Origin of the sequence: Desulfocicer vacuolatum DSM 3385, from assembly GCF_900176365.1 — a bacterium.
In the GTDB taxonomy this organism is placed as follows: Bacteria; Desulfobacterota; Desulfobacteria; order Desulfobacterales; family Desulfobacteraceae; genus Desulfocicer; species Desulfocicer vacuolatum.
Genome location: NZ_FWXY01000009.1, coordinates 114,266 through 195,387 on the forward strand (window position 1 = coordinate 114,266; position 81,122 = coordinate 195,387).

The 81,122-nt window shown below is 44.0% G+C and carries 60 protein-coding genes (1 of these 60 cut by a window edge); 35 read left to right on the forward strand and 25 right to left on the reverse strand.

What is annotated here, in order from left to right:
* The 22 genes from prmC to B9A32_RS22530 all read left to right on the forward strand — a co-directional run.
* Positions 1 to 823: the 3' portion of a peptide chain release factor N(5)-glutamine methyltransferase gene (gene prmC / locus B9A32_RS10020; RefSeq protein ID WP_084068970.1), read on the forward strand. 86 nt of this gene lie to the left of the window's left edge; only the last 823 of its 909 coding nucleotides appear in the window; its start codon lies off the left edge, out of view; its stop codon occupies positions 821 to 823.
* Between the two features lie 162 nt (positions 824 to 985).
* The gene (gene rpsB, locus B9A32_RS10025; protein ID WP_084068973.1) at positions 986 to 1,825 is read left to right on the forward strand and encodes a 30S ribosomal protein S2; all 840 of its coding nucleotides are present in this window, start codon (positions 986 to 988) and stop codon (positions 1,823 to 1,825) included.
* A 13-nt stretch (positions 1,826 to 1,838) separates the two neighbouring features.
* Positions 1,839 to 2,435 carry a translation elongation factor Ts gene (gene tsf, locus B9A32_RS10030; protein ID WP_084068975.1) on the forward strand — a complete coding sequence of 199 codons (597 nt, stop codon included), beginning with the start codon at positions 1,839 to 1,841 and terminating at the stop codon, positions 2,433 to 2,435.
* Between the two features lie 4 nt (positions 2,436 to 2,439).
* Entirely contained in the window at positions 2,440 to 3,168 is a 729-nt protein-coding gene (pyrH, locus tag B9A32_RS10035; protein ID WP_084068978.1) for a UMP kinase, read from the forward strand.
* A 135-nt stretch (positions 3,169 to 3,303) separates the two neighbouring features.
* Positions 3,304 to 3,861, forward strand: a complete 558-nt coding sequence (gene frr / locus B9A32_RS10040; RefSeq protein ID WP_084068980.1) for a ribosome recycling factor — start codon at positions 3,304 to 3,306, stop codon at positions 3,859 to 3,861.
* Positions 3,851 to 4,636: an isoprenyl transferase gene (locus tag B9A32_RS10045; protein WP_269749016.1), complete on the forward strand. Its 786-nt coding sequence runs from the start codon at positions 3,851 to 3,853 to the stop codon at positions 4,634 to 4,636. The genes frr and B9A32_RS10045 overlap by 11 nt, the downstream gene beginning before the upstream one ends.
* The gene (locus B9A32_RS10050) at positions 4,606 to 5,592 is read left to right on the forward strand and encodes a phosphatidate cytidylyltransferase (RefSeq protein ID WP_084068985.1); all 987 of its coding nucleotides are present in this window, start codon (positions 4,606 to 4,608) and stop codon (positions 5,590 to 5,592) included. Before B9A32_RS10045 ends, B9A32_RS10050 begins: the two co-directional genes overlap by 31 nt.
* Entirely contained in the window at positions 5,589 to 6,746 is a 1,158-nt protein-coding gene (locus tag B9A32_RS10055; RefSeq protein ID WP_084068987.1) for a 1-deoxy-D-xylulose-5-phosphate reductoisomerase, read from the forward strand. Before B9A32_RS10050 ends, B9A32_RS10055 begins: the two co-directional genes overlap by 4 nt.
* Positions 6,747 to 6,760: 14 nt before the next feature.
* Positions 6,761 to 7,831 carry an RIP metalloprotease RseP gene (gene rseP / locus B9A32_RS10060; protein ID WP_084068990.1) on the forward strand — a complete coding sequence of 357 codons (1,071 nt, stop codon included), beginning with the start codon at positions 6,761 to 6,763 and terminating at the stop codon, positions 7,829 to 7,831.
* Between the two features lies 1 nt (position 7,832).
* Positions 7,833 to 10,841 (forward strand): AIR synthase-related protein, encoded by a 3,009-nt coding sequence (locus B9A32_RS10065; RefSeq protein WP_084069136.1) that lies wholly within the window; start codon positions 7,833 to 7,835, stop codon positions 10,839 to 10,841.
* Between the two features lie 67 nt (positions 10,842 to 10,908).
* Positions 10,909 to 11,730, forward strand: coding sequence for a phosphoribosylformylglycinamidine synthase subunit PurQ (locus tag B9A32_RS10070; protein WP_084068993.1), 822 nt, complete (start codon positions 10,909 to 10,911; stop codon positions 11,728 to 11,730).
* A 66-nt stretch (positions 11,731 to 11,796) separates the two neighbouring features.
* Positions 11,797 to 12,909 carry a glycosyltransferase gene (locus B9A32_RS10075; protein ID WP_084068995.1) on the forward strand — a complete coding sequence of 371 codons (1,113 nt, stop codon included), beginning with the start codon at positions 11,797 to 11,799 and terminating at the stop codon, positions 12,907 to 12,909.
* An 84-nt stretch (positions 12,910 to 12,993) separates the two neighbouring features.
* Complete coding sequence (locus B9A32_RS10080) at positions 12,994 to 13,716, forward strand: SapC family protein (RefSeq protein WP_212637885.1); 723 nt, start codon at positions 12,994 to 12,996, stop codon at positions 13,714 to 13,716.
* 579 nt (positions 13,717 to 14,295) lie between these two features.
* Positions 14,296 to 18,483, forward strand: a complete 4,188-nt coding sequence (locus tag B9A32_RS21680; RefSeq protein WP_212637886.1) for a PKD domain-containing protein — start codon at positions 14,296 to 14,298, stop codon at positions 18,481 to 18,483.
* A gap of 292 nt (positions 18,484 to 18,775) precedes the next feature.
* Entirely contained in the window at positions 18,776 to 20,476 is a 1,701-nt protein-coding gene (locus tag B9A32_RS10095) for a type I secretion system permease/ATPase (RefSeq protein WP_084069005.1), read from the forward strand.
* A 3-nt stretch (positions 20,477 to 20,479) separates the two neighbouring features.
* Complete coding sequence (locus B9A32_RS10100) at positions 20,480 to 22,126, forward strand: type I secretion system permease/ATPase (RefSeq protein ID WP_084069008.1); 1,647 nt, start codon at positions 20,480 to 20,482, stop codon at positions 22,124 to 22,126.
* 21 nt (positions 22,127 to 22,147) lie between these two features.
* Positions 22,148 to 23,863: a type I secretion system permease/ATPase gene (locus tag B9A32_RS10105; protein ID WP_084069011.1), complete on the forward strand. Its 1,716-nt coding sequence runs from the start codon at positions 22,148 to 22,150 to the stop codon at positions 23,861 to 23,863.
* Between the two features lie 14 nt (positions 23,864 to 23,877).
* Complete coding sequence (locus B9A32_RS10110; protein ID WP_084069013.1) at positions 23,878 to 25,209, forward strand: HlyD family type I secretion periplasmic adaptor subunit; 1,332 nt, start codon at positions 23,878 to 23,880, stop codon at positions 25,207 to 25,209.
* A gap of 84 nt (positions 25,210 to 25,293) precedes the next feature.
* Positions 25,294 to 26,337, forward strand: a complete 1,044-nt coding sequence (locus B9A32_RS10115) for an SGNH/GDSL hydrolase family protein (RefSeq protein ID WP_139795780.1) — start codon at positions 25,294 to 25,296, stop codon at positions 26,335 to 26,337.
* The gene (locus B9A32_RS10120; protein WP_084069019.1) at positions 26,334 to 28,175 is read left to right on the forward strand and encodes a carbamoyltransferase family protein; all 1,842 of its coding nucleotides are present in this window, start codon (positions 26,334 to 26,336) and stop codon (positions 28,173 to 28,175) included. The genes B9A32_RS10115 and B9A32_RS10120 overlap by 4 nt, the downstream gene beginning before the upstream one ends.
* Before the next feature lie 109 nt (positions 28,176 to 28,284).
* Positions 28,285 to 28,701 (forward strand): SxtJ family membrane protein, encoded by a 417-nt coding sequence (locus B9A32_RS10125; RefSeq protein WP_084069022.1) that lies wholly within the window; start codon positions 28,285 to 28,287, stop codon positions 28,699 to 28,701.
* Between the two features lie 11 nt (positions 28,702 to 28,712).
* Positions 28,713 to 28,853 (forward strand): DUF5989 family protein, encoded by a 141-nt coding sequence (locus B9A32_RS22530; protein ID WP_408607031.1) that lies wholly within the window; start codon positions 28,713 to 28,715, stop codon positions 28,851 to 28,853.
* Positions 28,854 to 29,125: 272 nt separating this feature from the next.
* On the opposite strand, the gene B9A32_RS10130 is transcribed toward B9A32_RS22530, so the two are convergent.
* The 8 genes from B9A32_RS10130 to B9A32_RS10165 form a co-directional block, all read right to left on the reverse strand.
* Positions 29,126 to 33,547: a calcium-binding protein gene (locus tag B9A32_RS10130; protein WP_084069024.1), complete on the reverse strand. Its 4,422-nt coding sequence runs from the start codon at positions 33,545 to 33,547 to the stop codon at positions 29,126 to 29,128.
* 562 nt (positions 33,548 to 34,109) lie between these two features.
* Positions 34,110 to 35,474, reverse strand: a complete 1,365-nt coding sequence (locus B9A32_RS10135; protein ID WP_084069027.1) for a TolC family protein — start codon at positions 35,472 to 35,474, stop codon at positions 34,110 to 34,112.
* A gap of 182 nt (positions 35,475 to 35,656) precedes the next feature.
* Positions 35,657 to 37,453, reverse strand: coding sequence for a hypothetical protein (locus tag B9A32_RS10140; RefSeq protein ID WP_084069030.1), 1,797 nt, complete (start codon positions 37,451 to 37,453; stop codon positions 35,657 to 35,659).
* The gene (locus B9A32_RS10145; protein WP_139795781.1) at positions 37,435 to 38,157 is read right to left on the reverse strand and encodes a hypothetical protein; all 723 of its coding nucleotides are present in this window, start codon (positions 38,155 to 38,157) and stop codon (positions 37,435 to 37,437) included. Before B9A32_RS10145 ends, B9A32_RS10140 begins: the two co-directional genes overlap by 19 nt.
* 170 nt (positions 38,158 to 38,327) lie before the next feature.
* On the reverse strand, positions 38,328 to 39,014 hold the full coding sequence (locus B9A32_RS10150) for a class I SAM-dependent methyltransferase (RefSeq protein ID WP_212637887.1): 687 nt from the start codon (positions 39,012 to 39,014) through the stop codon (positions 38,328 to 38,330).
* Positions 39,007 to 40,044 carry a glycosyltransferase family 2 protein gene (locus B9A32_RS10155; protein WP_212637888.1) on the reverse strand — a complete coding sequence of 346 codons (1,038 nt, stop codon included), beginning with the start codon at positions 40,042 to 40,044 and terminating at the stop codon, positions 39,007 to 39,009. Before B9A32_RS10155 ends, B9A32_RS10150 begins: the two co-directional genes overlap by 8 nt.
* 29 nt (positions 40,045 to 40,073) lie before the next feature.
* Positions 40,074 to 41,267 carry a glycosyltransferase family 4 protein gene (locus B9A32_RS10160; RefSeq protein ID WP_212637889.1) on the reverse strand — a complete coding sequence of 398 codons (1,194 nt, stop codon included), beginning with the start codon at positions 41,265 to 41,267 and terminating at the stop codon, positions 40,074 to 40,076.
* 121 nt (positions 41,268 to 41,388) lie between these two features.
* Entirely contained in the window at positions 41,389 to 42,696 is a 1,308-nt protein-coding gene (locus tag B9A32_RS10165; protein WP_212637890.1) for a hypothetical protein, read from the reverse strand.
* 782 nt (positions 42,697 to 43,478) lie between these two features.
* Here B9A32_RS10165 and B9A32_RS10170 point away from each other — a divergent pair.
* Entirely contained in the window at positions 43,479 to 44,450 is a 972-nt protein-coding gene (locus B9A32_RS10170) for a GDP-mannose 4,6-dehydratase (protein ID WP_084069042.1), read from the forward strand.
* A gap of 22 nt (positions 44,451 to 44,472) precedes the next feature.
* A complete protein-coding gene (gmd, locus tag B9A32_RS10175; protein WP_084069043.1) occupies positions 44,473 to 45,624 on the forward strand; it encodes a GDP-mannose 4,6-dehydratase in 1,152 nt (383 codons plus the stop codon).
* Between the two features lie 214 nt (positions 45,625 to 45,838).
* Here gmd and B9A32_RS10180 read toward each other — a convergent pair whose 3' ends face one another.
* From B9A32_RS10180 to B9A32_RS10205, 5 genes are all read right to left on the reverse strand, one after another.
* A complete protein-coding gene (locus tag B9A32_RS10180; RefSeq protein WP_084069046.1) occupies positions 45,839 to 49,195 on the reverse strand; it encodes a glycosyltransferase in 3,357 nt (1,118 codons plus the stop codon).
* A complete protein-coding gene (locus tag B9A32_RS10185) occupies positions 49,192 to 50,784 on the reverse strand; it encodes a methyltransferase domain-containing protein (RefSeq protein ID WP_084069049.1) in 1,593 nt (530 codons plus the stop codon). The genes B9A32_RS10180 and B9A32_RS10185 overlap by 4 nt, the downstream gene beginning before the upstream one ends.
* Positions 50,785 to 50,799: 15 nt before the next feature.
* Entirely contained in the window at positions 50,800 to 52,041 is a 1,242-nt protein-coding gene (locus tag B9A32_RS10190) for an ABC transporter ATP-binding protein (protein ID WP_084069051.1), read from the reverse strand.
* On the reverse strand, positions 52,038 to 53,174 hold the full coding sequence (locus tag B9A32_RS10195; protein ID WP_232367116.1) for a glycosyltransferase family 4 protein: 1,137 nt from the start codon (positions 53,172 to 53,174) through the stop codon (positions 52,038 to 52,040). Before B9A32_RS10195 ends, B9A32_RS10190 begins: the two co-directional genes overlap by 4 nt.
* A gap of 256 nt (positions 53,175 to 53,430) precedes the next feature.
* Entirely contained in the window at positions 53,431 to 54,198 is a 768-nt protein-coding gene (locus B9A32_RS10205) for an ABC transporter permease (protein WP_232367117.1), read from the reverse strand.
* A gap of 751 nt (positions 54,199 to 54,949) precedes the next feature.
* Between B9A32_RS10205 and B9A32_RS10210 the strand changes: the two genes are divergently transcribed.
* Both B9A32_RS10210 and B9A32_RS10215 read left to right on the forward strand, forming a co-directional pair.
* Positions 54,950 to 56,923 carry a PAS domain-containing hybrid sensor histidine kinase/response regulator gene (locus tag B9A32_RS10210; RefSeq protein WP_084069059.1) on the forward strand — a complete coding sequence of 658 codons (1,974 nt, stop codon included), beginning with the start codon at positions 54,950 to 54,952 and terminating at the stop codon, positions 56,921 to 56,923.
* Between the two features lie 225 nt (positions 56,924 to 57,148).
* The gene (locus B9A32_RS10215; protein WP_084069061.1) at positions 57,149 to 58,294 is read left to right on the forward strand and encodes a SprT-like domain-containing protein; all 1,146 of its coding nucleotides are present in this window, start codon (positions 57,149 to 57,151) and stop codon (positions 58,292 to 58,294) included.
* Positions 58,295 to 58,344: 50 nt separating this feature from the next.
* On the opposite strand, the gene B9A32_RS10220 is transcribed toward B9A32_RS10215, so the two are convergent.
* The 3 genes from B9A32_RS10220 to B9A32_RS10230 all read right to left on the reverse strand — a co-directional run bounded on the left by B9A32_RS10220 (position 58,345) and on the right by B9A32_RS10230 (position 61,605).
* Positions 58,345 to 59,157 carry a fumarylacetoacetate hydrolase family protein gene (locus B9A32_RS10220; protein WP_084069063.1) on the reverse strand — a complete coding sequence of 271 codons (813 nt, stop codon included), beginning with the start codon at positions 59,155 to 59,157 and terminating at the stop codon, positions 58,345 to 58,347.
* 230 nt (positions 59,158 to 59,387) lie between these two features.
* The gene (dapF, locus tag B9A32_RS10225) at positions 59,388 to 60,239 is read right to left on the reverse strand and encodes a diaminopimelate epimerase (protein WP_084069066.1); all 852 of its coding nucleotides are present in this window, start codon (positions 60,237 to 60,239) and stop codon (positions 59,388 to 59,390) included.
* A 232-nt stretch (positions 60,240 to 60,471) separates the two neighbouring features.
* On the reverse strand, positions 60,472 to 61,605 hold the full coding sequence (locus tag B9A32_RS10230) for a ribonuclease D (protein ID WP_084069068.1): 1,134 nt from the start codon (positions 61,603 to 61,605) through the stop codon (positions 60,472 to 60,474).
* Positions 61,606 to 61,777: 172 nt separating this feature from the next.
* Here B9A32_RS10230 and thrS point away from each other — a divergent pair, with 172 nt between their 5' ends.
* The gene (gene thrS, locus B9A32_RS10235) at positions 61,778 to 63,691 is read left to right on the forward strand and encodes a threonine--tRNA ligase (protein ID WP_084069070.1); all 1,914 of its coding nucleotides are present in this window, start codon (positions 61,778 to 61,780) and stop codon (positions 63,689 to 63,691) included.
* Positions 63,672 to 64,091, forward strand: a complete 420-nt coding sequence (locus B9A32_RS10240) for a VanZ family protein (protein ID WP_084069072.1) — start codon at positions 63,672 to 63,674, stop codon at positions 64,089 to 64,091. The genes thrS and B9A32_RS10240 overlap by 20 nt, the downstream gene beginning before the upstream one ends.
* A 204-nt stretch (positions 64,092 to 64,295) precedes the next feature.
* Here B9A32_RS10240 and B9A32_RS10245 read toward each other — a convergent pair whose 3' ends face one another.
* Complete coding sequence (locus tag B9A32_RS10245) at positions 64,296 to 64,655, reverse strand: molybdenum cofactor biosynthesis protein MoaE (protein ID WP_084069075.1); 360 nt, start codon at positions 64,653 to 64,655, stop codon at positions 64,296 to 64,298.
* Between the two features lie 233 nt (positions 64,656 to 64,888).
* Between B9A32_RS10245 and pyrR the strand changes: the two genes are divergently transcribed.
* From pyrR to B9A32_RS10260, 3 genes are all read left to right on the forward strand, one after another.
* Positions 64,889 to 65,428 (forward strand): bifunctional pyr operon transcriptional regulator/uracil phosphoribosyltransferase PyrR, encoded by a 540-nt coding sequence (pyrR, locus tag B9A32_RS10250; RefSeq protein ID WP_084069078.1) that lies wholly within the window; start codon positions 64,889 to 64,891, stop codon positions 65,426 to 65,428.
* Between the two features lie 2 nt (positions 65,429 to 65,430).
* Complete coding sequence (locus tag B9A32_RS10255) at positions 65,431 to 65,940, forward strand: MogA/MoaB family molybdenum cofactor biosynthesis protein (protein WP_084069080.1); 510 nt, start codon at positions 65,431 to 65,433, stop codon at positions 65,938 to 65,940.
* A gap of 212 nt (positions 65,941 to 66,152) precedes the next feature.
* Positions 66,153 to 66,563 (forward strand): hypothetical protein, encoded by a 411-nt coding sequence (locus tag B9A32_RS10260; RefSeq protein ID WP_084069083.1) that lies wholly within the window; start codon positions 66,153 to 66,155, stop codon positions 66,561 to 66,563.
* A 322-nt stretch (positions 66,564 to 66,885) separates the two neighbouring features.
* Here B9A32_RS10260 and B9A32_RS10265 read toward each other — a convergent pair whose 3' ends face one another.
* From B9A32_RS10265 to B9A32_RS10275, 3 genes are all read right to left on the reverse strand, one after another.
* Positions 66,886 to 67,956: a DUF933 domain-containing protein gene (locus B9A32_RS10265; protein WP_084069085.1), complete on the reverse strand. Its 1,071-nt coding sequence runs from the start codon at positions 67,954 to 67,956 to the stop codon at positions 66,886 to 66,888.
* 652 nt (positions 67,957 to 68,608) lie between these two features.
* On the reverse strand, positions 68,609 to 68,917 hold the full coding sequence (locus B9A32_RS10270; RefSeq protein WP_084069088.1) for a hypothetical protein: 309 nt from the start codon (positions 68,915 to 68,917) through the stop codon (positions 68,609 to 68,611).
* Positions 68,914 to 69,975 carry a glycosyltransferase family 4 protein gene (locus B9A32_RS10275; RefSeq protein ID WP_084069090.1) on the reverse strand — a complete coding sequence of 354 codons (1,062 nt, stop codon included), beginning with the start codon at positions 69,973 to 69,975 and terminating at the stop codon, positions 68,914 to 68,916. The genes B9A32_RS10270 and B9A32_RS10275 overlap by 4 nt, the downstream gene beginning before the upstream one ends.
* A 250-nt stretch (positions 69,976 to 70,225) precedes the next feature.
* On the opposite strand from B9A32_RS10275, the gene B9A32_RS10280 reads away from it, so the two are divergent.
* The 4 genes from B9A32_RS10280 to smpB all read left to right on the forward strand — a co-directional run bounded on the left by B9A32_RS10280 (position 70,226) and on the right by smpB (position 74,679).
* Positions 70,226 to 71,797 carry a tetratricopeptide repeat protein gene (locus tag B9A32_RS10280; protein WP_084069091.1) on the forward strand — a complete coding sequence of 524 codons (1,572 nt, stop codon included), beginning with the start codon at positions 70,226 to 70,228 and terminating at the stop codon, positions 71,795 to 71,797.
* 211 nt (positions 71,798 to 72,008) lie between these two features.
* Positions 72,009 to 72,299, forward strand: a complete 291-nt coding sequence (locus tag B9A32_RS10285; protein ID WP_084069094.1) for an HPr family phosphocarrier protein — start codon at positions 72,009 to 72,011, stop codon at positions 72,297 to 72,299.
* Positions 72,292 to 74,043, forward strand: a complete 1,752-nt coding sequence (gene ptsP / locus B9A32_RS10290; protein ID WP_084069097.1) for a phosphoenolpyruvate--protein phosphotransferase — start codon at positions 72,292 to 72,294, stop codon at positions 74,041 to 74,043. The genes B9A32_RS10285 and ptsP overlap by 8 nt, the downstream gene beginning before the upstream one ends.
* 177 nt (positions 74,044 to 74,220) lie before the next feature.
* Positions 74,221 to 74,679 (forward strand): SsrA-binding protein SmpB, encoded by a 459-nt coding sequence (gene smpB / locus B9A32_RS10295; RefSeq protein ID WP_084069099.1) that lies wholly within the window; start codon positions 74,221 to 74,223, stop codon positions 74,677 to 74,679.
* Between the two features lie 74 nt (positions 74,680 to 74,753).
* On the opposite strand, the gene B9A32_RS10300 is transcribed toward smpB, so the two are convergent.
* From B9A32_RS10300 to B9A32_RS21685, 5 genes are read right to left on the reverse strand one after another with little or no spacing between them, the layout of a single operon-like run.
* Positions 74,754 to 76,886, reverse strand: a complete 2,133-nt coding sequence (locus tag B9A32_RS10300) for a TonB-dependent receptor plug domain-containing protein (protein ID WP_084069102.1) — start codon at positions 76,884 to 76,886, stop codon at positions 74,754 to 74,756.
* Entirely contained in the window at positions 76,883 to 78,262 is a 1,380-nt protein-coding gene (locus B9A32_RS10305; protein ID WP_084069105.1) for a sigma-54-dependent transcriptional regulator, read from the reverse strand. The genes B9A32_RS10300 and B9A32_RS10305 overlap by 4 nt, the downstream gene beginning before the upstream one ends.
* 22 nt (positions 78,263 to 78,284) lie before the next feature.
* Positions 78,285 to 79,685, reverse strand: a complete 1,401-nt coding sequence (locus B9A32_RS10310) for a sensor histidine kinase (protein WP_084069107.1) — start codon at positions 79,683 to 79,685, stop codon at positions 78,285 to 78,287.
* Between the two features lie 5 nt (positions 79,686 to 79,690).
* A complete protein-coding gene (locus B9A32_RS10315) occupies positions 79,691 to 80,608 on the reverse strand; it encodes an ABC transporter substrate-binding protein (RefSeq protein ID WP_084069109.1) in 918 nt (305 codons plus the stop codon).
* The gene (locus tag B9A32_RS21685; RefSeq protein ID WP_084069112.1) at positions 80,605 to 80,922 is read right to left on the reverse strand and encodes a hypothetical protein; all 318 of its coding nucleotides are present in this window, start codon (positions 80,920 to 80,922) and stop codon (positions 80,605 to 80,607) included. Before B9A32_RS21685 ends, B9A32_RS10315 begins: the two co-directional genes overlap by 4 nt.
* Between the last annotated feature and the right edge of the window lie 200 nt (positions 80,923 to 81,122).

Below are 81,122 nucleotides of genomic sequence, written 5' to 3' on the forward strand. Positions count from 1 at the left end.
TCCCAGGCTCACCGCAGAAATGCTCATGTGTCATTGTCTTGAAATGGATCGCATGGCCCTTTACATGGAGTTTGACCGCCCCTTGCATTCAGATGAGCTGGCACGCTATAAAGCCCTTATTCAGCGGCGGGTGCAGCGGGAGCCTGTGGCATACATCACCGGGAAAAAAGGATTCTGGGACATTGAGGTGGCAGTGTCACCCCATGTGCTCATCCCCCGGCCGGACACAGAAACCCTGGTGGAAGCTGCATTGTCTGAAATGACACAGCGACGTCAAAGTCAAACACAAAGACCGTTAAAAATTTTGGAGCTGGGGCCGGGCTCCGGCGCTGTTATTGTTTCCCTTGCCCGGGCCATGCCGGACAATGAATATGTTGCCGTGGATGTGTCCCCCGCTGCTGCTGAAAACACCCTTGAAAATGCCCGCAGGCTTGGATGTGACAAAGACCTTTCTGTGGTATCAGGTTCTTGGTTTGATCCCTTTGCCCCCGGGACCGTCTTTGATCTCATCGTGTCAAATCCCCCCTATATTCCCACCCGGGATATTGAATCCCTTGCCCCGGAAATACAAGATTATGAGCCCAGACTGGCCCTTGACGGCGGGATGAGCGGGCTGGACTGCATTGAACATATCCTTTCCCGGGCTCCGGCCCACCTTGCCCATGGCGGTATTATTCTCATGGAAACCGGTTTTGATCAAAAAACTGCTGTTGAGGCCCTGGTGAATGAATTGGCGGTTTATGACGGTTTTGAGTCCATCCGGGACGAGGCCGGGCACCACCGGGTGGTGAAAATAAAAAAAAGAATTGATAAAAAAAACTGATTTTGATATAGCAGTTTGGATTTATGTCCGGGCGCTGTTTGTGCGTCTTGGATAACAACTCACACCCTTGGACCCGGCATGGGGTGCCGTCCTTTGTGGGACGGTCTGTTCCGGGAATGACAGGGGTGGTGGCAAAACAATAAAGATGAATGGAGAAACAAAATGGTAGATATTTCAATACGTGAGCTGCTGGAAGCAGGCGTTCATTTTGGGCACCAGACACGGCGCTGGAACCCAAAAATGAAAAAATATATTTTTGGTGCCAGAAACGGTATCTATATCATTGATCTGCAACAGACGGTGAAGATGTTTAAAACCGCTGTTGATTTTATCAGTGACATCACCGCCGAAGGTAAACAGGTGCTGTTTGTGGGAACCAAAAAACAGGCCCGTGAATCCATCTACGAAGAGGCCAATCGGGCAGAAACCTATTATGTCCAGAACCGATGGCTGGGTGGCATGCTCACCAATTTCCAGACCATTAAAAAGAACATCAGTCGTCTGGAGTTTCTCAATACCATTGAAATGGATGGCCGCATTGAAGAATATCCCAAAAAAGAGCGGGTTAAAATGGGGAAAGAACGGGCCAAGCTGGAAAATGATATAGGCGGCATCAGCAACATGAAGGGTGTCCCCGGAGCCATTTTCATCATTGACCCCAAAAATGAAGCCATTGCCGTGCGCGAAGGTAAACGTCTTGGCATTCCCATTGTGGCTGTGGTGGATACCAATTGTGATCCCGATGATATCGATTATGTGATCCCGGGTAATGATGATGCCATTCGTTCCATCCGGTTGTTTGCCAGCCGCGTTGCCGATGCCTGCATTGAAGGTCAGGCCCGCTACGAAGAGAAACAGCAGGCCGGTCGCGATAAAGCCGCTGATGACACAGAGATGGATGCTGCCATGATGGAAACTGCCGAACGCACCGTTGTCTCCGACGGTAGTGACGGCCCTGTGGTGGAAAAAATTAAAAGACAAACAGCCGCTCAGGCAGAATAAGGAGTGTTTAAAGATGGTTAATATTACAGCAGCAATGGTCAAGGAGCTTCGTGACCAGACCGGATCCGGCATGATGGATTGCAAAAAAGCCCTGGCAGAAAATGATGGCGATGTGGCCAAATCTTTGGACTTTTTGAGAAAAAAAGGTCTTGCCAAGGCCCAGAAACGTGCCGGTCGCGCCACCTCCGAAGGGGTTATTTATTCTTATATCCATGCCGGTGCCAAGCTGGGTGTGCTGGTTGAGGTTAACTGTGAGTCAGACTTTGTGGCCAAGACCGATGATTTTCTGGAATTTGCCAAGAATATCGCCATGCACATTGCCGCAAGCAATCCTGCAGGCCTCAACCCTGAAGATATTCCCCAGGATGTTATTGAACGGGAGCGCGGAGTCTACCGTGCCCTGGCCCTGGAGCAGGGCAAGCCTGAAAATATTGTGGACAAAATTGTGGACGGTCAGATTGAAAAATTTTACAAAGATTCCTGCCTGCTGAGCCAGCCCTACATTAAAGATCCCAAAAAGAGTGTGGCGGAAATGACCACCGAAGCCATTGGTAAAATCGGTGAAAATATTCAGATTAAACGATTTGTCCGTTTTCAGCTGGGAGAATAATTCCATGGAAAAAAGACCTGAATTTCAAAGAATTCTCATCAAGCTCAGTGGTGAAGCCCTCATGGGCGACCAGGGGTTTGGCATCAAACCTGAAATGATTAATTTTGTGGCAGGCGAGGTGGCCAAGGTGCATAATCTTGGGGTGCAGGTCTCCATGGTGGTGGGGGGCGGCAATATTTTCCGGGGGGTTGCTGGCAGTTCTGCCGGCATGGACCGGGCCGCCGCCGACAACATGGGCATGCTGGCCACGGTGATCAACAGCCTTGCCCTGTCAGATGCCCTGGAAAAAAAGGGAGTTCCCACCCGTGTTCAGTCGGCCTTGTCCATGGACCAGGTGGCAGAACCCTTTATTCGTCTTAAGGCCGTACGCCATCTGGAAAAAGGTCGCGCTGTTATTTTTGCCGCAGGCACCGGTAATCCCTATTTCACCACAGACACCGCAGCCGTGCTCAGAGCCCAGGAGATCAATGCCCAGATTCTGTTCAAGGCCACCAAGGTGGACGGGGTGTATGATAAAGATCCGGTCCTCCATGAAGATGCCGCCTTTATTCCTGAAATTTCTTACATGCACGTGCTGGAACGCCAACTCCATGTCATGGACATGACAGCCATTTCCCTTGCCATGGACAACAATCTGCCCCTGCAGGTGTTTGACCTTCACCGGGAAGATAATATCCTGGCTGCGGTGTGTGGGCAGGGAGTGGGAACCCGCATCTATAGCTCGGAAGAGTAGATATTGTAAGACTTCAACACCTTGGGTCCTTATTCTCCGCTTTGGATACTGCCCTGTATTTAAAGGGAATAGTTGTTTTTGTAACCCGGTTTTGTTGGGAACTTGCTGAATATTAAAGTTATGAGGTGAATGCATATGATAAAAGAAGTGTTGCAGGAAACAAAGGATCGCATGGAAAAAACCATCAAAGCCCTGGACAAAGATATGAAAAGGGTGCGCACCGGAAGGGCTTCCATGACCATGCTTGACAGTGTAAAGGTGGATTATTACGGTACTTTGACTCCCTTGAGTCAGATGGCTTCTGTTGCCATCCCGGAAAGTCGCCTCATCACTGTGCAGCCCTGGGATGTTTCTGCCATCAAAGAGGTGGAAAAGGGCATCTTAAAGGCCAACCTGGGGTTGACACCCTCCAGTGACGGTAAGATTGTGCGTATTTCCATCCCCCCCCTCACCGAGGAGCGGAGAAAGGAGATCGCCAAAAATACCCGTCAGACCTGTGAAGATTTTAAAGTGGCCATCCGCAACATCCGGCGGGATTCCAATGAAAATCTTAAATCCCTGCAAAAGGATGGGGATATCTCAGAGGATGACAGCTTTAAGGGTCAGAAACAGATCCAGGAACTCACAGATACCTATGTGGAATCTGTGGACAACATTTACCAGGAAAAAGAGAAAGAAATCCTTGAAGTCTAAAATAGATCAAGGCACTGATCCTGTTTCCTGCCATGGGCTGGACCCAGAAAAGATGCCGGTCCATGTGGCCGTCATCATGGATGGAAACGGTCGATGGGCCAAGAAAAAATTAATGAACCGTGTCAGAGGCCATGAAAAAGGCGCTGATACGGTTCGTTCCATTGTAACGGTGTGCCGGAAACTCAATATCAAAGTGTTGACTCTTTATGCCTTTTCCACGGAAAACTGGGGGCGTCCCCGGGCCGAGGTGACCGCCTTGATGGCATTGCTTAAGAAATTTGTCACAGATGAGCGCCAGACCCTTATGGATAAAAATATTTGTCTGGGGGTCATCGGGCAAAAGGAACGGCTTCCCGGGGATGTGGGCCGGGCCGTGGACGAGACCATCCGTCTAACCCGGAACAACACTGCCATGCGACTTAATCTGGCATTGAGCTACGGCGGCAGGGAAGAGATGACCCGGGCCGTTAAACAGATGGCTGAAAAGGTGGCGGCAGGCTCACTTTGTCTGGAAGATATTTCAGAAGAGACTGTGTCCCGGCATCTTTACACCGCCGATATCCCTGATCCGGACATTGTGATCCGAACCAGCGGGGAAAAACGGTTGAGTAACTTCATGCTCTGGCAGGCAGGCTATGCTGAGTTGTTTTTCACCGATACCCTGTGGCCTGATTTCACGGACCGGGCTTTCATGGATATTATCAGGGACTACCAGAAACGTGATCGCAGATTCGGGAAGGTCCAATGCTCCTCAAACGATGGCTCACCGCAATAGTTCTGCTGCCCCTTTTATTGCTCATTCTTCTCTGGGGCACCCCCTTGATGTTCACCTGTCTTGTATTTGTCATATCCCTTCTGGGATTGCGGGAATATTTCTGCATTGTTCCCCTTCCCGTCCATGGGGATGCCCCGGATTGCCGGGGTGCCTGCCTTGATCCTGCCCATTTTGATGATGCCGGGGGGAGTGAAGAAAAAAAAAAATCAAAAACAGATATTGACCTGGATAATTCCTGCTGCCCTGAAGTATCCCACTCCTTTATTTTGTCTGTGCTGGGGCGATGCCCCAATTATATCAAAGAAAAGCGTAATATCGGGGTGGCCCTTATCTCCGGTGTCACTGCTTTTTTTATGATGGTGGCGGCCCACAATGCCTCCCTTGGGTTGATGCTGCTCATGCCTGCATTGAATGTCATGGCTTTGACATTGCTGGTTCTGGTGGTGTACGCTCCGGGCTCTGATATTCTCCGGGCCATAGAAACGCAGATCCAGGGGGTTGTTTATGTACCGTTTTTCCTCTCTTTTCTGGTGTTGCTCCGGGGAGGGGATAACGGCGGTCTGTGGATTGTATGGCTCTGGCTGATGGTGGCAGCCGGTGACACCGGGGCCTTTTATTGCGGCTCCTATTACGGCAAGAGACCTTTATCCCCACGGATCAGTCCCAATAAAACCATTGAAGGTGCCTTGGGCGGACTTGTTTTTGCCATGGGGGTGGGGGTGGGGTTTGAAGCCCTTTTTATTCATGATATATCCTTTTTGGGCACCCTTGGCTTTGCCCTGACAGCATCCATGGCAGGACAGATTGGTGATTTGTTTGAATCCGCCTTAAAGCGCACCGGAGGAATTAAAGATTCAGGACACCTTCTTCCCGGACACGGGGGGGTTTTAGATCGTCTGGACGGTGTGATTTTTGCGGCCCCGGTGGCCTATCTTTTCAAGGAGTTTCTGCTATGAGACAGCTGTCCATCCTTGGGAGCACCGGTTCCATCGGGCAAAGTGCTCTTGCTGTTGTGGCCCGTTATCCCCATAGATTTAACGTGAGAATTCTGGCCGCTGCCAACAATGTCACCCTTTTGGCCCGGCAGATTGAAATGTTTGCCCCTGACATGGTGGCGGTGATTAACCGGGAAAAGGCCCGGGAACTTAAATCTCTTATCCCTGATACCTCATCTGTGGATGTTTTATGGGGTGAAAAAGGCTACCTTGTTGCCGCCTCCCACGATATGGTGGATACAGTGTTGCTTGCCATGGTGGGGGCCGCAGGACTCATGCCGGCCCTGGCCGCCATTGATGCCCAAAAAAAGGTGGCCCTGGCCAACAAGGAGACATTGGTCATGGCCGGGGAGATTGTCATGGCAAGGGCCGCAGAAAAACAGGTGACCGTCTATCCGGTGGACAGCGAGCACAGTGCTATCTTTCAATGCCTGGAGGGGAACCGCCAGCGGGATCTTCGCAAGATATTTCTCACCGCTTCAGGGGGGCCCTTCCGCCTGATTCCCCGGGAGAGATTTTCCAGCCTGACTCCCAAAGACGCCCTGAGTCATCCCACCTGGGATATGGGGGCCAAAATTTCCATTGATTCTGCCACCCTTATGAACAAAGCCCTGGAGATCATTGAGGCGGTGCACCTTTTTAAGCTGATGCCGGATCAGGTGGAGGTGGTGGTGCATCCCCAAAGTATTGTCCACTCCATGGTGGGATTTTCCGATGGCACGGTGATGGCCCAGATGGGGCTTCCTGATATGAAGGCTGCCATTTCCTATGCCCTGTCTTGGCCGGAGCGCCTGGACCTGGGACTTGATTTTCCTGATTTTCCTGATTTGGCAGGGCTTTTTTTTGAGGCCCCGGATCGAGAAAAATTCCCTTCCATTGATTTTGCCTTTAAGGCCCTTGAGGCCGGGGGAACACTGCCCGGGGTGATGAATGCTGCCAATGAGGTGGCTGTGGATGGTTTTTTGAATCACGCCATCGGGTTCCTTGACATTTTTCATATCATTGAAACCACCATGTCGGCCCACAAGGTGATTCCTTCACCCGGGGTGGCCGATATTGTGGCCGCCGATGGCTGGGCCCGGGAACGGGCCGGGGCAATGGTTGAAACCATTTAGCTTGTAGAGGTATTATGGGTAATTCACTGGTGGCCTTTGTCATCGTTCTGGGTATTTTGGTTTTTTTTCACGAGTTGGGGCATTTTTTGATGGCCCGGTTTTTTGGTGTGGGTGTTGAAACTTTTTCCTTGGGCTTTGGGCCCAAAATCTACCGGCGCAGGGTGGGATTTACCCAGTACTGCATCTCTTTGATTCCCCTGGGAGGATATGTGAAAATGGTGGGGGAAGAGCCCGGGGCACCTTTGGCTGAAACCGATCTCCATCTTTCCTTTAACCACAAAAAACTGTACCAGAAAATACTCATTGTGGCGGCAGGGCCTTTGTTTAATTTTTTGCTGGCCTTTTTAATTTTTTATGCCATTTTTCAGTTTTCCGGTCTTTATTTTGTCAAACCTGTGGTGGGGGAAATAGGAGAAAACAGCCCGGCCCAGGTGGCGGGCATGGTCACCGGGGATGTGGTGGTGGCCATTGACGGAAAACCGGTGACTTCCTGGGATGATATGGTGGCGCTGATTGGAGACAGTGCCGGTGAGATACTTGCCATACAGGTGGAACGATCCGGCAGGGATCTTCTACTCCAGGTGGTGCCTGAGACCCGTGTGTCAAAAAATATTTTTGGTGAAGATATTAATCGCCATATGATCGGTGTGGGGGCCAGCGGGGATGTCACACACATTTCCCTTAACCCTTTCCAGGCTCTGTGGCATGGGGCTTTGAGAACCTGGGAGATTTCCAGACTCACCGTGTTATCCGTGGTGAAGATTTTTAAGGGATCGGTGTCCGCCGACAGCCTTGGCGGTCCCATCATGATTGCCCAGATGGCCGGTAAACAGGCAAAGGCAGGGGTGGCAAGTTTCTTTTTTTTCATTGCCATGCTCAGCGTGAATTTGGGTATTATTAATCTGTTTCCTGTGCCGGTGCTGGACGGGGGGCATATTCTCTTTTTTTGTTATGAGGCGGTGACAGGTAAGCCCGCCGGTGAAAAATTTCGGGAGCAGGCCAACCGTTTGGGTATGGGCCTTCTTCTGGCATTGATGGTATTTGTATTTTATAATGATATAATAAGGATTTTCAATGGTGGATAAAATGCGTTCCTGTATTGAAATTGCCCTGAGCCCCCAGCTGATGGATGCCGAGGCCCAAGGCCTCATCAAAAAAGCCCGGGATTATTTTGATATTGGCATTGAGGCGGGGCGTTGCATACATCTGGTCACCATGGAGGCGGATTTATCCCCGGATGACCTGGCACTGGTGAAGGATGAAATTTTTACCAATCCCGTGATTCAGGTTTCCTCTTTGTCTCCCCTGGATGTGGATTTTGACTGGTGTATCTGGGTGGGTTTTCGACCCGGTGTAAGGGACAACGCTGGCAGCACGGCCATGGAGGCCATCTCTGACCTGTTAAAACGGGAATTTTTACCCGATGAAGGCATTTACACCTCTAAACGGTATTGCCTCACAGGGAAAAATTTAAGCAAAAATGATGTGGAAAAAATTGCAGATGAGCTGCTGGCCAATGCCATTATCCAGCAATGGAAGGTGTTTTCCCGATCTGAGTGGGATGCATCCAAAGGGGTGGGTGCCATTATTCCCAAGGTGCTGCTCAACCACGAACCCAAGTGCGATGTCATGGACATTGACTCCAATGAGGCGTTGCAGGCCATCAGTGATGCAAGAAATCTTGCCCTTAACTCCAGGGATATTCCTGTGATCCGGGATTATTTTCTGGATCCTGATGTGGTGGCTTCCCGTAAAAAAGCAGGTCTTTCCCAGCCCACGGATGTGGAGCTCGAATATATCTCCCAGGCCCGCAGTGATCATTGCAATCACAATACCTTTCAAGGGCTTTTTCGGTACACGGACGGGGCCACAAATGAGACGGTGGAAGAGGTCAACCTCTTTAAAACCTATATTAAAGAACCCACCCTGGCCCTGAAGGATGAAAAAAACTGGGTGGTGTCTGTGCTGTGGGACAATGCCGGTGTGGGTAAGTTTGACGACACAAACAACTATGTGATCACCGGGGAGACCCATAATTCACCCTCTAACATGGAAGCCTATGGCGGTGCCATCACCGGCATTGTGGGGGTGTACAGAGATCCCATGGGTACAGGCCTTGGTTCCCGGCTCATCATGGGAAGCTATGGGTTCTGCGTGGGGGACATGAACTATGACGGTCCCTTAAAAGCACCTTTGCACCCCCGGCGGCTTTTGGACGGGGTCATTGAAGGCGTCAAGGACGGCGGCAACAAGAGCGGGGTTCCCACCACCTTTGGTCAGACCCTGTTTAACCAGGGTTACATGGGAAAAAGCCTTGTGTTTGTCACGGCCCTTGGCATAATGCCATCCATGGTGGATGGTAAACCCAGCCATGAAAAAACAACGGTGCCGGGGGAACTCATTGTGATGAGCGGCGGCCGGGTGGGTAAAGACGGTATCCATGGGGTGACCGCATCCTCTGAGGTATTATCGGAAAATACCCCGGCAGGCCATGTTCAGATAGGTGATCCCTACACCCAGAAAAAAATGCATGATTTTCTTCTGGCGGCCCGGGATGAGGGGCTTTATGGTTTCATCACCGACAATGGCGGTGGGGGACTTTCTTCCTCTGTGGGTGAATCGGCCATGCTCAGTAACGGCTGTGAGGTCTGGCTGGACAAAGTCCCCTTAAAATATGACGGCCTTGACATGTGGGAGATTTGGATTTCCGAATCCCAGGAGCGCATGACCATTGCTGTAAAACCGGAAAACATTGATCGGTTCATGGCATTGTCCAAAGAGCACGAGGTGGAAAGCACAGTTATTGGTGAGTACACCGATTCCGGCAAGCTTCACATCAAATACAATGATCACACCTGTGCCTATGTGGACATGGATCTTCTGGACAAGGGCTTTCCCCAATGGGAGTTTGATGCCCTGTGGATGCCGCCTGCCCTGCGGGGATTAACGGAGCCTGTGCTTTCCCCGCCAAAGGATGTCAATGCATTGATTTTGAGCATGATGGCCCGGCCCAACATCTGTTCCAAGGAGTGGATTGCAAGGCAATATGACCATGAGGTCCAGGGGGGCAGTGTGATAAAACCCCTGGTGGGAATGAAACACAATATTCCCTCCGATGCCTCGGTGATCCGACCGGTGTTGACCTCCATGAAGGGTCTTGCCTTTTCCCAGGCATTGCTGCCGTGGTATTCTAAAATTGATGCCTACCATATGATGACCGCCACCATTGACGAAGCTGTACGGCGGCTCATTGCCGTGGGCGGCACCCTTTCCCACATGGGCGGGGTGGATAATTTCTGCTGGCCCGATATTCAGTTTCATCCGGTGAAAAATCCCGATGGAAAATTCAAGGCAGCCCAGCTGGTGCGGGCCTGCCGGGCCTTAAAAGATGCGTGCATGGCCTATGGCATCCCCCTGTTGTCCGGCAAGGACAGCATGTATGTGGATGGATACCTCACCGGAGAATTTGGAGAGGCCATCAAGGTGTCGGCCCTTGAGACTGTGCAGTTTTCCGCCACTGGTGTGGTGGATGATGTGACAAAATGCATGACCCTGGCCCCCAAGGTGTCCGGGGATCTTGTGTATGTGCTGGGGACCACCGCCAATGAGATGGGGGCTTCTGAATATTATGAATTATTGGATCAGACAGGACTTAATGTCCCCCAGGTGAATTTTGATCAATTCAAGGTGGTGTACAGAGCGCTTGAAAAGGCCATTACCAACGGTTTGACTGCCTCTGCCCATGCCGTGGCCCGGGGCGGACTTGCCACCCATGGAGCCTTGGTGGCCCTGGGCGGTGGCATGGGATTTGAACTGGATCTTACCCGGGTGCCGGTGGATGAAAAAAACGGGATGCCTGGAATGGATGCCCTTTTATTTTCTGAATCTGCCGGACGATTCATTGTGACGGTGGCCCCGGAAAATCAAAGCACTTTTGAAAAGATGTTTAAAGGTATGGCATGTGCCATGGTGGGACGTGTCACTGATGAGCACTCCTGTTTTGTGATTAAAGGAACAGATGGGAAAGTGCTTTCTGATCTTTCCCTGGATGCCTTGGAGGCCGCCTGGGCCGCTCCCTTTGGAGATATGATATGATAAAATTCAAATATTTGACTGCCGATTTGAACAAATATACCTGGACCCTGCCCTTGGGAGATATGATATGACAACGGTAAATGCACTTGTTTTAACCGGTTTTGGACTCAATTGTGACATGGAGACGGCTGCAGCCTTTGAACTTGCCGGTGCCAGGGCCCACAGGGTTCATATTAATGCTTTGGTGGGGGGCAAGGTGAATCTGGATGATTTCCAGATTTTGGCCTTTGGCGGCGGATTCAGCTGGGGGGATGACCATGGTGCCGGGGTGATCCAGGCCCTTAAGCTTAAAAATCATCTGGGGGAGCAGCTGCTCAAATTTGTGGATGATAAAAAGCTGATCATCGGTATCTGTAATGGATTCCAGACACTTGTTAATCTGGGGCTTTTGCCGGGGTTTGATGGTGATTATACGGATCGGTCCGTGGCACTGACCTGGAATGATTGCGGAAATTTCCGGGATCACTGGGTGCATCTGGGAATTAATGGGAAGAGCCCCTGTGTGTTTACCAGGGGGCTTGATCCGGTTATTGATCTGCCTGTTCGCCATGGTGAGGGTAAATTTGTGGCGGATGGGGCTGTGGTGGAGCGACTGGAAGCGAACAATCAGGTGGTTATGCGTTATGCCCTTGGGGATGGCAGTTGTGCCGGAGGAAAATTTCCGGAAAATCCCAATGGGTCTGTGGGGGATATTGCGGGGATTTGTGATCCCACAGGACGGGTGTTTGGTTTGATGCCCCATCCTGAGGCTTTTAATCATTTTACTAATCATCCGGATTGGTGCTGTAACCTGGAGCGTGCTCAGCGTCAAGGTTCTTTTTCCATAAAACAAGAAGGAACAACGTCGGGCATTCAGATTTTTAAGAATGCCGTGGCGTGTGTGTCTTAGTTAAGCTGTTAAATCTCAAACCATGTTTTTGAATTAAAAATTTCCCGGGTCTTCTAAATTGAGTCCATGCCAAAAATAACACATGTTTTTAAGACATATTTTCCTGAAACCAATGGTGGGCTGGAGGAGGCTATTCGTCAAATTGGCCGTCACAGTATCAGGGATGGATATCGGGTGGAGGTTGTGGCCGCCGGGGCAAAAAGTTATGAGCTCTCTACTCCAGATAATATTACCGTAAAATTTCATGAAAGTCTTTGGGATTTATATTCAAATCCTGTCAGTTTGCCTTTCATGAAGCAGTTTAAAACTATTTGTAAAAATACAGATATTTTGCATTTTCATTTTACCTGGCCCACGGCTGAAATTTTGACCTTAATTCATAGCGTCTCAAATCCCATGGTGGTCACTTTTCATTGTGATATCCATAAAAATAAATTTTTAAAAACGCTTTATCGACCCATCATGAAGCGTTTTCTGAAACGGGCAGATAAGATATGTGTTACCAGTCGTAATTTGTTTTTAAACACTCCTTGTCTCCATGAGTTCCAACGAAAGGTCGAGGAAGTTCCACTCTGGCTGGACGAACAACGCTTTTCTGGATTGTCCGGGCCGGATAAAACGATTATTGATTTTGTTAAAGAATGTAAACCCTATGGTTTATTTGCCGGAGTGCTACGATGGTACAAGGGGCTTGAGATACTTCTTGAAGCTTCAAGAAAATTTAATGGGGATATAGTTATTGTGGGGAAAGGCTCCCTGTACCGTCAATTAAAAAAACAGATCAAAAAAGAGAACTTGAACCATGTGCATCTGTTGGGATTTCAGTCTGATAGTAACTTAAAGTATTTGATCCAGAATTGTCGGTTTGTTGTGTTACCGTCGATTACCCCGGCTGAAGCGTTTGGACAAATATTGCTGGAGGGGCTTTATTTTTCCAAGCCACTTATTTCCACTGAGCTGGGCACGGGAACTTCTTTGGTAAATCGTCACAACCGAACGGGGCTTGTGGTAAAGCCAGGGAATGTTGCATCCCTTGCCAGTGCAATGAACCGGATGTGTCTGGATGAATTGCTCCACGAACGGTTGACATCCGGCACGTTTTATCATTATAAAATGAATTTTTCCGAAGCGGTTCAGGGGAAAAAATATAGTCAAATTTATGAATCTCTTACTGAATAGACACAAAGCCCTTAATTTAAACTACTCCTGAATATGCTTTTTTGTCATTCGCATTGGTTGAAATTACAGAAAAACATCAAAAGAATGAAACAAATAAAAAAACGAGAGGATAACATGTTTAAAAAAGTTGAACCCTTGAATAATGCCACTCATCAGAATCTCAGATTTGTTGGGGTAAAATCCTTTGATAGTGCCATGGATATCGTGAGCTCTCCTTTGGTTGCATCTGAAGTGGTGTTGGCATCAAAATATTATCCCATTGTTTTTCCAACAGATGGTGTGATTCCGGTGTCTCTTTTTTCCCTGGGGCAAAAAAAGAATTTTTATGTAAACGATGATGGCTCCTGGAAAGCTCCTTACGTGCCTGCGCATATTCGAAGGTATCCATTTATCCTTGGGGGGAAATCTGGAGGTGGTGGTGATGAGCAGCCCCAGGCCTTCACTGTTTGCATTGATGTTGAAGCACCTCACTTTGCCTCTGATCAGGGTGAACCTCTTTTTACTGCAGATGGACAACCAGCCCCTTTGACCCAGAAAGCCATTGATTTTTTAAAGGCATACCAGGAAGATGTCAAAGTGACCCAAGGTGCCTGTAGTGAGCTGGAAACGCATGGGGTGTTGGTTGCCAAAAAAATTGATCTTGAAAAAAGCGGGGAAAAAAGGTCTTTTGGCGGTTTTCGCTGCGTTGATGTTGGAAAAATGAATGAATTGGATGATTCTATCTTAGCTGGTTGGGTTAGAAATGGCCTTATGAGATTGATTGTTTTTCATTTGCAGTCTCTTAATAACCTTAAAATATTGTCGTAGTTTTTCGGTATCTACCATATGTCCAAAAGTAGCTTGCTCTTTTTTGAAAGATTCCCCCTGAAATGGGGAAATTGTTCTGTAAAATGCAATCAGAAATGAAAAATGCCGATTTCTATTAGTAAAAATCCTGGTTCCATGGCCCAGGATTTTTACTGAATTTTTATGAATTTCTTATTCCCTTCATTTTGAACCGCTTAATACTCCTTCCCTGAAATTAGAGTTTGTATTTTTTGTTGCAAAACAACCCTTCGTTCGGGTGAAAATAATAAAAATATTTAAATCTCCTTTCCCGCCTAAAAAAGTATTTTAAGTTATTGAATTTATAAAATACATTGACAAAAATATTGCTGGATGTAAAAGTAAAACCAATGATATCTCTAAGATGTGGCTGGACAAAAAAGTCGTGGGAAAACAATAAATTTAGCAAGGGGATCTGTTATGAAAAAAAATATTTTTTTAGCGATAATCTTTATTGTTTGTTTTTGTCTTAGTGGGCCAGCGCATTCTGTTATGCCCAAGGCGGTGGATTCTGATGGAAAATATAGACACCGTCCCCTCCATGCAAATAATCGATTTTTGGTGAAAATATCTTCAAGTGCATTTAAAACCACTTCATTAAATTTAAATTCACAGAACAACTTTGGCGGACAAAAAATTGTGACAGGGTTGAGTTCAATTGATTTGAAATTGAGTCAATTGAATGTGAAACGGTTTAAACCCCTTTTTTCAGGTTTGAAAAATGCTTTGTTATCCAACGCTTTGGGAGCAAATCGTTGGTTTACCATAGAGCTTGAAAATGATGCAGATATAAAAGCATTGGTGGAAGAGTTTAAAAGAGATCAGAGTGTTGAAAATGCTACACCTGACTGGATTGCTTATCCGGCGGTGGCAACCAGTGATCCTTTTTATGTGGATCAATGGGGGCATAACAATACAGGGCAGCTGCTGGATTATAAATGGGGGGCAGGGGGACATCCCTTCGGCAACCCCGTGGGTACTCCTGGTTTTGATGGAAACATTGAGGCGGCCTGGGGCTTTTTAAAACAGAATTATAATATTAATTATGGCAATGATAAGGTTGTTATTGGGATTATTGATACCGGCGTTGATCTGGAACATCCGGATTTGAGACTGGTGGATGGCTATGATTTTGGAGATAATGACACCAATCCTGATGATGTTTTAGGGCATGGAACCGCCTGTGCAGGTGTTGCGGGAGCCATTGCAGACAATGGAAAGGGTGTTGCCGGTGTTGCCGGGGGCTGTAGTATTATGCCCCTTAAGGTTGCAGACAGTGACGGTGCCATGTATTTTTCTAAAATTCAACAGGCATTGTATTATGCTGCAGATCATGGTGTTGATGTTGTCAGCATGAGTCTGGGGGCAGATATTTCCACCGATGCTGCCACTGAGACCGCATTGGAATATGCTTATAACAAAGGCGTGACATTGCTGGCAGCAACGGGAAATGATAACCTTTCTTCCATCAGTTATCCTGCATCTAGTCCATTTGTCATTGCCGTGGGGGCGGCTAACCCCTGTGATGGGAGAAAACGCAGCAGCAGCCTTGCCAGCGAATTAAATCCCGATGTTGCACCGGATCCCAATGGGTATACTTGTGATGGAGAGCGGTGGTGGGGATCTAACTACGGAAGTTCAGCGCCGGATTCCAAAGATGCCGTAGATATAATTGCTCCGACAATTTTACCTGCAACGGATATCATGGGATCAGGGGGATATGATAACAGTGATTATTCCAAGTGGTTTAATGGCACTTCCTGTGCCACTCCTTTTGCTGCAGGTGTGGCTGCCTTGGTCAAATCCCTTCATCCCCACTGGACGCCGGCCCAGGTGCGGGATCAATTAATAGATACTGCCCGGGATGTTGAAAATATTGAGTCTGACGCAGGTTGGGACAGGTACAGTGGTTATGGGCTGGTGGATGCGGGGACCGCTGTTGAGATGGCTGCCGTATGTGATCAGCACGAATTGGTTTTAACAATAATTCTTGACCAGTACCCTTCAGAAACCACCTGGGAATTAAAAGATGACACCGGCGCAGTTGTTTATTCTGGTGGACCCTATATTACTGCCAATTCAACAGATACGGAAACTTTTTGTCTGTCTGAAGGAAATTATATTTTTACCATTTACGATTCGTACGGGGATGGCCTGTCTGGTTCCTATGAATTGATGGAAGGAGATCTTATTCATGCGTCGGGAGGTTCCTTTTCAACTTTTGAAAGTACTTCTTTTATCCTTGGCAGTACCCCAAATATTCCCCCAAAATCCGACGCAGGGGGGGTATATAGCGCTATGGCCGGGGAGGCGATTCAATTCAATGGGAATGGTTCCTCAGACTCCGATGGGACCATAGAATATTATATCTGGGATTTTGGGGATGGAGAAAATGCTGTTGGCATTGCTCCCACACATACATATGCTGACGCCGGTACCTATACGGTAACGTTGACGGTGGAGGATGACGATGGGGCCACAGACAGTTCCACGGCCCAGGTAAGTATTACCGCCCTCGGGGAATATACGATTCTGACCTATGATGACTTTGAAGATGGCTGGGGGAATTATACGTCTGGCGGGGGGGATTGTTTGCGCTATACCGGCGGTACTTACGCCCATCAGGGCAGGGCTGCTGTAGATATTCAAGACAACAGCGGTGTCGCATCTTCTTTCTTTTATGCCACGGGTGTGGATGTATTGACCCCGGGATATACAACAATAAGGGTGGAGTTCTGGTTTCGTGCCCAGAGCATGGACAACAGTAATGAAGATTTTCAGGTGCAGTATTTTGATGGTAATACCTGGCATACAGTGGCGTCCTATGCCAAGGGTGTGAATTTTGAAAATGGACAATTCTATAATAAAACCATTGTGATTTCTGAGTCAGATTACACATTCCCCACCAATATGAAGTTGCGTTTTATGTGCGATGCCAGCGGCAATGCAGATGATGTTTATATTGATGAAATAAAGGTCTCTGCAGCTTCGTTGGGAGGTCATAATACCCCCCCTCAGTCCGATCCAGGGGACTCTTACACTGGTATAGCCGGTGAAGCCGTGCAGTTTAATGGAGGAGGTTCAACCGATTCAGATGGAACCATTGTGAACTATACATGGGAGTTTGGAGATGGTGGTACCGCTGTGGGGATCGCCCCCATCCATACATATGCTCAAGCCGGTGTTTATACCGTAACGCTGACAGTGGAGGATGACGACGGAGGCACTGATAGTGCAACGGCTGGAGTGAGTATCAGTGAGCCTTTTTTAAATCTTTCTCCCCAATCCAACGCAGGGGGGCCTTATAATGGTATGGCAGGTGAAGCCGTGCAATTTAATGGTGATGCCTCAACTGATTCAGATGGAATCATTGTGAGCTATTCATGGGGGTTTGGAGATGGTGGCACCGCTGTGGGGACTTCCCCCATCCATACATATACTCAAGCCGGTACCTATGCAGTAACATTGACAGTGGAAGATGATGGCGGAGCCATTGATACCGATACGGCTCAGGTCACCATTACTGCCGTGGGAGAATATACGATCCTCACCTATGATGATTTTGAAGATGGCTGGGGGAATTATACACCTGGTGGGGGGGATTGTTTACGTTATACCGACGTTACCTACGCCCACCAGGGTAATGCTGCAGCAGATATTCAAGACAACAGCGGCATCGCATCTTCTTTCTTTTATACGACGGGTGTGGATGTATCAACCCCGGGGTACACAACAATAAAGGTGGAATTCTGGTTTCGTGCCCAGAGTATGGACAATAGCAATGAGAATTTCCTGGTACAGTATTTTGATGGCAACGCCTGGTATACAGTGGCCTCCTATGCCCAGGGCGTGGATTTTGAAAATGGACAATTTTATAATAAAACCATTGTTATTTCTGAGTCTGATTACGCGTTTCCCACCAATATGAAATTGCGTTTTTTGTGCGATGCCAGCGGCAATGCAGATGATATTTATATCGATGAAATAAGGGTTTCTGCCGGTTCATCGGGGTATAACAGCCCTCCCCGGTCCGATGCTGGGGGTGCTTATAGTGGTATTGAGGGTGAAATGGTTCAGTTTAATGGTGACGGCTCAACCGACTCAGATGGAATGATTGTTAGCTATGCGTGGGATTTTGGAGATGGAAGTGCTGCTTCAGGGATTGCCCCCGTTCATACTTATGGTGCGGCCGGTAGCTATACGGTGACACTGACAGTGGAAGATGACGATGGGGCCACTGATACTTCCACAGCCCAGGTGACCATTTCCACCGAGGGAGAATATACAGTTCTGAGCTATGATGATTTTGAGAATGGATGGGGGAGTTATACTCCCGGTGGAGGTGATTGTTTGCTCTACACCGGTGGTGCTTATGCCCATCAAGGTAGTGCTGCTGCAGATATTCAGGATAACAGTGGCGGGGCCTCATCTTTTTATCACACCCATGGTATGGATGTTTTAACACCAGGCTACACAGAGATTAAAGTGGAATTCTGGTTTCGTGCCCAGAGTATGGACAACAGCAATGAAGATTTCCAGGTACAGTATTTTGATGGCAGTATCTGGCATACAGTGGCATCCTATGCCCAGGGCGTGGATTTTGAAAATGGTCAGTTTTATTTTGAAACCATCTCCATCCCCAATTCAACATACGTTTTTCCGTCGGATATGAAGCTGCGGTTTATGTGTGATGCCAGTGGAAACAGAGATGATGTTTATATTGATGAAATTACTGTTGTTGCTAAATAAAATGTTGTTTGTCTATACCTGGAAAACATTTTTTTCATTGACCTTGTTTGCTTGATATAATAACATTGCTGGTTTGAATTTAAGTAAACACAAGGGTATTATATTATGTTGAGTCCGGGTATTCTAATTGCCATTGATGTAACTATTCTATATTTGGTCATGGGCCCCCTGGTTTTGTATGGTTTATATGTTCTGTTTGACCTGCTGGGCCAGGAAACTAACAGAGAAATGGCGTCCATGGACATTATTAAAAAGAAAAAACGGCCATTCGGTCAGATGAAGATAACCCCGCATGAATAAATTTTTCAATGAGTGGAAGGGGTATTTCACCTTTGCCGCCCTTTTAAGCTGCTTTATTAATATTCTCCAGCTGACATTTCCCTTTTATATGTTTGTTATTTACGGCAACGTCTGCATCAGTGGCAGTATGGCATCGCTGGAGACCTTTACCATTGCAGCCATATACGCACTGATTCTGTTGACTTTTTTCAGTTATGTCCGTTCCCGCCTTCTGGAGGTTGCCAGTAAAGGCTATAATTTGAAATTTCGCAATAAAGTTTATTGCTGTATGCTTTATAGTCATGCCAACATGAATGAGCATTCTTCTGAACAAGTGTTGAGCGATCTTGGAACCATTCGGAAATATTTTACTACGCCTGCCATAAATGCTTTGTTTGACGCACCTTGGGCACCGCTTTATCTTGCATTAATTTTTCTTTTTCATCCGGTTCTGGGTGCCATTGCCACGGCTGGTGCAATAATTATGGTGGTACTGAATGTTTTCCAGGAATTTCTGGTGCGGGACAACATGCGGGCAGCCAATGTGAAAAATATGGAGAACAAACGTTTCATTGATGCTTTTTTGCGAAATTCAGAAGTGATCAATGGGATGGGGATGATTGGGGCCATTGGTGACAGATGGGAGAATAACAATCGGGCGGTTATTGTTAATCAGGCCGTGAGCAGTCAATATGCCGGTTTGATTCAGTCCATTATCAAGCCGTTGCAGACTTTTATCCAGGTTGTTATCTATTTTGCCGGAGCATGTTATGCACTTACCCAGGGATTTGATGTGGGTTTGATGGTGGCCGCATCCATTGTCATGGGGCGGGCATTGATGCCTTTGGTGCAAGTTATGACCACATGGAAAATGACTCTCCAGGCAAGGGATGCCTATGGACGATTAAACCATTTTTTAAATCATTTTGACTCCGATGCTCCTCCCATGGATTTGCCGGTTCCTCTGGGAACACTCCATGCCAAGAATGTTAATTTTGCCATTGGCGACAGACTTCTTCTTAATGATGTTTCTCTTCATCTCAATCGGGGTGAACTTCTGGGTATTATTGGTCCCAATGGTGCGGGGAAATCAACTCTTTGCCGTGTGCTTCTTGGACTCTGGCCCATCATATCTGGTAAAGTGACCCTTGATGGAGCTGACATCTATTCCCGGACCCAGGCTCAGATGGGAAAATATATCGGATATCTACCCCAGGTGGTGGAGCTTTTTCCGGCAACGGTGGCGGAAAACATTGCCCGGCTTGGTCCGGTAGATATGGAAAAAGTTGAAAAGGTGGCCACCTTGTGTGGCATTCACACCCTGATTGAGACTTTTCCCAAGGGGTATGATACGCTTTTAGAGCACCCCGATGGCGTGGGTTTGTCCGGTGGGCAACGTCAACGACTGGGGCTGGCCAGGGCACTTTATGGTGACCCCTGTCTTTTGGTTCTGGATGAGCCCACTTCCAACCTTGACTGTCAAGGGGAAGCCGCGCTGTTGGATCTGCTTGGCACCATTAAACTGACAAGGCAATGCACCTGTGTGATGGTGACCCATAAAACGGAATTGATTCAGGCCATGGACAAGCTTCTTGTGTTGAATGGGGGGCGCGTATTTATGTCTGGTGCCATGGAGGAGGTGGTGACCAGGCTTTCCAGGGCACACCAGGCACAATCAACGCCCGGTGGGGCAGCTTCAGCGAGGTTTGTGTAATTCATGGCAACTTATTTGCGTCAGTGTCTCTCTTATTTTTTTTCTGCAGGTTTTTTCAGCCTTTTTGCCAATACCCTTTACCTGACATTTCCCCTGTATATGATGGCGATCTATGACAGAGTGCTTTCCAGTGCCAGCTTTTCCACTCTTTTTGTCATTACAGGGGGGGCATTGCTGGCATTGGTGACATTGGGAATTCTTGAACTTCTTCGATCCAGAATTCTTGTCAGATTAGGTGTTAAACTGGACTCCCTTATCGGTCGTAAGGTGTTGGATCGTATGCTAAAAAACGCTTCCCGACCCGGTACTCCCACTTACCAGTTGGGGCTGATGGATATGAATGTTATTCGCCATTATTTTGCAGGTAATGCTATTTTTGCTTTTTTTGATGTTCCCTGGATACCCATTTATCTGGGGGTGATTTATCTGATGCACCCCATTTTAGGGTATACAGCAGCAGGGGGCGCATTTGTTATTTTTATTTTAGGCGTCATACAACATTTTTTATCCCATTCAGATCTTGAAAAGAGTCGTTTACTTGGTGCTCTGGAACGTGAATGGCTTGGTAAATGTTTTCGCAATGCAGAATTGTTAAAGGCAATGGGAATGGTCAGTAATACGGCCCGTTACTGGAACCGTATCAACGATATGGAGATGGATATTCAGGAAAAATCCGGAAAAAAAGGGCAATTTGTCACTGCCTTGAGTATGAGTTTCCGGGTTTTTATGCAGGTGGCAATTTATTGTGTTGGGGCACTGCTGTTCATTAAAAATCAAGTGAACATGGGCTCCATCATTGCCGCTTCCATCGTCATGGGACGGGCACTTGCCCCGGTTCAGCAAGGTATTGGCGCCTGGCAGCAGACCGCCACTGCACGATTGTCCTATCGTCGCCTGGACCGGCTGCTCAAGGAAAGCCAAGAGATAGAAGAGAGGCGTATGATGGATAAGTTCAATGGCAGGCTTGATGTGGATGCCGTTACACTTAAAATTGCTGACGAGTCTATAATTGAAAATTTGTCTTTTTCCCTGGAACCTGGAGAGAGTCTGGGCCTGGTTGGCCATAACGGGGCGGGAAAAACATCTTTATGCCGAATGCTACTGGGGACTTGGAATCCAACCCATGGAAAAATTCTGCTGGACGGTCAAGCAGTGGACACCATTGATTCAGAGTCATTGGGTCCTTTTATTGGGTATTTACCACAGGATGTGGAGTTGTTTACCGGCACTGTCAGTGAAAATATTGCCCGTATGGGTCCCATTGATTCAAGTGCGGTGATCCAGGCATCAAAAATGGCCGATGCCCACAGAGAAATTCTTCGATTCAGCCATGGCTATGAGACAGATATCGGTGAAGCCGGTTTAAGCCTTTCCGGTGGACAGCGTCAGCGGGTGGGGCTTGCCCGGGCACTGTACGGTACACCCTCTCTGGTCATATTGGATGAACCCAATTCAAATCTGGATGACGCAGGTGAAATGGCACTTCTCAACGCTTTGAAGCGACTCAAGGATCAGGGGACAACGGTCATTATGATTACCCATAAAATGTCCCTGTTGTCCGGAGTTGATAAAGTTCTTACTTTACAAAAAGGAAGCCCGCCGGAATTTGGCAGCAGGGATGATTTTTTTAAAAAAGCGTTGGCAGATTAAATATAATGATGGAGAAAATGAATGCGTGATCTTTTGAAATTCAGATATAAATATTTTATCTTTATCTCTCTTTTTGGGTTGGCTATCCACTTGATTTATCTCATGGTTCCCATTTATATGATGGTGATTTGTGATCGAGTGCTCTATAGTTTCAGTGGTGCCACATTGGTGACCTTGAGCCTGTTAACCCTTTTTTGCCTCACAGTGATGGGGGTGCTGGAATACATGCGCTCCAAGATGGCCATGCGGGTGGGATTTGCCATGGAACAAAGGGTGTTGCCCCATGTGCTTGCAACAATCCACAATAACGCTGCAGCAGCTGATAACAATGGGTATGACCGTGGAGTGATCGATCTGGCGTGTGTTCGGGAGGCTGTTGTGCACGGTGTTTTTTCAAAGGGGCTTGATCTGCCCTGGATTGTACTTTACCTTGTGATTCTTTATGTCATGAATCCTCTCCTCGGTGGGGTGGCAACCATTGGATTGGGCATGACTTTTATGTTTCAGCAGCTATTGGGACAATTGAACACTAAGCGTTACATCGCTTCCCATGGGGCTGATATAGAGGCTGCCAGATTACTGTCTGCTACCACTCGTCACGCTGATTTAATAGCTGGAATGGGAATGCTGGAGGCCGTGCAGGGCAAATACCATGAAGTGGCTCAATCAAGCCGGATAAATAGGTATCAGGCAGCAAATAACAGGTGCGCCACAGCTGCCGTTCGAATGATACTCCAGGGCCTTTCCATTGCAGCCATTTTCGGCAGTGGCACTTATCTTTTTTTCAGCCAGCAAATTTCCATTGGAATTGTTTTTGCTGGGGTTATCATCATGGCCCGGCTTTTTTATCCCCTTGATGTGGGATTTGAATCTCTTAAATCTGTTGCTGAAGCCTTTGCCGCTTATGAACGCCTGCTTCATTTTGTTGAAACCAGAGAGCGCCAATCTACCTTGACATTACCGCGTCCTAAAGGAGCACTTAATGTTGAAAGTGTTACGATGGTGGTAAAGGGAAAAACGCTTTTGAAAAACATATCCTTTCATATGGAGCCTGGTGAGACCCTGGGTCTTTTGGGGCCATCCGGGGCCGGAAAAACCGTTTTATTGCGTTTAATATTGGGTGTATGGAACCCGGCTGCAGGTAAAATTCGCCTTGACGGTGGCGATCTTTCCCAATGGAAAAGGGAGGATCTGGGTATCCATGTGGGATATTTGCCCCAGGAAACCGAATTGTTTGCCGGTTCCATTGCTGAAAATATATCCCGTTTGAAAATAGTGGATTCAGAAAAAGTAATCCAGGCCGCCAGAAAAGCCCATTGCCATGAAATGATACTATCACTTACCAAAGGATATGACTTCATGGTGGATAATACCGGTAAAAATCTTTCCATCGGTCAGCGACGGCGTATTGCTTTGGCGCGTGCCTTGTACGATGATCCCCAGGTAGTGGTTCTGGATGATCCCCATGCCGGTCTGGATGAATCTGGTTTTAAAGCTTTGATGGCCACTTTGCAATTATTGAAAAAGGAAAAGAAAAGTGTTGTACTGGTGGCGGAGAGACCCAATATGGTGGCAATGACGAATAAACTTTTGATGTTGAGGGAGGGGCAGGTGGCCATGTTCGGGCCCACAAAAGAAGTTCTTTCAAAATTGAGTGCATCCCGTCAACAGACGTCACAGCAAAACCGGCAACAACTGAAGGCGGTACCTTCCACGGGTCAAAATCGGTTGAACTAATCAGGAGATCAACAATGACTGAAAAGAATGTAATTGCAGATAAAGATATTGTATTGAATACCAGCCCCACGCCGTTCATTGTTGCCGGTTTGGTGGTTATTTTTTGTTTTTTTGGGGGAATTGCCGCGTGGTCTGTTTATTTTCCCTTTCAAGGAGCTGTGATTGCCCCGGGTACGGTGAAAGTTTCTGGCGAACGAAAAACCGTTCAGCATCTGGAGGGTGGAATTATTGATGAGATTCTTGTGCAGGAGGGAGATCGGGTTCAAAAGGGAGATATTCTCATCAAATTGAAAAGTATCAAGGTGGAGGCAAATGTAGAGCTCCTGAAGGGGCGCCTCAATGCCAAGCTGGCAGAGCAGGATCGTCTCAGCGCCGAGGTGATCATGGCCAAAAAAATTATCTGGTCTCCAGAATTGAATTTACAGCAGACAGACACCAATGTGGCCAAGATTATAAAAGCGGAAAATGATATTTTTGTATCCCGCCGTTCAGATATGAAAGGCAAAATATCTTTATATGAATCCCAGATCAAACAGTTGAAAAACCGCATTGAGGGGGCCAATGAAGAGTTTGGAACCCAGAAGATTATTATTGCCAACCTGGAGGAAGAACTTACGGTTAAAAAAACCCTTTTCCAGGAAAACTACATGGGAAAACCAGAGATCATGGAGCTCCAGCGACGTCTTGCTGAGCACCAGGGGCGCCGGGGACGGTTGCACCAGGACATGGCTGAATATCGGCAGATGATAGAAGAATATAAGCTTCGCATGGTTGATATAAAAAATCAGTACAAAGAGCAGGCCATCACCCAGCTGGGAAAGACCAAGGACATCATTTTTGAGTTAAAAGAACAGATTCGCCCGGCAACGGATACGCAAAAGCGCTTAACTGTTCGTGCCCCCATCAGTGGCGAGGTGATTAATATGCAGGTTCACTCTGAAGACAGCGGTGTCATTTCTCCGGGCATGCCGTTACTTGATATTATACCAACAGACTCCAAACTGATTATTCGAGCAAGGGTCAATCCCCAGGACATCACCCGGGTGCAAAAAGGGCAGGCCACCAAGGTGCAGCTCAGCGCCTTTGACAGGGACTCCACCCCACCGGTGCCAGGTGTGGTTACCTATGTGGCTGCAGATCTTGAAACGGAGCGGACTGCCATGGGAATGGTGAGCTTCTACAGCGTTCATGTGGAGGTGGATTCGGCGGTTCTGGAACAAAATAATGCCTACCTTTCTCCGGGTATGCCGGCAGCATGTTATATCACCACCAAGGAAAGAAGTGTCATCAGCTATATTTTGGGCCCTTTGCTTATCAATGCTGACCGAGCCATGAGGGAAGGGTGATGGCTCACCCGTGGTCTCTGGAACCAGTGAATACTGCTCATTTTGTTACTCTCCTGTATAAACGCCATTGGAAACAATAATCTTGTGAAAAAAATCGTTTATATTTTTTGTGTAAATGCAGCTGTCCTGCTGCTGATGCTGCTGGCTGTTGAAATGGGGGCCCGCTTGCTGGTACCCCGGAAAAATGTACAGCCCATTTTTAATGATGAAACCTTACGTACCCGGGGCAGACCATTTGTTGTTCCTGACAAAGTTCGTGGTTTTGCACTGAAACCGGGCTATACTGGCCCATTATATCACATTAATCAGCATGGATTTCGGGGTCAGGAATTTCCAGGGACACTGGACAAGAAAATTCAAATAGTTACGTTGGGGGAGTCCACCACCTTTGGGTGGGGTGTGGGGGAATATGAAACATTTCCCTATTTCTTAATGCAGGCATTTGGCCCTGGCGAGAACGTTCAGGTAATAAACGGTGGCGTTCCTTCTTATACCTCCAGCCAGACATTGGCTTATTTACAGGAAATAGTGACAGGTGACGTCATTAATGCCCAGTGGATTTTAATTAATATCCTTTGGAATGATATCTGGTACTCCACCATCGGCAACTGGCACCCGGATATTCTTGTGTACCAGAAACCGCCAGGTTGGATGTCCTGGATTGTGGACCATTCGTGCCTGGCCCGGATTTTGATAATGGGTGCCGGCAGCAAAGAAAAAGCAGTGGATAGATTTAATCCCGCAGCCCTGGATCAATATGAGAAAAATATTGAACAGATGATTTTGCTGTGCCAAAGAAACAAGATACCACTGGCCTTTGTTTCACCTCCATTTGATGCAGATCATATGCCGGAATCAGGTCTTAATGAGTTCCATGTTCGATACTCCCGTTCTTTTTTTATTGCCACGGCCCATCGTTATTTAAAAGCATTGACCCATGTGGCTTCCCGCCATGGTATACCTGTGTTTTCCCATGGGGTTGATATTCGATATCTGCATCAAAAATCGTTGTTTCTGGATGCATTGCATCCCACTTCCCAAGGAAACAAAATCATGGCCCGGGATGTATACGGACAGCTTTTACCCCTGCTGCATGAAACCCAATCCAAAGGAGGGACTCTGCCATGAATATCATTGGGATTTCAGCATGGTACCACGACAGTGCCGCAGCCCTACTGGTGGATGGAGAGCTTGTGGCTGCGGCCCAGGAAGAACGATTTTCCCGGATCAAGCACGATCCCTCTTTTCCAGAGCAAAGCATTCGATTTTGCCTCTCTTCCCAGGGAATTACACTGGGGGATGTGGATTATGTGGTGTTCTACGATAAACCCCTGATCAAATTTGAAAGGCTTTTGGAAACTTATCTTGCTTATGCTCCCAGGGGGCTGCGCTCTTTTTTAACATCCATGCCGGTGTGGTTAAAGGAAAAATTGTTTCTCAAGCAGCAGTTGAGAAAATCCCTCAGTGCCCTTTCCCACATAAACGAAAAATCACTGCCCCCACTTATGTTTACGGAACACCACCAGGCCCATGCAGCCTCTGCATTTTTCCCGTCCCCCTTTGACCGGGCTGCTGTTTTGTGTGTGGATGGTGTGGGGGAGTGGGCCACCACCTCTGTGTGGCAGGGAGACGGTAATGTCCTTGATCCGATGTGGGAGATTCATTTTCCCCATTCTCTGGGCTTGCTTTATTCGGCATTCACCTATTACACCGGTTTCCGGGTTAACTCCGGTGAATATAAACTCATGGGGCTTGCTCCCTATGGAGAGCCCCGTTATGTGAAACACATTTATGAGAATTTAATAGATGTTAAACCGGACGGCAGCTTTCAACTCAATATGGCATACTTCAACTATGCCGTTGGGTTGACCATGACCAACCAGCGATTTGCCCAACTCTTTGGAGGACCCCCACGGACACCGGAATCTCCCATCACCCAGAAAGAGATGGATCTTGCCCGATCCATTCAAGTGGTTATGGAAGAGGTTCTTCTCTCCATGGCATCCCATATCCGCAGGGAATTGGATGTGGATTACCTTTGTATGGCCGGAGGTGTGGCCCTGAACTGTGTGGCCAATGGCAAACTTTTGGAATCCAATCTTTTTAAAAAGATCTGGATACAACCTGCTGCAAGTGATGCAGGAGGGGCAGTGGGGGCGGCTTTTTCCTTGTGGCATGAATACCTTGGGCATCAACGCACAACCACCCCGGGAAAGGACAAAATGAGGGGGGCCCGTCTGGGACCCGCCTATGGAACCCGGGATGTTACTGCATATCTTGACAATATCGGTGCCACGTACCAAATACTGGATGAAGAGACCCTGCTTTCACGCCTTGCTCTACTCATTGACCAGGGTAACGTGGTGGGGTGGTTCCAGGGAGCCATGGAGTTTGGGCCCAGGGCCTTGGGGGGACGTTCCATTATTGCCGACCCCCGCAGTTCCAAAATGCAGTCCATTCTCAATTTGAAAATTAAGAATCGGGAATCCTTTCGCCCCTTTGCCCCTTCGGTGAAAAAGGAGGATGCGGCAGAGTGGTTTGATCTTCCCGGTGAGAGTCCTTATATGCTGCTGGTGGCCCGGATTCAAAAAGAGAAACAGATTTCCATGAGCCCTTCCCAGAAAAATCAATTCGGCATGGAAAAACTCAAAGCACAACGATCCGGCATACCCGCCGTTACTCATGTGGATTACTCGGCCCGGGTGCAGACCGTTAACCAGGAGACAAGCCCCTTTTACTGGAAGATTCTTGACCATTTTAAAAATCTCACCGGATGCCCGGTGCTCATCAATACCTCGTTTAACGTAAGAGGAGAGCCCATTGTCTGTTCTCCAGAAGATGCTTATGCCTGCTTTATGGGAACTGAAATGGATTATCTTGTGATGGAGAATGTTTTACTTAGCAAAAAAAAACAATCCCAGAAAGGTGGATTCCGCACATGGGCATCACAATTCTCTCCTGATTGAGTAGCCTTTTCCTGGTAAATGAAATTTATGATTTATAAATTTGGTTGATGAAAAATTGCTTATTTGTGAGAGTTCAATTGGAATCCCATGGAAAAAAGGAGACATTAAAATGCATGAGCAATCGTTGACCCGTCGTGACTATAGACACTTTGCCTTTCTCATGGCTTTGTTTGTCCTCATACTCTTTGGGGTTTTATGGCCTCTTTTAAGAGGGGGAGTCATATTGATGAAAGCCTGGCCCTGGGTTGTCGCAGGATTGCTGGTCTGCTGGGGGATGGTTTGGCCTGAAGGCTTGCGTTTTATTCATGCTCCCTGGATGGCCGTGGGACGTGTTTTGGGAATATTAAACACAACGGTTATACTTACCCTTGTGTTTTATTTATTTATTACCCCCATGGCCATTGTACTTAAAGTCCTGGGTAAAGATACCATGGAGAGGACTTTCAAACGTAATGGTGTGCATGACTCCCATTGGAAAAAGAGCTCCAATGGGAGAAGAATTGAATATATGGAGAAAATATACTGATGTGGGAGTTGATGAAAGATCTGTGGGAGTTTATGGTTGCTCGGAAAAAATTCTGGTTGGCCCCTGTGTTGATATTGATGTTACTGGTTGGTTCTTTGGCTTTTTTTTCCCAGGGATCGGTGATTGCGCCATTTATTTATGCCCTGTTTTAGCACCCAGTATTAACCTATGTGGCCGGTGCTTTTTCAAGGTTAAATTGACGGGTAAAAAAATCCCCTCATTTGTTTTTCCTTGTAGGCGGAAATGGCGAGGAATACGAACTGTACGTTAAACCTTTAAGCACACAACTAATTTCTCTAAATAAAATAAGCCCCCTGGATAATTCAATTCCAGGGGGCTTGTTTTTTATTATCTAATTATTTTTAACTCATTCAAAATATATGAAATATACAAATTTAAACTGAGTTAAATGGTAATTCTTGTGTTAGACAATATCTTCTGCAACAACACCTTGTCGATCATCACCAAGGCCTGTAAAAGTGATGGCATAATCAGCTGCACCATCAAGGTCTGCATCGACAACCAGATAGCTGTCATAGGGCAGAACACCACCACCATCTACTTGTGAGTCATAAACATAAATGTAGTGGATAGATCCGTCAAAACTATTTCCAGCACCAGTGAGGTTGTTAGCAAATTGTACTGCCAGCTCAACATTGTTGATCTGGTTGGTGTTTGTGGTATTTGCATCCATTACTACAAAATTATGCTGACCACTGAATTTACTCACACCAGCCACGTCCAGATCCAGTTTGTCTTCACCATTTCCAGGTTGCTGATTGGCTGGATTGGCCACCTGTAAACCGAAAAAGTCAGAAATTACATCAGCCGTTGCTGTGGTAAGGCCACTGTCACCATTGGTAATGTGGAATACATCCGTGGTTCCGCCAACAGGAACGCCATTGGGAATACCATTCCAAAGGGTGTTACCAGTGTAATCATTGTCTACGGCGTTACCATCCCCATCACCACCGATCATTGTGTCTGAGCCCAGACCACCGGTGATGTCGTCGGAATTCAATCCACCGCAAATGAGATCGTCTCCATCATCTCCAAAAAGATCATCTGAGTTTTCTCCACCGGAAATCTGATCGTCTCCGTCGCCACCGCGGATGTTATCCCAGCCCTGGCCACCGTAGAGCTCATCGTTTCCGCCATCGCCGGTGATGACATCAAAGCTGGCTCCACCAAAAATAAGGTCATCGCCATCGCCACCGATCAGGGTATCACTGTGACCGCCACCGTAGATGGAATCATCTCCGCCACCGCCATTTACAAGATCCTGTCCAGCACCTGCCCAGACTTCATCATCGCCAACACCCATGATGAACTCTTCGCTGATGAAGTAGCCAGCATTGCCAAAGTTCTGGCTGGAGTTAACAAATACATCACCTGAATACTGGGTAAAATTGTAATTTTCAATACCGCGCAACGTGTCTGTAACAGTACCACCATAGTTGAGGAAGTCATCTCCCCATCCAATGATAAGTGACGCATTCTGGTTTGAGTTGCCATCATAAACCCAGAGCAGATCATCGGGACCGGCAGGAGCAATGAGGGTTTCATCATCAAAATCTTCATCAGGCCAGATATCCCAATCCTGAAGGTCAATGTAGTGATTTCCACCTTCATCTCTTGCAGAGATTCTGACAATATCATTGGCAAAGGAGGTTTCGTCAAAAGTGATATTTTCATCATCACTGACCACAGTTAAAGCACTCTGTCCTGTGAGTGCCCGTGCATCAATGTTAAGGGATGCAGGTGCAGCATTATCATTGGGATCATCAAAGCTGGTTGGATCCTGTGTCAGGATAAACAGTCTTTCTGACTCGTCCACAGTGGCAGCATGGTAGCTGTCCACCATATTATCCACAATAGTATCATTCAATACCACAGTGAGCTGCTGGGGAGTGGCTTCTGTTCCGTTGAAAAGAATTGTTCCAACATTTTTGATGTTTCCAAGATCGTTGAGGCTCAACTGGGCATCATTCTGGATTTCAAGAATATCCCAGTTGCCGGTGCCCATTTCAAACCAATCCACGGTGAAATCTTCATCCACATTCCAGATACCATAGTTTACGTGAACTGCAGGCATATTATCGGTGGCACCACCGTCAATAATCTGGTCCCCATCAAGGGTCGGGGCATCATTGTCTTCATCAAAGATGAAGCGATCTCTGGTCTGGGATATGCCCTCTTCACCATTGTAGGTAAAGTGACGACCGATTTCCAGGCCAGTGGCGTCAATGACAATGTCAGTTTCCACCTGATTTACACCATTATAGGTATCAGGTGCCCCAGGTCTATCATTAACAGGATCATGGTCATTGATGATGTTCAGATAACCATTGGCATCCTGGTTGTTATCAATGAGGTTGTTGCTCAGAACCAATTCGTAAGAACTTCCGTTTACAAAACGAAGATTCTCAAAGCCACTTACATTGAGAGTCTCGGAAGGACCAATATGGATCACATCATCATTAAGGAGGTCTCCATCAATGACAAGGGTATCTGTTCCTTCGCCACCAACAACAGTATCGCGAACAGTAAGGCCAGCATCCACTTCATCCAGAGCATCAAAGATCACTGTGTCATCTCCAAAGCCCATCATGATATTCTGTCCACCATTTTCTTCCAGAGCGGCATTGCTTACCCGAACCACGACATCTGCAGTGGATGTGGAAGCATCAATGGTCTGTGCAATAACGCGAACTTGATCTGCCTCACCACTCCAATCAAAAATCTGACCATTGGCTGCGGCTGTTCCAGGTGCATCACCATATCCATCCACGTTGTACTGATAGAGACCGCCATTTCCACCAGCAGTGGTGGTATCCAGGTTCAGAAAGTTGGTGCCATCACCACCTGTGATTGTCAGGGTGCCGGTGATATCGTTAACATCTTCCAGAGCGATGGTGTTGGATTCGGTATCATTGTCATGGATGGTCACATTTTCCACATCTGGTGTGGAAAGGGTGAAGTTAAATCTGGGATCTGCATTGACGTCGTCTTCCACAGTTACGGCAACAAGGTCAGCTGCTCCAGTGGCATCCTTAAGATTTACATTAAGAATGTTATCTGTAACACCGTTGTTGTCAGAAGTACCGTGGACAATGGTAATGGCCTGGGCCTGTTCTGCGGTCAGGTCATTAAGATTAACGGTCATGTCTTCTTCAAATACGGTATCCACGCCATTGGAACCTTCATTGCGTACCCAGATGGATGCCAGGGAATCAAAGGCATCTGCATCCACAGTTACAACATCGGCAGCAGCATCTGCATCATGGCCTGTGCGGATTTCAAGGTTCTGGACGTTCATGATATCTGAACCACCAAGAACATTATGATTTCCAAGAAGTACCAGTGTGTTGTCTCCGGCACCGCCGTCAATGGTATCACCTGCAGCTGCACCAGCTTCCAGGTCTATCCCGTCAATGAGACGGAAGATATCATCTCCCTCACCACCTGTAACAACCATGTTAATGAAATCATTGGTGGTACCGTCTTTGACGGCATTGAGCTCTGCGCCCAAAGTGATGTCAAGATCGCCGGTGAAACCAGTGGCATTAATGGTTTCCAGGGAACCTGCTACATTTTCCAGAGCCGGTGCGTAGGCAATGGCTTCTTCAATTTCAGGGCCGTAGATGATATCTTCCTGTCCAAGGGTCAGATCGGCATTACCACTGATATTAAGGGCCTGGAGATCTTCAGCAATGAACTGGTCAACGGCATTGGCGCTGAACTCAGAAACAAGGTTAATGGTTTCAATACCATTATTGGCTGCACGGACTTCAGAACGTTCCTGGATGATCAATTCATTGAGATCGACATCGTTAAGGGTCAATTGTACGCTGTCTGCAGCACCGCTTACGGCATCGTCATCAAATGCAAATTCAACATCCTGCTCTTCCTGACCGGAGTTAGCAATGGAAAGTTCCACAGGAATATCATTGATGTTGTCGATGGTGGCTTTTTGAATACCATCGTTAATGCGTGTGATATTGATGGCATCGGTGAGGCCTCTGGCTCCCTGGAGATCCAGTTGGTCAACGGCAGCGTCACCAGATCCGGTGAAGGCGACATTAACAACTTCAATGCCGTTAAGTAAGGGACCCACAGTGTCATCGCCATTGTCGTTTGAATTACCCAGCTCAGCAGTTAATACAGGATTAAGACCTTCGCCGGTGAGGATATCTTCATCCTGCAGATAATTGATCCGATCTGTACCACCGGGGTTATAACCAAGACCGGCATGGAAAGAATTTCCAGTCATGATATCTGTATCTGCGGTTAATTCAATGGCATTTCCTGCCTGCACAGAAGCATCAACTTGATCAGTGGCAGCATCCACACTGTCTTCTGTATTGTCGACACTGTCGTTGAGGTTGATGAAATAATCATAGCCATAGGAGTCAAAATCATCAATATTATCAGCCACATAATTGGAGACTTCAACTCTGTTGGCAAATTGATCCTGGGCATCTCCGGCATTTTCTGGATCGGTGATGGCATCAATAAGATCCACAATAACCTGGCCTCTGGATTTTCCTTTACCGCCTTCTGCGACAGGAGCCAGCTCATTCACCCAATAGGCAATACCCTCGGGATCATCTTCAATGGTTTTACCCAGAGTATTTTCATAAATATGCTCAATGAAATCTTGATCATTGTCCAGTGCACCATCAAAATAATCGATGGCAGCACTTGTTGTCAGCATCACTTCGGCTGTGCTGACACGGTCAGCCTGGTTTGTCTGCCAATATGCATTCCCTTCACCTTCAGAAGATCTTCCGAAGATTGCAACATAAAGTTCAGATACCTGTGTTTGAGTTAAACCTGTTTCCATTCTTTCCTCCCTTAGGAAAATTTTAGTTAAGGTTTGCAGAGGCTTTTGCCCTGCAGCTTTTAAAAAATATTATCCGTATATAGAACACGAATATTCTAATTAAGTAGCAAACCATCAAAGCAATTTGTATGCCACTTTATAGATTGTGTGGGGTTTTAATGTTTTTGTACGTAGTCCTTCTTCATAATCATTTTGACCATTATTAACCATGATGTTGTATTATAATATATTTTTGGGGTGAACCAATAAAATAGAAGAATAATACATTGCTGATGGTTTTTGGGTAAATGGATTGCAGAGATTGTATATCTCTTTATTATTCTTAAGATATTGCTTAAAATTTGAGAGGGTTTTATTGATACGTCGGTTACTTTAATGGATATATAGCATACTTAATTTTTTAAAAAAATAATTTTGTTGTTTTTTTGTGGATAAATATAAAAATTCATCAACCTTGCCAATGAATTGTGCAAAAATAAAGGGGGGGTATAAAAAAATAAAAATTGCTCCGCCTGACAGGAATGTTTATTGGTGTTGCTGGTTTAATTTGTCCACAGCTGGTTTAATTTGACCATCCACGGGCAGATGGCATTGGCATTGTTGTCAATCCCATGGCGTCGTAAAGTTCTGCCAGGCTCATTTGATAATCCAGCAGTGCCTGCCCTTTTCTTGCTTCAGATCGTGCCAGTGTGGCCTGGGCATCCAGTACCTGGGATGTGGTGCCAATGCGTGCATTGAATCGTTTTTTCTGGCGTTCATACCCTTCCTGGGATGCAAGCAGCGCATTTTCCACAGATACAAGGCGTTTTAAACTCTCTTCCAGTGCATGGAAAGCCACCCCCACCTCCTCTTTTATTTCCATTTCAATCTGGTGTGAGTCTGTTTTAATGCGTTGTATTTCAAGATGGTGGCGCTTATTTTCATAAAAAGCAGAACCACCGTCAAACAAATTCATCTGAACTGAGATGCCAGCGCTCCAGTATGTGTTATGTTGATCCTGATAGGATGAACTGGTTTTGTCATATTGCTTATCAGAGTCATAGAGTCCAAGATCAAGATTTATTCTTGGATAGTATCGTCCCTTTGAAATGGCAGCGTCCTTAGATGCCATTTCTATTTTCAACAAAAGAAGTTTTATCTCTGGTCGATTTGTCATGGCCTCTTCAATGCATTGGGTAATGTCCAAGCCCACATCATCATGCCGGGGTGTTTCAAATTCATCGTCAAAGGTAATGTGATTTGTAAAATTCACATCCTGGGACAGACCCAGCAAGCGTTTGAGCCGTTGGGTGTGTTTGTAAATAAGAATGTTTGTATTTAGAAGTTGTTGCTTTGCCTCTTCCAGGTCTGCTTCTGCCTGGAGAACATACACATAGGCTGCCATTTTCTTAGCACTGAAGGCCTTGGCCGAAGCCAGATCTGTTTCCAGTCTTTTAATACTTTGGGTGATGGATGAGACATCGTACCGTGTTTTCAGTAGTTCAAAGTAAAAGGTACGGATTTGATTCACCAGGTCTATTTTTTGTAAATTCACCATGGCTTTTTGGTATGCTTTTTGTAATTTTGCCTTGTCAAAACGATTTTTATTCTCAAAACCCGCAAACAATGTCTGATTTATTTTTAAACCTGCAACGGAATTTTTTTGATCAATATAGTCTTCATCTGTGTTACCTGAAGAGTATTCGTTGATAATTTTAGAGTGGGAGTAACTTGTTGAAATGGTAGGTAAAAAATGTCCTCTCAAAGATTTTATATCCATTTCCGCCTGGTCAATACGAATTTTTTCACCCTGAATCAAAGGACTGTGCTTTATGCCATATTCGATGCTTTGCTTCAGGGAAAATATCTCTGCCCTCCCCTGGAAGGGGGTGGCAACGGTTATAAATAATATAAAAAGACAGTATCCGGCGATAAATTTATTTTTCAAGACAACTCTCCTGCATCAGTTTATAGGCTGTTTATTGTATGCTGAGCGCATGTTTCATAAAGAGAATAGTTAACAGAAAATATTGCCGGGTGCAATGCTTATAAAGTGAGACCTTTTTTTGAAATTTTGTGGGGAGCAGGTTTTTCCATTGATGTTTTATTTTTTAAGGGTATTGGACTTTTTTAAGGTTTTAGAATTGGACGAACAACGGCATAATATTTATATTCTGTCACATTCACGGCATTTGAAATATATAGTTTTGAAATCACAGAAGATAACGCTCTTTTTAATTCAATGGGATATGGCCATTTGTGAGCAGCCCACAGCAGGTCAATATAAGGCAGAATAATTACATCCGCTTCATTTTTTTTAAACATAAGCTTAAGACGTTCAAAAAAATGGTCGTCCACTTTTGCCATGGGAAATTGCCGCATGGTTTCCGGCCAGTGCTGTCTTGCAGCTGTGAAGTTTTTGTCACCACCCACATTATAGGTGATAATGTTTAAACGGGATGCTGTATAGTTGACCAGGAAATCATTTCGCCAGGGAAGAAAGGCAACTTTTTCTCCAGGAGTCAGGACTGTTCGCATTTTTTCCACAAATTCTGATTCAATTCCATGGAACATTTTGCGGCAATTGACATAGTGCTTGAGCTTTAGTGGTAAATTGGGAATATTTAAAATCATGACAATGATCATTATAAAAACAGCCGTGTGGATATTTCTTTGTTTGTTTTTTTTTGCCATTGCCAGAATCAGTAAACACCAGGCACCAAAAACACCCAGGGCTCCCCAGCGATAACTTGCCCTCATATTATTAAAACCAGGCAGGTGTTTTGAAAGTAAAGCAGAGCCCGTTGGGGCGATGGCATATTTTTTTTCCATTGCTCCGCCAATGTTTTTTTCTACCGGTTTTTTAGAATTTATTTTCAACGAAGGTCCCAATGCCATATAAAATCCAAATAGAGAGATAATGATAAATGCAATGGCAATATTTTTTTTGACAGAAGTGCACCAGGTTGCCCATATGGCCCCGAAAATAACAGGTGCAGAGAATGAGGTTATCCACACGGAAGCATCGCCGAAAAAGTTTTTTCCTGATCGGGAGACACTTCCACCCATAAGATCCAGCAACCAGTGCAGTCCTTTTGTTGGAATAAACATAAATGTGACATCCACACCCCAGCCTCTGAAAAAAGTCAATGGGGATGGAGTGAAATGGGTTTTGCCGATGTAGAGAACAAAGAGAAGATAGGAAAGCCCCAGGCCCAAAAAATGAATGGGGCAGGAGATGTGGAGCAGGTGTCCCCTGGGGATTGCACGGATGATAAATAGTGATGTCCCCAAAAGGCTTGTGCCCACAGCAAACATCATAAAGCTATAACCGTCCATGAATATGGCGATTGTGCACACAGTCAGATAGCACCCCGTTGTCCTTAAAATGGACAGTCTGCCGGGTTTTGGCAACGGGGCTTGTGGGTAAAACAGATAAAGTGCTGCGAGAAAATAGAACGGCAGCAGGGCAATTCCCGTTGAAAGCATGGAATAGCTGGAGTGGGCCCAAATAACAGGCGTTGTTCCCCAGGCAGTGGCCCCTATCAATGAATGGACGGGGTGCACCGAAAAGTAACGTCCAATTTTATATGCAGAGAAAAAAGCAATGGTTAACCACAGTGCAATCATGGACGCGTATGCATCTGCAGGATGGAAGCCAAGGCGCATAAAAATGGCAGTGGGCCAAGCTCCTGCCAGGCCAAAGGCCATGGCTGCAGGCTGGGGGGCACCAAAATTATTGGCATAAATATTGAAGATGGATTCATTGAGGAATGATTGGGAAAATCCGGTTGACCAGATCGCCTGTCCAAGTGTCGGCATTGAAAAGAAGGGAAGAGCGCCATTAACCATTAATACAAACAAAAGGGCCGTCATGGATAATAAAAGCGTTCCCAGATTGATTCCATTTATAAGCGCTCGGTCCATGTTGCTTCTCCATTGAAATATTTAAAGGTAATCGTGAAAAAGAGAAGATCTCCCAATACAGTTATCATGCGGCCCAGCACCACGGCTAAAAGCAGATCAACCTGTGCAACTCCTCCGTCAAGTAAAAATAGTAATATCATTTCTCGAATCCCGGCACCGGCAGGTGCGCCAGGTGTAATAAGACCTCCTAACCACGCAACAACATAGGCACCACACAGGGTAATAAACATGGCAGGAGATATGGCCTGTGGGTTAATAATCAATATTACTGAAATGAAAATAAAACCAGATATAGCCAAAAATATAATTTGCAGAATCATTGCTGTTCCAAGGAGATGGGAAAGAAAATGGTTCATTGCTCTGACGCATCCAATTACCAATACTGCAAAGATTGTTATTGCCGCAAAGATGGATACAGCAGGCCACAGCAATGGGAGTACCAATAGACTGAACAATGCACCGGCAAGGGTAATCAAAGTCAGCTCCCACAGAGTCGATTTTAAAAGTATCTCCGCTGTTACTCCTGCCGCCATACCCATTGCCTGTCTGCCTGCCAGGTGAAAAATGTTTCCTGGAACATATTTGGCAAGTTGGGATATGCCATAAATTTTTATGGCCCGGTTTTTTGCTATTTTTTTATCAAGAAAAGAGAGCAGACACCACCATGCCTGTGCCAGTAATATGTTGCCAGCACCATAGATCAATGTGAGAAGGACAATTAAAAGAATGGAGATGGGATTGAAGCGTGTAAAATTGATTACATGGGCATAGCTGCCCAGTCGCACAGCAACAAAAGCCACCCCCATAAAGCCCAAGGCGCCTCCAACAATGTGCAGCCATCGTTTGGTTGGTGTTGGCATGGTAATCTTGCTTCTCATTTCATGCGGCAGAGCAGCATAATCCAGGGGAGGGGAGCCTTGATTTTCACAATATGAAAATAATTACTCACAAGCTGGATAAATTGTTTGTGGGACCAGTGTTGGATATGCCCGGGGGTGTTGCCCCATTGATGAAGATATTTGCCACGGATCAGATTGAGAAAGCACCATATGGGTTCACGGGGAACACTTATTATGATGTGCTTTGTGGTCACACATTGAAGTGCGTAAAGGCCAGCTTCCGGTTTTTCCAGGTGTTCAAGCACTTCGCAGCATACGAGCAGGTCTGCACTGTCACGGTGTGGTTTAATATCATATATGCTGCGCGGCGTGAAGATACTGGGTGGGACTCCATGGGTGCTTGCATTTTTACGGGCAATCTCAATTATTTTTTCTGAGAAGTCACTGCCACGGGCAAGAAATCCTTGTTTGTTCCAATTTAACACCCAGTGCCCTTCACCACACCCGATTTCATGGATGGTGTTGGGAGAAGCCATGCTAACCAGTTCGGACAGGGCAGATTTAAAATTTGTCATCATCCATTGGACAATGGGGTTTTGCGAACCGTATTTGTCATAGGTATTTCCAATGATAATTCCGTTTTCTTTAATTCCACCTGAAATTTTCATGTTGTTTCTGCTTTGATGGGGTGGGAGGGATACTTTCAGTTTGGATTCACTCATTCTGTTGGCTTCCGATACTTTTTTTTGCCATGATATGTGTGATTTCCTTTATGTTAAACCGCACCTCCTCCATAAGTTTACGATTGGCTGCCAGAAGATCTGCAATAAATGCAATTAAAATTGACTGAAAACCCATTCCCATTAAAATACTGGCCAGTATTAATGATTGAATATGCCCATCTCCGTCATTGTGAATGTAGTACCAGAGAAATCGTAGTCCAATTAACAAACCAATGGCAAACAAGGCTGCGCCAATTGATCCAAAGAATCGAAAGGGACGGTAAATTACAAAAATACGAATAATCGTGCTGATGCTGCGTTTGATATACGATGGAATGCTTTTTACCAGTCGGGATGGTCGTAGATCTTTATTGACCTCGATCGGTACAGAAATGATGGCCATATTCTTTTGTCCAGCCTGGATGATGGTTTCCAGCGTATATGTGTAATCGTTGAATACCACCATTTGTTGGGCAGCAGTGCGGTGGATGGCTCTGAAGCCACTGGGGGCGTCTGTGATGTGGGTGTTGCTGGCACCCCGTACGACCCAGCTTCCCAGTTTTTGTAATATTTTTTTTACGGGTGAAAAGTGTGTGATGCTCCCTATGGGACGGCTTCCAATAACAATGTCAGCTTTGCCCTCCAGCACTGGTCCGGCGAGTTGTGGGATATTGCTACCATTGTATTGATTGTCAGCATCTGTATTGACTATGATATCCGCTCCAAGGCGCAAACACGCGTCAAGCCCCGTCATGAAAGCACGGGCCAGTCCCTGATTCCGGGTATGATTTACAATGTGATCCACGCCATTTTTTTTTGCGACTTTCACAGTATCATCGGTGCTTCCATCATTAATGATTAACCATTCTACCACCTTAAAACCGGGCATTTCACGTGGCAGCTCTGCCAGTGTGGTGGCAAGTGTATCTGCTTCATTATAACAAGGTATCTGAATAATTAGTTTCAATCTTAAAGCTCCAGCCCTTTGGGTCTCGTTGGTAGTTGAGGCCTTTTGGCCTTGTTCAATCATGAGTATGTTAAATAAAATTATTTGTAAAGTCACGTTAATAAATATTTGGCGTCCTCATGTACTTTATAAAGATACTTCAATTGGGCTGGAAGGCAAATTCGCTGTAAATCATATTTTTCCATAATGGTTTGGCGGGCTCTGGCCCGTATTTGGTCAAAACGTCGGGGGTGATCCAGCACTTCATTTATTTTTTTGACAAGTGCTTTGGAGTCGAAAAAATCCACAAGTAGGCCATTGACCTTGTCTTCAATTACTTCCATGACAGGGGGCGTGGCTGATGCCACCAGGCAGCATCGGCATGCCATGGCCTCCAACATAGACCAGGAAAGAACAAAGGGGTAGGTCAAGTATACATGAACTGCTGATACCTGGAGAACGGAAATGAATTGATTGTAGGGAACTTGTCCCATAAAATGAACCCGGGATGGATCAAATTGAACTTCATTTAAATATTTTTGGCGGTAGGTCATACCTTGGGGGAGCTGTTTCCCATAGCTGACTTTATCCCCACCGATAATCAGCACATGGGCATTGGGGCGAGAATCTAAAATTTTTGGCAATGCCCGTACAAAAGTATGAAATCCTCGGTAGGGTTCAAGGTTGCGATTTACAAAGGTGATGACCTCATCAGATTTTGTTAGGGTAACTCCTGCTGTCTTTAAATGTAACCGAATGTGGGGATTTTCTTTTACAATATCTGTGTTGATTCCTTCGTGAATCACTTTTATTTTGTTGTGAAAAATTTCGGGGAATTGTTGTTTTTGCCATAGCGTGGGAGCAATGCCGTGGTCACAGGCTTCAAGGCTTAAGAGGTTGGTGGCATTCTTGGTTCGTACCCGGGCCAGTCCGTCCAGTGATGATGGATATTCCGGGTCAAACCCCACATCAGCTCCCTTGCCATGATAATAAAATTCAAAATATCCAATGATGGGTACGTGGGGAAAATAGTCTTTCAGGAAAAGTGTTTCCCCCCATCCAGAGTGTGCACAAATCACATCGGGGATGAATCCTTTTTGGGATAGTGCCTGTAGAACCGATATGATGGTCTGTCCCCTGCGAATATTAGCTTCAAAGCCCCTGATATACGGGTGGGTTTTGTCGCCAGCCTCCCTGGGTTTTTTGTACCACATCTGCTTGATATTCGGTATTTTTATTGCATTGGGCCGCTGCTCGCCAATGGCCACCACTTGATTTTGGGGATTTGTGGCTACAGCCTTTGCCAAATGGCGATATTGCCCGGGAAAATTTTGGTGGATAAACAGAATTTTCATTTGTTTATAAAATTTTTTTGATAATGTGCTCTGTTTTTTATATGTCTGGAATTTACAATTGGAAATTTCAACTTCAATTTGCGGTTTGTGGTATTGATGATGGTATTTGAACGGGCAGAAAGAGGCTCTTATTGATCCTTAGATTCAGAATTTTTATGATGTCATTATATTCTATCTCAAAACGATAATCTTGATTGTTGATGATTTTTGTGATGAAACGTCCGGCGTTATCTGTGAAAAATCGGTTCACAACGGTATTGTCTGGCTTGCTATAAATAGTAACCGAGGCTCCTTTGCACTCTTCTCCTGTTGTGTATACGGAGTTGTTGTTTTTGTCAGAATATATAACACTATAAATATCAGAGTATTTGGAATCTTCCTGTTCAAAGTTGGTTGTTCCTGCATTTAGTGATGTGCTGATAAATTTTATACGCTCTCGGTAGGGGAAAAAAGTAATTCCGATACCCGATTCGCTGGCTGATCCAGCAAAAAGAACTCTGTTTTCCAGCGTGGATTTAAGTTCTTTGCGGATCAGATACGAGAATGCGGTGTTGACAATATGATCAGAAGAATCATTAAGTCCGTGTATCCTCAGGACATGCGACTCAGAGACATCAGAACCATTGTATCCCATGTTTGTTGCTCGAATAAAAGGGTCATTACTCAGGTTCAATGACGGGTCTCTATCTATGTTGATCAGTTGTCTTGAATAGATTTTTGCAGACTTTTGAAGTGAGGTGTTGCTCATGAGTGGAGGGTAGATATTTGGCCACTCTTGAAAAATGTTTGTGGCGATATCTGAAAATTCTGCATCGCTTATCTCGTAATAGTGTCTTAAAGTGTATGGTTGCCATCTCACCTGATTTACCATTGTTTGAAGTTGTGCTTCAGATTTGAGTTGGGATGAGCCAAAGCAGATGGTAATAAAATATGCATTTCGCCAGTAATCATCAATTGTTTCAGTGCCAGCACTTACAGATATACCCATAAGTTGAAAATCAGTACTTAGGAGTCTTAGTGGGCTGACTCTTTCCGGGTTGAGCTCCTGCTTAAAGATATTTTCAATTATAATTTTGAATGCATCCCTTGAGGACAGAAAGTTTAAAAAAGTTATGACCCCACCGGTTTCATCCGTATTAAGATAGTCGTGCTCTGGTGTTAAATCAGGTTCAGAAATATCCTCATTTGCACTGTTATGTGCAGCGGCTTTTAAATTTAAAAATGTATCAATAGCGTAGGGGGGGTATGTATCCTCCAGCCAAGGCATTTCCTTTTTTAAAGTGACTCTGTCGTATCCCAGGGATTCAGCTTTGGAAAAGGGGTCAAGCCTTATTTCGTTAATGATTGATGTGAAAAAGACAAGGTCTTCCTGGGAATTCATAGCATATGTGTGTGATACGCTATTGCCAGATAATGTAAGGAGGATAAATGAAGTATATATTAAATTTTTTAGATTTAGAGTTTTCATGCTTTTATTCTTATGCAAAAAACATGCCTTAAAAAAATTGCTTTCATGGCAGTGTTTTTTTTATTGCTGCTGTTTAAATTTGACCAGGATTGTCAAATTTAAACCGCTTCTGAATATTTTTTCCATAATTTATTCGTGAAATACATGAATCCTGTTAACGTGTGGTGTGATTTTATTGTTGGTCTGTTTTGAAGCAATTTCCAAGATTGTGTTTTAAAAAAAAAATCAGCGTGTGCGAATGCCGTTTTATTTGGTGTCGGTTTTCTGGTATTAAACAATAGCTTTGTTTCGTTCTGGATTAATATATATACTAAACACTTAAGTCTTCGCGTCTCTTTTCAAGGCATTGACTTGTGATTTTATCAATGATATACATAAAAATTTTATATGCAGGTGTGGGATTTTACTAATGTTTATAGCCATTTTAGAGATAGTTGGGCTCTGAATGATTGTATGCTGACTCTTTTTTTGGGGAGTGTATATTAATTTAACTCATAATTTTGATAGAATTTTATCATTATTTGAAAAAAATATTTGGTTCATAAATCAAGTTGATAAAAATGGTCTCATAAATGAGACCTTTTTTTGTGAGTTGTGTATGTAAAGTTTTATGGCAAGGCAAACAGAGAGTTTTGTAGAGTCAAAATTTCATGGCTTTATGATTAAATAAAATTAATATTATCTGGGAACACTTAATGAAAAAAGCCATTATATTCGGCATTTCAGGTCAGGATGGTGCTTTTCTATCAAAAATATTGTTGGAAAAGGGATATCAAGTCGTTGGGGTATCCAGAAATATCAACAATAATTCATTTGTAAATCTTAAAAGAGTAAAGGCTTGGGGGCATATTGAGCTTATTTCTTGCTCAATGCTTGACTTTGATTCTGTCTTCAAACTTGTTGAAAAAAATACCCCTGATGAAATCTATGATCTTTCTGGACAGAGCTCTGTTGCTCTCTCCTTTAAAAAACCCGTTGAAACCTATGAAAGTATCAGCATTGCCAATATGAATTTGCTCGAAGTCCTTCGTCGGATCAATGGATCTATTAAGCTTTTCAATGCCGGTTCCAGTGAGTGCTTTGGTAATACCCAGGGAAAAGCCGCAACAGAAAACACTCCTTTTTTTCCAAGAAGTCCATACGCGGTTGCCAAGGCTTCAGCCTGTTTTCAAACTGCCAATTATCGCGAAGCGTATAAACTTTTTGCCTGCACTGGCATTTTGTTTAATCATGAATCTTTTTTACGTCCAGAAACCTTTGTAACCCGAAAGATTGTGAATACTGCCTGTCGCATTTTCAGGGGGAGTAATGAAAAACTTGTTCTTGGGAATATTTCCATTGAACGGGATTGGGGCTGGGCACCAGAATACGTCAATGCCATGTGGTTGATGCTGCAACAGGAGAAACCGGATGATTTTGTGATCGCAACCGGTAGAACATGCCAATTGGAGCAGTTTATTATTTCTGTGTTTGAAACGCTTGGTCTGAATTGGAAAAATCATTTAGAAACAGATAAAAAATATTTGCGCCCGGCAGATATTAAGAGAGTAAAAGCAAATCCTGCTAAAGCGGAAAAACTACTTAAATGGAAAGCAGAATATACCACCTGTGATGTTGCAAGGTTGATGGTGGAAGCAGAACTTCAAACTGCGCCAGTGAAGCAGTGATGTGGAAAATAAAGGGATAAAAATGAAAAGAGCGTTAATAACAGGTATAACAGGCCAGGATGGCGCATATTTAACCGAATTTTTGATACAAAAAGGATATGAAGTCCATGGTATAAAACGTCGGGCTTCTTTATTTAATACCCAGAGAATTGATCATCTTTACCAGGAAGAACATGTAAAAAATCGTAAATTGATTTTACACTATGGAGATCTGACAGATGCTTCAAATCTTGTCAGAATTATCCAAAAAGTTCAACCGGATGAAGTTTATAATCTTGCAGCCCAATCCCATGTGGCTGTTTCTTTTGAAGCACCTGAGTACACTTCAGACACAAATGCAATGGGTACTCTCAGGCTGCTGGAAGCGATCAAAATGCTTGGCCTTGTTGAGAAATGTCGGTTTTATCAAGCATCAACATCCGAGCTTTTTGGTAAGGTTAAAGAAACCCCCCAGAATGAAGAAACACCATTTCATCCCCGCTCCCCCTATTCTGTTGCAAAACTTTATGCTTATTGGATCGTTGTGAATTACAGAGAAGCTTATGGGCTTTATGCCTGTAATGGCATTTTGTTTAACCATGAATCCCCCCTTCGTGGAGAAACCTTTGTAACCAGAAAAATAACCAGAGCCCTTGCACGCATTTTTCTTGGTCTGAAAAAATTTGTCTCCCTTGGTAATTTGGATGCCAAAAGGGATTGGGGGCATGCAAAAGATTATGTGGAAATGCAATGGTTGATGTTGCAACAAAATAACCCGGATGATTTTGTCATTGCAACTGGTGTTCAGCATTCCGTAAGAGAGTTTGTTGAACTGGCTGCCAATGAACTTGGTATTTTGCTGAAATGGGAAGGTGAAGGGGTTGATGAAAAGGGTATTGTGGATAGGATCAAGCCTTCAAAAATAGAGCAAAGACAAAATTTGGATTTGGGACAAAAAGCAAATATTTTAAAACCAGGGGATGTGATTGTCCGTGTGGATCCCCGTTACTTCAGACCTGCTGAGGTCAAAACCCTGCTTGGTGATCCCGCAAAGGCAAAAAATATGCTGGGCTGGGAACCCCGAATTTCTTTTGAAAATATGATCCAGGAAATGATTCAATATGATTTGGAGGAAGCGCAAAGAGATCACTTGTGCAAACAGGAAGGCTTTAAGGTTTGTAATTTTTATGAGTAATCGGAAATAGGTGTCTTAATACTAAATATTAATAATTAAAACTCGTCAGTCATAAGTTCTCCGATTTGACGCCATATAATGTGTTTTTGAAATTTAAAATATCCCATGTGATATGGCAAATGAGAACTTCGGACTCATGGGATTAAAAGTGTACCCCCCTCCATTTGAGGTAAATTGACTTCCCCGATTTTTTAGGGGTGGAAGGGGGAACTTTTTATTCAATGGAATATTTGTTAATTAAAAGTCCTTTAAGCATACCGGAAAGCCTTCTGCCCAGAACATCCCAGGAATGTTCATCAAGGTATCTATTTTGAGTTTCCAGTTTACTGTTAACGTTTTCTCCTTGGGAAAGTAATTTGTCCAGCCCTTGGACGATATCTTTGATTTTGGTTCCTGGTAATAAATGAATAATATCACCGATATCATTAAAAATATCAAGTGGAGTACAGATAACAGCACGACGGGTTGCAAGGCCATATCGAACAGCGCCGCTCACGGATTCTGCGGTGTTTTGGTAAGGAAATACCACCATGGTGGCTGCCTGTAGCAATTGAAGTGTTTCCCTGTCGTCTGAAAAATCCGTTTTCATTGTCACCGAGCTTTCCAGTTGATGTTTTTTTATTAAATCGAGACAATTCGATTCTGTTTTTGTGGATTCCGGGACTGGGTAGAGTGCATTGAGCATTAATAAATGCAGATTTTTGTGTTTGTTTATCAAAATTGAAAATGCTTCAAGTAAAGCCTCCAGGCCTTTATGGGGTAACATAAAACCATAACTTGCAATTACAATTTTATGGTGCGGTATTTGGGCAAGTTTTTTTGCATCATCCTGTGGCAGAAAAGGGGCTTTTTGAAGGCCATGGGGAAAAATTGCTGTATTTTGGTACAAACCCCAGGATTTTAGTCGATTTAAGTCCTCCACACCATGAACCAGAAGACGATCTACTTTAGCAAGGCTTGTGCGTATTGTGCTGAGGGATGCTTTAAAATCGGGCTTGTTGACATCTTTGGTGGCATGGAAAAAAATAATGGAAAGCAGCTGTTGCTCCTGGGCAAATTCAATGATTTGTTTAAGGGTTTCAATGTTGAAAAAACCAAAGTTAAATTGAATAATAATGATATCGGGTTTTTTTTCTTTTAATGCTGCGAGTAATTCTTTTCCCTGATCGGTGTGGTCCTGCCAACATTTGGTCATTGATGTGTTTTTGTACCCGGCATCCCCACTGCTGTACGATGCAAAAATGTGGGGTTCAAAAATCTCCATATCCAGTGAATCCATCAGAAATTTTGAGTAGGTGGCAATTCCGCACCGGGTATTCCACGAAGAAAGCCATCCAATGAGATATCTTTTTTCTTGAAGAGGGGGAGCTTGTTCAATGTACTTTTCGAGTTTTTGCAACCTTTTTGCACAGTGATTCCAGGTGAATTTACCTTCAATAATCTCCTTGGCATTGAAAAGTTTTGTCTGGAGTTCTTTTTTGGGAGTATTTCGGACTTGTTTCATCAATCGCCCAAGATGCCCCTCATCCGGTTCTGCCCATACAGAATTAAACAGTTGCATATGGCTTTGGGCTGATTGAAAGGTAAAGTCGATTAGCCAGCTGGTCTCCGGTGTGCAAAAATCCATCTGACCACCATGACCTGTGGTGATAACCGGAAGCTCATACCACATTGCTTCGGCCATTGGCAGACCAAATCCCTCACCCCGGGAAGGTGCCACAAGGGCATGACATTGGCGGTAAAGATCAACTATTTTACCTGGGGGAAGATCTTTATTGATAATTTCAATGGGAGGGCACCCCGGGAACCGTTGTTTTATTTTTTGGACCTGTGACTCAATGGTGTTGTGTTCATTGGGAAATGTTTTTATTACAAGGGCCACATCATCTTTTAAGGTAAATGTACCGGCAAAAGCTTTGAGTAGTATATCGATTCCTTTTCTGGGGAAGCAGGAAGAAATATGAAGAAATTTAAAACCGGATTGATTTGCAAGGGGGCATGGAATGACGGGCTCTTTGTGAATGTGATCCATTCCGCATCCGGCAGCAGTGATGGGCAGGGACACCCCATTGTCAATAAGTGTTTTTTTTATAAATTCAGATAGTACAGGCAGTCCATCCAGGTGGCGGTTGAACTGTGTTACCCATTGTTGGGACAGTCCAGACTCTTCCCAGGCAAAATAAAGCAGGTTTATTTCTCCATCCATGTCCGATACCCTGGGGGGATAAAGATTGCGAATGATCACATTGGCTTGACTGCCCTTTTTACCTTTTTGCCATAAAGTCTTTAGTCCTGGAATGCCATTGATGAGTTTTTTGTCCGGTCTATAGTCCCCGGGACCTTCAGTGGCAAAAAGCCCCACAGATCCAGGGGTGCTGCGGTTTAGAGAAAATCCCAGTTCTCTATTCACCACTGCAAGGCTGTATGATGTTTCAAAGGGGCCTTCAATCTGATAATGGGGTTTTTTATTGTAGACCGACCTTGACTCTGTGACTGATGGAATAGCAATTTTTTGTTTTTGCAGGAAAAGCTTTAATTGTTTTATTAGTCTATGTTTTTTGAAATGCTCAACATGTTTTTTTTGTTTTTTTATAATGGCCCGCTTCAGGGCTTTGTCAGTGGATATGATTTTAATAAGAGCTGCAATGGCAGAAGGGTCTTTTTGGGTGACAAGAATTCCTGCGCCATCCATTGTATGGGGAATATTGCTGCTTTTAAATGCCACAACAGGAAGGTTGAATGCCATTGCCTCAATTAGAGGCACTCCAAAGCCTTCGTGTTCACTCATGCAAAGAAACAGGTCGGCAGCCCGGTACCATCCAAAGAGTTCATTGTCCGGGATTTTGCCTGTAAAGTGAATGTGCTCTTCCATACCTGCCGCCATGATATTTTCCATCAAACTCTTATAATACGGGCAATGGGTGTCACAGTTTCCAATCATGACCAATTGAAAAGGACGATGGAAACAATTTTTTAAGCGGTTGGCAATGGATATTAAATCTTGCTGACATTTGTTGGGAGCCACTCTTCCCACAAAAAGTATGGTAAATATATCTGCATTGTTTGTTACAATGTTCTCGTCCCAGGGGCGTTGTTCAAGGATTTCCGTATCCATTAGTAAAGGGATTTGAGTAACGTTTTTATATCCCAGGGATTCCAGTTCTTCTTTATTTGTTTTTGACACGGCAATGGCAGCATCCATTAATGGTAGAAATGTACGTAATTGTTGGCGCCCAATGCGTGAATAATGGTGAAAGGGAGAGTCCTCCGGAAAAAAACGGGCAGGTGTGATATTGTGGTAAATAAGAATCTTTTTGCCTGGAAGTGACTCTATCCAATCCGTTAGTTCATGGCCCATGGAGTGATGAATGAAGATTATATCATTGGCATTGGATGAAAGCTGCTGGTAGTGCAGAAGTTTTTTTTCCAGACCAGGTGCCGGATTTTCAACAAAAATTTGAGATGTAAAGCCCAATTGGGACAGCATCTCTTGAATAAAAATCATGCTGTTGGTTACAGCATCCCCTACGGCTGATCCTGAATGAAATTGATGAATGGCCTTTGGTTTCATTCTTTATATCCTATAACGGCATAATCCTGTTCTTTACTCATGGCAAAAAGGACATCATTGATATCTTGCATGTTATTATCGTCTAAGTATTTGGTTTCTTTCATTAAATTGATTCTGTGCGTTTTGATTTTAGTAAACCCCCTTGCTTTGATTAAAAACTCCAAGGTCTCTGGAGGTATGGGATTTTTGTGGGTGGGATCTGTATAAAAATTACATGCACCCACCATGATATTTTCAGGGTTTGGTGTTTCAAAAATAACAATGCCCCCCGGTTTAATGACCCTGAAGGATTCATCAATGAGAGATATCAATGTTTTAAATGGAAGATGTTCCACAATGTGGAATCCTGTAAGGATCGAGACGCTATGGTTATCTAATTTCATGAGATATTCCATTGCATCTGTTTCGATGACATCAAGATGCATTTCATGGCACCGATTTACCATGACCCTGTTCAGGTCCAGCCCCCGTGCATTGATATTTTGTTTGGCTAAAAGTTCAAGCCACTCTCCACGACCGCAGCCAATGTCCAGAACAATTCCTTTTCCAGTTGCTGCTAAAGCACTTTGGACAAAGGGGATGTAAAAAGAAATGCGGCGTTTGACTTCTTGTCTGCTTCCTCTGAATTGGTCTTGGAAATCGGAATACATATTATCAAAAATATGCTTTTCTGTGTCCTTTTGAGAGGGGTATAGCTGTTCATCGTTGGGCGGTTCGTTTGAATTTTGAACGGAAGCTTTCAAGATGTCAATCTGGTATTCCATATTAACAAGTTGTTGATGTGTTTTGCTGGACTTGTCCAGTTGAAGTGTTATTTTATCGGATAAAGTTGAGAGTGACCTTTTAATGTCTTTATGTTGGTTAAGCTGGGTTTTGACTGTTTTTTTATGACGTTTTTCAAAGTCTTCAGCGATTGTTTGGACTTTTTCTCGAATTGATTTGATTTCTTTTGTATTGGATGAAATGGCAATATCTAATTCTATATGTAAGTCCTTGATGTATCTATTTAATTTACTAATATGATTTGAATGTGAGTGAACGGCTGATTTAAGCATCAGTTGTTCACTAAAAATCATATTCTCCAGTACCTGAATGTTTCTAAAAATAGTGGGAAGATTGATAATTGCTGTTAACAGTCGAAAAAAAATTCCAAATACCGGCACCTGGTAAAGTAGTTGGAGTAAAAAAGGAATAAATAGTCCTTTGATAGGAATTTTGTGACTTCTTCCTTCTTTAGAATAGCGGAGCCTGCCGATAATATTTGTTTTTGTCAGTTCACCTTTTTCCAGACGGGTCAAAAAAGTTTTTTTCCCTTGTTGGTCAGGCTTTCTCTGTAATATTGACTGGTATGCATTGTCAATGAAACGTTCTCCATGGTAATTCAGGAATTCTTTTAAATGATATGAATTTTTTTTGGGTAACGGAAAATATTCATCATTGAAAGAGAATGGTTCAAACTCAGGACAGAGGGAAAATGAAACATTTTTTTTTCCATTGGTTGAATCCAGAGGGGGTAATCGACGCGTTTTTTCATTGACTAATTTTATGAGTTCACAAACATCCACGCCGGGGGTATGCATTTCAATCATAGTTTTACCTCTCAATCAGGTCGGGAGTTTGTTGGGTGATAGTTGTTGCTTTGTTGCATCCATGTATAACTCTGGTGTCAATCGCAATAGACCTGTGAAAATATGGCCATTGCCGGATATGACTTCAAATACGGTGCCTTTGTCCAGCCAGTGGAAGCATTCATCAATGTGGTTCGATCCGGTGTGCAGCGCAGCGGTGATGGAGTATTTCCCTGGTCCTACATTAAACTGATCGAATGAATATGTGACATTGATTCGTTCTCCCTGATTGATAGAAATTTCCTTTTTAAGATGGTATGAATTGGTTCCATAAATATCCTGGCCGTATTTATCTCTAATAACAAAACCTAATGTCAGCTTTTCTATGTCGTTGTGCCCCATTATTTGTATGATAATTTTTACAGGGTGGCCACTTAAAAGGATTTCAGACGGATCATTATTCTCGTTGATCAGTGATATTTTCTCAATAAAGGCTTTGTGGTTTCCGTAGCCTGATGATGAGATGGGCGTATCCTGGTATTGGAGTTTTTCTCCCTGGGACCGCTTTGCAATGAGAAAATTATATGTGTTAATTATGCCCTCTGGTTCACCTTGCTCCAGCATTTTGCCCTTTTCAAGTAAGAGAGCCTTATCGCACAGCACTTTTACAGCATTCATGTCATGGGAGACAAAGACAATGGACCCACCTTTTTTTTTGAATGCTTTGATCTTTTTCATGCATTTTTGCTGGAAATATGCATCCCCCACAGAAAGAGCCTCATCCACTACAAAAACCGTGGGATCAGCGTGGATGGCCACTGAAAAGGCAAGTCTCATAACCATGCCCGATGAGTATGTTTTGATCGGTTCATTTATGAAATCTTTAAGCTCCGTAAACGCGATGATGGCATCCAGTCGATCATCGATTTCTTTGCGGGTAAGGCCAAGGTAAGTAGCATTGTGAATAATGTTATCAATTCCTGAAAACTCTGAATTAAATCCGGTTCCAAGTTCAAGAAGACCGGTTATTTTCCCATTGATGTGAATGGTTCCGGTATCGGGGAGTAAAATACCGGTTAACAATTTTAAAATAGTTGATTTGCCTGCACCGTTTTCTCCGACAATGCCAAATGTTTCTCCTTCCTGAACTTCGAAAGATATGTCATTCACAGCGCTGAAGGATTTGTGGTAAGAGCGTTTTGAAAAAATTTCTTTCAATCTGTCTGATGGAGTTTGATAAAGTTTGAATGTTTTAGAAATATTTTGAACAGAAATCATAATTTCACCATTTTAAAAACATCCAGTGTTTTGGTAGCTGTTTTTTCCCAGTTGAACTCCTTTGCACGAGTTGTTCCTCTGGTTACCAGACTTTTTCTTAGCTTGGTATTATAAGTCATGGTTTCAATGGCTTGGGCTAAGTCATCACTGCTTGAGGGATCAATGAAAATTGCAGCATTTCCAGCAACTTCTGGCATGCTCGCTGTGTTTGAGCAAATTACAGGGCAACCACAGGCCATGGCCTCAAGAATAGGCAGCCCAAATCCTTCATAAAGGCTTGGGTATACAAGGCTTTGGGCGCTATTGTAGATAACTTTCAAATCATTATCAGGAACGTGCCCAATCAGATAAACTCGATTTTTCATATTTATTTTGTTTAATTTATCAAGCCAGTGTTTTTCTCCCCACCCTTGCCACCCCACAAGAACAAGGGGAATGTCCGTATCAGCCTTTTCCATGGCATCAATTAAGAGGTCGATATTTTTACGGGGCTCAAGGGAGCTTACAAATAATAAGTAAGTTGATGGAAGATCGTATTTTGATTGAATTCGAGCCGTCTCCTCTGGTGAGCATTTTGAAAACAAAGGGTCGGGGGCCAGATGTATGGCACTTACCTGTGATGCTGGAACGTTGAGTTCCTCAATGATCTCCTGGCGTATAAATTCTGAAATGGTTAAAATGTGACTGGCATATCTTAGGCGCGTTTTGATAAAATGCTCAAAAAGCCATACCCTTTCTCTGGGGTGTGTTTTACTATGGCGGCGCAGTGATAGGTCATAAATTGAAAAAATTGTTGGTATTTTGGAAATTTTTGCCGGGGTAAAGGCGGTTTCATGGTAGAGTTGAAATGGTTTTTTTTTACATAGTTTATTAAGGCTATGCTCGTATTTTAACCAATGCGCAGCCCTCATTCCAAAGACAATGGGGTCAGGAAAGGCTCTAATTGTTTTTGTGGACTGTTGCCATGTGCCAGGGTCTGCCAATGGAGGCATTGATGGCAACGAGGTTTTGCCATTGAAGTAAGAGATTCTTGTTTCGTTAATCCGATCCATGGCACCATAAAGATTGCGAAGGTATCTGGCAATTCCAGTCAAAAGTCCAGTCATGGGGATTGCGTTGATAAGAATTTTCATATTTTACATTTAAGTGTGGATATTTGCATGGGGTGCGGGTTACATTTTGTGAATGGAGCTTTTTTATAAAAAGAAATGTTTTCTCCCAGGCATGCAAGTTTGTTGGGTGTTGGGTAAAGATAAAATATACCTGATAGAAAGATAAGGTTCAGTGTCAATAGAAGGTAAATCCTGAAACGAAAAACGACTTTTAGGTAAACAAAAAAAATAGCAGCAATGAAGATAGCTGACCAGCAGAAGAGAAATAACGGTTCTATCATAAAAAATCCCTTATATCTTTTTCGAGGTAACGGAAGGTTGCAAAGGCAAAAGAAAGCAGGATATGGGTGGTGATTGTTAAAAATAATAGCGCATGGAAAGGGGGGTAATCATGAAAAATAAACATTCTTTGGTATGATTGAATAATAATATAGGCTGGATTGTAGGGCAGTATCTTTTGAACAACACCTGGGAGTATGTCAGATGTGTAGACAATGGGAGTAAACCAGAACCAAAGTTGTAAAATAACTCCAGTAATTTCCCGCACATCACGAATAAAAACATTAAGCACTGCAGTGAATAATCCAATGGATAGAGCAAGCAGCTGTTGAAGATAATAAAGAAATGGCAGCAGCCATAGGGAAGGATGAAAATCATGTCCCTGGAGCGTCAGAATGAAAAAAAATACCATCATGGAAATTAAAAAAGTAATTGTTTCCGATAAGAAAATGTGAAGCTGCAAAGATGGTAGAGAGGTGCTGACTTTGGATATTATGTGTTTTTTATCTATAAAAACAGAAGTGGATCTTGTTATGGTGGCAGCAAAGGCTGCCCAAGGGATAAGACCAGCTGCCAGGTAAATACCATAGGCATTCATGTCCGACGTTCCGGGAAGCCGTGCGCCCATGACTTTACCAAAAATAACAATATATATAAATAAATTTACCACAGGCCAGATAATTGCCCAAGTGGAACCGAGCACAGAGCCAGCAAAACGCTCTGCAAAATCACGTTTGGTTATTTCTATAATAAATGAAGTGTCCATACTTGGCATAGTTTAGGTCAGTATAAATGTTGATTTGCGTGGAAAATATAGGTGCTGTTAATTTATTAATTTTGTCATACTGATTTTGTGTTTGTGCCGCCAATAAAATTGGCTGTTTTTGAAAGAATTATTTTGGGTTTTTGCAGGTTTCAAGGAAAGGGTTGAAACTTGTTTTTATAATTTTCCAGATAAAAAAGGTCTCTCCTTGAGACCATAGATCTTTTCATTTAACATCCATTAGGATGTTATTTGCAAACCATAATTTTATGATTACACAAACTGACTTTATGACATTAAGTTTTTAAAAAGTCAATATAAAAAGGGCCTCGATTTATTCGGGATACCTTTGGTGCCACTTGAAAGAATGGAAAATATTAGTGTGTGATAGCGTTGTAAACTTTATTTAAAACTCTTTACTTTTGGATCAATTTTTGGCATCGTGATGATATTTAATCCTTGTGTGCTCATTTTATTTTGTTGGGCTCATAAGGGATTCAGCCGTTTTTAATTTACCGTATACTCAAGGCGGGTTATTCAAATAAAAGCTTATCTGGTATTTATAAGCGGTAACTCGATAGACTCTGATTTCCTAAGAGTTTAATGTTTTATTGTGCTTAGTGGTCTAAGCCATGATGTTTATAAAAATTATTTGCAAACCTGGTGTGTTTTCATGCTTTGCTGTGGGCAACTTTGGGTCAGAATACGATTTTTCCATTACAATTATATTGAAACAAATTAAAGGCCGTGTGCAATGCCCTTAACTCAAATAAATAATGAATTAAAACAGAAACTGGAACAGCTGCAAAAAAAGAATGATGCATTAAATAGAAAATTACAGGAAAAGGAATTTCATTTTTCAACGGTGCTGAACAATACCTCCGACGGCATTATCCGCATTGACAGGCAGCTTCGGCCAGTGTATGCCAATCAGGTTTTTTATGATACCACAGGATTCACACCAGAGCAGTATCTGGGGCGCAGCAATGAAGAGATTGGCTTTCCCCGGGAGTTGTGTAATCTGTTTCGAGAAAAAAATCTTGAAGTCTTTAAAAATGCCACTCCCCTGAAATTTGAATTTAAATACCCCACTGCCGGCAATGGACCACGGATGTTTGAAGCTGAAGTTTCACCTGAGTTCAGCGGGGAGGACGATGTCGCAACTCTTATCACCTGTATCCGGGATATCTCAGAATTAAAAGCCAAAGAAAAAGCCTTGGTGCAAGCCCAGGATCAATGGCAGCATACCTTTGATTCCATATCCGACTGGGTCAGCATCATTGATGATCACTGCCGGATTCTTAAAACAAATGAAAGCTCCCAGGGGTTCACCCGGATGTTGCCCAAAGAGGTTGTTGGAAAGCATTGTCATGATATCATCACCAATTGCCTTGATATCAATCCCTGTCCCCTGGAAAAGGCCCTGAAAAGATCTGAACGGGTATCCCATGAAGTTCAACGACCCGATGGAAAATGGTGGCTTATCACAGTGGATCCCATTTTAAAGGATAATGCACCTCCCTTCCAGGCGGTTCATATTGTCAGGGATATTACCGTTTTAAAGCTCAGAGAAAAACAAAATGTTCAATCAAAGAAGAATGCTGCCTTCAGGGTTCTGGCAGGCGGTATTGCCCATGATTATAATAACCTTCTGGCTGTGATTATGGGCAATCTTTCCCTTGCCATTGATCTTGCTTCCCAGGATGATGATCGCCTTGAATTTCTCAAAGAAGCTGAATTATCGGTAAAAATGGCCAGGGATCTAAGTCATAAATTTCTGGCAATATCCGGTTATGAGTACAGCGAAAAAAATATCGGCAAACTCATTGAGCCCCTGAAGTCATCGGTGGGGGAGCTTCCCAGCATTGAGAATATTGAATTAATTGTTAATATTGACAGTGGCTTGTGGCCGGTGAACTTTGACGTGGCCCAGATGCGCATTGTTTTTCAAAATTTATTGATCAATTCAATTGAATCCATGTCCCAGGGCGGTACCCTCACCCTTAACGCTGAAAATTATGTTATTTCAGAGGAAATTTCAAATATTAATTATTTTAAATCCCCGGGGGGCGGTCGTTTTGTGAAAATTGAAATTAAAGACACCGGTTCCGGTATTGCTGAACAGGTGTTGCCGAAAATATTTGATCCCTACTTTTCCACAAAGCAAAGGGGGGTTCAAAAAGGCATGGGACTGGGCCTGGCTGTGGTAAGTTCCATACTGGAAAATCATGGTGGCACCATATCCTTTGATTCTAAAAAAGAAAAAGGTACCACGGTAACGCTTTTGATACCAGCCTATGACCCCAAACGCATGGTTCAACTGGGGAAAAAATATTTTGGAGAAAAGGGGAAAAAGGTTAAAATTCTGGTGATGGATGATGAAATCGCCATGCGGCGGCTCATGGGAAATATTATCCAGAGCATGGGATACGAGGTGGAGCTGGTGGAAGACAGCCAGGCTGCCATTACGGCCTTCCGGTATGCCCTCCAGGCTGACGTCCCATTTGATCTGGTTATTCTGGACCAGATTATTTCCGGCGATATCTGCGGCAGTGATACTCTGAAAAAAATGAAAAAAATCAGTGACAGTGTGAAATCCATTGTTATCAGCGGCTCTCCCCACAGCCCCACCATAACCAATTATAAAGAATTTGGATTTGATGCTGCATTGATTAAACCGTACACCCGGAATGAGGTGAATGAACTTTTGCAGCAAATAATAGAATAATGCAATGAGATCTCTTGATTTTAAAAGCGTCGATTTTGAATAATATTACATGACAATACTTTGGTGAAGATAAAACCGTGAATCTTAGCACCAAAGCGACACTTTGTCGGTTTACCCCAGAATAATTCATTTTTTGTATTCATTGTGTCCGTCAAAACATGCCCGTGCCAGTTATAAGAGTGCCTGTTGTATTAGCATTGACGATAAATGAAATAAAAGGGAATTATGAAAGAAAAGAGAGGAAATCTTCAGGAAAAGCTGGAGCAGGAGATGCTTGAAAGGCTAAGGTTTGAATGGGAAAGAATTCATTACGAACTGGGACATACGGACCATAAACTGGCAGCCCGACTGACAATGCCCTCCATTATAATAATGGATATGAAATCTTGCCTGGGACAATGGGTGAACGATATTCATGAAATTCGGCTGAGCCGGAGCCTTTTAATGAATGGCCGATGGGATTCCATATGCGAGGTACTGCGCCATGAGGTGGCCCATCAGATGGCCGCCACATTTCCCGAACATGAGCACCGGCCCCCCCATGGAGAAATTTTTCAGCACTGTTGCATAAAGAGACAGGCCAATCCCCGGGCCTCGGGCGGTTATCGTACCCTGGAAGAGAGGATATGGGAAAACACCCCGGATGAACCGGATAAAATCATGGGTAAAGTAAAAAAACTCATGGGACTTGCGGCATCAAAAAACAGATTTGAAGCCGCGTCTGCTGCAGCCAAGGCCAATCAGTTTATCTCCCGCTACAATATAGATATTATTAACCATGATAAGCCAAGGGAATTTGAATCCATCTTTATCACAGACCCGGTGCTCAAGCGAACCCAGGCCGCCATGTTTGCTTCGATGATTTTAAAAGAATTTTATTTTGTGCAAACGGTATGGGTCAGTTCTTTTATGCCCCAGAGGGGCAAGGTTGGCTATATGCTGGAACTTACCGGCACAGAAACCAATCTTAAAATTGCAGATTATGTGTTCCACTATATTTTAAAATACGCAGAATCCAGCTGGCTGGAATATAAAAAAAACCACCCCGATTGCCGGAGTCGATCCGGGTACATGACAGGGGTGGTGGCAGGATTCAGGGAAAAGCTTGCATCACAAAAAAAGAAATTCATGGAACAAAATAGAAAAAAGTCCGATCACGCCCAGGATTCAGATGCCCTTATCTGTATGGAAGACAGTCAGTTGCTGCACCATTTTCACATGCGTCATCCCAGGGTGGCAGTCAAATCCATCTCCCACAGTACTGCCAGCCGTTCAGCCTATGAGTCAGGAAAGGAGAAAGGCCGCCACCTTAATGTTGCAAAAGCAATCACCTCCCATGGGGAGAGCACAGGGGGCCTGATATCCGGATAGTCCTGCCTGGCTCTGGCCATTAAGCGCTGCCCCGCCCATGTATACTGTTGTTAGTCATCACTTTCTTCAACCACCTTGTTTTCCAGGTACCCCATACCGGTTATGGCTGTTTCCAGAACGTCACCGGGTCTGAGAAATACCTGGGGTTTTCTGGTGTAACCCACCCCGCTGGGGGTGCCCGTGAGAATAACAGTCCCCGGCAGCAATGTGGTACTTTCCGAAAGATAGGAAATAACCTCACCAATGGAAAAAATCATATCCGAGGTGGAACTTTCCTGCATTAGTTTTCCATTCAATCGACATTCAACGGTCAACGACTGGGGATTGGTTATTTCATCCGCCGTCACCAGAGCGGGCCCCATGGGACAAAATGTATCAAAGCTCTTTCCCCTGATCCATTGTCCCCCTCCGGCATGCTTTTGCCACCGACGTGCAGAAATATCATTGGCACAGGTATATCCAAATATATACCCCATGGCCTCATCTGGAGTAACATTTTTACAGGTTTTACCAATAATCACGGCAAGTTCTGCCTCATAATCCACCTGGGGGGGATCAATACACGATGTGGGGATGGTGATAATGTCCCGGGGACCGGTGACGGCCGCCGGGTTTTTCATGAACACCACAGGGTAATCAGGTATGGGCATGCCGGTCTCTTTGGCATGGAGCCTATAATTAAGTCCAATGCAGAAAATGGCAGTGGGTTGAACAGGGGCCAGGATTTTCTGGACAGCCACCTTTTTGTTGGTGGTATCAAAGTCACCGAAAATATTTCCTTTGATTATTCGGGCTGTGCTTCCATCAAAGGCAAACCCCATATGGAGTTCATCATCCATGTCCAAAAATCTGAGTACATACATTTTCTGTCTCCCCGACTGTTGTGTGTTAAGGCCTCAATGCCTGGTGGTGAAAATTTTTTGTCTATTTTTATACTATTGTTTAACAGATTTGTCATTTGAAATATTCAAATTCATGGGCAATGCTCATCAATTGACCTGGAGTACGGTGCTGATCATTCCGGGAATGACGGTATTGGGGCAGACCGGGGCAGAGTAAGATCCGCCCCGTGGCATTTATTTCAGCCCCATTCCTAAAGGCAAATTTTCCCGGAAAAAACAAAAGTGGCCGGCCCGGTCTTATAAATATGGTTTGTTTTTTTATCCCAATAAATACTAAGATCACCGCCTGCCAGGTGCACCAGAACCTCCGGCCCTGTTTTACCATTTAAGTGTGAAGCCACCACAGCGGCACAGGCCCCGGTACCACATGCCAGGGTTTCACCGGCCCCCCTTTCCCATACCCGCATGTTAATTTCATGCTCATTGACAATTTCAATGAATTCCACATTGGTTTTTTCTGGAAAACAGGGGTGATTCTCAATGGGGGTTCCTGTTTTTTCAACATCCATGGCGCGAATATCCGGTACAAAAACCACAGCATGCGGATTCCCCATGGAAACAGGGGTCAACAAGACCGTGTCATCTCCCACGGTGACAGGGCAACTCACAGCATCTGACAATAAGCCTGTAAAGGGAATTTTATCTGGGGTCAGGGCGGGCTCTCCCATGTCCACTCGAACGGATGAAACTCGATTCTCCTTATCAAAAAAGACTTTGGGCGTCACCCGGCCTGCAAGTGTTTCCACATGAAATTCAGGGCGGTCTATAATGCCGGTTTCAAAAAGCAGCTTTGCAAAACAGCGCATGCCATTGCCGCACATCTGGGCTTCGGAGCCATCGGCATTAAAGATGCGAAAACGAATATCTTCAGTGTGGGAATTAAGAATTAAAATAATGCCGTCAGCACCGATGCCAAAATGACGATGACAAAGCCTGCGGGCAATATCAGGGTAATTGAGGTGCGTTTTTATCGCACCGGTTCTGTCATCCATGAAGATAAAATCATTCCCCAGTCCCTCCATTTTGGAAAAATTTACGTCCATATTAATCATCCTTTTTGTTTTTTGTAGAAAACCGGCAAGCCCCCCCCCTGGGGCTTTCGCTCAGGGGATGTTGACGCTCCACATATCGGCATGTTTCATATCACTGCCACTGGCAGACCTATTTTGATCCCCCTGTGTCGTGTCTGGGAACCCTGCGGGGAAAATGTTCCAGTCAAACAATCTTTACCTGCACAATAATGTCAAAACAGGCAATCTTTTCACGTCCCCTGGATCAAGCGCATATGTTTAAAATGTTGATGATCTCCTGCCCAAGGATATCCATCTGCCACTTGCGGGCACCGTCTATCTCCAGCAACTCCTGCCGACTGCCGGGGGATGCCATGGCAATGGTGGTGATCATGGCATTGTTAATGAGAAAGCCCGGCTCCATGCCGGTTCTTTTACTCATATCTTCCCGCATCTCCTTGAGGGCACGAATTCTTCCGGGAATTTCAGGGGCCACATCCGGTGCTTTTTTCCGGGGATACACGGGCAGCTCTTCCGTGGGAACGGCAAGACCGTCCAGGATGGCTTTGAGGCATTTTTCGCCATACATTCCCATCTGTTTAGGGCTCAGGGCCTTTGATTTTTTGAGTTCAGCAAAAGTGACAGGACGGCGTGTGGCCATATGGGAGATGCTTTCCGCACCCATGATTTTAAATAAAGGAAGATTTTTTTGCCGGGCAATGTCCATGCGTACATGGAGCAGGTGTTCCAGAACCGCCAGACCCCGCCGTGACATTTTTCCGGCCCCTTTAAATTTCATAAAAAGGGGAGCTGAGGAATTGTTATCGTGCTTGACCAGGGTTTGAAGTTGAAATTCCTCCCGGGCCCAGGCAAGCCGACCGCAGTCTTCCAGCTTTTTCTTTAAAATCCGGGAAAGTTCAATGAGATTTAACACGTCGTTGAGACTGTATGCGATCATTTCATCTGACAGGGGCCTTTTGGACCAATCTGTTTTTTGAAATCGTTTGTCCAGGCAAAGATTAAAATGTTTTTTGAGCAACGCGGCAAGGCTGCGCCGTTGAATACCAAGAAAGCGACAGGCAATCTCTGTGTCAAAAAGATTGTGAATGCGAATATTACAATCCCTTTCCAGGGTTCTGATATCAAAATCTGCGCCATGGAATACCTTGGTGATGTCGGGGTTTTCACAAAACAGTTTTAAGGGAGAAAAATCAGTGATACTCAGGGGATCAATGAGAATATTTTGAGTGTCATCGGCAATTTGTATCAAACAAACCTTTTCTTTGAAATGATGCATGGAGTCTGCCTCAAGATCCATGGCGATCTGGTTTTTTGTCTTCAGTTTGTTACATATCTTTACTAACTCCTCATCTGAGCTGATCATAGTATAATCAATCATTTTTTTCTTGACCGTTTCAGGCAGTTGCCTTAATGTTTAAGTTTTCCACAAGTAATCGACATAAATATTTTCATACATCTATTATGCCGGATTAAAGTTCCTGTTTTTACAGTGGGTTTTGCAGGAATTTATAAATAATTTTAATTAAACTCTTTAATAATGGATTAAAATCATGATCAACATAACACTTCCTGATAATAGTATAAAGGCTTTTGAAGCCTTTCCCACTGGAATGGATGTGGCAAAAACCATCTCCGAAGGATTTGCCAGAAGCTGCGTGGCCATGGAGGTGGATGGTCAGCCCATGGATTTAAGCTGTGACATTACCTGTGACTGCGGATTGAAATTTATCACCACCCGGGATGATGCCGCCCTTGAAATTTTAAGGCACAGTGCGGCCCATGTCATGGCAGAAGCGGTTCAAAATCTTTATGAACGTGCTGCCCTTACCATTGGGCCGGTGGTGGAGGACGGTTTTTATTATGACATTGATATGGACCCCATATCAGAAGAAGACTTTCCTGCCATTGAAGCTGAGATGCAAAAAATAATTAAAGCCAAAAAAAATTTTGAGCGCACCGTTGTATCCAAGGACGAGGCCCTTGAGATGTTCAAGGACAACCCCTATAAAGTGGAACTCATCCAGGCCCTGGACGACCAGGAAATTTCCCTTTACCGTCAAGGTGGATTCACAGATCTTTGCCGGGGCCCCCATATTCCCCACACCGGCATGATCAAAGGGGTCAAGCTCATGAAAACCTCCGGGGCCTACTGGCGGGCTGACCAGACCCGGCAGCAGCTCCAGCGACTCTATGGCACCGCATTTTTTGATAAAAAAGCGTTAAAAAAACATCTTCATCTCATTGAAGAGGCCCAGAAACGGGACCATCGAAAAATCGGTACAAAGCTTGACCTGTTCAGCTTTCACCAGGAAGCCGCAGGCATGCCTTTTTTCCACGCCCGGGGCATGGATATGTGGAATGTGCTGCTGGATTACTGGCGGGAGGCCCACAGGGAAGCCGGATATGTTGAAACCAAAACCCCGGTGATGCTCAGCCGTCATTTATGGGAAAAGAGCGGTCATTGGGAAAACTACAGAGAAAACATGTACACCTCCGTGGTGGATGAAGAAGAATATGCCATCAAGCCCATGAACTGCCCCGGGGGCATGCTGCTGTACAAAACCGGCTCCCATTCGTACAGGGATTTACCCCTTCGAGCCGGGGAAATCGGTCTGGTGCATCGTCATGAACTTTCCGGTGCCTTGTCCGGCCTGTTCCGGGTCCGGGCCTTTCACCAGGACGATGCCCATATTTTCATGATGCCCGAACAGATTGAAGAAGAGATCCTCGGGGTACTTCAACTGGTGGAAAAGGTGTACAGTCAATTTGGTCTGGGGTTTCATCTGGAACTATCCACCCGTCCTGAAAAATCCATTGGGTCCGATGAAAAATGGGAGCAGGCCACCAATGGCCTTAGAAATGCCCTGGACAAATATGGCAAAGAGTATCTCATCAATGAAGGGGATGGGGCCTTTTATGGACCTAAAATTGACATCCACATCAAAGATGCACTGGGCAGAACCTGGCAATGCGGCACCATTCAGCTGGATATGGCCCTGCCGGAACGATTTGATCTGACCTATAAAGGCGCTGACAACGGAAAACATCGCCCAGTGATGATTCACCGGGTTATTTACGGCTCCATTGAGCGGTTTTTTGGTATTCTGGTGGAACATTTTGCCGGAAAATTTCCCCTGTGGCTGGCCCCGGTCCAGGCAATTTTACTTCCCATCAATGACGCACTGAATTCCCATGCAAAAAAACTTCAAAAACAGATGTCAGCCCTGGGAATTCGATGTGAAGTGGACAAAAGGACCGAAAGCCTGAAAAAGAAAATCCGGGAGGCCCAGGTAAACTATGTACCCCTGATCATCACCGTTGGTGAAAAAGAGAAAGAGTCAGGCACCCTGGCGGTGAGAACCCTGGATGGGAAGGTCCGCATGGGACTGACCATGGAGGAATTTTCCCAGGTGGTGCTGAAACATATCAAGGAAAGAACCCTGGATGCTCAACTGTTTCAGTAGACAGGCTTTGATATATCGATGGCCCCTGGTAATTTATCTCATTGCCATTTTTGTGCAATCGTGCTTTCCGTCCCCGGAGGTGCTGCAGGATGTTGATTTGTCTGACAAATTGCTCCACCTGGGGGGATATGCACTTCTGGGGGCTTTGACGGTGAGGATGTTGAAACGGGAATTAGCGGCCCGGCCTCCGTGGAAAATAATTGTGCTGGCCGCGGCGGCCGGCACAATTTATGGAATTTCCGATGAACTTCACCAAGCCCTGGTCCCGGGCAGATCTGCCGATGTTATGGACGTTGTGGCAGATTTTGCAGGCAGCACCCTGGGAGCCATTATTTTTTGGTGGGATTTGCCCATGATTGACACCCCCGCCGCAAACAATCCCCATAGCATTGATGTGTAAGCTTTGTTGTGTCCGGCAAAACATGTCCGTTTTATATGAAATACCCCCGCAAACCCGGGGAATATCTCTACCTTTGTTGTGGGCGGAACGAGGTCAGAATACGGTCCGCCCGTGGCGGTTATATGAAATACCCCGCAAATGAGGGACGTATTTCAAGCTTCGTTGTGGGCAGAGCAGGGTCAGTACAAGATCTGCCCGTGGCAGTTATTTAAAAAATTGGGTTTTAGAGGTCACTTCGGCTTTAACTTGATTCAGGGTTTCCGTGAGAACGGCAATGACATTTTCCCGGATATCCCCCCCCACCACAATGAACATGACATCATCCCCCACCTGGAGTTCTTTTTCTTCGGCAATCTCCACAATCACATCCACAATGCCCGGCTTATTTTTCTGGAAATCCACAATTTCCTTAAGTTTTTCATGATTCACCGTGACCTTGAGCCCTGTTACTTCCTGACCTTCTCTGGAGGTTGCACGAACCACACCATTGTGACATAGAATCATACCGGCTTTATGGTAATCTGGATGAGCTTTCAGTTGATTAATCATTTTTTGAACATTCATGTGCTGTTTCCCTTTTTAAATATGTTTGTAAAAATAAAATTCATAATTGACGGCAACGTATAGAATCAAACAAAAATAAACATAAGAACTTTTTCAAAGATAGCAAAGCCACTTTGAAAAGGATGCCATTTAAGGGCTTGCCCGGGTGATTAAAAAGTGATAATTGTTGGATTTATCGTCGGCAGAACAGGGTCGAAGGGCAATACATGAATCATGGAACAGGATGTTTTTATATGAAAAGAGAACGAACCATTTTCACCCAGGAAGATATTGAACGGGCCATCACCCGGATGTCCTATGAAATTATTGAAGCCCACAAGGGGGTACAAAATATCGCCCTGGCAGGAATTTTGACCCGGGGGGATTTCCTTGCAAAACGCATTCAGCATAAAATAGAAATGCTGGAAGGGGTGCAGATTCCCATGGGGGTCATGGATATCAATCTCTACCGGGATGACTGGACCCAAATCAGCCATCACCCCATTGTCAGGCCTTCAAAGATGCCTTTTTCCGTTGATGATAAACAAGTAATCCTTGTGGATGACGTGCTCTTCACCGGGCGCACCATCCGGGCTGCCATGGATGCACTCATGGATTTTGGCCGCCCCCCCCGCATTGAGCTTGCGGTGCTTGTGGATCGGGGCCACAGGGAACTGCCCCTCCAGGCCGATTATAAAGGCACCACCGTTGCCACCCTTCGCAACGACACCGTCAATGTGTTTCTACAGGAATATGACGGTGAAGACAGGGTGTTCATTAAAGAGGACAATTAATTATGAGCACATTGCTGCATAAAAAAGAAACCCCCCGAAATATCCGCCTGGCCATTGTTTCGGTATCCACCACCCGGGGAATCGCAGAGGATAAAAGCGGAATCTGGATGAAAAAACAGATTAAAAAAGAAGGCCATGAAACAGTGGTACATCATGTGGTCACCGATGAGATCAATGCCATACAGGAGATGGTGAAGCATGTGGTTAACGATGTGGAACCCCATGTGATTCTCATGTCCGGCGGTACAGGTTTAAGCCCCAGGGATGTCACTGTGGAAGCTGTTTCTCCGCTTTTCACAAAGGAACTCACCGCCTTTGGCCCTTTGTTTGCTCAGCTGAGCTTTGACCAGATTGATTCGGCAGCCATCATGTCCCGGGCTACGGCGGGAATTATTGGTAACACTATTGTGTTTAGCATGCCCGGAAGCCTCAATGCCTGCAAGCTGGCCTGTCAGAGTTTGATTTTTCCGGAACTTGGACATTTGGTGAAGCACCTGTCCGAGGCTCCTTGATTTATGATGCTATACCTGCCTCGGGCAGGCCTTATTCTGATTGGGTTCTGCCCACAACTAAGCTTGAAATACTCTCCTGATTTGCGGAGTATTTCATATAACTGCCATGGGCAGACCGCCTTCTGATCCGCTTCTGCCCACAACAAAGGTAGAAATGCCCCACAGATTTGCGGAGTATTTCATATAAAAAAACCTTAAAAAAGAGGTGACACATGGAAAAACTTGACGCATTACTGGATGAATGGGAAGACACAGAAACCCTTACCCGCAAGGCATTCATTGCCATTAAGGATCACATCATGGCCATGGAGGGCATCACCCTTGAATTTAATGCCCGTCCCGGGGTAAGTTATTCCCTCCGGCCCCGACACACCAACCAGTCCAAACGCAATCTGTTTGCCATGGCAGATGTCATTGATGATGATCCTAAGGAACGCTGGTTGTCTGTCTGTTTTTATGAAGACATGATCACAGATCCCGATGAGGAGGGCGATCTCATCCCCGAAGGGCTCATGGGAGATGACGGGTATTGTTTTGACCTTGATGAGTATGATGAAAGTGCTGTTGAGTACATCAAGACTCGATTAACAGAAGCATTTAAATCAGCCGTGGCAGAATCCTGAAAAATATTTTTTACGATTTCTGTATGGACTAACCCTGAAACCGGACCTGGATCTAAGTTTAAAACTGCAATACCGCCAAAGACATCGTTTCTTTGATTAGACCCAGGCCCAAAAAGCCTGTCCGACAACGGACATGTCAACGGAATATCATCATGGCACAACCCTGACCTTGTCCTTTTGAAAGTTGATCGTAAGCAGGAACACTATATATGAGATACAACCTCTATCAACCATAACGCTCTGTAATTAAATGCAAATTTTACAAATAAAATTTTATCACAAAATAGCCAACGTTATGAGTATGCCCTCTTTGGAGTTATCGTCATACCTTAAATCGAATATTTAAAATATCCCCATCTTCCACGGTATACTCTTTACCCTGGACATACATTTTTCCCATTTTTTTTAATTCAGCCTCAGAACCATATTCCATGAGCTCATCATATTTAATCACTTCGGCCCGGATAAATCCCCGTTGGAGATCCGAATGAATCACACCGGCTGCCATAGGTGCCAAAGAATTTTTTCTCACTAACCACTGCCGGACCTCATCCTGTCCTACAGTGAGAAAGGAGATAAGGCCCAAAGCCTTGAGGCACAGCCGGGTCAAGCTCCCCAGTGCAGTCTCTTTAATGCCAAGATCCTCCAGGAATTCTTTTTTTTCTTCCTCGTTATCCAGAAGGCCGATTTCAGCCTCCACCTTGGCAGACACCAGCATGGCTTCCATGGACTGAGCCTTGCATGGTGCCTTGAGCGCTTCAAGCAAGGCTGTGTCCCCCACATCATCTTCAGATACATTCACAGCCAAAATCATCTGTTTTCTGGTGATAAAAGGATAACTTCTGATCATGAGCTCTTCATCATCTGTGAGATCCAGGAGACGAAGGGGGGTTTCCTGCTCCAGGTGGGTCTGCATCTTTTTCATGAGTACCAGCTCTTTTTGCTGATCGTCCTCTTTTTTCTTTTTCAGGAGCTCTTCAATGCGTTCAATGCGTTTTTCCACAAATATTTGATCATGCATCAAGAGTTCTGCATTGACCATTTCCGTATCCCTCAATGGATCCACAGACCCTTCGGCGTGGTAGATGGCATCATTCTCAAAGGCCCGGACCACATGGCAGATGGCATCCATGTCTGCAATATCTCTGAATATATCCCCCCGGGCAATATTTTCCTGTTCCATTTTGGGTAACAGAACAAGGTCAATGCGGGCTCTCACTTCTTTTTTCGGGGCATACATTTCCACCATGTTATCAAAGCGAATATCAAGGATGTCAGCAGTGCCCGGTATGGGTTTTGGGGCCCCTGCCTGTTCTTTTAATTCGCTTTCTGTTAATATCTGAAACAAAGTTTTCTTTCCGGTCTGGGCCAGACCTATTATTCCGATTTTCATTTTTTGTCCTTAATTATTTGAATGGATGATGATAATGGGGGAGTAAATACAGATCAGTAAAACAGATATCTTGTTTTACCCAGATAATGCAGCATTAAAAAAAATAGGCTTGGTCATAACGTGGGCCATTTTGCCATAAAACCTTAGTGATAAAAATTAACTCAATTTTCGGGCTTCATTTCAAAGCCGGCATTTTTAAATGTACCGATGGGCTCAGTGGCCGACGGAGTCAGGCTTTTGTTATTGATGTTATCGACCAGGGCCTTTGCTAACCCAAAAAGCCTCGATAATGTCAATAACGAAAGCCTGACCCCACCACGAAATGCGAACACCGAAAGTTGAGAAATTAATATATCTAATTACAGTGTGTTGTAGTTGGTAAAATTTAATCTCACGTATCGTGACCCAGCTTATGATCAATCCCCAAAAAAATAAACACTGCGCTTCCAATATCATGCAGCAGGGCAAATAAAAACAGATACTCAATCATTTCATTGGTTAGATCATATGTTTCGTATTTTTCTGGATAATCCCCTGTTTTAGGATTATATAATGTATCGAAAATATCTATAGATGAATTTACAACACTATTTTAAAGGTTTGTGGGTAATTTTGACACTATAATTAAACGCATCATTGGTGTTTTCAATAACTAAAGCCGGTCTTGTATTACCTTATGGAGAATATCTTTCACAAAATCCTTCATGTTTTCTGTGGCATAATTGGTCAGGTAAAATTTTTTTTGTGCAGCAATGGCTTTATCTGTGAGAAGCTTGTCAATACCCTCTGAAAACACCTGGAACAGGTAGGCTTCATCTGTGATGTAAAGATCCAGCACAGCCAGGGTTTTTATTTTGAAATTTCCCAATATGGTGGGAGGTTTATGATAAAAAAAACCGGATTGTCGTGGACGGGGATAATCTTTAAGTCCAAAAATAATATTGGGTGATGACTGGCTCACAGCAACCCTCCTTTCCGCGCATGGTATATAATAACTATAGTGTAGATCATTTGAAAAATCAAATAAGGCAGAAAAACCATCAGCCGCATGGGTCCTGGAATGGTCACCATCCACAAAGCTCCCACCCCCTGTAAAACAGCAACCCCCCAATAAAAGACAGTGACTTTAAAATGGGTAAATCCCAGCCTGTTAAACAATTGATATAAGTGGGTTCTATGGGCCTGGAACACATTTTCACCCTTAAAAAGTCGCCGAATGAATGTAAAGCTGGTGTCATAGATAAAATGAAAAAGAAGCAGGGGTAACACCAAGAGCGAGGTGTGCGCATTGTCATATAAAGAGGCAATGATGGGCAGGACACCAAAGGTAAACCCAAGAAAGGTACTACCAATGTCTCCCATAAAGAGCTTGCCCCGGGGAAAGTTAAATATTAAAAATCCTGCCACACCTGCCACAAGGGTATATGATACAATGTAGGCAAAATCGCTGCCCTGGGTATAGGTGATAATACAAAAGAAACTTCCGGCAATAATGGCATTACCCCCGGCCATGCCGTTGAGGCCATCCATGAAATTATAGGCATTAATCATGCCCAATATCCACCAAAAGGTGACAAAATATCCAAAAGCTCCCAGGGAGCGATTGGTCAAAAACATTAAACCCGGGGGGAAATCCACCCGGTGGATAATGATGCCAAATCCCATTACCATCAGAACGGCAATGACGTGGGTGGCAAGGCGGATGTAAAAAGGTTTTTTCTTGAGATCATCATACAGGGACATGCCAGCAATAAGTAAAGCAGAAAAAGTAAATCCCAGAAAAAAACGTTCTGAAATCATTGTTTTCCCCGCAAACAAATAGAGCATGATCATGCTTAGAAAGAAAGTAAACACAATGGCAACACCTCCGATGGTGGGGGTGGGTTTTTTATGGGAGGAGCGCCCGTTGGGGATATCCAGAACCTGGGTACGTTTGATTAAAAACAGGCTGATGGCGGCAGATACCAGCAAAAGTACCAAAGCAAACAAAAAATGACCTGCCAATGAAAAAATTAACATGATTTTTTTTATCTTGAATTGTGACCTGGGTCAAGGTAAAAGTATGGCCTTGTTTGTTGATAAATTACTTTTGTGTTGATACATTTTTTATTATGGCGTCAAATATATCACAGGGGTGGATTACCTTGAGGTGGGCACCTGTAAAAAACGTGTCAAGCAAACGTTCTCTTTTGTCTAAATTCTTTTTCACGCTTGGAATTAAAACAAACGCTTAATCAATGCGTCCCACACCTGGAGCAATGGGGAACCCATGAAAAGACAAAAAAATACCTTAGTTATAATTCTGTCCATTTATGCTATTCTAATGCTATGGTTAACGCTGTTGCTTCTTTCCAGATACCAGTATCAGGGAGGAATTCGAGCCTATGAAATGAAAGAATATGATCAGGCGACATCGCACCTTTTTGCAGCAAAAAAAATATTACCCCAAAAAATTGCCGATATTCTGGGCAAAAGAGATCTGTTTCGCATCCACACAGCCCTTGGAAAAACGTTATACCAGCAGGCTCTGATTCTAATCAAACAGACTGCGGTGGGAACAACCAGGCGTGAGAACCTCAAGTCAGCCTACGCCCTTTTTAAACAGGGGCATGAATTTCTTAAAACAGCTGTAGCACACGATCCCCTGAGTTATCGCACCATGTTCTGGTACGCCAAGATAACGGCTAAGGTGGCGGCACTCCAGCCCTATTTTGATTCTCATCTCCCCCCAAACACCTATGACCCCCTGCCTGTTTTTCAGAAAGCTGCGGCCCTGAGGCCCGCCGGTATCACCGTTCGATATGAAATGGCCCATTATTACCATGGTAAACAAATGACCGAAAAATTGAAAGAAATGGTGGAAGAAATTGCCACCATTTACCCCATGTCCCATGGATACCTGAAAACACAATCCTGGTTTGATGCTGATGTGAAAATTTACTTTCGTAAAGGGTGTCTGAAAGCGCTGGCCGCAGGAACCACCCCCCGGGAGACCCTTTCAATTCTCTCATCCATCTCACTGGGAGATGGCCAGGTGGATGCAGCCATTAATTATTATCAGCGCAGCATGGGGTATAAGCCCCATCTCAATTCAGCTGTCACCCATCGGTATTTGGCAGGCCTGTACTTTAAAAAAGGGGATATGGATCAAAGTTTTGCACTGTTTTTAAAGGCACTGGACAGATCAAAAGACCTTAAAGGGGAATTAAATTCCATTTACAGACGCTTTCGGTCGGAAAAAAAATTTGATGAATTTCTCCAATTTATCCGATACGTGGAAGCGCATCGACCCCACTCTTCAGTGGAGAAAATGATTCTGGTGAGATGTTTCATGGACATGGGGCAACTGGAAATGGCCAAGGCAAGACTTGAACGAATGAATGCACAACAACCCACAGCCCATGCTTGGTACCTCCTGGCCAACATTGCCGAGAAACAGAAAGACTGGGATGCCATGGAACTGGCAAGCCAGCGGGCCACGGTACTGGAGAACAGCAACAGCCAATACCACTATTATTTTTGCCGGGCACTGCAAAGGAAAAAAAAACATGAGCGGGCGGAAATTGCTGTCACCCGTGCCCTTGAAACGGCAAAAAAGAAAACAGCCGGTCTTTATAATCACCGGGCATGGATTCGATGGACCCTGAAAAATTACCCAGGTGCCATTGAAGACTGGCGGCAATGCCTTGAACTTCATCCAGACAACAGCATCTATTATTTCAACATTGCCAGGTCCTTTCATCAGCAGTCAATGGATATAAAGGCCATGAACTATGCCCGGCGGGCCCATGAGCTTGCTCCGGACAACAAAAAATATCAAGACTGGATACTGCAACTCTAACGCCTTCCCATTGCCCGTACCCGGGCTTCTTTATTGACTTTTTACCCGGATACATATATTGATGGGGATAGAATTGAAAGCTGAAAAGAGTAAAAAACAGTGTACGTTAACCATGGAGTTCATACTGGAGGGTTATGAGAATCGCCGGAGTTCAAACCATATAAGGTTCTGAAATTCCGATGGGTCATATCCCCTTGGTCAGCAGAAAAAATTGATAGATTATAAAGTATTATCACGAAAAGTAACACTGGTGAACCCGCTGGGGCTCCATGCCAGGCCAGCGGCCATGATTGCAAAAATTGCCAGAAATGCAGAAAAAAACATCTGGCTTGGAGATGAAAATTACAAGGCGGATGCCGCCAGTGTCATTGATATCCTCTCCATCAGCGGAACAAAGGGAAAAATCTTTGTTCTGGAGGCTGAATCAAAAAAAGACCTCCCCTTGCTGGATGCCATCGTGGCCGCCTTTGAAAATGGGTTTGGAGAAATGACAAATGGATAAGACTGAATCAAAAGAAGTGGTGCTCAGGGGGATCGGCGGTGCCCCGGGGATCTGCATTGGTAAGGCATATCTGGTGGATCGGGAAGGTGTAGATCTCATCAAGCGCTACGCCATTGTGGATCGAGACATTCCCGCCGAGGTCAACCGGTTTAAAAATGCCGTTAAAAAAGCCAAGGATGAGCTCAAAGCGGTGGTGGAATCCTTGGGAGAAGATTTTTCCAGCCAGGTGGATATACTGGAAACCCACCTGGTATTGTTCAAAGACAAGCTTCTTTACGGTAAAACCATTGACTCCATTACCCAGGATAAAATCAATGCCGAATGGGCCTTGAAAAAAGTGACCCGTCAGGTAAAGACCATGTTCCAGCGCATGGAAGATGATTATCTCAAATCCCGGGTGGCGGATATTTCCCAGGTGTCAGAACAGATCATGCGTCAGCTCATGGGGGCCCAGGATATAAAAATATCTGACATCCGCATGCGGGTGATTCTGGTGGCCCACGATCTCTCCCCGGCTGATACCAGTCAAATTCAACTGGAGCACATCAAAGGGTTTGTCACCGATCGGGGGGGAAGAGATTCCCACACCAGTATCATTGCAAAATCCCTTAACATCCCTGCTGTCACCGGCCTTGGTACTGCCACTGTTAATGTTCAAAATGATGATATCCTCATTGTGGACGGCTCCACAGGTCAGCTTATCATTAATCCCGAAGAAGACACCCTGTTCCGATACGAGGAACGCCGGGCCCAGTACGAGCAATACCGGGCACTCATAACCCGGGAGAGCCATCTGCCATCGGTGACACTGGATGGACATGCCATGAAACTCATGGCAAATATTGAGCTGGTGGAAGAGGTGGTATCTGTACGGGATAATGTGGCCCATGGCGTGGGCTTGTTCCGCACAGAATTCATCTACATTGACCAGAAACGATTCCCCACGGAAGATGAGCTCTTTGACCGTTATAAAGAAGCTGTGGAGCTGATAACCCCCCAGCCGGTGACCATCCGGACCTTGGACATTAACGGCGACAAGGTCTTGCCTTATTTTAAAAATATTGGTGAAGAAAACCCGGCATTGGGACTTCGGGCCGTTCGTTTCTCCCTTCAGCGGCCGGAAATATTTCTCACCCAGATCCGGGCCATCCTCAGAGCTGCCGCTTTTGGCAATATCCGATTGCTTATCCCAATGATTACCTGTGTGGAAGAAATTATTGAAGTCAAAGAGCTGCTGAATCGGGCCATCATGGATCTTACCCGGGAAGAAATGGTTTTTAATAAGGATATCCCCCTGGGTATTATGATTGAGGTCCCGTCGGCGGCCATCATGGCAGATGAATTGGCCAAATATGTGGATTTTTTCAGTATCGGCACCAATGATCTCATTCAATACTCCTTGGCCATTGATCGTAACAACCGCCAGGTGGCCCACCTCTATCGCCCTTTAAATCCAGCGGTACTCCGGCTTATCAAAATGGTGGTGGATGCGGCCCACAGACAAAACATCATTGTTACCATTTGTGGAGAGATGGCCGGAGACCCCTTGAATGTGCCAGTGCTCATGGGATTGGGTTTTACCGAGCTTTCCATGAATCCCGGCTCCATCCCGGTGATTAAACAGGTCATCCGAAAACTCAATTACCAGGATGTCTGTAAAACTGCAAAAAAAGTTCTGGGTATGGATAATACTGAAGAAATTTATCAATTTGTACACTCGACATACACCGAGACCCTTCAATGATTTCCATTCCATGGTGGAATATTTTTTAAATTTACTTCCAGATCCAGGAGGTTCCAAATAACCAATATTAAAATTGATGGTTATGGGTATAAGAAAGTAAATTTTGAAAAAATACAAAATGTATTACAACGTTGAATCCAAAATACACTAAAATATTTAGGCGGATCATTATAGCAAATGGAATCTGATCATATAAAAATTATTGCAAGCAATAGAAAAGCAAGGCATGAGTACCATATATCCGATGAGGTGGAGGCCGGTATAGTCTTGGTGGGTACCGAGGTGAAATCCATCCGGGAAGGAGGTGTAAATCTCAAAGATTCCTATGCTGATATTAAAAATGGCGAAGTTTTTTTGAGACAGCTTCACATTTCCCCTTATAAATATGCGTATTATAATAATCACGATGCCCTGCGCACACGAAAATTATTACTCCACCGTCGGGAGATTAATAAGCTTACCGTTAAAATCAATGAGCGGGGATTTACCATTGTTCCTTTGAAAATTTATTTCAAAAATGGAAAAATAAAAGTGCAACTGGGTCTTGCTAAAGGTAAGAAACTTTATGATAAGAGAAATACAATCAAAGATCGGGACATTAAAAGAGACATGGATCGGGAAAAGAAAAATTATTAAATTGCTAATAATATTGGGTTATTCAATAAAGGCGGGTAATGTGTTTTTGTCTTGTCCGGGTAGGCAATTTTTTATTACCAGTTCATTTCTATGAGCATACCTGCATTGAAAGATTTTCCTGAATTTGTAGTGTATAAGCCAGGAGTCTCATAGGTTTTATCCCAAATGTTTTCGACGAAAAAATTAATGCCAAATGGAAAAATATCAGTTATTTTAAGATGAATGTCCATCAGCCATACATCTGGATAGGTAACTTTTATGAACGTTGTGGTAGCTCTAGGATCGGTGGGGTCAGCTTCGTATAAATAATAAAGCTGTGTTTCAGCAATATAGCGTAATTCTGGAATAAAAAGAATGTTTTCTGTCATGTTCCATTGAAGAGAAACGTTGGCCATTGTCTCTGCTCCGGTATCATAATCATATTTTAAAATTTTCAACTCCTCTTGCCCATTTTCCAGATCATACCTCATGTATTCAGAGGTCTCTTGGGGACCATTGTTGTTTAAAGTGGTGACATTGCCTGAAATTAAAAAATTTTTCGATAATTGTAGTTTCCACTCCAGCTCTGCTCCCCAAATAGTTTGACTGTTTGGTGTGGAAAGATTTACCCCTGCATCCCGATTTTCAAAAATTTGATTTTTGATTTTATTTCTAAAAAGAGTGAATGATATTTCTTTTTCTTTTCCAGACTTCCAGGCAAATTGAATATTGGTGCTGTTTATTCGTTCAAGATGGCTAATTCTTCCTTCTGCCACCTGTTTTGCAAAAGGAGTTCTATAGGCCGTTCCATAAATGCTTTTTAAAATAAAATTGGGTGTAAAGTCCCATGCTACTCCAGTGCTGTAACTGATTCTGTTTTCAAATTCATCATGATTATCATTTCTTACCCCTGCCCATATTTCAAAATTTGTAAACCTTTGTCGGTATTGACCAAATACTGATATGAGTCTATTTTCATAATCTTCAGTCTGATAGGGTGGGAGTAAATTTATATTTTCCTTGTTCAGATAATTAGGCATGAAGCCTTGCCATATAAGGATATCTTTAAAAGATGTCTTTCTCCAAGATGCACCAGCTGTCAGTAATCCATTTTCTTTATACATGGAATGGTCGTAGATTAACTCTCCATAAAATGATTGTTCAGATTGATCAAAATCTTTGTCAATGATGTTAAGGTTGGTATCTTTGTTTGTATAGTAGCCAGTAAAACGGATACCTGAATCAATGCCGGTGGACTTAGATGCTTCTATTTTTAATGTTTGAGTAGGTTTGGATTGTTCTTCCTTCCATGCGTATTCTCCAGACCAGTCATATACTGAATACGCATTATTGTTGTTTGTTATTCTTGCTGAAAAGTTCAACCAGTTATCAAATGACAGGTTTGAGTAAATTTCGTAATATTCTGAATTTCCAGGTGTGGCCTCTCCAAATCGTTCATTGGGTGCTGTGGCTGTTTTTCCATCATTCCAGAATTTAATTACATTAAAGGTCTTGTCGTCCTCTTGGACTGTTTTTGCCGAAATAGAAAGAAATGAATCCCATTGTCCCTTGTCAGCACCAAAATTGAGGAATGTAGAGCAAGCGTCATCCATGGATGACGCGCTGATTCCGGTTTTAACTCCTTGAAAATCCTTTCCTGTGAATGGAACGACATTGATCACACCTGCAAATGCATCTGGACCCCATAAAACAGATCCTGCGCCTCGAATAATTTCGATTCGTTTGATAGCAGCCAGAGAAGTTTCGTTGTCAATATTCTGGCCGGATTTGCTTGCGGATGATCCCATGGGAACCGTGTCGTATAGAAAAAGTGTGGAATCTGGAATCCCTCGAAGAAAGGGAATATTACCTCCTTCAATTTCGTTGATATAAAAACCCGTAGATTTCGCAAGAAGATTAGCAATGGTAATGTTACTTGTATTTTGGATCCTTTCATTTGTTACAACATCTGCAATGGCGGGCGCCTTCCAAGCCGCTTCCTCTCGCCTTGATGCCAGAGAAATAACTTCAAGGTCTTCTCCAACAAATAATAGCATGGTGTCAGCGGCCATAAGGGTGGGGAGTGGAAATATGATTTCAAACATAATAAAAAGATGGAGTAGGCAGAAAACCATAAAGCAGCTTTTAGGAAATGTTGTGGAGCTGTTATCTTGTTTCCATTTTTTATGGTTTGAAATTGTTTTTGCTTTGGTGATACTTTTTCTCACGGGCTGCAACCTTCTTTTTCGAGTTTATCATCATCTTCGATATTTTTTAACAATACCCTAAATTTTGCTCGACTGAGCCCCAGGAGTTTTGCGGCTGAGGTTTGGTTATTTCCGGCAGCAGTGAGTGCCTGCTTAACAAGACTGAGCTGCACTGTTTGCAGTTGAATTCCATTGGGGGGAAGTTTTATGATGGTATCATTTAAACCTTCTGGGTGGTGAATTTTCAGAAAAGAAAGCGTTTCAGATGTTATTTTTCCGGTATTTTTTGTTAGAATTATGGCCCGCTCCATGGCATTTCCAAGTTCTCGAACATTGCCTGGCCATGGGTACTCCAAAAGTTTTTGGAAGGCACCTTTGGTTAATTCATATTTACCCTTTAATTTAAAAAAATTTAGAAAATGGTTTGCAAGTGGAAGAATATCGTCTTTTCTATTACGCAATGGAAGGATTTCAATGGGAAAGACGTTGATTCTAAACAAGAGATCTTGTCGAAATTTGTTTCTATTTACCATTTGTTGAAGTTTTTTGTTTGTTGCGCAGATTATCCTGACATTTACAGGTATTTCTTCGTTACCCCCCACTCTTTGGAATTTCTTCTCCTGAAGTGCTCTTAACATTTTTGCTTGTGATTCCAATGGTAAATCGCCTATTTCATCTAAAAAGAGAGTTCCTTGATCGGCATATTCAAATTTACCAATTTGGGTTTTTCCAGCTCCGGTGAATGCACCTTTTTCATAGCCAAATAGTTCTGATTCCACAAGATTAGGGGAAATGGCCGCACAATTAACAGGGACAAATTTACGTGTTTTCCTTTTGCTTTTTGTGTGAATATATCGAGCAATAAGTTCTTTTCCAGTTCCAGATTCACCAGTGATCAACACAGCAGTATCTGAATCTGCAACATTTGCAGCAAGAGAGACGATTTCTCTCATTTGTTGTGATTTAAAAACAAGGGTATGTTTTCCATCTGCTCGTTGAAGTTGCTGCCTCATCGCTTGATTTTCTGCAATAAGGGAAGAAAGTTTTAGGGTTCGTTCCACAGTAATAAAAATTTTCTCTTCGTCAAACGGTTTGGTAATATAGTCAGCAGCGCCTTGGCGCATCATTTCAACGGCGGAATCAACGGTTGCAAAAGCCGTAATAAAAACTACCGGCGTATATATCTTGGCATTATTCATCATTAAAATAAGCGCTTTGCCGTCCACTTCGGGCATACGGATATCTGAAAAAATCATATCAAATTTGTTTGATTTTAGTTTTTCAAAGGCGTTTTGACCATTTGCAGCCATTTCTGTTGTGTGCCCTCTTCTTTCAAGCATCATTGAGAGAAGGTGTCTTATCTTGTCTTCATCGTCAACTATTAAAATATGTGCCATCAGTACTTTTATCCTTGTTTTTTTATTCCAGGGATTCCAAGGGAATCTTTATGCAAAAGACAGCTCCTGATATTTTATGGTTTTCTGCTGTAATAACACCCCCATGGGCTTTTAAAACCTGGTCGGCAAAAGCAAGCCCCAGTCCTGTACCCGTTGTTTTTGTCGTGTAAAAAGGTTCAAATAACTTTTCCACATCTTTTTGTTCAATACCTTTACCATAATCACGAATAGAGACTGTCCAGAAATTTGCTAATCTTTTTACCGTAATATTAATTTTACCCTTGTTATTACTGGCATCACAGGCATTTCTTATTATATTGCTGAGTGCCCGTGATAAAAGGTCCGCATCTGCAAGAGTAATACATTTTTCATCAGGAATCGAGCTGTTAATTTTAAAAAATTTTGAATCATATTGAAGCTCGAACCCCAAAACAACCTGCTCAACCACTTGATTAATGTCTGTGGAAATAAGGTTAGGCTTTGTTGGTCTGGAAAACATTAAAAAACTCTCAATCAGTGTGTTTAGCCTTGTTAACTCTTCTTCAGTGTAATTTAAAAGCAAATTGTCTTCTGGAATTTTAAGGTCTTTTTTCAACATACTAAGAGATGATTTTATGATGGCCAGAGGATTTTTTACCTCATGGGCGATCATCATGGAAAATTTTCCAACCTCTGCCAGGGCCTCTTGTCGGCTGAGACGTGCCTGGGCACCGATTAAAGCTTTTCTGTTTCGCTCTATTGAGTCGAGCATGTCATTAAATGCAAATGCAAGGCGTCTTGTTTCGGGGATTGTTCCGGGTAATGCTCGAATAGAATTATCTCCTTTCGAAACTAAGTTCGCTACATTTGCCAGAGAAATGACAGGACGGACCAGAGAGTGAGATATTAAAAAAAAGATAATACAGGAACTAAGCGCAAGCCCCAAGGACAGTAAAACAAAACGTTGTGCCATAGCTTTGTAAAGTTCTTGGATACCTTGCATTGTGTACTTTATTCTTACAAATCCGATATGCCTTTTGTCTGTACTACCTGCGATGATTTCCAAATCAAATCCGTCTGTATCTGTCTGGCTTAAGATCACTTTTTTTTCTTTGATTAAAAAAGGACCATTATAAAATCTGGATTGCTTCGCAATGAGCCTGCCTTTGTTGTCTGTTATTTCTACACCAACCACATCCTTTTCATTAAGTACACTTTTTGCCAATCCTTCCAGAAGAGAACTTTCTTCAATTAATATACCAAGTTCAGCATTGACTGCCAATTGTTCTGTCATGTAATCAATTTGTTGGTTGAACCGTTCTGAGACGAGACGTTTAACCATGCTCAATCCAGAATATCCCAATGTAATAGTTGACGACGTGATTACCAAAATTGCTGTGACAAGAAGTCTTGTATGAATGCCTGTATTTCTGGGGAAAAGCATTTTTGTTATTTTTTCCTATATAATTTTATTCCAAGAGTCTGGGCTATTTTAAAATTTATTTTTTTCTCAAAATTTGGGGGAGTTATATCGCATTGCTCCTGGATGAAATAGTTGTTTATTTTTTCTGCAGTTTGAATACCTATTTGTAAATAATCGAAAATAAAAGCAAAAACAGCTCCAGATCGCATAAAAAAAGAGTTAAAACCAATAACTCCTTTCTTTTGATAGAGGGCTTGCTTGATTACATATTGGACAATTCTTTCTGAAATCACTGTCTGGTCTGGGATCATCCATATACAATCAACTTTACTTAAATTTTCTTTCAAAATATGTGGGATTTCTTTTTTTGAACCTACTGAAAAAGGGATTAAATTTAAATTTTTTTCCTTTCCGGAAATAATTGCTTTTTTAAAAAAAGGTGTATTGTGTTTTTTATCAAAAAGGAGCCCAATCTTTTTTGTGTTTGGCAGGGCAGTATTTATTTCTTCTAATTGAGTGCTGACGGGTATTTGAAGGGAGATTCCGCAGTCAGGTATATTTCGGGCGAGAATTTTATGTGAATCAAGAACGGCCGAAAACATTTTAACCTTATTGTTCAAAGGCTTCATGGACCATATTAGAGCAGTGGCTTCTGGACCGATAGTTAAGAATAGGTCATAGGGTTTTGCCAATAATTTTTGTTTGATTTTTTTTTGTTTTTCTGAATTTTGAGAGAGAAAATATATTTCGATTGTGTGGGAGGTTCTTTGTTTTACACCTTTAAGAACCTGCATATAAGGTTTGATTTTTTTGGAGACAAGGACCGCTATGGATTTTTCTTCACAGTAGGCAACCCCGTTGGGAAAAAGAAAAAATAAAACCAGTAAAAAAAGAGCAAATTTTTTGATATTTATATTTGATGGCTCTTTTGTTTGTAAAGTCAAAACATATGTCCATGATTTAAATTAATCTTGTACTTAAATATATTGTATGGAGGGAATATTAATGATTGTGCTGAAATACAACCAATATTATTCATTTTATAAAGGGTTGTTGCTTGTCTGTCAAGTGCACCTATGTGCTTCTGTCCTTCAATTAGTAAAGCTATTCTTTTGATATTCAAATTGAATTGTTTTTTTGTTTTTGGATAGATATCTATAATATTGCAATGACAGTAAATCAAAGATTTTGTCTTCACCGAGAGTTGGATTGTTATTGGTTCTATAAGCCCCATTAAATCTAAATTTTTTACGATCATGTGGATTTCTGGTATAAAAAAACAACATTAGTTGACTTAGGCTGAGGTGTAGTATTTTAAGGTGAGATCAATAGTTGTAGATATTTGCGTTTTGAAAATTTTTAGATTCTTATCTCTTATTTTCGTGTTGTTTTGGCAAAAGAATTATGTAGACTACTCATAACTATTTGCCAATTCAGGGATTATCACCATTGATTTTA

What these genes read in the sequence shown, in the direction of transcription:
- B9A32_RS10255 (WP_084069080.1), top strand. Translation starts at nt 65,431, where the DNA reads ATGAGCACATTGCTGCATAAAAAAGAAACCCCCCGAAATATCCGCCTG.
- B9A32_RS10095 (WP_084069005.1), top strand. Translation starts at nt 18,776, where the DNA reads ATGAATAAATTTTTCAATGAGTGGAAGGGGTATTTCACCTTTGCCGCC.
- B9A32_RS10230 (WP_084069068.1), bottom strand. Translation starts at nt 61,605, where the DNA reads ATGATTGATTATACTATGATCAGCTCAGATGAGGAGTTAGTAAAGATA.
- frr (WP_084068980.1), top strand. Translation starts at nt 3,304, where the DNA reads ATGATAAAAGAAGTGTTGCAGGAAACAAAGGATCGCATGGAAAAAACC.
- B9A32_RS10305 (WP_084069105.1), bottom strand. Translation starts at nt 78,262, where the DNA reads ATGGCACATATTTTAATAGTTGACGATGAAGACAAGATAAGACACCTT.
- rseP (WP_084068990.1), top strand. Translation starts at nt 6,761, where the DNA reads ATGGGTAATTCACTGGTGGCCTTTGTCATCGTTCTGGGTATTTTGGTT.
- pyrR (WP_084069078.1), top strand. Translation starts at nt 64,889, where the DNA reads ATGAAAAGAGAACGAACCATTTTCACCCAGGAAGATATTGAACGGGCC.
- B9A32_RS10180 (WP_084069046.1), bottom strand. Translation starts at nt 49,195, where the DNA reads ATGAAACCAAAGGCCATTCATCAATTTCATTCAGGATCAGCCGTAGGG.
- B9A32_RS22530 (WP_408607031.1), top strand. Translation starts at nt 28,713, where the DNA reads ATGAAAGATCTGTGGGAGTTTATGGTTGCTCGGAAAAAATTCTGGTTG.
- B9A32_RS10260 (WP_084069083.1), top strand. Translation starts at nt 66,153, where the DNA reads ATGGAAAAACTTGACGCATTACTGGATGAATGGGAAGACACAGAAACC.
- tsf (WP_084068975.1), top strand. Translation starts at nt 1,839, where the DNA reads ATGGTTAATATTACAGCAGCAATGGTCAAGGAGCTTCGTGACCAGACC.
- B9A32_RS10150 (WP_212637887.1), bottom strand. Translation starts at nt 39,014, where the DNA reads ATGAGTGAATCCAAACTGAAAGTATCCCTCCCACCCCATCAAAGCAGA.
- B9A32_RS10105 (WP_084069011.1), top strand. Translation starts at nt 22,148, where the DNA reads ATGCGTGATCTTTTGAAATTCAGATATAAATATTTTATCTTTATCTCT.
- B9A32_RS10100 (WP_084069008.1), top strand. Translation starts at nt 20,480, where the DNA reads ATGGCAACTTATTTGCGTCAGTGTCTCTCTTATTTTTTTTCTGCAGGT.
- B9A32_RS10190 (WP_084069051.1), bottom strand. Translation starts at nt 52,041, where the DNA reads ATGATTTCTGTTCAAAATATTTCTAAAACATTCAAACTTTATCAAACT.
- dapF (WP_084069066.1), bottom strand. Translation starts at nt 60,239, where the DNA reads ATGGACGTAAATTTTTCCAAAATGGAGGGACTGGGGAATGATTTTATC.
- B9A32_RS10110 (WP_084069013.1), top strand. Translation starts at nt 23,878, where the DNA reads ATGACTGAAAAGAATGTAATTGCAGATAAAGATATTGTATTGAATACC.
- B9A32_RS10245 (WP_084069075.1), bottom strand. Translation starts at nt 64,655, where the DNA reads ATGAATGTTCAAAAAATGATTAATCAACTGAAAGCTCATCCAGATTAC.
- B9A32_RS10215 (WP_084069061.1), top strand. Translation starts at nt 57,149, where the DNA reads ATGAAAGAAAAGAGAGGAAATCTTCAGGAAAAGCTGGAGCAGGAGATG.
- B9A32_RS10220 (WP_084069063.1), bottom strand. Translation starts at nt 59,157, where the DNA reads ATGTATGTACTCAGATTTTTGGACATGGATGATGAACTCCATATGGGG.
- pyrH (WP_084068978.1), top strand. Translation starts at nt 2,440, where the DNA reads ATGGAAAAAAGACCTGAATTTCAAAGAATTCTCATCAAGCTCAGTGGT.
- rpsB (WP_084068973.1), top strand. Translation starts at nt 986, where the DNA reads ATGGTAGATATTTCAATACGTGAGCTGCTGGAAGCAGGCGTTCATTTT.
- B9A32_RS10195 (WP_232367116.1), bottom strand. Translation starts at nt 53,174, where the DNA reads ATGAAAATTCTTATCAACGCAATCCCCATGACTGGACTTTTGACTGGA.
- B9A32_RS10055 (WP_084068987.1), top strand. Translation starts at nt 5,589, where the DNA reads ATGAGACAGCTGTCCATCCTTGGGAGCACCGGTTCCATCGGGCAAAGT.
- B9A32_RS10120 (WP_084069019.1), top strand. Translation starts at nt 26,334, where the DNA reads ATGAATATCATTGGGATTTCAGCATGGTACCACGACAGTGCCGCAGCC.
- B9A32_RS10185 (WP_084069049.1), bottom strand. Translation starts at nt 50,784, where the DNA reads ATGATTGAAATGCATACCCCCGGCGTGGATGTTTGTGAACTCATAAAA.
- thrS (WP_084069070.1), top strand. Translation starts at nt 61,778, where the DNA reads ATGATCAACATAACACTTCCTGATAATAGTATAAAGGCTTTTGAAGCC.
- B9A32_RS10210 (WP_084069059.1), top strand. Translation starts at nt 54,950, where the DNA reads ATGCCCTTAACTCAAATAAATAATGAATTAAAACAGAAACTGGAACAG.
- B9A32_RS10130 (WP_084069024.1), bottom strand. Translation starts at nt 33,547, where the DNA reads ATGGAAACAGGTTTAACTCAAACACAGGTATCTGAACTTTATGTTGCA.
- B9A32_RS10205 (WP_232367117.1), bottom strand. Translation starts at nt 54,198, where the DNA reads ATGGACACTTCATTTATTATAGAAATAACCAAACGTGATTTTGCAGAG.
- B9A32_RS10070 (WP_084068993.1), top strand. Translation starts at nt 10,909, where the DNA reads ATGACAACGGTAAATGCACTTGTTTTAACCGGTTTTGGACTCAATTGT.
- ptsP (WP_084069097.1), top strand. Translation starts at nt 72,292, where the DNA reads ATGGATAAGACTGAATCAAAAGAAGTGGTGCTCAGGGGGATCGGCGGT.
- B9A32_RS10065 (WP_084069136.1), top strand. Translation starts at nt 7,833, where the DNA reads ATGCGTTCCTGTATTGAAATTGCCCTGAGCCCCCAGCTGATGGATGCC.
- B9A32_RS10265 (WP_084069085.1), bottom strand. Translation starts at nt 67,956, where the DNA reads ATGAAAATCGGAATAATAGGTCTGGCCCAGACCGGAAAGAAAACTTTG.
- B9A32_RS10155 (WP_212637888.1), bottom strand. Translation starts at nt 40,044, where the DNA reads ATGATTGAACAAGGCCAAAAGGCCTCAACTACCAACGAGACCCAAAGG.
- B9A32_RS10050 (WP_084068985.1), top strand. Translation starts at nt 4,606, where the DNA reads ATGCTCCTCAAACGATGGCTCACCGCAATAGTTCTGCTGCCCCTTTTA.
- B9A32_RS21685 (WP_084069112.1), bottom strand. Translation starts at nt 80,922, where the DNA reads ATGATCGTAAAAAATTTAGATTTAATGGGGCTTATAGAACCAATAACA.
- B9A32_RS10080 (WP_212637885.1), top strand. Translation starts at nt 12,994, where the DNA reads ATGAAACAAATAAAAAAACGAGAGGATAACATGTTTAAAAAAGTTGAA.
- gmd (WP_084069043.1), top strand. Translation starts at nt 44,473, where the DNA reads ATGAAAAGAGCGTTAATAACAGGTATAACAGGCCAGGATGGCGCATAT.
- B9A32_RS10140 (WP_084069030.1), bottom strand. Translation starts at nt 37,453, where the DNA reads ATGGACCGAGCGCTTATAAATGGAATCAATCTGGGAACGCTTTTATTA.
- B9A32_RS10310 (WP_084069107.1), bottom strand. Translation starts at nt 79,685, where the DNA reads ATGCTTTTCCCCAGAAATACAGGCATTCATACAAGACTTCTTGTCACA.
- B9A32_RS10275 (WP_084069090.1), bottom strand. Translation starts at nt 69,975, where the DNA reads ATGTTAATTTTTTCATTGGCAGGTCATTTTTTGTTTGCTTTGGTACTT.
- B9A32_RS10075 (WP_084068995.1), top strand. Translation starts at nt 11,797, where the DNA reads ATGCCAAAAATAACACATGTTTTTAAGACATATTTTCCTGAAACCAAT.
- B9A32_RS10240 (WP_084069072.1), top strand. Translation starts at nt 63,672, where the DNA reads ATGCTCAACTGTTTCAGTAGACAGGCTTTGATATATCGATGGCCCCTG.
- B9A32_RS10280 (WP_084069091.1), top strand. Translation starts at nt 70,226, where the DNA reads ATGAAAAGACAAAAAAATACCTTAGTTATAATTCTGTCCATTTATGCT.
- smpB (WP_084069099.1), top strand. Translation starts at nt 74,221, where the DNA reads ATGGAATCTGATCATATAAAAATTATTGCAAGCAATAGAAAAGCAAGG.
- B9A32_RS10165 (WP_212637890.1), bottom strand. Translation starts at nt 42,696, where the DNA reads ATGAATTCCCAGGAAGACCTTGTCTTTTTCACATCAATCATTAACGAA.
- B9A32_RS10125 (WP_084069022.1), top strand. Translation starts at nt 28,285, where the DNA reads ATGCATGAGCAATCGTTGACCCGTCGTGACTATAGACACTTTGCCTTT.
- B9A32_RS10170 (WP_084069042.1), top strand. Translation starts at nt 43,479, where the DNA reads ATGAAAAAAGCCATTATATTCGGCATTTCAGGTCAGGATGGTGCTTTT.